Genomic DNA, 115,343 nt, shown 5'->3' on the forward strand with positions numbered 1-115,343 from the left:
GATAAGATCAGACCTGCAAGCATTACAGTACGTCTGTATGCAAATGATAAAGAAGTTGCCAATGTTGTTTTGGATAAAAACAATAATTGGACATACACATGGAAGGCTCTTGATAAATACGAGAATGGCAAGGAGATCAGGTATACGGTTACTGAGGACAAGGTCAAGGGCTATGAGACAACAATAGATGATAAAGACACAAAAAATATCATCATTAAAAACAGTCATAAACCGGAGAAACCAAAGAAGCCTGACACATCAGATCATTCAGACATTATGATGCAATTGATCATGATGATCGGATCACTGCTTGGAATGGTTCTTATTGCAAGAAAGAAAATGAATGCTTAGCATTATTAAAAGGATTACATATCAAGAAATGTAATCCTTTTCTATTTAATAAAATAATATAGTTAGACTTAATAAGATTAAAAATGTAGTAATAAAGTCATAAAATAAGAAAATGTATTGTTAAAATAAGTTATTTATGATACCTGACTTTTGAATCTAACATTCAAACATAGTGATAGTTAAAAAAGGAAATTGGAAATCAGGATCGTTTTCCAGTTTCTTTTTTAAATTTTATAATTGAATATTTGCTTGATCTGTCGTTCAGTCAGATAGTAATTGGTTAACGGTAAATGTGTTAAGACTTCCAAATCTTTGATAAACTCGCTTGATGATGTGATGTTAATAAAATGAATAAAACCATTAACAATCTTGACAGATGGACATTTTCTTTAAATTGCTCTTATTTTGCTGCAAAAGTATGGAATTCTGTAGCAAAGACTCAATTGTCATGCAGTTCATCATATGCATCTATGCCACTGCCTCAGGTCTTAGCTCAATCTATAAAGAAAAATCTTACATATTATACAACTAATAGAAAGATTGAATCTAATGGAAGAGATTATTTATATTATCATACTTCTTCTCATAAAACTCAGTGTAAATATCCTAAATTTAATATTCTGAATCCACTAACTAAAAGTAAGTTTATAGAGAAAGATAATATAAACATTACTGAAAGAAGATATACAACAAGTTTTCCTAGAGATTTTGAGGTAAACTAATATGCTAGGAGTATTCTTTATATTATTACCTATTATTATTTTATCTGTTGCCCTTATAAAGAGATTAGAATTAAAATACTGGTTAGGTCTTTATATTATTTATACAACAGCTTTTATTTATTTTACTATGATTAATCCTATTATAACTGATGGATTTTTTGGATTGATTATAATGTTTATATTCCTTGTTTGTATATCATTGAATCTATTTATTTATATTGGAAGAAGAAAGATTAATAAACAATAAAAGTAGCATCTAGATGCTACTTTTCATGTACTGTTTTTCCTGTTATATGTTCGATAGTGAACTCAAGCATTTGTACACGAGGACCGGCTTTTTTTATTTCTTCTTCTACTTCTTCTTGAGAAGGGTAGTACTTTAATCCCAATTCTTTTAATTGATCTATCCCATCAACAATATTAATATGACCGAAGGCAATAACACTTTTAACATAATATGACCAGTCACCATCTCTCTGTTCTCCTTGATTATAGAAGGTAAAACAGGCTTTATTATTTATTTTAATAGAGTCTATTTTATGACCTTCTTTAGCTCCATGAAAATAAATTTTATTTGTATTCTTATTATAATAGAAATCTAAAGGGATACCATAAGGATAACCATTTTCACCAATAATTGAAAGTACGCCTCTTTTTTCTGACTGAAGAAGTTCCAATACTTCCTGATCAGATAATTTCTGTTTACTTCTTCTTAGTTTTCTAAACATAATATACCTCACTGATTAAAACATATACATACAGGTGAAGGACAATCGATTTCTTTATCTGTAAGTAATAGTTTTTCATTTTCTTCATCAAGACTCATAACTTGTAATTTATTATCATTTTGAGCACCGATAATTAGATATTTATCATCTAATATATTAAAGTCTCTAGGTTCCTTACCGGTATGAACCATATAAAGTAAAGCCAGCTTACCTGATTTTTTATTGACACGATACATTGCAATACTGTCATGACCTCTATTAGAAACAAAGAGATGTTCACCGCTTTGTGTTAATCTGATAGCTGAAGCAGCAGAAAACCCTTTAAAATGATGAGGGATAGTACTTATATCCTGAATTAACTGGAATCTTTCATGAGAGTATTTAAAGACCATAATACTATTTGCGATTTCATTAACTAAATAAGCAAAACACCCATCCCAAGAAAAGATCATATGACGAGGTCCGCTACCTGGAGTAATATTTAAAGTATGTTCCGTATTTTCTTTAAGTATTCCCTGATCATAATTATAAAGAACAACTTTATCAGCACCTAAATCAACCGCATATAAATATTTATGATCAGGAGTAAAGCCGACATTATGAACATGAGGACCGGTCTGTCTTTTTAATAAGTCGGGACCTAATCCTTTATGTCTGACTGCTCCTATTTTATGATCTATAATCGCATTATTCACTTTATAAGAAGCTGTTGCACCAACATGATAGTTAGCAGCAAAGATATATTCTTTATCTTTACTGATACATAAATGAGTATAGCTTCTGCCGCTGGATGAATAATTATTATTAAGAATCAGTTGATCTTCATGAATTGTAAAAGAACCAAGCCCTCCTCCATCATTAGCACTGCTTGAATTTTTATAAGATACATATAAATGATTAGAGTCAGTAATAAGGTAGGAAGGATAATCCGGTGTTTTAATATGATTCTTAAAAGATAATGTCATTGTATCTTTATTAATATCATAGATATAAATACCCTTACTATCTCCTTTACCATAGCTTGCAGCATAAAATAACATATATATAACACCTCTCTTTATTATAATATTATCATAAATAGAAAGACAAAACTATGATGAGAATAAAAAGATTGTTTAATAAATAATAATAAAAATATTAATTTACTATTGAATACAATTCTACTATAATGAAGGCAATCAAGGGGGATAATATATGGAAGATAAACTTTTGCTGACTGTTATGCAGAAAAATGCACGTATAAAAATGACAGATTTAGCAGCAGTTCTTGATGAGCCTAAAGATAAAGTAATAGATAGACTTACTGAATTAGAGAAGGAAAAAGTTATTTGCGGATATCATACAGTCATTAACTGGGATAAAACAAATACTGATATTGTGACAGCTTTAATTGAGATTAAAGCGGTACCGGAAAGAGAATTTGGATATGAACGTATTGCTTCACGTATTTATAAATATGAAGAGGTAGAAACAATGTATTTATTATCCGGAAAGTATGATTTTGTATGTATTGTAAAAGGTCATACAATGCAGGAAGTAGCACATTTCGTAGCATCTAAACTTGCTCCTATTTCAGGAGTAACTGCAACTGCAACCACTTTTGTATTAAAGTCTTATAAGAATAATGGGGCGGTATTAGTAGAAGATGAAGATGGGGTATCTTCACGTCTGGTGGTGACTCCTTAATATGGACTTGAATAAAGCAATTAGTGATAGAGCACGTACTATTAAGCCTTCCGGTATTAGAAAGTTCTTTGATCTTGCCAGTCAAATGGAAGGGGTTGTTTCTTTAGGTGTAGGAGAACCGGATTTTACAACACCATGGAAAATAAGAGAAGCAGCTATTTATTCTATTGAAAAAGGAAAAACATTCTATACAGCTAATAGAGGATTAATAGAGCTAAGAGAAGAAATAAGTAAATATTATAATAATAAGTTTAATGCTTATTATAATCCGAATTCAGAAGTTATTGTAACAGTTGGAGGATCAGAAGGAATTGATATAGCTGTCAGAGCATTATTAAATCCGGGAGAAGAAATGATTATCTTAGATCCGGGATATGTTGCTTATGAACCGTCAGTTATTTTATCGGGAGGTCAATCAGTAAGAATTCATTTAGAAGAAAAAGATGAATTTAAATTGACTCCTGAAAAGCTAAAAGCAGCTATTACACCAAATACAAAACTCATGCTTATTAATTTTCCATCTAATCCAACAGGCGGATTTATGACAAGAGAAGATTATAAGAAGCTTGTGCCTATTATTAAAGAATCCGGAATAATTGTGATTAGTGATGAAATATATGCTGAATTAAGCTATGAACATGAATTCTGTTCATTAGCTTCATTTCCTGAAATTAAAGATCAGGTTATTGTGGTTAGCGGATTCTCTAAAGCATTCGCAATGACAGGGTGGAGACTGGGATATCTTTTATCTAATTCTATACTTTCATCGGCTATGGTTAAAATACATCAGTATATTATGATGTCAGCACCAACAGCAGCACAATATGGAGCATTAGAGGGATTAAAATATTGTGATGATGAGGTAGAAGAAATGAGAAATGCTTATATGGCAAGAAGAAACTATCTTGTTAAAGAGTTTAATGATATGGGACTTCACACCTTTAAGCCACAAGGAGCATTTTATGTATTTCCATCTATTGAGTCTACAGGATTAACATCAGAACGCTTCTGTGAAGCATTGCTTAAAGATCAGAAGGTAGCCTGTGTACCGGGTAATGCTTTTGGTGACAGTGGGGAAGGCTTTATCAGAGTTTCTTATGCTTATTCATTAGAGGAATTAAAGATAGCTGTAGAAAAGATTAAGATCTTCTTAGATAAATTAAAGAATAAAGATATTTAATATTAAAAGGGAATCAAATGATTCCCTTTTAATGTATAGTAAATTGACCCTCTAAGATATTATATGATGTAATTGGTTCCTCCTGATCATGTTCATCATCTTCATACATAAAATCATAATTTATTTTAACCTGATAATAGTATGTTCCTTTACTAAGATTAGTTACATGTGCAGATATTTTATCTTTAGTATAATAGGATGTTCTATCTTTTTCTTTCCATGTAAATGACTTATATTTCTTTATTTCCTCTATGATATTCGTTTCTAAAGAAAATGATAATATCTTAGCATCTTTCATATTCTTATTTTTAGAATAGTAGAATATATATTGATAGTATTCAAAGAAACTATGAGGAATATTGAAGACAGTGACATTTAAAGATTTATTAGAAGTTACTCTAATATCTGCCCATATTGCTTCTAAAGTTATATCTTCTGTTTCTTCCTCAAGTATTCTTAACGGTTCTTTGAGATGGTTTGCCTGTCTATTTGGCTGATACCATCCTACAAATAAACAGCCATCTTTTTTAGCTAGGGGCAAAGTGACTTTACTTCCCGATTTAAAGCTATTAATTTGTTTACCTATAATGCTTCCACCATTAAGATGATAAGTGATATGAAGATCTTTTCCTTTCTTTGTTTCACTTTTATTAATTCCGGGAAGAATTGTTTTTGTATATGTCATATTATTATTTTTCCATGTCACTTTACCATTGGTTGTCTCATATGTTTGTGATGTTCTATTAATAATCGCTTTTATTCGGCTATAATCATGATTTTTAGTATTATTATCATCTTCTACCTCTTCCGGAATATCATTAATGCTTGTGATAGGACTATCAATAATTAATTCTTCCAGCTTTTCATTTGTGGTTATAGGCATAACATATTTTGTAACAGACGGATCATAAAATTTTCCGGCAAACTCAAATTTTTTAATATTAGGAGGAAGACGTGATGGTATGACTTTTTCGACTTTAGGAATATAAAGATTTTCTATTTTCTTGCTTATGCATAATGAACCCATATGAAGCAGTTTAAGATTCTTTCCATAAATAATTCTTTTTAAATAGATATTACCAAATACACTATTTGCATATCTTCCCCAGCTTATTAAGCTGTCAGGCATAACCAATTTTTCAATAGTACTGAATCCAAAGCCAATAATTGAAGTAATACCTTCTTCAATCGTAAGAGATTTTAAATGCGCATATTTTCTTTTTTCTCCATCATTTTCTAATTCTACAGTTTCTATATCTTTTATTTTAGATGCATCAATAGCACCTACTTTTCCTTTACCTCTTAATCTGGCATGTTTATTCTTATCAACAAGAAGTGTTACAGTATCTGATATTTTATAAGTCTTATCGGCTTTAAAACTATCATTATGAGCAATAGTAAGACTTCCCTTTCCAAAAGCATAGTCAGTACTCTTTCTGGATGCATCATTATCTGCATATCTTATCTCATAATAGTATGTTCCGCTTTCTAAGTCCTCGATAGTTAATTTCATATAATCTTTAGTATAATCTTTGATTAAATGCTGTTTATATTCAGTAAAAGGAAGTGTTACAGAAGTCATAAAAAGATAAGCATATTGATAATCTTTCATATCCTTATTCTTAGAATAAAGAAACTTATATCCTAAATGATGTTCTGTATTATTTTTAATAGTAAGATTAATATCTTTATGAGAAGATATATTAATCTTTTCTGTTAGTTTCTTGCCATTGTTATTATCTTTTGAAGGTAAAGTATCTTCTCCTTTAAGATATCCTGCATGGATAGCTTTCCATTTATTATTATCAGATTTATGGCATCCGACTATAATAAGAGATAATGATATGATTATCAGTAGTTTTTTCATGATTAGCCTCCTTCATTCTTTACTTTAAAGCTCTCTTATCTAATCTGCATAAATATTGCTGATTTTTTAATCCTGAGCAAGGAACTAATAGAATTTTTATAAAATTACCGCTTTGTGGTATGCGGACTGCCTCCATTTCCATTTCTCCTGAGAAAATCGCATTGCGTAAAACATGAATATCTGCTTTGAAGCTTCCATTACTTGTATATCTTTTTACCCCTAATCTGTGTGCGGCAGTCATTACCATTTGAGTTGCTATTTAAGTCCGGCAAAAAACATGTTTTTTCTTTGTGATCAGATTAATTTAAAGCATTACTTTATTTGTATTATTTTTATTATTATAATTAACCATTTCAACCCTCTCCTTTCTATTATTATATATTTCTAATTGTATGATACTTAATTTCACTTTTATAATCAAGAAAGCATAAAAAAAGAAATTCAAATATTTGAATTTCTTTAAAATATATTAATAGTCATACAATGAATCATTCATAACTCTAATTGCATGATAGCCTTCATGAACAGCATCCAGAATCTTTCTCGGCTTAATCGCATCTCCTGTGATTGTTACGTCTGAGAAGTTTTCTTCTAAGAAACCTGTTAGTTCATTATTTGATTTAAAGCCTACAGCATTAATGACAGTATCACATGGAATTGTATATGTTTGATTATCTTTTATATAAGTAACACTCTTTGGTGTAATTTTTGTGACAGTTGCATTTGCGATACAATCAATATTTCTGGCTTTAATCATATCTCTTAGATGCTGGTCATTATTTAAGCAGTGATTAGCAGCCAGTAAGATATCAGGAAGCATTTCTATTAGTGTGACATGATTGCCTTTACCGGCAATATCACAGGCTGATTCACTGCCTGCTAGACCGGCTCCAATCACAACAGTTTCTTTACCGGCTTTTACTTTATGAGTAAGATAGTCACTTGCTAAAATTGTATGTTCAATACCTTTGATATGAGGAATAAATGGAGAAGCACCTGATGCTAAGATAACTTTATTATAGTTCCCTTTGATAGTCTTTGTTGTAGCTGTAGTATTCAATCTGATATCCACTCCCAATTTATAGCATTGTGTTTCCATATATTTAATAAGTTTAATAACATCTGCCTTAAAGTCCGGACCGCCGGCTGCCCATAATGTCCCACCTAAACGATTTTCTTTTTCCATTAACGTAACATCAAAACCTCTCCTTTTAGCAGTTATAGCCGCCTGCATACCGGCAGGACCGCCACCAATTACTAAGACTTTTTTATGAATCTTTTCTTTTGGCAGAGCATATTCTTTTTCGGCATAACATAATGGATTAACAGCACAATAATAATGCTTTCCTGAGAAGCCTGAAAGCAGGCATTCATTACAGCCAATACAAGGTCGAATATCTTCTGTGTGTCCGCTTTGCATCTTTTTAGGCCAATATGGATCTGCCAACATTTCATGGGCTAAGCCTAAATAATCTAGAGTATTATCAGCAATAACTTTTTTAGCAAGATCCGGATTAAAGAGTTTTCCATCTCCTAATACAGGAATAGAAACAGTCTCTTTGATAGTTTTTTGAACATCTAATTTAAATCCTTCTTTTGAATAAATAGTAGTAATAGCCTGATACCATTCTTCATAACATCCGGTATCAACATGTAAAGCAGTAACACCTGCTTTTTCCAATATTTTGGCCATTTCAATACCTTCATCAATCGTTCTAAAACCTTCAACTCTATGAACAGGAGTAAACTTAACCAGAATAGGAAAATCTTTTGGAGTATTCTTTTTAATGGCTTCAATACATTCTAATGTAAAACGCATTCTATTTTCTAAAGAACCGCCATATTCGTCAGTTCTATTATTCCATTGAAGACTATGAAACTGATCTAATAAGTATCCGCCATAAGCATGAAGTTCAACAGCATCAGCACCGGCATTAATTGCAAGTGATGCTGAATAACCGATTCTTCCTACAAGATATTGAATATCTTCTACAGAGAATGGCTTACAGATTAAATCTTTGAACCAGAATGATGGAACAGAACCGGCACTGTATGGAGGTGTAAAAGGATCAGTAAATTGTTGTCTTCCTAATCCCGGTGATAACTGTACACATACTTTAGCCCCATAATGATGGCATCTGTCTATCAGCATATTCAATCTTTCAACATGATGAAAATCAGATAATTCAGTACATGGACGAGGCTCATATTTTGAAGAAACAACATTTGCTCCGGTAATAATTAGACCGGCACCGCCTTTAGCTCTTTCTTCAAAATAATGAATACCATCAATACAGTAAGCACCGTCGGCTTCTCCGGTAGTACCCATTGGACTCATAAAAATACGATTTTTCAGTGTCATTGACCCTAATTGAGTTTTGTCAAATAATGTGTTGGTCATAATAATCTCTCCTTTACCATAGTTAATTTACACTTTACCTAAGTAAATATTAGTACTGTATGAAAACGTTGTCAATAATTTAATACGTTCCGTTAAAGTAATTGATTGCTTAAAAAAAGCATGATAAAATAGATATATAGTATATAGGGAAGGGTATTTATGAAAAAGTTATATTTTATTTTTGTATTACTGCTAAGCAGTACATTATTGTTAGGTTCGACATTTAATATAAAGGCGGCGAATAAGAATACAATTTCTACCGCTAAAACAGCTTCATCATTAAATGCGAATAAGGAAACACAAGTGAAATTATCATTTCCGGGTAAGGAAGATAAATTAGGGTCCGATATTGTTTTTGTATTGGATAAGTCAGGAATGTCTGCTCAAAATGATATTTATACACAGGCAAAAGTGTTTTTAAAAAACATTAAGAATCAGGCAAAAGATAAGAATCTTGATGTTAAGATTGGTGTTGTTTTATTTAATAGTATTGGAAATATTAAACAGAAATTAACGAATATAAGTACTGATAAGGGATATAAGGATATTCTTAAAGCTCTAAATTCATCAGTTTCTATGGGGACAAATATGCACGCCGGTTTATTAGCTGCCCAAAAGATGCTGGAAGATGATAAAACTGTAGCAGATTCAAGAAAGCATATGATTCTTATTTCTGATGGAGCAACTTATCTTTATTCAAAGAACAAAGATTATACAAAGGCTTATACACGTTCCTTTGGTAATCCGAAGAATCAAATTAATCCTAAGACAGGTAAGCATTATTCTAATGGATCGGATAAGAAAGGCGGTATCTGGGAATACCAAAGCAGAGATTATAATACTGAAAGTACTGCTCCAAAATTTTATAATGCGAATACAGCTGAGAAATTAAAAGCTTATCTTAATGAGAAAAGAATACATGATAAGGATTTTCAGAAGTATGAGTATGAATATAATTTTGCTTCCGCATACTTGAATATAGGACGCAAAGTGATGCCGATAAGCAGTGATGCGGTCGCAAATATTGAAGCCGGTTTTATTTATGCGTGGGATACTTATAAGCAGATTGACAGTAAATATAATACTTATGTTTATTATAAGAATGCTGCTGATTTTGATGGCTCAGAATTTCTTAAGTTATTAAAGGGTGGAGAACTTGATACATCATTTACAGAGCTTGAGAATAAAGTAACTACAATGATTTCTAAGGGTTCCAGAGTTGAAGACTTTATCGGCAGGCATTTTGATTTTATCAATGATCTTAATAAGATTCAGATAAAATCAGGATCATCAGTCTTGGATAAAGAAAGAATAAGCAATTATAGATATGGGTTTGGTAAAAGAAGTGACAACACATATAGATATGAACTTATTTATACACCGGGTGATAATGAAAAAATTGAATTAAAAGTTAATGAAAGTGTAAAAGCAGATAATCTTCTTGAATTAACTTATTTTGAGAAATTAACAGTTATTCCTGAAAAACCGGGAGAATATACATTTAAAACAAATGAGAAAGCAATTCTTTATCCAATAGATAGTAACAAAAAACCAGGGAAAGCTCTTGTTTTTCCGATACCTCAGGTAACATATACGGTTAAGAAAATAGAGATTAAGGAAACTGAAAAGAAAATAAAAGAAAAGCATAAAATAAAACCTGAAAAGAAAGAGGTAAAACCTCAGACCGGTGATCATACAGCAATATTTGCAATGATCATTCTAGTAATAGGATCAGTAATAGGAATGATTGTTTTAATAAGAAAAAAATCAAAATAACAGGAATGAAAACAGATGATTTAATCATCTGTTTTTTATGTATGTTTATGGGATCGATTTTATTAAAAAAAGAATTGACAACATAAATGTGTAAGGGCTATCATATAAACACAAGATGTCTTTGAGAGACTAAGAAAGGAGACCTGTCATGGGTAACAAAGTATTGAAGTATTTCATTGCTTTTATACTATCATTATCTTCCCTCCATATGATTAGTGTAAAAGCAGAAGGAACCACTTATAAGATCTATCCGACGCCTCAGGATATATCTTATCAGGACAAGTCCTTAAATTTGACACCATCAGTCAATGTTGTTTATGCAAAAGGAATTGATCAATATACTAAAGCAAAAGCACAGGAAGTGCTTAAGAGTTTAGGTAAGAATGTAGAGATCTCCGATTCCCTAAGCAAAGATAAGACAAACTTGCTGGTAGGTGTTTTTAATGAAGAAGATCAGATTAAAGCTTACTTTAAAGAACAGAATCTGATTAATGATGTATCATTTTTCTCTAAAAATGATGCTCATATTGTAAGTATTAAAGACAATATAATCAGTATAATCGGGAAGGATACTGATGCTTCATTTAGAGGATTGACAAGCTTAAAGCATATCTTTTCACAGGTAAGGAATAATCAGATTAGAAATCTGGTAATTAAAGATTATGCGGATATTAAAGGAAGAGGATTTATTGAAGGCTATTATGGAAATCCCTGGTCTAATAGTGATCGCTCAGAATTAATGAGATTTGGTGGAGATTATAAGCTGAATCAGTATATTTATGCACCAAAAAATGATCCGAAACACAATGAAAAATGGCGAGAATTATATACTGAATCAGAGCTTTCTGAAATTAGAAAGCTGGCTGAAGCCGGTAATAAGAGTAAGTGTTATTATGTTTATGCATTACATCCATTTATGAATAAGGCAATTACTTTTCATGGACAGTATCAGCATGATTTAGGTATTATTAAAGCCAAATTTGAACAGCTGATGAAAAATGGTGTCAAGCAGTTTGCTATTTTAGCTGATGATGCGAGTGTTCCGGAAAATAATCCTAATCATTATGTGACATTAATGAAAGATTTAACTCAATGGCTTAAAGAGAAAGCAAAGGTTTATGAAGGATTAAAAACGGATACTATTTTCTGTCCTAATGATTATATGCATGATGGCTCTTCTTATGAAATTAGAACATTAAAAAATCTGCCTGAATCTGTCAGCATTATTCAGACGGGAGGTCAGGTATGGGGTCATGTTGGACGTGACTTTAATGATAAATTCTTTAAAAACTCAGGAAGACCTGCCTATATGTGGATAAATTGGCCTTGCAGTGATCAAACTAGAGATTCATTGATTATGGGCGGTGCTGAAAAAGTATTATATCCTGATGTAGATCCTAAGACTGTATCCGGTATTGTGATTAATCCGATGCAGCAGTCGGAGCCAAGTAAGCAGGGAATCTTTACAAATGCAGATTATGCATGGAATATCTGGAAGAATAGTGCAAAATATACAAAGGTATGGAATGATTCTTTTACTTATATTGATCATGGTAATATGTATGAAACAGAAGCTTCTAAGGCTTATAGAGCATTAAGCAAACATATGCTTAGCTCTCGTTATCTATATAATGATGAATCGTTTGATATAAAAGATAAATTGAAGTCTTTTATAAGTGATTTATCAAAAGGGAAGTCAGTTAAAAAACAGGCGGAAGAGCTTGTTAGAGAGTTTACTATATTAAAAAATGCTTCTAAAATATTGAGAAGCAGAGGAAATCAGCGTACTGTCAAGCAGATTGTATACTGGCTTGATTGCTGGGATAATACATCTGAATCTATTATTTCTTATTTAAATACCGCTATTGCTTTAGAAGATAAGCTTTCAAATAAAGAAATATGGAAGAGATTTACAAAAGGCAGACAGGAGTATGAAAATTCCAAAAAACATAAATTTCTTTATATTAATTATTATGAATATGCTCAGGTAGGAAGACTTCATATTACACCGTTTATGAAACGACTGGATGCTCTTCTTTCTGCTGAGGTTTCTCATATTGTTAATCCGGGAATCCAGACACAAAGATTTATTACTAACAGAAGTGATGATCCTAAGGGTGAAATTAAGAATATCTTTGATAATAAACCGGATACGGAGGTAACATATGTCAGTCCTAATAAGATTGAAAAGGGAACATATGCGGGAGTCTTATATAGTAAGCCGATAGATATTAACAGTGCTTTATTCAGATTAGGAAGAAATCAGAATCCTAATGATACTTTTTCTAAAGTAAAGGTACAGTACAGTATTAATGGACATGACTGGAAGGATCTTGATAAGGAATATGATAATCCTAAAGATCTTATGCTGGAGAATCTGAATTTAAAGAGTGTTAGAGGACTAAGAGTTATTGCAACTCAAGAAAAGAGTAATACATGGCTTGGTATCAGAGATATTGTGATCAATCCAAAGGACAAAGAACCACAGGAAAAAACAACTGTTACTTTAGATAAGGTAGGAGTACGTATATATGATATAAATTCTATTATTGACGGTGATGATAATTCCTATGCTCATCTGGCTGAATATCCTTACAAGACGGGACCTATTCAGGACTATATTCCTAAAGATGCAAGTGTAACACTTCATTTCTCAAAGCCGAAATTACTGACTCAGATTCATTTTAAACAGGATAGCGGAACTGATAAAGTTACAAAGTATGTCTTTGAATATACAGAAAATGGAAAAGACTGGAAGGAATTAGCTTCTTATAATGGGGATTCAGTAGTTAATCTGGATGTGACTGATAAAAAGATTACGGTTCAGGCATTAAGAGTCAGAAATATGGAATTGAATCTTCAGGAACATGATAAAAGCAAAGGGTACTGGTGGAAGCTTTATGAGTTTAATGCCGGAACAAATAGTAAGCCTAAGCTAAATCCTGATGTTGAATATACTTCCAGATGGAGTATATATCAGGGAAGTAAAAGCTATCTGTTAGATAATAATCCTTCAACTGCTTTTGATTTTAATACAAATCCTAGTGCTAAAAAAGGTGATTATATCGGTCTTAATTTTAAGAAAATCATTAAAGTAGGAAAAGTTCATATTGTAGTCGGCGGTAATCGTAATAAGGGTGATAAGTTTGTTAAGTATACATTGGAATATTCTAAAGATGGACATACATGGCATACATATAAATCATATACCGGTCAAACAAATGAGAAAGATACTATTGATGAGAATTTAGAAGGTATTGAAGCTCAGTATTTAAGAATAGTTAATCAGCAGGATAAGAATTCATGGATTATATTCTCTGATTTTATTGTGGATGAATTTGATGAAGATGCAGAATATACATCACAGAATATTATTTCTAATACTAAGACGAATGCTAAAGCATATGTTAGACTGGATAAGGCTAATGTGAAAGCAAAAGACCGGATGGTATTAGGAAAAGATCAGTATGTAGGTGTTGACTTAAATAGAATTAAAGATTTAAAAGAAGTGTCTATTAAGACTGATTCTAATGATTTAACAGTTGAGTTATCAAAGAATAATTATGACTGGGAGAAATTAGATCCTAAAAAGATTGCTGAAGCAAGATATGTTAGAATTATTAATAAGACAAATAAAAATATCAGTTTTAAATTAAACTCATGGGTTGTTAAATCACGTGAAGTAGAATCACCGAAACTTCACAGTACAACGATGGGTATTAATAGCAGCTGGGGTGTAAGTGAAGATTCACGTTATAATAATGCCGCCTTTGATGGTAATGTAGATACGTATACTGAGTTTGCTGATTTACCACAAAAAGGTCAGGAGATTATTTATGATTTAGGGCAGACAAGAACTATTAAAACATTACGATTATATTGTCAGGATAATGCTGTTAATTATATTAGAGATGCCGAGATATTAGTTTCTGATGATCTTAAGAATTGGAAGAAAGTAGTTTCTATCGGTGATGCTAAAGAAAACCTGAATGATGCTAATATAACTTGTATCAATTCAGGACTCTATAAAACTTCTCAGAGATATCCTAATAAGGTTTATGCTGAGGGAAAAATTGATCCGACAAAAGCACGTTATGTTAAGATTCTAATGACTGCTTCTAATAATAACAGAGCTGTTACCTTTAATGAAATCGTGATTAATGATGGTGAATATGTACCTGTATCAAACGATCCTACATTTAAGGCAAGCACAATTGAAGAGCAGGGTCATGCCCCTCAGAATATGGTAGATGGTGATTTATCAACTTATTATAAGGCTGGCAGTAATAAAGCCGGTGAAATTACTTATATATTATCTCAGGATTTAGAAGTAAAGAGATTTAATATTGTACAGCACGGAACAATTACTCATGCTCAAGTAAAAGCTTTAGTCGAGCTTAATGGAAAACGAATATGGGTAGATCTGGGAAAACTGGATCATTCATTAAATGAAATCTACGTGCCATATGCAAGAGTATTTAAATTAAAGATTGTATGGAAAGATAAAGCTGTTCCGATGATCAGTGAAATCATTTCCTTAACGGATAAAGAATACGGCTATAGTAAAGAAGATCTTAAGAAATATGTTGATTCATTAAAACCGGATGAAAAGCTTTATACAAAAGCTTCTTATAAAGCATTTGCTGAAGCTAAAGAGAAAGCGTTAAAAGCAATTACTGAAGATAAAGATATATCTGTAGTATATGGTCAGTTAAAACATGCTTATTTAGACCTTGTGAAGAAGGCGAATACTTCTGAATTAGAAAAGGAAATTGATTCAATCAAACAATTAAATCCGGAAGATTATACAAAAGATTCTTGGAATCATTTAAATAATTTATTAAATAAAGCTAATAAATTATTACAGAAAGAGCTCACAGCCGATCAGGAAAAAGATATTAAGGCTATGATCAGACAGTTAAAAGAAGCACAGAGAGCTTTAGTTAAAAAGGGTAAAATCTATAAGATGCTTAATAGTCCTGATGAGGTTGAACGAGGGAAAACGGCAGTCTTCAGATCAGAAGCCTTGCTAAAAGACTTTGATAAGCTTATTATAGATAATCAGATTATTGATAAAAAGAATTATACAGTTACAAGCGGAAGTACTGTAGTAACATTAAAGGCTTCTTATACAAAGACTTTAAAAACAGGAATGCATCAGCTGATAATTGTTTCAAAAGATGGGTATGCTACAGTTAAATTTAAAGCTGTAGATAAGGTTATTACTACAGAAACAAAGCCTGAAAAAGATATAGGGAAAACTAAAAAGAAACAGAACAAGAAAACAGATACAGGTGATCGTACGAATATTCTGATTTATATGGTACTGATCATCATATCGGTATGTGCAGCTTACTTAATTAGAAGAAAGTTATCTTAATACGAGAAGATGAAGAAAAGTTTTTCTTCATCTTTTTTAATAGGAGATTATTTTTGTGTTTATCTTATTATTTATGTATAATAAACAAAGGTGAATATAATGACAAAAGAAATAATTAGAAATAAAGCAATCAGCCTGTTTTTAGAGAAGGGCTATAATAATGTTACTGTCAATGATATATGTAATGCCTGTTCAATCACAAAGCCGACATTCTATAATTATATATCTTCTAAAGAGAATCTTATTATGACTATTTATGATGATATTATTGAAGATCTCTTATCAAATATATATGGTTTGTTTGATTTGGAATCATCTTATGAACAATTGATAGCTGTTTTCTCTATGCTGATTTCTCAAACAAAACAATATGGTTCAGATTTGTTCGGTCAGCTTTTGATTGTGAATCTGAAAGATAATAAAAAAAGTTTTGATTTAAGAGATAATCTAACTCAATTATGTCTATCACTTATTAAAAATGCCCAGATCAGAAATGAAATACATAATAAAGAGAATCCTAAAAGGCTTTATTATAGTATTGCTTATATGTTTACCGGTTATGAAACAATGTGGTGTATTCATGACGGAAATACTGAATTTGAAGAAGAGTTTTTTGAATCTATGGAGACTGTTTTATTAACTGATAAGAAATATTGTGGGATATATAAAAAATATGTATAATAAAAAGCTGTTATGGAGATAACAGCCTTTTTTCTTTGCGTTGAAAATATAAGAGAAATCTATAACTATTTTTTCTCTTCTACAATTTTAGCGACTTTGACTGATAAGTTAAATAAACGTTTTTGAGCATCCAGATACTGATCATACATAGAAGAGACTTTTTTTGATATTTCTTGATGTTCTTTTGGAAATACTTTAGCTTCAGCTTCTTCGGCTTTATCCTCAAGCTCTTCTCTAAGCTTGCTTAAGTTAACCATATGAGCTTCTGCCTGTGTTTTAGCATTTTCAATAATTTTGTTAATTTTTACGGTATCAATCTTGACATCGTTCATCTCTTCTTCTGCCGGAAGCTCATTCATCTGTTTAAAGAAACGATTGTATGAATCCTGTGCCTGTTTAATAATTTCATCATAATTTTTCATATTTTATTCCTTCTTTCTTTATATATCTGTATCATAATTCCATTGATGAAAAAAAGCAATAAGAATTGTTTGAGTTTTAATTACATTAACATAATTTTATTAAAAAAGAGAATCTCTTTTAATCTTTTGATTGATGAGATTCTCTTTCAAGCATTTCTTCATAAGAGAAGAGACAGCCGCAATAGTTTTGTCTATACATATGATAAGCTTCTGCTGTTTGAGTAGATTTTAAATAACCGTTCCTTTTTTTAAAGTCAGAATGAAGAAAACGTGGTTTATCCATCATTAGGCTATCACCTATTTCATTGATCCAGCGAGAGATTTTATGAGGAGAAACTGAGAGTACAGTTGTCCAGTAATCAAAGTCATGACTCTTAGCATAATCAAAAGCTTTTCTCATTCTTAGATTGTAACAAAGCCTACATCTTAATCCTCTTTCACCGGTGTCTTTTAAAGGATAGAGATGGGATGTGAAGCTTAAGTTATCATAATTATCCGGAATAACTGTAATATGTCTATTTTCGTTTTTATTAAATTCAGGAATGAATGCTAAAAGCTCATTTAAGCGTCTTTGATATTCTTCTGTTGGATAAATATTGGAGTTGGAGTAATAGATAGTTATATCAAAATATTCAGATAATTCTTTAATTACGTTTGATGAACATGGACCACAGCATACATGCAGCAAGAGAGTAGGTCTGCCGGTAATACTCTTCAATTCCTCCTGCATGATCAGATCATAATTCTTATTCTCCATTGTCTATAAACATTGCATCACCAAAAGAGAAGAAACGATATTTCTCTTTGACGGCTTGCTGATAAGCTTTCAATATATAGTCTCTTGAGGACAAAGCACTCACTAACATGATTAATGTAGATTTTGGCAGATGGAAGTTAGTAATGAGACAATCAATAGCTTTAAATGTATATCCCGGATAGATAAAGATATCCGTATTTTCATGAACAGCTTTAAAGCATCCATATTTGCTGTAATTTGCTTCTAATGTACGACAGCTGGTTGTTCCAATCGCAATAATACGGTGATTATTATCTTTAGCTTTATTAAGCCTGTCAGCAGTCTTTTCATCTATCTCATAGTATTCACTATGCATATGATGTTCTAGGATATTATCAGTCTTAACCGGTCTGAATGTTCCTAATCCTACATGTAAGGTAACATCAAGTACTTCTATTCCTTTATCTCTACATTTTGAAAAGAGTTCCTTGGTAAAATGTAAACCGGCTGTAGGAGCGGCGGCACTGCCCTCTATTTTTGCGTAAACGGTATTATAACGATCAGGATCATTTAATTTTTCCTTAATATAAGGAGGTAAAGGCATAATACCTAATTGATCTAATACTTCATAGAAAATTCCCTCATAAATCATTTCCAAGACTCTGATTCCTTCATCCTTGACTTCAATACATTGAGCTTTTAAGCGACCATCGCCAAAACTGATTATAGTATCATGCTTAATGGTTTTGGCATTACCGCATAAACATTCCCACACATCATCATGAAGATTTTTAAGTAATAAAACTTCCACATGAGCATGGGTCATTTCTTTTGTACCGAATAATCTTGCCGGAATGACTTTGGTATTATTTCTGACAAGAATATCACCGGGTTTTAAGTAATCAATAATATCATAGAAATGCTTATGTTCAATTGTCTGTGTTTTTTTATTTAATACCATTAAACGGCTGGTATCTCTTTTAAGTAATGGTGTTTGAGCAATTAATTCTTCAGGAAGATAATAATCAAATAAATTTATATCCATATTAAAAGGCCCTTTCATAAACATTATGTCCATATTCATCTAAGAATTTCTTTTTAAATTCTAATAACCGATCTTCTTTAACAGCATCTCTGATCTCTTTTGATAAATCTAATAAGAATTGGACATTATGAATAGACATTAAAGATTTACCAAAGATTTCATCTTCTTTATGCAGATGTCTGATATAAGCTTTTGTATAGTTTTTACATGCATAACATGAACATTTTTCATCAATAGGAGTAAAGTCATATTTATATTTTTCATTATTAATATTTAATCTTCCCTGATGAGTCATTAAAGCACCATGTCTGGCTACCCTTGTTGGCAGAACGCAGTCAAACATATCAATACCTCTGATAGCTCCTTCGATTAAGTCGATCGGATTTCCCACACCCATTAAATACCTGGGTTTATGATCAGGAAGCCATTTCACACTATCATCTATCATTTGGTACATGACATCCTTCGGTTCTCCTACACTGGTACCGCCAATTGAATATCCCGGAAAATCCATATCAGAGAGAGCTGTTGCTGATAGTTTTCTTAGATCAGCATACTCACCGCCTTGAACAATTCCAAATAAAGCCTGATTCTCTTTCCGATGGGCATCCTGCCCTCTTTTAGCCCATCTTAATGTTCTTTCTACGGATCTCTTCATATAATCATAGCTGCATGGATAAGGAGCGCATTCATCAAAGCTCATAATAATATCTGCTCCCAGATTTTCTTGGATCTCAATAGATTTTTCCGGTGATAGAAAGAGCTTTGAACCGTCAATATAACTTCTGAAGTAAACACCTTCTTCTTCAATCTTTCTCATTTTACCAAGAGAAAAGACTTGAAATCCGCCACTGTCTGTAAGCAAAGGACCGTGATAATTCATGAACTGATGTAATCCTCCGGCCATTTTTACTACATCATCCCCCGGTCTTAGCCATAAATGATAAGTATTTGCAAGGACAACCTGACTTTTCATCTGATGAAGCATCTCCGGCCATATACCTTTAACAGTAGCTTGTGTTCCTACAGGCATAAACATAGGAGTTTCTACATCACCATGTGGTGTATGTAAAATACCATAGCGTGCTCCGGTTTCTTTTTCTCTATGTTTTAATTCAAACCAAAAATCTTTCATTTTATTTACCTCATAACCTTAAGTATTATACACGACTTTAAGTAAAAAAACACCCTTAAAACAAAGAAAAACGCTTTTTCAAGCGTTTAATCAAAAGTCACATATTCATATGCTAAAGGTGTCGTTCCTTCAATCTTATCAGCATGTAAAGTAATTACATTCATACCAATATCTTTATCGTAGTCCATTGTAGTATCACCTTCAACAATTAGCCATTCATTAGGAATAAACTGATTACTGGCAGGATTTTGACATAATAAGCCAATCAGTGAAGTATCCTGCTCACAGCATACCATTGCATATCTCCCTAAGATAAAGCCATCCTTTCTAAGAGAATCTTTGCCAATAAACTTTCCTTTGATTCTAATATGCTTATGATTATAATTCTCCGGATGTTCCATCATATCATAACAGAATATACCGAAATCATGATCGGCAACATCTATTGAAGCGGCATTAATATCATAAGGAAGACCGCTATCTACACTATTATCAACGCTGCCATCGGCATTTTCATAGATAATCTGTGCTCTTGGGTTCATAGCTTTGATATTATTTCTCATAAATGTTTTCTTAATATTCTCTATTCTATTAAAAACAATCAGATCACTTTGTGAACAATGTTGGAATAAATAAGATCTCATATTTGCATTGTTTACATAATAAGCAAACTTAGAAGCATCAATTGTAGTTAAAATCTGGACAATATCCCATCCTTGAGGAAAGACTGTACTCATGAATGTGGCAACATCCCACATTCCATTGAATTCAACTAAAACTTGAGTAGGATGGTAGTCTTCTTTAAGTTCCTTCCAGAATGCCTCTTGTGTCAGTTCTTGAATTGTTTCAACAAGAAGAAGATCTGTATGATGCTTTTTTAATTCATTTTTATCAAACTCTTTTTCGCCTTCTTCAGTAATGATCATGACTGTCTGTTCACCATCACAAAAGTTAGTATTTACAATAGTATCATTTGCGAAAGTAGTCTTTCCGCTTTCTAAGAATCCGGTAAATAGATAGATACGTGTTTCAATATTATCCATAATTATCCTTTCATCAAATCATAAAGCTTATTAGCATCAAGATTTTCACCAATCACACATAATCGTCCTGATACATCCGGAGTTGTTTCTCTAATTTCATAATCGCCGGCAACAAAATCAAATTCAAGCCACTTATCATCTATCCCTCTTACAATACCCTTAGATCTTAAAATATTACCTAAAGATTCATCGCGAGAGAGCGTTTCTAATTTAGCTGATAATTCAGTTTTACTAAATGGATGAATTGTTTCAATACCAATACTCTGGAATATTTCATCAGCATCATGAGCATCTTCTTCATTATAGTAAAGCTTTGTATCACCGTCATCAGTATGTGGATGTGTTTCATCATGATGATGGTGATGACATTCATGTTCTTCGTCATGATGGTGGTGATGACATTCATGTTCTTCATCATGATGATGGTGATGACATTCATGTTCTTCGTCATGATGGTGGTGACAGCATTCATGTTCATGGTGATGATGGTGAACGGAATATCGGTGTTCTTTTTCAGCAGCAATTAATGCTTTTTCTAAAGTTTCTTTGTTGTCGGCCGCTTTTAAAATTTGCTCGGCTGTTAAGCTGTCCCAAGGTGTTGTAATGATAGGGGCATGCTTATTTAGTTCTTTGATAATTTTTAGATCTTCAGCCAGTTTATCTTCGGTTACATCTTGAGTTCTTGATAATACGACGATAGAAGCGGAAGCAATCTGATTATTGAAGAATTCACCGAAGTTTTTGTGATACATTTTACATTTTTTAGCATCAACGACTGTTAAGAATGAATTTAATTCCAGTCTCTTATCATTTACTTTTTCTATTGCATCAATAATATCAGATAATTTACCAACACCACTCGGTTCAATAATAATATGATCCGGTTTATATTTATCTAATACTTCTTTTAAAGATTTTTCAAAATCTCCTACTAAACTACAACAAATACAGCCTTGTGATAATTCATTGACTTGTATATCGGCATCTCTCATAAAACTGCCATCAATACCAATTTCTCCAAATTCATTTTCAATTAAGACGACTTTCTCATCTTTTAAAGATTCATTAATAAACTTTTTAATTAAAGTTGTTTTACCGGCTCCTAAAAAGCCGGAAATAATATCTACTTTACTCATAACTGACTCCTTTTTTCTAGTCCTTATCATACCACAACTTAATGACTTTTCAAGCTAGGTACACTTAATTAAAAGAGAGTGCTTGATATAATCAATAAAAGTGATTATGATAAAGAGGAAATAAAAAAGAGAGGGACAGTTATGAATAAAAGTGATTTTAAAGCATCACTGGTTTTTATTGATGAAGACGAAAAAGGCTTTTATATAATTAAGAATAAAAGGGAAAAAGAAGCAGATATTAATAGTTATGCATTATTAGAAAACAGTGATTTTCATAATGGGATAATTAAAGTTAAAATGTATAGTACATTTACTGACAATGCTCCTGATTATGCAAGGGGTTTTATTGGCATAGTTTTTAGAGTCGATGCTGATACATTTGAGTCTTTTTATGTAAGACCTGCTAATGGATTTTATCAAACTGATGATCCTGTTAGACAAATGCATGCTGTTCAATATTTTTCTTATCCAAAATATACATTTCAGTATTTTAGAGATCATCATATTACTGAGTACGAGAATAAGGCCGATATTCAAATGAAGAAATGGATAGAATTAAAGGCGGTTATTAAAGATGAAAAAGCGATTTTCTATATTGATGATATGGAACATCCTGTATTAACAGTTGATAAGTTATTAGCCGGTAATAAAAGAGGGAAAATAGGATTGTTTGTTGATATAGGGACCAAGGGATATTATAAAGATTTAGAAATTATACTTGATGATTAGGGAGAAACTGTATATGGCACATATATTACCTTTTAAGGCATTAAGACCGGCAGTGAGTAAAGCGAAAGAAGTAGCTGCTTTACCTTATGATGTTTATTCCAGACAAGAGGCTAAAGAATATATAAAAGATAAACCGTTATCTTTTTTAAATATTGATAGACCTGAAACACAGTTCGAAAATAATTATGATATGTATAGTAAGGATGTTTACTTGAAAGCAGATCAGATGATTAAAGAAGAATGGAAGAAAGGTATTTTTGTACAAGAAGAATACCCTGCTTATTATTTATATGAGCTGACAATGAATGATCATGTTCAGACGGGAATTGTAGCTTTATCATCTATTGACGATTATTTAAATGATGTATGTAAAAAGCATGAATTGACAGTAGAAGTTAAAGAAAGAGATCGTATAAATCATGTCGATATCACAAGTGCACAGACAGGACCTATTTTCTTAACTTATAAAGCTAAGAATGAAATTAGAAGAAAAGTCAATAAAATTAAGCAAAGTAAGTCTCTTTATGATTTTATAAGTGAAGATCATATTAGGCATAGAGTATGGATTGTATCGGATAAAGAAGATATCAGTTATCTTCAAAAAGCATTTGATCAGGTAGAGTCAACATATATAGCTGATGGACATCATCGTGCAGCCAGTGCAGTAAAAGTAGGTTTAAAGAGGAGAAAAGAACATCCTGATTATAGCGGTAATGAAGAATTTAATTATTTTCTATCGGTTTTATTTCCTGATGATGAATTAAAAATTCTTGATTATAACAGAGTTGTTTCTGATTTGAATGGTTATACATATGATGAATTTCTTAACCGTTTAAATCAGAAGTTTGATATCTCTTTACTAACAGAGAAAAGACATCCTGAACATAAAAATGAAATCACTATGTATCTGAACCATCAATGGTATTCATTAAAAGCTCATGATGACATTGTAGAAAAGAGAAAAAGTTCTTCAGTCTTATCATTAGATGTATCCTTGCTGCAAGATGAGATACTTTCTCCATTATTAAATATAGGGGATCCGCGTATTGATCAGAGAATTCATTTTATCGGGGGTATTAGAGGATTGGATGAATTAATAAAAGAAACTGATCAGACAAGTGGAGTGGCTTTTGCGATGTACCCGACAAGCATTCAGGAGTTACTGGATGTTGCTGATCATCATTTATTAATGCCCCCTAAATCAACGTGGTTTGAACCTAAATTAAGATCAGGATTATTTATACACTTATTTGAAAGATAACTGTTATTTCAATAATAGTTATCTTTTTATGAATAATACAAATATATTTAAATAATTAAAGATTTATACAAATATTTAAAACATATATATATAAAATAAGTAAAAATATAAACTATATTTGTATTATTTTATAATTTTACTGGACAAATTTGTTAAAAACGTATATTATAATTAAAAAATATATTAGAGGAGGAATCGATGATGACGAATAAGAGAGTTTATAACTTTAGTGCAGGGCCTTCACAGCTTCCTTTGGAAGTATTAGAAACAGCCCAAAAACAAATGCTTAATTATGAAAATTCAGGCATGAGTGTTATGGAGATGAGTCATAGATCCTCTGCCTATCAGAATATATTTGATCAGACAAAGGCAGATTTAAAGGAATTAATGAATATTCCTGATAATTATAGTATTTTATTTTTACAGGGCGGCGCAACCCAGCAGTTTAGTAATATTGCTTTGAATTTTAATGATAAAGGAAAAGCGGATTATATTGTAACAGGAAACTTTTCTAAAAAGGCAGCACAGGAAGCTGCTAAGTTTACTGATGTTCATATTGCCTATGATGGGAAAGAGAACAACTATACGCATATTCCCGGTCAGGATGAACTGGATATAAGAGATGATATTGATTATGTACATTTATGTACAAATAATACTATTTATGGAACAGAATGGGATTATATACCGGATACTAAAGGAATCCCTTTAATTGCTGATATGTCTTCAAATATTTTATCTAGACCGATAGATGTATCACAGTTTGGTGTTATTTATGCCGGAGCTCAGAAGAATATGGGAATAGCCGGTTTGGCAGTAGTGATTGTGAGAAATGATTTATTAGAGACTCATAAAGATCAGATTCCGGTTTTATCTGAATTGGATACGATGGCTAAAAAGGATTCTATGTACAATACACCTCCTACTTATGCCATATATATGTTAGGACTTGTTTTAAAATGGATTAAAAAACAAGGCGGTTTAGTGGCAATGCAGGAGTATAATGTAAAAAAAGCAAAACTTTTACAGGATTATCTTGACATTACTGATTTCTATGATTATCCGGCGGAGATTGGTTCTAGAAGTCATATGAATGTTTCATTTACAACAGGACATAGTGATTTAGATGCTTTATTTGTAAAAAAGAGTATTGAAGCCGGTATGACTAATTTAAAAGGTCATCGCTTAGTAGGTGGGATGAGAGCTTCTATTTATAATGCGATGCCTTATGATGGAGTCGCTTATTTAGTTGAATTTTTAAAAAAGTTTGAGAAAGAGAATAAGGAGTAATAGAATGAGTTATCAGATTAAGACTTTAAATAAAATATCAAATAAAGGATTAAGGCTTTTAGATGAACGCTATGAGGTAGGAAATGATTTTGAAAATGAGGATGCTGTATTAGTCAGAAGTGCTAAAATGCATGATTATCCTATGAATAATAATTTAAAAGCTATTGTAAGAGCAGGAGCGGGTACTAATAATATTCCAATAGAAGAATGTTCAAAGAAAGGAATAGTTGTATTTAATACTCCCGGAGCCAATGCGAATGCTGTTAAAGAACTGGTGTTATGTTCATTATTTCTATCATCCAGAAAAGTATTAGAAGGTATAGAATGGACAAAGACAGTAACGGGGAATAATTTTTCTAAAGAGATCGAAGCAGGCAAGAAAGCTTTTGTAGGTCCTGAAATAGATGGCAAGAAGCTGGGTGTTATTGGATTGGGAGCTATTGGTGTAGCGGTTGCGAATGCAGCTGTTAAACTGGGTATGGAAGTTCATGGCTATGATCCTTATATTTCTGTAACTGCAGCATGGGGGATGAGTAAATGGGTTCAAAAGGCATCTTCAGTAGAAGAGATATTCAAAGAATGTGATTATATTACAATCCATGTTCCTGCTAATGGGGAGACTGAAGGCATGATTAATGAGAAATCTATTAATATGATGAAATCAGGGGTTCATATTATTAATTTTGCTCGTGGCTCATTAGTTAATACAAAAGATATGATAGATGCTTTAAAGAAAGACAAAGTTGCCAGATATATTACTGACTTTGGTGATGAGACGTTAGCACATACTGAAAATGCGGTTGTCATGCCTCACTTAGGAGCATCTACACCGGAATCAGAACAGAATTGTGCAAAGATGGCAGTAGAAGAGCTAAGAGAATATTTAGAAAATGGAAATATTAAAAACTCTGTTAATTTTCCGAATGTCTTAGAACCAAGAAATACAACATACAGATGCTGTATTATTCATAAGAATATTCCTAATATGTTAGCAGTTTTTGCGAATGCATTCGCAAAGAAAGGCATGAATATTGAGAATATGGTCAATAAGGCAAAAGGAGATTATGCTTATACAATTATTGATACCAATGATTTAAGTGAAGATATTACTAAAGCTATTGAACAAAAAGATGGTGTCATAAAGGCAAGAATTATCGCAAAAGCAGTATTTTAAAACCTTCTTATGAAGGTTTTTTTAAATTTAAAATATTTTTTATGAAAGCCTTTACAAAGATAAAGATATCTGTTAATATAATAGTAAGAAAAGAGGGGGTTATGTATGTTAATGTTTAATAAAGGAAGATATAAGAACGGAGACCGGTTAGTTGAGTTTTCATAGACGAATTCTCTTTTATGTTAATATAGATTGTATGATTGTATATATAATACAGTATTAATATACTTCAATTTTTATAATTATATGTGATTGAGCACCTTTCATCATGAAAGGTGCTATTTTTTATGTTTTATTATAAAATAATAATTCATAAAAATATATGATTAGTTGTAAAATTAAGTGCAACAGGAGCTACACGAAGAGTTATTTTAGGAGATATTACTTTTCCAAGATGATAACTTTTTAAAGTTATCATCTTTTATATTGACTTTATGATGAAAAATAGGGTACATTTTTTAGAAAGATAGGAGGGTAATATGTATCAGCTTTTAATAAAAGAAACATTCTTCTTTATTATTTATGGTTTTCTTGGATGGCTGATTGAAGCTCTTTATTATTCAACTAAAGAAAGGAAGTTTATTAATACAGGATTTTTAACATTTCCTATTGATTTTGAAATAGGTCTTACTCTATCATCATTAATTATTGATTTATCACAAATGGGAAGACATTATTTCTTAATATTCTTTCTTATCTTTGCGAGATTAATTATTATCAAAGCTATCTTTGCATTTATAAGTTTTAGAGTAACTAAGAATATTGTATGGCTGAGAAGAAATTCTTTAAATAATAAAGAAACATTTTTTGAAATACTTCTTTTATCTGTAGGATGCTGGATTGCTTATTTAGTTTTACAGCCATTCTTACTGATTGTAAGTCAGTTAATACATGTTCCGGTTCATCGGATAATAAGTATTATTTTCTGGATTATAATTATCATTGATCTTATTATTGTAGTAATAAGTATTAATAAAGGACAAAAAGAGTTTAGTAATTTTGAAAAGCGAAGCATGAATCAAAGAGTTTTTCATAAAATATCACTGTTTGTATGGGATCGTCTAGAGAAAGCTTATCCAGGCATTAAGGATGAAAAGAATAGAAATATGATTGTCTTTGGAAAAGGTTTAAGTCCGGATAAGCTTATCTGGATATTTCTTATATCATCTTTATTAGGAGATCTTATAGAAACATTATGGTGCGGCTTAGTAGATGGAGTCTGGATGACTAGATCAAGTGTTGTGTTTGGACCATTTAGTCTTGTATGGGGAATAGGAGCTGTTGTCTTAACACTTACTCTTATTCCATTGAAAGATAAAAATGATAGATGGATTATGCTTTTAGGAGGATTATTAGGAGGAGCTTTTGAGTATACATGTAGTATTTTTACTGAAATTGTGTTTGGCAGGGTTTTCTGGGATTACTCCGGTATGCCTTTGAATATTCATGGACGTACTAATATTCTTTTTATGTTTTTCTGGGCTGCATTAAGCTTGATATGGGTAAAACTTGTTTATCCTCCATTAGAACGTTTAATTGAGAAATTTCCTCTTATTAAAGCTGAAATCATAACTTGGATAATAGTTATTTTTATGACATTTAATAGTTTATTCACCTTAGCAGTAATCTCAAGGTATAATCAAAGACAGAAAGCTATAGCACCAAAGAATTCTATGGAACAGTTTATTGATAATGCTTATGGTAACCGATATGTTGAGCATCGTTGGCAAAATATGAAAGATTCACATATTGTAAAGAATAAATGATCTACTTTAAATATAAAATTGTTACTATAAGCATTACATTATATTAATAATAAACAAGATGAAGATGATAATATATTTTGGATTAGTATATAATCTCTTGAAATATTAGTTAGATTATACTAATATAGTTAGTATAATCTAACTAAGGAGAAGATATATGCCTCATAATGCATCTTTATTTGAATATAAGCTTGCGGTATATTCTGCACCTACATTAATGAAATATAAATGTGGAAGCTTATTTAATATTAGTAAATCAGACATTCATAACTATCAGGAATGCTTTGATTATTATAATCATCATTTATCATATTATGATTTACAGATAAATATTTTAAGAGAACGTAAAGAAAGTGTGTTGATTTATATTTATTCGCCTAAGCAATTAAAAAGAGTATTAGAAAATAAAGCTATTGTACGCTTTTTAAAATCTCAAGGTTATCATACTCAATCTATCTCCCATCTTTTAGTATCTTTAAAGAAACGTTTTAATACAAATGTTTTTCCTCATGAGATAGGAATATTTTTAAATTATCCTTTAGAAGATGTATTGGGATTTATAGAAAATAAGCCGGTAAAACATATAGGATATTGGAAAGTATATGGAAATGAACACTATGCTTTAAACTGTTTTAAAGAATATGATAGATGTCATAGTATTATGAAAGAATATATGAATCAGGGCTATCATTTAGAAGAGATATTAGCAATGAATTGACTCTTATAAGGAGTCTTTTTTTGTAATATCATGTAATGGCATGAATTGTGACATACAATTAGATAGAAATGTAAACGTTTACGCATTATGATGTAATCAAAGAAAGTATTTACGCGTAAAATTTTCATTTATATGAAGGGAGATTAGTGTATGGTTAATGAAAAAAAGTCTTTTATGGACAAGTTAATGATGAAAATTGATGCTATTGCGGGACCTATGACTAAGTTTGGCCAATTACCATTTGTTAAGGCAATTGTAAATGGTATGGTAGCAGCTGTCGGTGTTACAATGGTTGGTTCATTATTCCTGGTAGTATTTCTGTTATGTTCTGATGGCGGACTAACAAAAACAGCTTTAATTCCTTTTATGAAGCCGTTAGCAGGACAACTGGCTTTGGTTAATAGCTTATCAATGGGCATTATGGCTATTTATATGGTTATTGCAATGGGAGCTGAATATGCGGATACAAAAGGAATTAATAAGACAACAGGTGCTGTAGGTGCATTCTTTGCCTTTATCTTATTGAATTATAATACAGTAGGACAGTTATATAATGCTGCTATAAAAGATCCGACACAATATGTTTCAGCATTACCGATTAATTATTGGGGAGGAGCCGGTGTTATCACAGCAATTATTGCGGCAGCGATCTCTGTTAATATCTTAGATGTTTGTTATAGATATAATATTAGGATTAAATTGCCTGATTCTGTACCTCCGGCAATTTCTGATAGTTTTTCAGCAATTATTCCTTATTTCTTTACAACATTAGTATGCTGGGGTTTAAGAACATTATTAAATGTTAATATACCGGAATTGATAGGACAGGTTTTATTACCGATATTTGCGGCTGCTGATAATATTTTTGTATTTACATTAGCACATTTTCTAATATCAGCGTTCTGGATAGTAGGATTACATGGAGATAATATTGTAGGTGCTGTTACCAATGCTTTTACAAATACATGGTTGGTAGAAAATAATGCGGCATTTATGGCACATCAATCAATACCACATATTTGGGTACCTAATTTAAATAGATTATTTATGTGGGTATCAACTTGCTGGCCTATTTTATTCTATATGTTTAAATCAAGTAAGAAATTACCTCATTTAAAACCGCTGGCAACAATTAGTCTGCCGCCGGCAATATTCTGTATTATTGAGCCTATAATGTTTGGGTTGCCAATAGTTTTAAATCCATTCTTAGCTATTCCATTTATCATTACACATACAATAACGGGAGCTTTAACATATGGATTAACCGCTATCGGATTTATTGGCAGAATGTATGTAAACTTGCCATGGGCAACGCCATCTCCAATATTAGGATTCTTAGGTACAGGCGGTTCTATTGGCGGTGTGATTGTAGTTGTAATTAATTTTATTATTGGATTGCTCATCTTTTATCCATTCTGGAAGGCATATGAAAAATCAGAACTACAAAGAATAGAAGAAGAGAATGTAGTATAAAAATAGGAGGATAATATGATGATTAAATGTCCTTATTGTCATAAAGATTTAACAAATGATTCCATGTATTGTACTTATTGTGGGAAATCTATCAAGAAAATATCAGAAAAGACTATTTCAGACAAAGTATATAAAGAAAATCCTAGGAAGAATCATTTTGCATCAATTGGACTCATATTATTCTTCTTTGCTTTAATCGTATTAGACTTTATTTTAGCAAGTATTGTAGCCTCGTCAGGAAATAATGCAGTATTTGTGTTTCAGATAAGCTTGGTATTTTATTTATTATCTATGTTTTGTGGACTTCTTTCAATTATTATAGATTACAAAGATAAAAAGAAAGGATACAGACAAACAGGCAGTTATGGCATTGCGATTGTTTGTATTCTTCTTCCTTTCTATATTAGTCTTCTAAATCTTACTAAAGTTATATTAAAATAGGAGGATAACCTATGTATTGTCGTAAATGCGGTTCTCATCTTAGAGAGAATGCAAAGTTTTGTGATCATTGTGGAGAAAGTATAGTAGTCATTAAACCAAAAGGTAATATGCGGAAATATGGAAAACAAGAGAAGATTAAAGAAGAGAAACTAAAATCTCTTAAGAATCCCTATGTTATTCCGGCGATTATAACTGCCGTGATAGCTTTTGGATTAGGAATATTTCCATGGCCCAAATCATGGCAAATAGGGACAAGTTTTTGGATGAAACTAACAATTCTTGTGATAGCTTTATTATCAGATTATCATTGTACGAAATCTAAACAAGTTAACAGGCTTTATCAGATACAATATAGTTATGAGATTATGCCTCGTGCTCTAAAAACAGCTGCTATTCTTGCGATTATAACAACATTTGCTGCTACATTTTCTATAATATTTATATAATAATGGATATATTATTTTTTGAACCGATCCCTCGTTTTGCTTTATGGGGACATACATTAGTAAAAGATTATTTTCATTTTTCATGGTTTAAAGAAGGTGTAGGACAAGCATGGGCATTTAGTACACAGGAAGAGTCAAATATATGTTTTAGTGATCCCTTTAAAGGAAAAACACTTCAATACCTTTGGACATATCATCAGGAATTATTTGGACATCCTAACGAAGAATTCCCGGTCATTATTTCTTTATTAGCTCCGGAAGATGATTTAAGCATACAGGTTCATCCTAATGATGAGTATGCATTATCCCATGGTTATAAGATGGGTAAAAATGAAGCATGGTATTTTATTGAAGCGGAAGCTGATGCATCTATTGTTTATGGTCATAATGCAAAGAATAAAGAAGAACTTAAGCGATATATAGAAGAAGAGAGATGGGAAGAACTGATAAAAACAAGATATGTAAATAAAGAGGATTTTATTTATTTGCCTGCCGGTATACTCCATGCGATGAAAAAAGGGAGTATCGTTTATGAGATTCAGCAAGCAACAGATATTACTTATCGATTTTATGATTATCATAGAAAAGATAAAGATGGAAAAGAAAGAAAACTTCATTTAAAAGAAGCAATAGAATGTTTATCCTATGATCCTCATATTACAGATAATATTCTTGAGAAAAAAGTATTTGGCAGAAAAAATATGAAAGAAACAGAATATATTTCTAATCGCTCATTTACAGTAAAGAAACTGGAGATATTCGGTAAATCAGTATATCAGTCCGGTAATTATCAGTTAGCTACAGTAATAAAAGGAGAAGGTATAGTTAATAATCACCATGTATCTATAGGAACAAGTTTTCTTATTCCATTAACCGTCACAATACATTGTGATGGAGCTATGACTATTATGATGACTACAAAATAAAGTAAAAAAATCACTCTAAGCGGATAACATTGTCTGCAAGGAGTGATTTTTAATAGGAGAAGAGTATCAGCTCTTTTATTTATTTTCTGTTGATTTTCTTTTAACAATATGAACCGGTAATGTCTGAATATGTTTAATCGTATTGTTTGCAGGATTATTCATAAGATCTAATAATGTTTTAGAAGCGTTGACAGCTATTTTTTGAGTATCCTGATTGATTGTTGTCAGGGGAGGCTGTGAGACTTTAGAAATCGTAATATTATCAAATCCGACAACTTTAACATCTTCAGGAATTCTTAAATATTTTGACTGTAAGGCTACAATTGCTCCATAAGCTCTCCAGTCATTTGTTCCAAATATTCCATCAAAATGGATATGATTTTCTATCAGTTTTAAAGTAGCTCTTTTAGCTCCTTCAAAATTATCTTCTTTATTACTGATAAGAATTTTTAGTTGATCATCATAAGGAAGATGATGATCTTTTAAAGCTTGTAAATATCCCTGAAAACGCTGTTCATTGACAGAAATAGAACGATTACGGACAATAATACATATTCGTTTACAGCCTTTTTTTATAAGCTCTTTTGTAGCTATATATCCTCCTCTATAATGATCAGTACTTACAATATAAACATTATTATTTTTAGCAGGAACTCTATCTGTACAGACAATGGGAATATCTCTCGTAAGAACGTCTATCGGCAGTTTATTTTCTCCTGTAATACAGATAATACCATCAACCATTTTTGCATCCAAGGATTTAAAATAGCTTATTTCTTTTTCTTTATTTCTAGAAGTGTTGCATATAAATACAGAATAATTATGCTGAAAAAAATAAGTTTCAATTTGAGAAATTAAAGAAGCAAACCATTCATTTTCAATGCTGGGAACAATCAGTCCTATTGTCTTAGATTTTGCTATTCTCAGGCTTTTAGCAGTCATATTTGTTTCATATCCATATTTCTTGATAATCTCTTCAACCTTTTTTCCGGTTTTTTCTGAAAAACGCCCATTTTTATTAATGACTCTAGAGACGGTTGCCTGTGATACATTCGCAAGATGAGCTATATCAATAATTGAAAGTTTCTTTTTTTCCATAATAAGACTCCTATATAGATAATCATATAATGTTTAGAACAAAAAATAAAACAAAATAGAATATTTGAGAAATATTTCTATGGCACAATGTGTGACATAAGGTAATGTGGAAATATTTTCTATAATAGCTATGATAATAAATATAGGAAAGAAGGAAACAACCATGAATAGACTATTATGTCCATCTATGATGTGTGCAAATTTTGCTCATCTTGAAGAAGAAATCAGACAATTAGAGGAAGCAGGAATAGATATGTTTCATTTAGATATTATGGATGGAGTATTTGTTCCTAACTTTGGAATGGGTTTACAGGATGTTGAGTATATCTCAAAAAGATCATCGAAACCTTGTGATGTTCATTTGATGATTATTCATCCTGAAAGATATATAAATAAATTTTCTGATATGGGGATAAAGGTTATTTACATTCATCCTGAATCCGGAACAAATAATGTCAGAACTTTGCAGATGATTAGAGATAAGGGGATAAAAGCCGGGCTGGCGATTAATCCTGAAACTTCTTTTGAGGCTGTTAAAGAACTGCTTTATTTATGTGATTATGTTTTGATTATGACTGTTAATCCGGGATTTGCCGGACAAAAGTATCTTGATTTTGTAACAGTTAAAATCAGAACCTTCCTTAATCATAAAGATTATTATCATGGATATAAAGTAGTTATTGACGGAGCCTGTTCACCTGATAAGATTAAAGAACTTTCCAAGATAGGAGCGGAAGGTTTTATTCTTGGGACAAGTGCTCTTTTTGGTAAAGAAAAATCATACAAAGAAATGATGGAAAAGTTAAGGAGGATATGATTATGGGATTTAAGAAAGATTTTTTATGGGGAGGCTCTATTTCCGCCGCACAGATTGAAGGAGCATGGAATGAAGATGGAAAATCCCCTGTGTTAGTAGATTACTGTACAGCCGGTTCTACAAGTGCAAGACGAGAATTGTGGTATCTAAATAAAGATGGTCAAAGAGAACATAGATTCTGGGAACCTGTTGATGTTTTGCCGGAAGGCTCTGAATATAAATTTTTTGATGATCTTCATTATACTAATCATGTTGCCGGTGATTTTTATCACCATTATAAGGAAGATTTGGCTTTGTTTGCAGAAATGGGTTATACAACATTCAATACTTCTATTTCATGGGCAAGAATCTATCCTGATGGGATTAGAGGAGGCATTAATAAAAAGGGTGTAGATTTTTACAGAGATCTTTTTAAGACAGCAGTAGAACTGGGAATGGATCCGGTTATTACACTCTATAAGTATGATGAGCCTGTTTCATTGAATATTCAACATGGAGGATGGTCTAATCCGAAAATGATTGATGAATTTGTTGCATTCGCGAAGGTATGCTTTACGGAATTTAAAGAATATGTCAATAAGTGGATGACTTTTAATGAGATTAATATTATTATGCCTAGAGGTGATGAACCGAAGGAAAAAGCCCGGAGAAATTTATTATGGATGCATCATCAGTTTTTAGCGGCTGCAAAAGCAGTTATTGAAGCACATAAGATAGATTCCCGTTTAAAAGTGGGATGCATGATATGTGGTAATCTCAATTATCCGCTAACACCTGATCCATTAGACAATATAGAAGTATATAAGAGATTTCAGGACTTCTTTGGGTACAGTGCAGATGTTTCTATAAGAGGTGCTTATCCGTCATATGCACAAAGAATATGGAGAGAATTTGAATTTCATTTAAATATTTCTGATGAGGATAAAGAGATACTTATGAAAGGAAAGTCGGACTTTTTAGGATTCTCATATTATGCATCAGGTATTGTTACTACTCATTCAACAGATCAGACAGATATCACGGGAGGGAATGTCCTAGGAACTATAAAGAATCCTTATCTTCAGGCTAATGAATGGGGATGGCAGATTGATCCTATAGGATTTAAATTATTTTTACATATCATTAATGATAGATATCAGGTTCCACTGTTTGATGTAGAAAATGGAATAGGACTTATCGAAAATGAAGGAGAAGATGGTATTTGTCATGACACAGCACGTATTGATTACCATAGAGAACATATAAAATGCATGAAAGAAGCTGTTGAGGAAGGAGTAAACTTATTCGGCTATACAACATGGGGATGTATAGATCTGGTTTCAGCCGGTACAGGACAGATGGATAAGAGATACGGATTCATCTACGTTGATATGAATGACGCAGGAAACGGTGATCTTCACAGAAGTAAAAAGGAATCATTCTATTGGTATAAGAAAGTGATAGAGTCTAATGGGGAAGATTTAGATTAGAGGAATATTATTATGAAAATTGGAATTGGTAATGATCATGTGGCTGTAGAGTATAAGAAACAGATTAAGGAGTATATAGAAGATAAATACGGTTATGAAGTTATCAATTATGGAACAGATTCTACAGAAAGATTTGATTATCCTATTTCAGGAGAGAAGGTAGCAAATGCTGTTATTAAAGGTGATATAGATAAAGGTATTCTTATCTGTGGAACCGGTGTGGGGATTGGATTAGCTGCTAATAAAGTTAATGGTATACGCTGTGTAACCTGTTCTGAACCATACTCTGCACAGTTTTCTAGAAAGCATAACAATACCAATGTTTTATCTTTCGGAGCAAGAGTAGTAGGAATAGAGCTTGCTAAAATGATTGTAGATGTCTGGCTGGAAGGAGAATTTGAAGGGGGCAGACATCAAAGAAGAATTGATATGTTAGAGCAGATAGAACAAAAGCAAAGAGACCATATCATTTAATGATATGGTCTCTTTATGTGATAAGAAGTCTGATAAACTTCTGATAGGAAGGCTTCTGATAAAGACTATCCAATGCTGTATCATCAACTGATACAGCATTTAAGAGATCTGCGAGGATATCAAATAATAATCTGCTCTTTTCATTACAAGAAAAAAGAATAATAATCCGGGCATAATGATTATCAACGGGAATGGGTTCTTTATAGATTAAAACAGAGACGAGATTATTATTGCTGATAGGCTTAGATAATCTGAAAAGACTGATTTCATCATTATAATTATATTTTGCAGATTGATTGATTGCATGCTCAATTTCCATGAGTTTTATATCAGTATAAACCTGTGAAAATATTTTATAGAAATAAAAGGCCGATGTTTTATTGGCGGAAATATTATCAAGGTAAAACTTATCGTGAAAAAGCATATCTATACGAACCTTATTAAATAGGTAGTTAAGATAGCTGCTGATAGTATTATAATCATCTTCATTCAAGACATGAGAAATCTTAATACATGGAATGGAAAGATCCTGATGAATAGGCAGGTCGGAAATAATAAAGTCATATTTCTTAAGATTAACATGATTTAACTGATAATAGGAGCATATATCAGTAATATGAATCTGACTGGCAAACTTGTTTTCAATCTGAGATTTATACATGCTTCCTACTGAATATCCTAATGAACAGACAAGCAGAACCTCATGTTTATTACCAATTTTATGATGCATATAGGTATGGAAAAACATGGTCAGAAAGGCAAGCTCGCTACTGGATACATATTTATCGGTAAACCCAAAAATATGCTGTGAAACAATTTGTGCACATTCATAGGCTAAAGGATAAGCAATGGGTACTTCATTAAAAAGAGGCGTACGCAGTTTTTCATTATAAAAGAGTCTGATAACGGCTGACTTAATATTCAGATAAAGCTCTTTCTTGAAGCTTTTATCTGGGAAAGACAACATAGTCTGCCGATAAATAGAAGTAATAGAATCATCAGTAATCTTCTTGATTATAGGAATATGGTCATCATCAGCTATCCCGATTCTTTTACATTTTAATTGAATTGCGATTTGATTAATCTCTTGAATTGGAAATTCAAAATGAATTTTTGAAGCAATAAGGCTTGCGATTTCATGAGCACAGGATAGTTCTGTATTTAAACATACAAAAGACATATCCTGATCCTGAGTAATAAGATTATGATTGGCAACACGAGTAATCATTACGCTTAAGCCGATTAGAAAATCACATAAAGCGATATCAGTCATCTCTATTCTATATTTGCTTAATAAATGGATAATTCCGTTTTCTAATGATTTTTCAGGAATAAGAGTGGATTCAAGAAAATCATAATACATATCAGAAGATCTTAAATTATCAAACAGGAAATCACATATAGGCTTTCTTTTATTGACTTCACTGCCGATGATTCTGATTCCATAGTTCGGCCTTTTCTCAATATTTAACTGATATTTTAAAAGAAAGCTTTTTGCACTTCTAATATCTCTTGAAACCGAAGACCTGCTTATTAATAATTCATCCGCAATTTCATCAATCTTAATATAATGATCAGCTTCAATGATCCTTTTAAGAATATAGTTCTGTCTTTCTTTTGGTGTAACAGGTATGAATCCTTCACGATTTAATTCATGCTTAGAAATGATTTGATGAAGATTATTAAGTGAATCCATCGATTTTTCATCAATGAGGTATCCTTTAGATGTTTTAGAAATTAAATCATATCCATAATGTTTTAATATGCCTTTAACGCTTTTCATTTTCTCTCTTACAAGTCTTCTTTTCATACCGATCGATGTCCCAATTTCATAAGAAGATATATAATCCGGAGCAGAAATCAGCAGTTTCATAATCTGAATCTCATCTTTAGATAATTGCATACATATCACCTCTTAATTGAAGAGTAAACGTTTTCTCATATAAAGTCAATTGAGTATCGGAATATGAAAAAACAAGGCTTATTTATGCCTTGTTTATAATGGATCCTGATAGAATCTTCCTTTTATAGCAGATGATTCTAAAATATTAATAAAAGCATGATCATCATTCTCTCTAACAATATATGAAACCATTCCTACTTCATCAGCGGAAACAACAGTATAAAGCATAGTACGTATTTTTTCTTCATGAACACCCGTAGCTTGCCATTTTGTAATACCATGATGGGTTGCCTCCATCAGCTTATGTTCAATTAATTCAGGATGATTGGTAATAATCAGCATAGTGACTTTCTTATTGGCTCTATTAAAGGTACTGATAACCTGAGTACAAACAAACTGAAATACAATCGAATAAAGAGAGGCTTCTACGCCAAAGAGTATACCGCCGGCTAAGAGAATAACGATATTATAACCAAGAATAAGATTCCAAGCTGAAATATTATATCTGCGGTTTAAGTAGACAGCAATAAAATCTGTTCCTCCGGAACTGGCTTTACCAAATAAAGCAATACTGATTCCCAGACCATTAAGTAATCCTCCAAATAAGCAGATAAGAAGAGGATCACTTGTGATTCTATGACTTGGAAGAAAGTCAACTAAGAATGATGTTAAGACTATCACAATAACAGAGTAGAATGTAAATCTTTTAGAAATCATTTTAAATCCAATGATTGCAGGTAAAGTATTCAAAATAATATTAATAAAAGAATAAGGAATGCTGATATTAAAGAATCTGGCCAGTGTTCTTTGTGTTAATAGTGATAATCCTGTGATTCCTCCGGGGATTAAATTTCCGCTATTTACAAATGTATTGATATTTATTGCCATAATAAAAGAGGCAATAAGTACACAAAGCCATGATATTAAAGTTTTGTTATGGATAATTTGTTTAATTGTGATTTTCATAAAATTCACCACCGTATTTATACTACTATTGTATTTTAAAAAATACAATCATTTCCTATAAAACTTTATAATTTAATAAAGTTAAGTTAATTTTAACATTTTTCATTGATTCATTAAATAATATAAATAGAGTTTATGATATAATAAAGCATATGGAGGAAACTTTATGAATGAGCATATAATTGTAGTTGATGATGATGAAAATATAAGAGAGATAATAAGAATAGCTTTAGAAAGCAGTGACTACAAGATAGATTGTTATGATAATGCGATTGACGCAATTGCATCAATTAGAGAACAGACTCCTGATCTGGTAATTTTTGATATTATGTTGCCGGGATTAGATGGGATTAGTGCTATCAGTAAAATAAGAGAAACGAATACTTCACTTCCTATTTTAGTTCTTTCAGCAAAAGATGGAGAACTGGATAAAGTAAAGGGATTAGATAGCGGTGGGGATGATTATTTGACGAAACCATTTGGTGTATTAGAATTAACTGCTAGAGTACGTTCATTATTAAGAAGGACTTATAAAGCAGAAAAAATGATTTCGATTAAAAATCTTAAAATAGATATCAATAAACATATTGTTTTTTTAAATGAAAAAAAAATGGAATTAACACATAAGGAATATCAACTCCTTCTTTATCTGGTGGAGAATAGAAAAAGAGTGGTTGAAAGAGAAGAATTATTAAGTAATATATGGGGATATGAATTTATTGGAGAATCAAGAGTCTTAGATGTTCATATTCGTTCTTTAAGAGCAAAAATGAATGATGATGGAAAGCATTATATAAAGACAATCAGAAGTGTTGGTTATCGTTTTATAGGAGAATAATATGAAAAAGATTATCCTTCGTCATTTTATTACTTTGCTGATTATTTCTCTCACATTAACTACGATTCTGGATTTAATTCTTATTTCCAGACAGTATCTTTCAGAAACTGAACAGCAAATGCTGTATACATTAAAATTAGCTGATTATTCGATTGATTATACAAAAGATCTTAATAAGCAGATTAGCCGGATTAATCCACTGACTTATTCAAAAAATACAAGATTATCTATTATTTCAAAAGAGGGGAAGGTATTAGCTGATACTTATAAAAAATATATTTCAGAAAATCATAGTTCCAGAGAAGAAATAAAAAAATGTTTGAAGAGTAAAAAACATTTTGGAAGTTCTATCAGAAAGTCGGATACAACCAATGAACAAATGCTTTATACAGCTTATTATAATAATGGATATATTTTAAGAATAGCCGTTGTTTATCAGGGGATTGCAGAATACTGGCCTGCGATTATGCCTGCTTTTTTAATTAGTACAATTGTTTCTTTTGTTCTTTCATATATTCTTGCCAGATTACTGTCGCAAAGAGTATCACAGCCATTATATGAAATTTCCGAAAGTCTGGAGAATATGAGTGATGATTATCGTTTTTCGTTAAAACAGTATGATTATGAAGAATATAATACTATTGTTGAAACAATAAAGAATCTCTCACATAGATTAAGAAAAGCAAATAGAGCTGTACAATTAGGACAAGCTAAAGTAGATGCGATTATAAAGCAAATGAATGAAGGATTCATTCTATTAGATGAAAAGAACATGATTCTATCTATTAACAGATCCGCTATTTCAATACTAGGTCCTCTTAAAGAAAAAGAATCCATCCAGGAACATATCCGGGATGATGTATTAATAAAAGCAATTGACAGTAAAGAAGAATATGAACGTATAGAATTAAGGATAAAAGGTTTGATATATAGAGTCTATATATCGAAGCTTCCCTTTGGTAAAGCGTTATTCTTTGTAGACATTACAGCTGCCAGAACAGCAGCAAAGATACGAGAAGAGTTCTTTTCAAGTGCATCTCATGAATTAAAAACACCTCTTACATCTATTAGAGGGTATAGTGAACTCTTATCAGCCGGAGTCATAAAAGATCATAATAAGGAAAAAGAAATACTATCAAAGATACAAGTTCAGGTTACTAATATGGCGAATCTGATTAATGATATATTAATGCTTTCACGTTTAGATAATCATGATATAGCAGTGGAAAAGATACCTTTACATATGAAAGCTATTATCAGTGGTATTTTAAAGGATTATGAAGGATTAACTTTAGAAGATCGGATAGAATTAATAGATCATTCAGAGGATATTATTTATTATGGAAATACTCAGCAGATTACAACACTTATTTCTAATCTGGTCAGCAATGCTATTAAGTATAATATCAAGCAGGGAACAGTTATAGTATCTTGTTATAGGGAGAAGAATATGATGATATTATCTGTGAAAGATACCGGAATTGGAATACCGGAGGATTCTAAAGATAGAGTTTTTGAAAGATTTTATCGTGTTGATAAGGGTCGTTCAAGAACAAAAGGTGGAACCGGATTAGGATTAGCTATTGTTAAGCATATTGTTGCCTATTATCAGGGAACAATTGAAATATTCACTAAAGAGCATCAAGGAACAGAAATTATTATTAAAATGCCTATTATGCATTAATATTGAATCAAGTGAAAACTTTAGAGTTATTTGTAATGTTTTTAATAAATATATATTAATATTTTCTAAATTGGGACAAAATAACTGATTTTATAGAATTTTACTAAATAACTATCAATTATTTAAATTTATGTTATAATTGCTCTATTAAAAGGGGGGGAATGATTATGAATTTTGTTTTTATTTCACCGGGTTTTCCTAAAACCTATTATCAGTTTTGCGAGCAGCTGCAAAATAAAGGTGTAAATGTTTTAGCTATTGGGGATACACCTTATGATTATCTTAGTAATGAAGTAAAAGCATCTGTTCATGAGTATTATTATGTTCGCTCAATGGAAGATTATGATCAGATGGTAAGAGCTGTCGGTTATTTTACTTTTAAGTATGGTAAGATCGATTGGCTGGAATCTAATAATGAATATTGGATAGAGCAGGATGCTAGACTGCGTACTGATTTTAATATTACAACCGGATTTAAAAATGATATAATAGAGAATGTCAAACGAAAGTCTTTAATGAAAGCTTATTATAAAGAGGCCGGGATTCCTACTGCTCGTTATCATTTAATGGATACATTAGAAAATACTTTAAAATTTGCTGAAGAAGTCGGTTATCCTTTAATTATTAAACCTGATAACGGAATGGGTGCTCAGGATACGCATAAGATTAATAATCAGAAGGAATTAGAAGCATTCTATGCTTTAGAACATCAGACTCAATATATTATAGAAGAATTTATTGAAGGGGTTATTGAATCTTATGATGGAATTGCTTCAAGAGATCATCAGGTAATGTTTGAAACATCTCATGTTTTTCCTAATCCTATTATGGATGTAGCTAATAATGGGAAGAGTATGTATTATTATTCTCAAAGGGAAATACCGGAAGATTTAAAGGCTTATGGAAGAGCGGCGGTTAAGGCATTTCCTGTTAATGGAAGATGTTTTCATATGGAATTCTTTAGATTGACAAAAGATAAGCCGGGTCTTGCTAAAAAAGGAGAATTGGCAGGTATTGAAGTTAATATGAGAATGCCCGGTGCTTATACTCCGGATATGATGAATTATGCATGCAATACAAATGTCTATGAAATTTATGCAGATATGGTTGTTAAGGGCTCTTCTGATATAAAGATAGATAGAAAGTATCATTGTATCTATTGTGGGCGAAGAGATGGAGTCTTGTATAAATATAGTCATCAGGATATTATGAATAAATATAGTAAACAGATGGTTATGAATGAAAGAATGCCGGATATCTTAAGTGATGATATGGGTAACTATAGTTATACGGCTGTTTTTGAAACAAAGAAAGAATTAGAACAGTTTGTGAGTGATATATTTCAAGGAGGATAGTCAATATGCAGGTAGAATATTTTAAAGAGTATAGTAAATGTTTAGAAAGAGATATGGAATTTAAGGTTTACGGAACAGGCGGGCAGCCTATTCTGGTTTTTCCGTCGCAGGATGGAAGATTCTATGATTTTGAAAATAATGGAATGATTAAGACTGTAGCTCATCTGATAGATGCCGGAAGGGTACAGCTGTTTTGTTGTGATTCCATAGATAAAGAAGGATGGAGTGAAGGGCATGGCTATGATTATGGTCATCGTACTTATATGATTGAACAGTATTACTATTATATTGTAGATGAATTTGTTCCAAGAATATTTGAAATTAATGCAAGGTTTGAAGGTAAAGCAGATGGTATCTGGACAACGGGATGTTCTATGGGAGCATCTCATGCTGCTAACTTCCTGTTTAGAAGACCGGATATTTTTAAAGGATGTATCGCATTGTCAGGATATTATGACAGTGATTTATTCTTTCATGATTTTCATAATGATATTACTTATCGAAATAGTCCTATTGAATATATTGATGGTATGAGTGAAGATCATCCTTATGTAGATATGTACAGAAGATGTCGTATTGTTTTATGCTGTGGTCAGGGAGCATGGGAAAATGATATGATTCGTTCAACATCACGCATGAAGCAGTTATTAGAAGCAAAGAATATTCCGGCATGGATAGATTTTTGGGGTTATGATGTTGCTCATGATTGGCCTTGGTGGAGAGTACAGTTTCCATATTTCTTAGAAAGAGTAGTATAGGTGAATGACTATGAATGTAATATTTATTTCTCCACAGTTTCCATCTTATTATTATAATTTCTGTGAAAGACTTAAAGAACGAGGAGCTCATGTATTAGGCATCGGAGATACACCTTATGGAATGATCTCTCAGCAAACAAAAGATTCATTGACAGAATACTATTATCTTCCTTCATTAGAAGATTATGATTCTGTATATAAGGCAGTTGCTTTCTTTACAGCTAAATATGGAAGAATAAGCTGGATAGAATCAGAAAATGAGTATTGGCTTGAACTGGAAGCTGCTTTAAGAGAAGATTATAATATTAAAACAGGACCTCATACTCGGGATATGAAGATCTTAAGACATAAATCAAAGATGAAAGATATCTATAAAAGTGCCGGTATACCGGTCGCAAAATACTGTTACTTTAATAGCTTAGAAGCTGCTTTAGATCTTATTAAAGAAGTAGGATATCCGGTAATAGTCAAACCGGATAATGGTATGGGAGCCAGTGAAACATACAAGATTAAAGACTTAAAAGAATTGGAAGAACTTTATAATCATAAAAATTCGGATATTCAGTATATTGTAGAAGATTATATACCCGGAAGAGTAGAAACATTTGAAGGTATAACTGATTATTCAGGAAATATTATGATTTCTACTTCACATGTTATGTGTGATGCGGTTATGGATATGGTCAATGAACGTCTGGAATCTACTTTTTATTCACAGCCGGTTAATGAATCAACAGATATTTATAAAATAGGCTTAAAAACAGTTAAGGCTTTTAAAACAAAAGCACGTTTCTTTCATTTTGAATTTATCAGATTAAAAGAAGATAAAGATTATTTAGGTAAAAAAGGAGATCTGGTAGGTCTGGAAGTTAATATGAGAGCCCCGGGGGCTTATATTCCGGAAATGATGAACTTCTGTTATGATGTAGATGTTTATACTATATGGGCTGATATGATCTTATTTAATACTTGCTACTATGATATCGAAAGAAAATATTATGTTGCTTATGCAGGAAGAAGAAAAGAAAAAACATATGCCTTAACCGATCAGGAAGTAAGACTGCGTTTTCATAAACAGCTGGTATTAGAAACAGATGTTCCCGCTTCATTAGCCCAGGCTATGAGTGATCATGTCTTTATTTATCGTACAGAAACAAAAACAGAGATGGAAGAAATAATGGAAGCAATTATTTCTAAAGAACCTATTATACAAGCTCCTGTAAAAAAAGTTAAAAAGCCAAAAGTACAGCCTATAAAGCAGTCTAAGCCTAAAAAACAGTCACCTGTTAAAAGAAAAAAAGATAATTTTAAAGAATTCAGTAATTGAATTCTTTTTTTATTATTAAAAACATTGTAAAACTATTTATTAAATAAGATATGAAGAGAAATTCAATTGGGAAAAAGGCTCCCTTGAAGATTTAAAGGAAAACATAAGCCTGAATAGGGATAATAAGATGAAAAATTGATATAGCGATATAGTATTTTAGAAATTAGTCCTAAAGAATAGCAGCTGTTATTAATAGATTTTTCTATACAATATAAGTAAGCTTCTCGGGCAATAGAAGCGATATCTTATTCTTTTAAAGATATCCAGATTAGAAGAAATTATCTGTTTTTAATATCTCTAGCAAGGATATTCATAAATTGACTATAATTTTCTGCATATAGAAGATTCTGCTGCAGCTTAACATTATTAACAATTTCAATAAAGATATCATAAAGATGTTCTATATCCATTTGATGATTCGCATCAAAAGCTAACAAGAAGATGATCTTGCCTTATATTTCAGAAAATTATCATACAGAAATCTATAACTATGCAAAGTTTTTAAATGGCGGAATAATATTTTTAGAAGAAGAAATAACAGGTATACATCCTAGAATCTATTTATATAAATGAAAATAAAATCATTCTTAAGCCATTATCTCATTGCCGATTTATTACTATTTATGTAGAAATATAGTGTAGATGTACCCTTCTTAGAAGGGTACATAATTTTATGACTTTTAAAACTTTTCTCTTTTTTGAACTTATCTATAAAATTATGGTATACTTTTATAGTAGAACAAAGGATGGTTAAAATGGAATTACTAGGAGTAACTGAAAAAATTTTACAGCAGTATCATGATAATCAGGAAATGTATCGAAATCTTACCCATGATATTAATGATATCTTAACAAGAATTGTCAGTAAGAATAATTTTAGAATATCAAATATGGCTATTCGTATAAAATCTGAAGAAGCGTTAAAAAGAAAAATCGAAATCAAAAATAAGTATCAGGATATTAAAGATGTCACTGATGTTGTTGCATGCCGAGTAATCTTATTATTTGAAAATGATATAGACAGATTTTATAAATGTGTTAAAGAGAATTTTGATGTCTCTGAATATAATGATAAAAGAAAAAAGAGTTATGATGATAGAATAGATTTTGGTTATAATTCATTGCATTTATTAATTAAGTTTACAGATGAAAGGTGTAAGATGATTGAATATTCTGATTATAAGAATTTAGTATTTGAATTACAGATACGTACTGTTTTACAGCATTCATGGGCTGAAATAGAGCATGGGTTAGGCTATAAGTCTCAGTATGAAATACCTAGGGATATTAGAAGGAGACTGACCAGATTATCAGCAACATTAGAACTTGTGGATGAGGAATTTGTGAATATTTCTAAAGCTGTAGATGAATACAATAAAGGATTGGTGCATACTGAGAAAGTCTTGAAAACAGATATTAATATTAATTCACTAATTAAATATCTCTATAGTTCTAATGATTTATTAGATATTATTCATTCTGCTAAGAATGAATATGGCTTAACAATTGAAGATGATACAAGTGTTATGACACAGACAAAACTGATCCATAGAATGCATTATATGGGATATACTTATATTCATGAGTTAGATGAATTTGTAAATAATAATATTAAATCTATAAGGTGGCTGGCACATCAGCAATTATCTCAATATGAAAGAGGAGACCATTTTAATTCTTATTTTATTATGGTATGGATTTCAATAGTTATGCTGATGGATCAAGGTATTAATGATCCGGAAAATATCTTTAATGATGAGGTATTAGAAAGCATTAAAAAATTTGGAGAATCTATTGTGAATGGTGATGTAAAGATTATTATTAATAAGTCAAAGGAGGATAATCAGTTATATGAATGATTTAATATCCAGAAAGATGCAGAGTGTTAAAGCATCAGCAATCAGAGAAATATTAAAAGCAACTTCTAATCCTGATATTATATCTTTTGCCGGCGGTAATCCTGCTCCGGAAACCTTTCCTGTAGAAGCAATTAGAGAGATATCAGACAGGATTTTATCTGAGAATCCTTATAGTGTTTTACAGTATGGTATTACTGAGGGGGATTCTGATTTCTTAAAACAGGCTAATATTTTCTTTAATCGAAATGAACAGGTTACAAAAGATAATGATATGATTATTTCTGCAACAGGATCTCAGCAGATTATGGATTTATTATCTAAGACTTTATGTAATGAAGGAGATATCATTGTAAGTGAAGAACCTGCTTTTTTAGGGGCGTTGAATTGTTTTAAAGAAAACGGTGCTTTATTAAGGGGAGTAGGCTTTAAAAATGAACAGTTGGACTTAGAAGCATTAGAAGAGGCTTTTGCATCTTCTCCAAAACCTAAGTTTTTCTATACTATACCGAATTTTCAGAATCCTATGGGAACAACAATGTCTTTAGAAGTAAGACGGCAGGTTTTAGCACTCGCAAAGAAATATCAGATTATTATTTTAGAGGATAATCCATATGGTGCTATCAGATTTACTGATCAAGCCATCCCTTCTATTAAATCATTAGATCAGGATGATCTGGTAATTTATGCGGCAAGTCTCTCTAAGATTATGGCACCGGGCATGAGACTTGCTGTATGTATCGGAAGAAAAGATATTGTAGGTAAAATGGTGGTTGCTAAACAGGGAGCAGATGTTCATACTAATCTATGGGCACAGAAAGTATCTGCAAAACTGTTAGAAACTTATGATATGGATAAGCATCTTAAGTATTTAAGAGAAGTTTATCAAAAAAAGTGTGAATTAATGCTTAAAACAATGGATCAGGCATTCAAGCAGAGAGTTACATATACAAGACCTAAAGGAGGCATGTTTATCTGGGTAACAATGCCTGATCATATTGATGTAAATGAATTTGTACAGAAAGCATTAAAACATCGTGTTGCGATTGTACCGGGAGCATCTTTCTATATTGATGACAGTCTGCCATGTCATAGTTTTAGAATGAATTTTTCTACGCCTTCTGATGAAAACATTATTAAAGGTGTTAGAATATTAGGAGAATTGATGGGAAAATAAGAATGAAAAGCTGTATAATTTCTTCAAAAGGAGAGGATTAAGATGAAAAGAAAAGGACCAATAATCGACTTAAGACCTATTGAAGAAACAATGACTGAAGAAGAACTAAAAGAATTTAGAGAAGAATGTGAAATGTACAAAAAATATGCTGAAATAAAAATAAAAGAGCATGAAAAGAAAAACAATCAAGAAAGCGACTGAAAAGGTCGCTTTTATTTTGCACAAAAATGAAAGGAGTTTCTATGTCGGAAGGACTTAAAAGACACCATCACCGGTACTTTGAATATGATATTAAAAGTCATTATGACAAAAATAAAAAAGTGATGGTACGCAATATTACTTATATGTGTATGATATGCAGACGGTTAAAGCATGAGACCTTTGAAGAGTATCAAAGTATAAGAAAATCAGATGGAAAGAGAGACTATCAGGGTAAGGTGAAGAGAAAAAGAATTACTTTATATTGTTTTGTTTTCAACAGAGAATTTAAATAGGATATTTTTGTTTCTCATTTAGAAATTAGCTGTAATTATTTATGTAATCGATTACAATATAAGTAAATGGAGGAGAAGGAAAATGAAAAAAGTATTTACGGTAGTATTATCAGCAATGATGACTGTTATGATGTTTTTTGTACCTGTTCAGGCTGAAGAAAAAGAATATAAAGTACGGCTTTATGGTACTATTACTGATGCGGGACAGGTTGTCAGCAAAGCAGAAATTGATTATGGAGACAATGTTAGACCAAAGGCGGATTTAGAGACATTTACTGTTAAAACACAGTCAATTATTCAATTTGGCAAGAAAAAGAATCAGCCATACTATGTAGATGCTCATGGAGTCTCAAGCCCTATTGAACGTAAGATTGTGAAAACAGAAACCAGAGCAGGAAAAGTTATTTTATACTTTGATTTAAGTAATGGCGGCACTTTAACATGGCTATCTGAAGGTAGGAATTATCCCGGTCAATTACAGTATACCTTTACTCAGAAAAAAGATATTTCTTTAACTGCACCGGATGGAAGAGAGCTGGATCCGATTAAAGCAGGTACTAAGTACTCATTAAATGAAAAAGGTGTTATTGATGAGGAAACAAAGAAGTTTGTTAGTGTGACAGGTAAAGATATTAATTATCAGTATCACAAAGGAACTAATGATACATTAATTGTATGGTTCCATGGAAATGGGGAAGGTGACTTTGAAAAAGAAGTTTCCGGAAATAAAAAAGAATATCAGCTTACTAATAATAATGTTGCTCAGATGCTTGCAAATAGAGGTACAGTAGCATGGAGTTCAAAAGAAGCTCAGAGGATTTATGGGAATGCTCATGTTATCGCATTTCAGGCACCTAGTACATGGTATTATGCTCAAAAAGAACATTTATTAGAAAAAGCTTATAAAGAAATACAGGAAGTTATTAAGAAAAATAAGATTAACCCGGCTAAGCTCATTGTATCCGGATGTTCAGCAGGCGGTTATATGACAACAAGAATGCTGATTAAATACCCATCTCTTTTTAAAGCGGCTATGATTAATTGTCCGGCATTAGATGTTGCTTCTCAAAGAGGTGGAGAAACACCTACTGATAAAGAACTGGAATCACTTAGAAAATCACCAACAGCTATCTGGCTTGTACAGGGTGAAACAGATTCTTCAGTAGCAACAAAAGACTGTTCACAGAGAATGTTTGAAATACTGACAAAAGGAAGAAAGCTTAAAACTACAAAAGCTGATCAGAAATATAATTCTGATTTTGTGACTAAAGAGACGGAAGATCAGAAGTATCTTTGGACACTTTATGAAACAGTAGCGGTTAATGGAGCCAATAAAATTAAAGTTGAAGAAGACTATGATTTAGACAATAAGAAAGAAACAGTTTATTATTCTGATCATTGGACTTGGATTTTTACATTAAATAATAATCCTTATAATTCTAAGACTGTTCATATTATGAACTGGGCTGCAAGCCATCTTAATAAAGAAGAGACAAACCCTCAGACAGCTGTAAAACCTAAATTATTAAATATTAGTAATAATCCATATATTAAAAAGTCAGGGAAACCTGTTATTATTAAAATAAATTCAGAATTAAAGAGCTTTACTAAACTGCTGGTAGATGGTAAAGAGACTTCTAAGAATAACTATACTTTAGCTTCAGGATCTACAATTATTACATTAAAAGCGGAGTATCTTGATCAGTTAAAGAGCGGTAAGCATAAAGTAGAAGTTATTACTAAAGATGGTAAAGTAACAGTAACAATAACAATCAAAGATGTTGTTAAAACAGATCGTCGAAGAGGAGCTGATACAGCTGACCGTACATCTATAACAGGAATAGTTGTTTTAATGATTATTTCTATAATAGGACTGGTTATCTTAAGAAAGAAGATAGATTAAAGAACGGTTATTTAACCGTTCTTTTTACATATCCTTAATAATTTCTCTTACCAGCTTTTGTAAAGATACTGATGCTTTGCCGGCGGCATTCTGAACATCTTGATGACTAAGCGGAGAATCAGATAATCCGGCCGCTTTATTAGTAACTAGGGATATGCCTAATATCTCCATATCTGAATGTCTGGCTATAATGGCTTCAGGAACTGTTGACATACCGGCTAAATCACATCCTAAAACTTTATAGGCTCTAATATCAGCGGGTGTTTCAAACATTGGACCCGGGTAATAGCCATAGATACCGGATGAAACGGGAACATCAATGTTTTTGCTTGCCTGATAAGCAATATTTAATAATCTTTTAGAATAAACTTCTGACATATCCTTAAAGCGTGGACCAAATTCATTAAGATTAGGACCTCTTAATGGCGAAGGACAAAACAATGAACAGTGATCTTCAAGAAAGACAATGCTACCCGCATCTAAATCATCTCTTATTCCGCCACAGGCATTAGTAAGAATAATCTGACTGATACCAAGACTTTTAAATACACGAACAGGAAATGTTATTTCTTCCATTGAATATCCTTCATAGTAATGAACACGTCCTTTCATTGCCAGAATGGTTTTTCCTTCTAAAGATCCGATATAGAGAATACCTTGATGCCCTTCTATGGTAGAGATAGGGAAATGAGGAATTTTTTCGTAGGGTATGATAAGAGGATTTTCTATAGAGTCAGCCAGTTCTCCTAATCCTGATCCTAGAATAATAGCTAAATCAATAGGTTTATCATATAATGATAAGATAAAGTCTGAAGCTTCGTAAATAGAATTAATAAGCATAGTAATACTCCTTTTTTATTATTATAATGCAAAGATGTGCTATAATAAAAGAGTAAATATAAGGATGTGATAAAATGTTTTCTTTAGAAAAATATAAAATGAAAGAAACAAGAGTTTTCAGAGATGTTATTCATGGATATATAACTGTAGAATATCTTCCTATATGGTATCTGATTAATACTAAAGAATTCCAAAGACTGAGACGGATTAAACAGTTAGGAGGTACATCCATTGTTTTTCCTACTGCTGAACATTCACGTTTTGTTCATAGTTTAGGAGTCTATGAAATGATTAGAAATATGATTGAATTAGATGAGGTTAAGGGACATTTAACAGATTATGAGAAATTGACAGTCTTATGTGCCGGTTTGCTTCATGATATAGGTCATGGACCTTTTTCACATTCTTTTGAAGATGCTATGCAGACAAATCATGAAGAAATGACTGTAAGAATCATTAAAGAAGACAGTGAAATACATACTATTCTCGTTTCTGTTGATAAACATCTTCCGGAGGATGTAGCTTCTATTATAGAACATAGACATAAGAAGCCGTTACTTGTACAAATGGTTTCCAGTCAGCTTGATGCTGATCGGATGGATTATCTGTTGAGAGATAGCTATTTTTCAGGAGTTACTTATGGGGAGTTTGATAAAGATAGAATTTTGCGTACTTTAAGAATTGTGGATGATCGCATAGTTTTTAAATATTCAGGGGTACAGGCAATAGAAAACTATATCCTGGCAAGATACCATATGTACTGGCAGGTCTATTATCATCCAACTGCTAAAAGTTATGAACTTGTTCTGAAGAGCATTTCAAATCGCTTGGCAGATTTACTTGCTAATGAATATATCTTTAAAACAGATATTCAGCATCTTATTCCATTCTTAAAAAAAGAAAAAATCAGTATTAGTGATTATATGTATTTAGATGAAGCGGCTGTTCTCTTTTATTTTAAGGAATTCTGTAATGAAGAGGATTCTATTTTAAGTGATCTTTGTCAGAGATTTATAAACAGACATCTTTTTAAATACTGTACGATTGAAACAGAACATGATGTCAGTGATATAGAGAAAATATCTTTAGAACATGGCTATGACCCTCGTTATTATGTATTAAGTGATGACTCTATTCAGATTCCTTATAAGCATTATGCTGTCAGCAATATTTCAGAAATAGAAATATTATTAGATGATGGCTCTATTTCTCCACTTCCTGATCAGTCAGAAATAGTTAATGCAATTATCCATGCTAAACCGAAAAGAGATCATATTGTTTTCTATGTTAAAGAGATTGCTGGTTTTATTGGAGGACATTATGAATAAGCAGATTCATTATAAAGCTATCTTTCAAAATAATCAGAATCAGAATAAAGTAGAATACTGCCGGATAGGAAATTATGAATATCAGGAGTCCTTACATCATCTCTCTTTTGATATTGAAGAAACTCCGGTTCATATTTCTTATAATGAGCATCAGGTAAAACTTGTTCATGGGACTTCAGAACTGAACTTTAAGAAAGATATAGAAATAGCTAATAGCTATCAGACACCTTATGGCAATATTGAAATGATCAGTAAGATAAGAAATATGAAAGCGGATGATCATAAGCTTCATTTAATTTATGATCTTTATCAGGATAATCATTTAATCACAACAGTATATCTTTTAGTAAAGTTTGAGGATATACATTCATGAAATTAATAAAAGTATTCTTATCTAAGTTATATATTTATCTTTTACTGATTGTGATTCAGATGTTTTATGTTTTTATATTATTTACTTATTTAACTGATATTAATCAATATGTTAATGCAGGGTTTACGCTTTTTTCTTTAGGGATCGTTTTATGGCTGGTTAATAAAGAGGAGAATCTGAACTATAAAATAGGATGGATTATTATTGTTTTAGTATTTCCATCTATTGGCGGATTGATGTATCTGATGATGGGAAATAAGAATGCTGCTCGTTTTTTATCTCGTAAGATCAGAAGAGGAAATAAGAAAGTCAGTCAGTATCTATTAGGTGATGATTCTGTTAAAAAGAATATTATTAATAAAAATTTGATATCATTAGAGTATTTAGAGAACCTTCATTTTCCGATATATAAGAATACTGATGTTAAATATTATGCCTTAGGTGATGATAGTTATTATGATTTACTAAAAGATTTGAGAAATGCCAAGCGTTTTATTTTTATGGAGTATTTTATTGTATCAAAAGGTATTATGTTTGATTCTATTTTTGCGATACTTAGAGAGAAAGTAAAAGAGGGTGTAGAAGTCAGATTCATATATGATGATTTCGGATCTATTTCTACGATTCCTTTTCGTTTTAAACAGAAATTAGAAAAATGGGGGATTAAATATGTTGTTTTTAATCGCTTTGTTCCATTATTTTCTGTATCTCAGAACCATCGTGATCATCGTAAAATATGTGTTATAGATGGCTATATAGGCTATTCTGGAGGATTTAATCTGGCTGATGAATATATTAATGCTAAAGAACGTTTTGGACATTGGAAAGATGCCGGTGTAAGAATAGAGGGAGATGCTGTGTGGAGTCTGACCGCAATGTTTTTATCAGCTTACTATACCTATCATCCTAAGCTTATTGAAAATCCTTTAATATTTAAGTCTGACTGTATAACTAAAGAATATACCGGCTATGTTCTTCCTTATGGTGATGATCCGTTGGATAATGAAGGAGTAGGAGAGAATGTTTATTTAAATCTGATTACTCATGCAGCTAAGGAAATAAAGATTATGACTCCTTATTTTATTATTGATGATACTCTCATGAAAGCATTAAAGCTGGCATCAAGGAATGGTATTAAAGTTAAAATATTTACTCCGCATATTCCGGATAAGAAGATAGTTTTTAGAGTTACCAGATCTTATTATTATAGTCTGATTATGGATGGTATAGAAGTCTATGAATATACACCGGGATTTTTGCATTCTAAAGTTATTTTAGTAGACAATAAAGCAGCTACTGTAGGAACAATTAATTTTGATTATCGTAGTCTTTATCTGCATTTTGAAAATAATATATTACTTTATCAAAGTAAAGCAATCAAAGACATAAAAGAAGATTTTATATATACAGAGTCTATCAGTCAGAGAGTAAGCATGAAAAAAGCCAGATATTTTAAAGGCTTTATTGAAGCGGTTTTAAGATTATTTGCTCCATTGCTTTAATATTTTTCATATATTATGTCAATTTCATTACTTTTTTATTTTAAATGATTGACTTGAAATCAAATTATGATAAGGTATTGTAGATAAATATGCAGGAGGCACTTATGGCAGTAAATAAGCTGGAAAATATGCTTAAAGAATCTCTAAAAAAAGCTATACTTAAAGCATCATTGGCAGAAGATTTTGAAGCAGATAAAATCACAATAGAAATACCTAAGGATACAGCTCATGGTGATTATTCGACTAATATAGCAATGCAACTGACAAGACTATTACATAAAAATCCTAGAGAAATTGCGAATGCTTTAATAGAAAATTTTGATTTAGAGGAAGCACATGTTGAACGTATTGAAATCGCAGGACCGGGATTTATTAATTTCTTTATGAAGCAGGATGTTCTTACTTCTATTATTGATGAAGTTATTAATGAAGGAAAGAATTATGGTTTTACTGATACAGGTCAGGGAATTAAATATAATATAGAGTTTGTATCAGCTAATCCAACCGGTGATCTTCATTTAGGACATGCGAAAGGAGCTGCTGTTGGAGATGCGGTTGTACGTATCTTAAGAAAAGCAGGATATGATGTAACGGCTGAATATTATATTAATGATGCCGGTAAACAGATTACTAACCTGGCTTTATCGTTATATAGCCGTTATCTTGATTTATTCGGTATTCAGAGAGATATGCCGGATGATGGTTATTTTGGAGCTGATGTTAAAGATATTGCAGTAAAAGTTAAGGAAGACTATGGTGATCGTTTTGTCGCTATTAAGGAAGATGAAGCTATTGCTTTCTTTAGAAAATTAGGGACTGAACATGAATTACAGAAGATTAAGGATATCTTAAAAGAATTTAGAGTTCATTTTGATTACTGGTTTAGTGAGACTTCACTTTATAGTGAAAATATGATTGAACCTGTCATTGATCTATTAAAGGAAAAAGGTTATCTTTATGAAAAAGAAGGAGCCTTATGGTTTAGAACAACAGATTTTAAAGATGATAAAGATCGTGTACTGATTAAGAAGGATGGTACATATACTTATTTTACACCTGATATTGCTTATCATAAGAATAAGTTTGATCGGGGCTATGATTATTTGGTGGATTTATTTGGTGCTGATCATCATGGCTATATTAATCGTATGAAAGCTGCCATGCAGGCATTAGGATATAATGAAAATCAGTTGAATATTGATATTATGCAGTTAGTACAGATGGTTGAAAACGGGGAAGTCGTTAAGATGAGTAAACGTACCGGAAATGCGGTTACAATCAAGGATTTGATAGAGGAAATTGGTGTTGATGCAACTCGTTACTTCTTTGTATCTAAAGCAGCAAATACACCTTTTGAATTTGATTTAGGATTAGCAAAATCACAGTCTAATGAGAATCCGGTTTATTATGCACAATATGCTCATGCGAGAATGTGTTCAGTAGAAAAAAATGCAAAAGAGAAGGGCTTTGAAATCAGCACTCATTATGAACTGTTAGGAAATATGAAAGAAATAGAGTTATTAAAGCATATTAATGAGTTTAGAAATGAGGTTGATGATGCTGCCAGATTAAGAGCACCACATAAAATCGCAAATTATATTCAAAGACTTGCACAATTGTTTCATGCTTTTTATAATGACTGTTATGTTTTAGATGAAGCTAATAAAGAATTGTCAGAACAGAGATTAGCATTGGTTGAAGCATCTCGAATAACCTTAGCTAATGCTTTAGAATTACTGGGTGTCAGTGCACCTGAAAAAATGTAGGAGGGAACATGGAATATTTACAGGAATCAATGGTTAATGTTGCTTATGATATTATTGGATCAATTGATCATTCTATTGAATTCAAAGAATTATGGGAACAAGTAGCTGAAAGAAAGAACTTTACGGAGGAAGAAAAAGAAGACAATCAGTCATTATTTTATACAAATCTGATTCTTGATGGCAGAATGATTACAGTAGGAGAAAATCGCTGGGATTTAAGAAGCCGTCATAAGTTTGAGGATGTGCATATTGATATGAATGATATCTATACAGAAGAAGAGGAAGAATCTGATGAAGAAGAGGATGATGCAACTATTGAAGATTCTTATAATGATGATTAGACATGGAAACATGTCTTTTTTATTAGAAGATATTAACAAAAGTGAAGATTGAATTTACTACTTTTTGGGAAAAAGACTTGATGCACTGTAAAAAATTTTGTGAATAAAGATATTTTACTACAAGGTATGTTGTGGGGATCAAAATTCAATAGGAAATCATAAAAACGGTGATCTTTCGCTTCTTAACAGGAAGCATAAAGACACCGCTTTTTTCATGACCATGTTACGATGTAGAGGCAAATATACCTTTTCTTTCAAAATCATCCTTTAACTGCGTAACAAATAAAAAATGAAAGAATGTAAACACGGCTGCCTCATCACCAATCCTTTTCAACAGGAAAGATAGTTCTGCTCCGGACTGTCTATTTTGCTTTGATACTCAGTTGTTAGAAATTGCTCGGTGTATATCTCACTGTGACGATATGCACTTCTTTCTTTTCCTTCAGTACACGATATATAATGGTATAATTTTTATAAAACAGCTGTCTGTATCCTTGATTTGCATAGGCACCTACACGCCGAATTGCTCCACGCTCCGGAGAACTTTCCAGGCTGAAAATTGTATTCTCCAGCTCGTCAATCATTTTAGAAGCTGTGATAGGTTCTAAAAAACTACCTGCGATGTAGGCATAGATTCCATCTAAATCCCGATAGGCACGGGGATAGAGCTTTACAATATATTTATCCAAAATGCTTTCTTCTCAAAGACGAAAGAGCATCTCTTGCATCAAGCAGTTCTCTGCCTGAGGCAAACTCTTTTTCAGCTTCGTTTATCGCAGTATCTATCTGTACCGTTTCAAGTATTTTCTCATATGTCTCAATACTCATCACAACTAAATCTCCGTAACCGTTTTTTGTGATAAAAAGAGGTTCATGCTTAGCGTGACAAAGCTCTGAAATTTCGGTAGTATTTCTTAAGTCTGTAATCGGTCTGATTTGTGGCATAATATCCGCCTCCTTTGTACATAATTATAACATAATTATATACAAATTACAAGTTGGGTATATAGTTGTTTGTAAAGCAACGTTATACATCTTCCGTCACAGGGAATTTAATCTGCACATTGTTATTCAGGGTGAATTTCCTTTCCGCTTTATAGAGGGTTTGGGACACTTTCCAACAAGCCATTTTTAGCTTATGCCGTAGGGATTCATAGGAAACGGAAAAGGGATCCCTTTCCTTAGGTTTGCTATTCTACTTATCTTTTAATCCCTATAACAATGAAAATTCACCTTTTGCCAAAAATCTGCAAAATAAAAATGCTTCTCAATGGATGCAATATTCATTTTATCCGCATTCGACAGCGTACAGGTGGAAGTTTTCAGATTGGTGGAGAGGTGTTTTACTACTTCTTTACTACCTTTCAAAGCAAAAACACAAGCAGATTTAAGAAAACATGTGAGTATCTCTCGATACACAAAATGCCTAAAATGTCTGAAACAATACGCTATATCAACATATAAAGACTAAAGTTAGTTAAAAATTATATTAGAGTTTGTAAAAATATTTAAAAAAAAATAAAGACTAGGTGAAAATATTGATTTATTAAACGGCTTGACTTATAATGAGGATAGAAATTAATGAAGGAGGAATGTCATAAAATGGCAGTAAAAGTTGCAATTAATGGATTTGGCCGTATTGGTCGTTTAGCATTCAGACAAATGTTTGGTGCAGATGGTTACGAAGTAGTAGCTATCAATGATTTAACATCTCCTAAGATGTTAGCTCATTTATTAAAGTATGATTCTTCACAGGGTAAATATGCATTAGCTGATAAAGTACAGGCTAAGGAAAGCTCAATTGTGGTTGATGGTAAAGAAATCACTATTTATGCTAAACCAAATGCAGAAGAATTACCTTGGGGTGAATTAGGTGTAGATGTAGTATTAGAATGTACTGGTTTCTATACTTCAAAAGAAAAAGCTATGGCTCATGTAAAAGCAGGTGCTAAAAAAGTTGTTATTTCAGCTCCGGCAGGAAATGATTTAAAGACTATTGTATTTAACACTAATAATGAAACACTATCAAAAGATGATCAGGTTATTTCAGCTGCTTCATGTACTACTAACTGCTTAGCTCCTATGGCTAAAGCATTAAATGATTTAGCTCCTATTCAGAGCGGTATCATGTTAACAGTTCATGCTTACACTGGTGATCAGATGATTCTTGATGGACCACAGAGAAAAGGTGACTTAAGAAGAGCTAGAGCAGGTGCAGTTAATATTGTTCCTAACTCAACCGGTGCAGCAAAAGCTATTGGTTTAGTTATTCCTGAATTAAATGGTAAATTAATTGGTTCTGCACAGAGAGTACCGGTTCCTACAGGTTCTACAACTATCTTAACTTCTGTAGTTAAGGGTGCAGTTACTGTTGAGCAGATCAATGCTGCTATGAAAGCTGCTGCTAATGAATCATTTGGTTATAATGAAGATGAAATCGTATCTTCTGACATCGTTGGTATGACTTATGGTTCATTATTTGATGCAACTCAGACTATGGTTAACCCATTACCAAATGGTGATACTGAAGTTCAGACAGTATCTTGGTATGACAACGAAAATTCATTCACTTCTAACATGGTTAGAACAATCAAATATTTCGCTGAATTATAAGATAACAGATAAAGAGGTTCCTAGGAACCTCTTTTTTGTTTAAGGTCTTTTCCTTTAACTTAAGTCCTGAATATGATAAAATACACCATATCGAGGAAAGAATTATGAAACCATTAAGAAAGAGAAATATAAGCTTACAGGCATTTATAGTCTGCTGTATCATTTGTTTGATTATCGGCTCAGCAGGAGGACATTTTATTACTTCAGGATTATCCCGCCCTACTCCTGCTCATATAAATGATGAGACACTTAATCAGATTGTTAAAACTATCCATAATAACTGGTACGATACTTCTAATAAAAAAATATCTTTATCTGAAAGAATTATTAAGGGTCTTGTGAATGAATTGGGGGATGAACATACCTCTTATTTAGGTCCTCAGGAAAAAAAGGATTTTTATGATTCTATTGATGGTGATTTTGTAGGAATAGGTGTAGAGTTTATGAAAAGGGATGAAGGAGCTTTTGTGACTAGAGTATTTCATCAGTCACCGGCTTCAAAGGCAGGAATTAAGCCGGGAGATCTTATTATTCAGGCAGATGGAGTTTCTTTAAAAGAACAGACAGCTGATAAAATTAAAAACCTTATTAGAGGAAAAGAAAATACCACAGTAGTACTAACAGTTAAAAGAGAATCTCAGACTTTGAATCTGAAAGTTACAAGAAAAGCTTTAGATACAGATGTTTTTTATGAAGTGAAAAAGATTAATAATATTGCTTATGGATATCTTAATATCACGACAATTGGTTCTAATACAGACAAAGAGGTAAAAAAAGCATTACAGATATTTAAAGCAAGTCAATGCCATCAGCTGATTATTGATTTAAGAAATAATGGCGGAGGATATGTTGATGCTGCTAAAAACATTCTTGATTTATTTAATAAGAAAGGACAAGTATTATTCTCTTTAAAAAATAAGGATAATAAGGAAACAAAGTATATAGATATTACTGAAGAAGAATATTCTTTTAATAAAGGATATATTCTTGTAAATGGAAATACTGCTTCAGCTGCTGAATTGATCGCTTCACAACTTCAGGAAATTAAAGGATATCAGCTGATAGGTGAAAAAACTTATGGTAAAGGAACAGCACAGACACAAGTAACTTTACCTGATGGCGGAGTCTTAAAGTATACGTATGCAAAATGGTATACAGCTAAAGGAAAGAGTATTGATAAAGAAGGAATTAAGCCGGATATTGAAATGAAGTCAAATTCTATCAGTAAGCTTGAGATATCATCATTTAAAGGAACATTTACTTATGATCAGGTTAATGATCATATTAAGTCTATGGAAATTATGTTAGAAGGATTAGGCTATCAGCCTAAGAGAACAGATGGATACTTTTCTAAAGAAGCCTCTGAAGCATTAAAGAAGTTTCAGACAGATTATCATCTTCAATCTACGGGAACTTATACAAATGAGGTACAAAACTATTTATTAAGTGCTTATGCTTTATATTTAAGTGATCAGTCAAAAGATCCTGCTTATTTAAAGGCATCAAAGCTAGTGGAGGAAAATAATGGATAAGTTTGAATTAGTATCTGAATTTCAGCCTATGGGAGATCAGCCGGAAGCTATTGAAGAACTGGTATCAGGAATCATCGGTGGAAAGAGACATCAGGTCTTGCTTGGCGGTACGGGTACCGGTAAAACATTTACTTTTGCGAATGTGATTGCCAGAGTTAATAAGCCGACTCTTGTATTAAGTCATAATAAAACATTAGCTGGACAGCTTTATTCAGAACTGAAAGAATTCTTTCCTTATAATCGAGTAGAATACTTTATTTCAAACTTTGATTTTTATCAGCCGGAAGCCTATATTCCAAAGAGTGATACATATATTGATAAGAATTCACAAACTAATTATGAAATAGAAATGCTACGTGCCAGTGCTATGAATTCTTTATTAGAAAGAAAAGATGTAATAGTAGTTGCATCGGTTGCTTCTATTTATGGACTAGGAAATCCTGAGAGTTATAAAGAAATGATTTTTTCTTTACGTATTGGACAGACTATTGATCGTAATGAATTATTAGGTTATTTAGTAGATCGTCAATATACTAGAAATGATATTGAGCAAAGTAAAGGAACTTTTAGAGTACGTGGTGATACTGTAGAAATAGTACCGGGACATTCACAAAGCTATATATTAAGAATAGAAATGTTTGGTGATGAAGTTGATCGTATTACTGAAATTGACCCACTGACAGGTAAAACATTAGCTTCTTATAATACCTATACAATTTATCCGGCTGATGAATATGTTACTAATAAAGCAAATATGCTGAAAGCTTGTCAGACTATCAGTGAAGAATTAGATGATCGCTTAAATTACTATCAAGAATCAGGTAAGCCGTTAGAGTATGAACGCTTAGATCAGCGGACTAGACACGATATTGAAATGCTAAGAGAAGTAGGTATATGTCCCGGCATAGAGAACTATGCCAGACATATTGATGGCAGAAATCCGGGTGAAAGACCTTATTGTTTATTAGATTATTTTCCTGATGATTTTTTACTGGTTGTGGATGAATCACATGTTATGCTTCCTCAGATTAGAGGAATGTATAATGGGGATCGCAGCCGTAAGAGTACTTTAGTAGAATATGGTTTTAGGTTACCAAGTGCTTTAGATAATAGACCATTACAGTTTGATGAATTTGAAAAACTTGTACCTCAGTCTATTTATGTATCAGCGACACCGGGAGATTATGAACTTGAAAAAGTAAATAATCATGTTACTGAGCAGATTATTAGACCGACAGGATTATTAGATCCGGCTATTGAGGTAAGACCTATTAAAGATCAGATAGATGATATTATTAATGAAATACAGGATCGTATTGAAAAAGATGAAAGAGTCTTAATTACTACATTAACTAAGAGAATGGCTGAAGATTTAACTGATTATTTAAAAGAATTTGGACTGAAAACAGCTTATCTTCATTCAGAAACAAAAACTTTAGAAAGAACAGAAATCTTAAGAGATTTAAGATTAGGAAAATATGATGTATTAGTAGGTATTAATCTATTAAGAGAAGGATTAGATTTACCGGAAGTTTCCTTGGTATGTATTTTAGATGCAGACAAAGAAGGCTTCTTAAGAAGTTATCGCTCAATGATTCAGACAATTGGACGTGCTGCCAGAAATGCGAATGGCAAGGTTATTATGTATGCTGATGTAATGACTGATTCAATGACATCGGCTATTGAAGAAACAAACAGAAGAAGACAGATTCAGCAGGCATATAATGAGGAACATCATATAACACCAAAGACCATTAGAAAAGAAATCCGAGAAGCTATTCATGGACAGAACTTTGTAGATGAAGCAGCTAAGCTTGTTCAAAAAGGTAAAAAGGCTTCTAAAAAAGCACGTGAACAACTGCTTATTGAATTAGAAAAACAAATGAAAGATGCAGCAAAATCTTTAGATTTTGAAAGAGCTATGGAATTAAGAGATATGATAGAGGACATCAAAAATGAATACTAAAATCACAGTACCTAAGCTGGCAGATACAATATTTAGAGATATTCATGATCATGGCGGTGAAGTTTATCTGGTAGGAGGGTTTGTCAGAGATCATATCATGAAAAGAGAAAGTAAGGATATTGATGTAGAAATCTATCATTTATCTTATCGTGATCTTACAGATATTCTCTCATCTTATGGAGCAGTCCTAACTTTCGGTGAAAGCTTTGCGGTAACGCATTTGAGTACTTTGCCAAATGTAGAATTTGCTTTACCAAGAAAAGAGAAAAAAACAGGGAATAGACATCAGGATTTTGATATTATTGTAGAACCTGATTTATCTTTAGAGCAGGCTTCTTCCAGAAGAGATTTTACTTGTAATGCTTTGATGTATGATTATTTTAATGAAACTATTAAAGATTTTCATGGTGGTATAGAGGATATTAAAAATGGAATATTAGAGATTGTAGATTCACATACATTTATTGAAGATCCTTTAAGAGTCTTAAGAGCTGCTTCGTTTATTTCTCGTTTAGAATTTAAAGCTAGTCATAAAACATTAGCTTTATGTCGAGAGATGGTTAAAGATTATATGCTGGAAGAATTAAGTTTAGAGAGAATTAATGAAGAATATGATAAGATTCTTATGTCTTCAAGACCATCTTTAGGCTTTGCGTTTTTAAAAGATATTAATGCTTTACCTGATTATTTAAAAAATCTTATAGGATGTTATCAGAGACCTGATTATCATCCTGAAGGTGATGTATGGAATCATACGATGCTGGTAATAGATATAGCTGCTTTAGTTAAGAGTAAAGCAGCTGATCCGTTAGGATTTATGTGGGGATCATTGCTTCATGATATTGGTAAGCCGGCAGTGACTGATCAGGAAGGACATGCCTATCGTCATGCTGAAGTGGGAGCAGATATTTTTAATCATGATGTAAAATTGATTCTTTCCAAAAGAAGACGATTATATGTAAGAACTCTCATTTACTATCATATGCGCCTCATGCAATTGTTTAATGGTCATTCCAGACCTATAAAATATAAGAAATTATTAAAGCATATTGAGAATAAATGCCCTCTTAATGATCTTATTCTTATTACTAAATGTGATAAACTGGGAAGAGGATATTTATCTTATAAGGGAATCTTAGATTTTGAATTATATATGAGTCTTATGAAGGTTCATTATGGCGATAAGGCAGAGAAACCTATTATTGGCGGAGCTGATCTGATTAATAGTGGCTTTACTGATCATCATTTATATAAGAAGCTTATTCATGATGCCTATAATTATCAGCTAAGCGGTATGAGAAAAGAGACTATTTTAAGGAGGCTGGAAAAAGATGTCAAAAAATCTTATTGAAATAAAGGGAGCCAGAGTTAATAATCTTAAGAATATTAATCTTACAATCCCTAAAGATAAGCTGGTGATCATGACAGGATTATCAGGAAGCGGTAAGACATCTCTTGCCTTTGATACAATTTATGCTGAAGGACAAAGACGTTATGTAGAATCATTAAGTGCTTATGCCAGACAGTTTCTAGGAGGTATGGAAAAGCCGGATGTAGATAGTATTGATGGACTTTCTCCGGCCATTGCGATAGATCAGAAGACAACTTCTAATAATCCTCGTTCTACCGTAGGAACAGTGACTGAAATATTTGATTATTTAAGATTGTTGTATGCTCGTATAGGACATGCTTATTGTCCTAATCATCATATTTTAATTGAAGCTCAAACTATTAAGCAGATGATTCATATTGTTGATGAATATGATGAAGGAGATAGACTGCAGATTCTTGCCAGAAAAGCAATGAATCAAAAAGGAACACATAAAGATTTATTTGAACAATTATTAAAAGATGGATTTATCAGAGTAAAAGTAGATGGTGAAATGCATCTTTTAGAAGATGATATAATCCTTGAAAAAAATAAAAAACATACTATTGATGTTGTTGTGGATAGAATTATAAAAAAAGAAGGCTATCATACCAGATTATCGGATTCTTTAGAAACAGCCTTAAAATTAGCCGGAGGAGAATGTATAGTAGAGAATCTGACTAAAAAAACAGAGAGGCTTTTCTCTGAAAATCAGGCTTGCCCAATCTGTGGCTTCAGTGTTCCAAAATTAGAACCTCGTCTGTTTTCTTTTAATAATCCTTTAGGAGCATGTCCTGACTGTAAAGGATTAGGTATTAAAGAAGAAGTAGATGATGATCTGTTAATTCCTGATTGGAATCTGTCTATTAATCAGGGCGGGATTCGATATTTTAAAACATCTATAGGGACTGATCGTATTGAGTGGCAGACATATTGTAAATTATTAGATTACTATCATATTGATTATGATAAGCCATTAAAAGACTTTACAAAGAAAGAAAAGGATATTATTTTTTATGGTTCAAAAGAACCTATCAGTTATGAGATTATTTCCTCTAGCGGTAATATATCTAAAACAACCCGTTTTATAGAAGGAGTTAAAACATTAATAGAAAGAAGATATCAGGAAACGACATCTTCATGGGCAAAAGAATATTATGCCAGCTTTATGAGTGAGCATACTTGTCCATCCTGCCGGGGAAAAAGACTTAATGAAATGGTTCTGGCAGTACAGATAGGAGGCAAGAATATTGCTGAATTTACAGATATGTCGATTGATCAGGCATTAAGTTTTATTAAAGATTTAAAGCTTTCTATTATGGAAGAAAAGATTGCCAGATTAATAATTAAGGAAATCAGAGATCGTTTAACTTTTCTTCATAATGTAGGATTAGGTTATTTGACTTTATCGAGAAGAGCAGGAGGACTTTCCGGAGGAGAGGCTCAGCGAATCAGACTGGCTACTCAGATTGGATCTCGGTTAACAGGTGTCTTATATGTTCTTGATGAGCCTTCTATTGGACTTCATCAGAGAGATAATGAAAAATTAATAAAAACTTTATGTGAAATGAGAGATTTGGGGAATACAGTTATTGTGGTTGAACATGACGAAGATACGATGAGATCTTCTGATTATATTGTTGATATTGGACCGGGAGCAGGTGTTCATGGCGGAGAAGTTGTAGCAGTGGGAACACCACAGGAAATTATGGCTAATCAGAATTCCATTACAGGAGCTTATTTATCCGGCAGAAAGAAAATATCTGTTCCATTAAAAAGACGTAAAGGAAATGGCTTATATTTAGAAGTGAAGGGAGCCAAAGAACATAATTTAAAAAATATTAATGTTAAGTTTCCTTTAGGAGAGTTTATTGTAGTGACAGGAGTATCAGGGAGCGGTAAGTCTACTTTAGTTAATGATATTCTTTGTCGTGCATTAAAAGCGGAAATCTATAAGTCTAAAGAAAAGCCGGGTGTTTTTAAATCAATTAAAGGTATTGAGAATATTGATAAAGTGATAGAAGTATCACAAGAACCGATTGGACGAACACCACGTTCTAATCCGGTAACTTATACCGGTGTCTTTGATGATATCAGAGATCTTTTTTCTAAAACTCCGGAAGCTAAAATCAGAGGTTATGATAAAGGAAGATTTTCCTTTAATGTTAAGGGGGGAAGATGTGAAGCATGTCAGGGAGATGGAGTCAAACGAATCTCTATGCATTTTCTTCCGGATGTTTATGTACCTTGTGAAGAATGTGATGGAAAAAGATATAATGAGGAAACTTTACAAGTTACCTATAAAGGAAAGAATATCTATGATGTATTAGAAATGACTATTGAAGAATCATTAGAATTCTTTGAAAATCTGCCTCGTATCTATAATAAAGTTAAAGCACTTTATGATGTAGGATTAGGTTATATTAAGCTGGGTCAGTCATCAACAACTCTATCCGGAGGAGAAGCGCAGCGTGTTAAATTGGCTTCAGAACTTCAGAAAAGAGCTACCGGAAAGACTCTTTATATTCTTGATGAACCAACAACCGGCTTACATAGTGATGATGTTTCACGACTGATTAATGTCTTACAGACTATTGTTGATGGAGGGGATACAGTTCTTATTATTGAACATAATCTAGATGTTATTAAAGTTGCTGATCATATTATTGATTTAGGGTTGGAAGGCGGAGACGCCGGTGGTACAATAGTCGTATCAGGAACTCCGGAAAAAGTTGCACAATGCAAAGAAAGCCGAACCGGAGCATTCTTAAAAGATTTACTATAGGAGAGAAGCTATGGGGAAAAGTATACAATTAAAAAAAATCTTATCAGAAGGTAGCTATACACGTATTACCGGTGATGAAGAATCAATGGAAAGAGAAGTCTTTGTAGCTGAAATAAATAGACCCGGTTTTGAATTGGCAGGCTTTTTTAAGCATTCAGACTTTAGAAGGATAATTCTTCTTGGTGAAAAAGAGAATGCTTTTATACAGGAAATGTCAGCTGAAGCCCAGCTTGCCTGTTTCTCTAAACTTGTTAATGATGAAACACCTTGTATTATTATTGCGAAAGGTTATAAAACACCGGATATATTAAAGAATATAGCTATCAAACGTAATTTTCCTGTTTTTGAAACAGATCAGCCGACAGGCAGAATATCTATTGGCTTAACAGGAAAACTGGATGAATATTTAGCAGAAGATACATTAATGCATGGAGTCTTTTTAAATATTTATGGGAAAGGTGTTATTATCAGAGGGGATTCCGGTATAGGTAAATCTGAAATTGCTTTAGAATTAATAAAAAAAGGACATCTTTTAATTGCTGATGATGCGGTAGAGATTTATCATATTGGTACAGGATTACAGGGAAGAGCACCGACTGTATTAAAGAATCTTTTAGAAATCAGAGGTATTGGTATTATTGATGTAGGGAAGATGTTTGGTGCAGGCTGTGTTTTAGATAAGGATCAGGTAGAATTGATTATTCAATTAGAAAGATGGCTTCCAAGTCGTGAATATGCAAGAATAGGTCTTGAAGCAGATGATAATACAGAAGAAATTTTAGGTGTTTCTATTCCTAAAATGGTTGTTCCGGTAACCGGAGGAAGAAGCATGGCAGCTATTATTGAAGCGGCTGTTATGAATATGCAGTTAAAATCAACAGGATTTGATTCATCTAAAGAATTTGTAAATAGAGTGCTTGAAAATATTCAAAGCAAAAAGGAGAACTAATGTATTTATTTCCGGATTTTTCAACATTTCTTAAAATAGGCAATATGAGTATTCGTTATTATGCATTACTTATTCTTTTAGGAGCAATATTTGCTTATTTATTAGGACAATATCGTTTTAAACAGTTAGGGTATAGTAAAGATATCTTATCTGATTATTTTGTATCAGTTTTAGTTATAGGGATAATAGGAGCTAGAATATGGTATGTCATCTTTATGTTTAAAGAATCTTATCTTCAAAATCCTCTAGAAATTTTTGCGATCTGGCATGGCGGTCTAGCCATTCAGGGGGGACTATTTACCGGACTCATCTATTCTTACTATTATTTTAAGAAGAAAAATATTCCTTTTTTAGTAGCAGGGGATGCTATTTTACCGGGAGTATTAATAGCACAAGCTTGTGGAAGATGGGGAAATTTCTTTAATCAGGAAGCTTTTGGCGGTGTATGTTCATTAGAATTCTTAAAATCTTTACACCTTCCTAACTTTATTATCTCTCATATGTATATTGATGGAGCTTACCATCATCCGACATTTCTCTATGAATCTATGGGTAATATAATTGTATTTCTTATTATTGTTCTTATTATCAGACATTTTGCATCAAAGAAAGGAATGCAGTTTTTTGCTTATTTTATAGGTTATGGCATAGTCAGATTCTTTGTGGAAGGAATGCGTACTGACTCACTGATGATCGGATCATTGAGAACAGCGCAGCTTATATCTATAATATTTATTATAGCGGGTATTATAGGTGAAATATATTGTTTAAAGAAAGGACAGAATATCTAACATTCTGTCTTTTCATAGGGACTCAAATTATATATACTTTTCTTGGTGATAAAATGAATCATTTATTAGAAAAATTACGAAATGGAGATTCTTTTAATACAAAAGATTCTCTTTTACTTACAATTTATTTAAGTATACCGGCTATTCTTTCTCAGATTACCGTAGTAGTTATGGAATATGCTGATGCTTCAATGGCAGGAAGACTGGGTGCTAAAGCATCAGCATCTATCGGTCTTGTTTCAACAACAACATGGCTAATAGGAGGACTTCTTTTGGCTGTATCATTAGGATTTAGTGTTCAGATCGCTCATCATATTGGAGCAAAAGAAAACAAAGAAGCCAGAAATCTTGTTAAGGCGGGACTCTTATCAGCAATGATCTTTTCTTGCTTAATATGCCTTATTTCAGTGTTAATTGCACCTTATCTGCCAATATGGCTAGGAGGAAATAAAGATATTATTCATCAGGCATCTCTTTATTTTCTGGTCTTTTCACTTGCAATTCCTTTTCAGGAGCTTTCAGTTACATGCAGTGGTATGCTTCAATCCAGTGGAAATATGAAGATACCGGGAGTCTTAAATGTTTTTATGTGTCTCTTAAATATTCTTTTTAATGCTGTCTTTATTTTTCCTCAAGGTACTTTTGCTTTTTTACCGGGCTTTAATCTTGGTGTTTTAGGAGCCGGCTTAGGAACAGCTCTTTCACAGATTATTATTTCTTTATGTCTTCTTTACTATCTTTTATTTAAAAGTGAGATACTTCATCATCGCAAAGATGAAAAGACAGTTTTCCATTATTACTATTTTGAAAATGCGGTTAAGATAGCTTTACCGGTTATCTTAGAACAGATTGCTTTAAATGGAGCACAGATTATATCCACAAGAATCATATCACCATTAGGTAATATTGCGATTGCTGCCAATTCTTTTTCAGTAACTGCAGAAGGATTATGTTATATGCCCGGCTTTGGTATTGCATCAGCAGCCTCTACAATAATTGGACAAAGTATTGGAGCAAAAAGATCCGAGCTTGCCAAAAGACTAGGATGGGTTGTTATAGTTTTTGGTATGATCATAATGACATTAATGGGTATTCTTATGTATATTTTTGCTCCATTAATGATCGGTTTAATGTCTCCTGATCCTGCTATTAGAGAATTAGGAGTATCGGTATTAAGAATAGAAGCTTTTGCTGAGCCTCTTTTTGCTGCTGCAATTGTAGGGACAGGAATCTTTAGAGGTATTGGTGATACCCTTATGCCTACAATAATAAACTTTATGAGTATGTGGCTGATCAGATTGCCTTTAGCTTATTTTTTAGCACCGATACTTGGATTAAGAGGAGTTTGGATTGGAATGGCTTTAGAATTAACAGGGAGAGGTTTTCTTTATCTTTTACGATTAAAAACAAAAAAATGGTCAGAATATAGACATTAAAACTTTAGATAAATATTATTGAAGTAAAAAATGAACTAAAAACTATAAGGAATTAAAGGCAATTGATGATTTATCTTTTGTAGTTCATCAGGGAGAAATACTAGGCTTGCTAGGACCTAATGGAAGCGGTAAATCAACCACAATCAATTGTCTTTTATCTTTATTAAATTATAGTCAAGGAATGATTAAGATATTTAATCAGGAAATGACTCCTGATAGTTATGATTTAAAATCAAAAATAGGAGTCATTTTTCAGGATATTTCTGTTTTTGAAGAATTAACAGCCGAAGAGAATATTGATTTCTTTTGTGGTTTATATATTAAAGATAAAGCCAAGAGAAAACAACTTGTTCAGCAGGCAATAGAATTAACAGGACTGGAAGATTTTAAAAAATTCTATCCTAAGAAATTATCCGGAGGTTTATTAAGAAGATTAAATATAGCCTGTGGTATTGCTCATAAGCCTCAGCTGATATTCTTAGATGAACCGACTGTTGCGGTTGATCCGCAAAGCAGAAATAATATCTTAGAAGGAATAAAAAAATTAAGAGATCAGGGAGCAACGATTGTTTATACAACACATTATATGGAAGAAGTGGAAATGCTTTGTGATCGTATTATTATTTTAGATAAAGGAACGATTATTGCTTCCGGTACAAATGATGAATTAAAGTCATTAGCTCGTATAGAAGAAAAAATATCTGTTGAAATAAGAGATTTAAATCAGGAATTGTTTGCTAAAATAAAGAATCTTGATAATGTAGATAATGCAGACTATAAAGAACATACTTTATTTATTACATATAAAAAGGGACAAACGAATCTTGCTGATCTGATTAAGTTTTTAAATAAAGAGAGTATTCATTATGATAAAATTTATTCAGAAAGACCAACACTCAATGATGTATTTCTTGAATTAACAGGAAAGGAATTACGTGATTAATGTTTATCCATCATTTTAAATACTCTTTAAAAATCCTTTTTAGAAATAAAATACTGATTTTCTGGATTTTCTCTTTTCCTATTATTCTTGCAACATTTTTCAGTATGGCTTTTTCTAATATAGAAAAAGGAGAAAAACTTAATCTTATTCATATTGCGATTATTAATAATAAAGATTTCAATCAGAATACTTTATTTAAAGATTCATTTAAAGAAATGAGTAATAAAAATAGTAAGAATAGATTATTTATTATTGATTATACAACCAAAGATCAAGCTGAACAGTTGTTAAAAGATGATAGGATTATAGGTTATCTTAATCTTATTAATGATGATCCTCGGCTGACTTTTAAAAGCAGCGGTATTAATGAAACAATATTCAAATATGTAACAGAAGAAGTATCTCAGACTTATAATATAGTTAAGAATCTCTCTAAGAAAGAGATTGAAAAAGAAATATCTTCAGGTCATTATCAGATTGATTATCAAAAGATTAGTCATAAGGTTCAAAGTCTTATTCATACTGATGTGAAGATTAAAGATAAATCAAAAAAGAATTTAAGCTATATAGTTATTGAATTCTATTCTTTAATTGCTATGTCATGTCTAATGGGAGGTTCATTAGTCATTGCTTCGTTAGATAATAATCTTCCTCAGATGTCATCTCAAGGAAAAAGAATTGCGATTGCGCCTGTTAAGAAAGCCGGGCTATTATTAAGTAGCCTGTTTGCCGGTTATATTACTCAATTAACAGGATTATTACTCTTATTTGTCTATACAATCTTTGTTTTAAAGGTTAATTATGGAAGTAATCTTGGACTTATTGTCTTATTAAGTATTGCCGGCAGTCTGGCAGGTCTTTCTTTAGGAATGGCTATTGCGGTTGTTTCTAAAGGAAACAGCAGTTTTAAATCATCTCTGCAAATATCAGTTACAATGTTAGGATGCTTTTTTGCAGGTATGATGGGAGTGACTACAAAGTACTTTATTGATAAGAATATTCCTATTATTAATATGTTAAATCCGGCAGGTATGATTACAGATGGCTTTTATTCATTATACTATTATGATACATTACATCGCTTCTTCTTTAATCTGATGAGTTTATTGGCTTTTTCACTTATTCTTATTATTATCTCTATTATCGTTTTAAGGAGACAGAAATATGACAGTATTTAAAGCATTTCTCAAGATTATTAATAAAAATAAAATGATTATCTTGCTTTATACAGTTTTATTAATTGTTTTTGGTGTACTTAATGCTCGTTCAAGTAATCCTAATACTGTCTTTCAGTCAAGCAAGCCTGATGTTATGATTGTGAATAGAGATCAGAATAAGGGAATGACTAAGAACTTAATAAATTATTTATCTAAGCATTGTCATATAGTTCATCTTAAAGATGATGAAAAAGCCATTAATGATGGATTATTTTATCGTGAAATTAATTATGTTGCTTATATTCCAAAAGGATATCATCAGGAGTTTATGAAAGGACATCATTTAGAACTGTCAGTAAAAAGTACAAATGATTACCAGGCTTCATTAGCAAAGCTAATACTGACAAGATATTTAAAAACTGCTGATATTTATGCTAAAAGTATAACTGATGAAAAAGAATTAATTAAAAATATTAATGAAACATTATCAAAAACCTCAAAAGTTAATATAATTTCTAAAATAGATACCGATAAGCTCTCACAGGTAAGTTTTTATTATAACTTTGCCAGCTATAGTATATTAGCTTGTCTGATTTATGTTATTTCTCTGATAATTTATGGCTTTAAGAAACCGGAAGTACGAAAAAGGATATTAATCAGCAGTATCAATTATAAGACATTTAATAGACAGCTTCTTTTATCTAACTGTTTGTTTGCTTTTATGATCTGGCTTATCTATGTGGGTATGAGTATGATGATATTAGGTAAAGTTATGTTAAGTTTATCCGGCCTATTATATATACTCAATTCATTTATCTTTACTTTTACTGCGACTGCAATTGCCTTTTTTATAGGACAGATCGTCTTTAATAAGAATGTCATTAATGGTGTTGTTAATGTTGTGGCATTGGGATCAAGTTTCTTATGCGGAGCATTTGTACCGGTCAGATTATTACCGGAGAATGTCTTAAAAATAGCACATATTCTGCCATCTTATTACTTTATTAACAGTAATGAATTATTAAGTAAAATAGAAACCGTTAATCTGCAAACAATCTACCCTCTTTTAATCAATATACTGATTCTCTTATTATTTGCTTTGTTTTTTATAATCCTTACAAATATTATCACTAGAAAGAAAAGAAAGATTAATTAAACAGAGTTTAAATTAAAAATATATACTAAAACCGAGCCGTTGGGGATAGATATAAGGCAAGGAGAGAGGAGAAAAAACAGAAGAAGCTAAAAGCTTTGAAAATGACAAGAATACAGGTTAATAAGTTAGAAAAAAAAGAGATTGAAATTCGGTGACTTCAATTAGGGATTTTTAATCTCTGAAATAAGCGGCATAACTTATGATATGTACCCTCTTTACTGGACAATCAGTAAGGAGGGTACATATCATATATTCCATTTAGTGCAGGCAGTTTTTTTATAAAAACTTCAGATGTAGGAAGTGTGATATCTTCAATGGATAAAATTAAATTACCTCGCTCTGTTTCTATACCAATTGCTGTAATGTTTAGATTTTTCCCGTCGTTTAGAGAGGAAAGTAGGAATATAAAACTTGCTATGAGGATACGAGGAATTACATTTAAAAATCCGATTTCATACATTGAATATGTAATAGTACCTTTACTTGTTATATCATCCAATATTTCTGATGATATCGCAAAGGCTGCAGAAACAAAATGCATTGAAAATCCTATTAAAAAAACAAGATATATATCTATTAAAATAAAAATAGTCGATTTTATCTATGTGTTTTTAATGCTAATTATGATTATAGGAGGAATTTTATGGTAGAAATTGAAAATTTATCTCTATCTTATGGGAATTACCCCAAAGTGTTAAAAGACATTTCTTTAAATATAAATAAGGGAGAATGTGTATTATTTACAGGAAAAAGTGGAAGCGGAAAATCTTCAATTATTAATTCTATCAATGGATTAGCTGTACGATATGACGGGGCTTCTATGGAGGGAACTATAAGGATAGATAATAGAGATGTCAGGAATCTCCGACTGTATGAAATATCCGGTTTGGTATCAAGTGTATTTCAGAATCCAAAGACACACTTTTTTAATATAAATACTACCCTTGAATTACTTTTTTATTTAGAAAACATAGGTCTTTCAAAAAAACAAATGGATGAAAGACTAAATGATATGTTGGATATATTTCCGATAAAACACCTTTTAAATAGAGATATTTTCAAGCTTTCAGGTGGAGAAAAGCAGATTTTATGTATTGCTGCAAGTTATATATCCGGAACGGAAATAATTGTTTTGGATGAACCTTCATCAAATCTTGATGAAGAAAATATTATAATTATAAAAGGAATGCTTACAAAGCTAAAAAATAAAGGAAAAACTCTTATTATTTCAGAGCATAGAATATACTATCTTATGGATATTATAGATAGAGTTTTTTTGATTCAAGATGGTAAAATACAAAGGGAATATACAAAAATAGATTTTATGAAAATACCATCTAAAAAACTTAATGAGTTAGGGTTAAGAGATAAGTCTAAAACAAAGCTTGTAGTGCCTGAAATTCAAAAAAAGGGAAATTTTGAAGTAAGAAATATTGAATTTAAATTTAATGGTGTAGATAACAAATTACTTTTCAAAAACATCTTTTTTGAAATGGGTAAAACCTATGGCATAGTGGGAACAAACGGACTTGGTAAATCTACTTTGCTAAGATGCCTTATAGGTTGCGAAAGAAAATCAAAGGATGAAATCTATTTAGATGGTAAAAGGCTTTCAAAAACAGATAGGCTTAAAATATCATCTCTTGTGATGCAAGATGTTAATCACCAACTTTTTACCGATTCTGTTATAAATGAAGTAAGTCTTGGAACAAAAAATATTAAAAACAGACATATTGAAGATATCCTAAGAAAACTTGATTTGTATGAATTGAAAGATCGTCATCCAATGAGTTTGTCGGGTGGGCAAAAGCAAAGGGTAGCAATAGCATCTGTACTTTGTAAAAATTCCCAACTTTTATTTTTTGATGAGCCTACAAGTGGGATGGATTATTACAATATGATGAATATTTCTCATATAATCAATGAATGTAAGAGTGATAATAAAATAATATTCATTGTTTCTCATGATCAAGAATTTTTAAATTCAATAACTGATTATGTTATACATTTATAAATATCAATAAAGTAGATTAATATTTTTTAAAATTAAAATAAAGGAGATTTAATAATGTTAAGGAGATAAAGTTATGTGATGGTTGAAATTTATTGGAATATCGGTAAGAAAATTATTGATGGACAAAGGTTATTACAAGAACTATCTAAGCAGATGACAAAGGATTTTGGAAAGGGATTTATAGTTGTAAATCTTAAGAATATGAGGCAGTTTTATCTTGCTTTTTCAAATGGCTAGGCACTGCATAGCAAATTGAGTTGGACAGTTTAATGCGTGTTGAAAACGAAAAGACAAGGAACTTTTATTTAGAAGAAGCTATAAAATTCAATTGGAGTACAAGGCAACTTAATAGGCAAATAAACAGTTTTTTTTATGAAAGTGATTTGGAACAAGCCTTAATAACTCATTTACAGAAGTTTCTTTTAGAATTAGGGAGAGGTTTTTCATTTGTAGCAAGGCAGAAAAGATTTACCTTTGACGGAAGACATTTTGATAGATTTGAAAATTGGAGATTTAACACATCAAGATTTAAGACAAATGTAGATGTATATTCATTATTATGAAAGAGAAAAGATGAATGAGGGAGATAATTCTCCGATAGGTATTGTACTTTATGCTGATAAGAGTGATTCTATTGTTAAATATACTCTTCCAAAAGATAGATATTTGCATCAAAAGATAAACTATATTTACCAAGTGAAGAAGAAATTTTAAATGAATTAAACAAGGAATATCTATCCATAGAAGGCTATGCAGATAAAGAAAAAGATAAAAAATTAAAATAGTCAATTGGTCAGAGAACATCTGACCAATTAAAAAACAAAATTTAATATTCAAGGTAATAATCTGTGAAATTGAAAGAACGAAGTAAAACGACCGAAAAAAAGCCGGTCGTTTTTTAGTGTAATAAGCAGGAGGAAATTTATGTGTACGAAAATAAAAATGATTAGAATACAGGAACAAAGACGATAAAGAAAATTGGGAAAGTAACCTATGCGGTTGTTGTACACTTCAATGAAAATGCTACTGAAACCATGCAAGATAAATTAAAACTTATAATGTTTAGAGAAATGGATAGGAATAAAAGAAACTTTCAAGTCATATACTTAGTAATCAAATTCCATTTATGGTAGATTATTCCATGTGAGGTAATATATGAATACAAATATAATAATAGGGGTATTAATTCCTTTTGTCGGAACAACATTAGGATCAGCAATGGTCTTTCTAATGAGAAACCGTATGAATAAACTTTTAGAAAAAATATTATTAGGATTTGCAGGCGGAGTCATGATGGCGGCTTCTGTCTGGTCATTACTTATTCCTTCTATTGATATGAGTCATTCCTGGGGAAAACTTAGCTTTATGCCGGCAGTGATAGGAATGTTGGTAGGTATCTTTATGCTTCTGGGAATTGATGAGTTAGTCCCTCATCTTCATTTAAATGAAGATGAACCGGAAGGACATCTTCGTCCTAAATTGAAAAAAACCACTATGATGATGCTGGCAGTTACTATTCATAATTTTCCTGAAGGTATGGCAGTAGGTGTTGTTTTTGCAGGAATGCTGTCAGGAGGAACGAAGATTACTTTAGCTGCTGCGATGGCATTATCTTTAGGAATAGCTATTCAGAACTTTCCTGAGGGTGCTATTATTTCCATGCCTTTAAAAGCAGAAGGAATGGGTAAAATAAAAGCATTTATTCTTGGGACATTATCCGGATTAGTAGAGCCGATAGGTGCTATTTTAATGATTCTTTTATCAAGACAGATGATACCTATCCTTCCTTATCTTTTATCATTTGCAGCCGGAGCTATGATTTATGTTATTGTAGAAGAACTTATTCCTGAAGCTAGTAAGGGTAAGCATTCTAATATTGCAACAATTGGATTTGCGATTGGATTCTGTGTTATGATGATCTTGGATGTTGCATTAGGATAATAAACTTGAAAAGCAATAAAACATTCTGTATTATTAGCTAGGGAGGAAAATTTATGAAAAATTTATGGAATGAATTTAAAGAATTTGCATTTACCGGAAATGTTATAGATATGGCTGTAGGTGTTATTTTAGGTGGTGCACTTAAAGAAGTGGTTACAGCAGTTGTAAATATGGTCATGGGTATTATTTCAGCAATTATTAAAATTCCGGCAAGTTTAGATAAAGCAGTTGCTAAAGTAGGAACTGTTGAAATAGCTTATGGAGCTGTAGTATCATCTTTAATTAATTTCTTATTATTAGCTTTATGTATATTTACAATGATTAAAGCTATTAATACAGCTAAAAATAAGATGAAAAAAGCAGAGGAACCAGTTGCTGCTCCCGAAGCAAAAAGTGCAGAAGTTCTATTATTGGAAGAAATCAGAGATTTATTAAGCAAGAAATAATTAAAAGGGGCTGACCCGGTTAAATAAAACTGAGTAGCTTAAAAATAAAAATGCGACGGAGACATCCGACGCATTTTTTTGTATAATGTTTATATGACTAATACAACAGTATACAAAAAAGATTATAGCGTATTTCAGACCTATGCGCTACTCGATTTTACTATTTCTTTCGAGAAAGATGTGCCTCAGGATGATCTTGCACGTACCGTTATTGAGATTACGGAAAGGATAAACATTGGTAAATATGTTAATCTCAATAACCGCAAATCACATGGGCATGATCCAATGAAATTATTAAGATGTATTTTGTTGGGATTCGCTGAAGACGGTTATATTTCTACACGTGAATTGGAAAATAAAACTATTTCAGATATTAGATATAAATTCTTTACCGGAAACGTATCAATCGGTCACTCAAGTTTCCAGCGTTTTATGCACAATGACCTTCTTATGCCAATTGAAGATATTTTCTATGAACTTAATAAATTCATAGAAAATGATGACAGAATTGACATGGTTGCAGATATTCTGACTATTGATGGATCTAAGTTTGAAGCAAACGCGAACAAGAATACTTTCGTATGGAAAAAAGCTACAAAACGCTACTATGAAAGAACATGGAAGAAATTCATGAATCTTATCAAGAAGTTAAACAAATTCTTTAAAGCCAACGGCATTGATATATTCTATTCCCAAATAAGAGAGCCTAATCCTGCCTATATGCTTAAAATCGCTGATTGTATTGAAAAATATATGGAGGCTCAGGGAATTCAGATGGTTATTGGACGTGGCTATAGAAAGCAGGAAATCCAGAGATTATATGATGAGTTAAAGGATCTATGTATCAAGATATATAAGTATATGATACATTTTGACATATTAGGTGATCGTAACAGCTTTTCAAAAACTGATCCGGACGCTACGTTCATGCATATGAAGTGGGACTATTACAATCATACCAATATATTCAAGCCCGGATACAATGTACAGCTTGGCATCAGCAGTGGATTTATCAGAAACATTCTCATTACATCTAACGGTAATGACCTTCCTACTTTCATTCCTTTTTTAAAGAAGTATAAGAAGCATTATGGAAAGTATCCTTCTATCGTGGTTTGTGATGCCGGATATGGGGACTATGACAACTATAGCTTTTGTGAAGAAAACGATATTGAATATGGATACATCAAGTACTCAGGAATTTATAAAAAGCAGGAAAAAGTAACCGAGAAAAATCGATACTTCAAGAGACATCTAAAAAGAAATGACGATGGATTTTTTGTATGTCCTGAAGGTCATGTGTTTAATCCTGTAAGTCGTAGAGTTGAGAAGCGTGGGCTTTATGACAAGGAAAATATCAAATGTGAATGTGATGGATGCAGTACCTGTCCTTTCAAGAGTAAGTGTAGCAAAGCTTTGGGAAATAGAACAATGACTGTATGCAAGAAGCTCGAGGATTTTCACGATCACGTTGATGAAGCTATTCATACATCTGTCGGTAAGCAGTTAATGCAATCAAGACAGATATATAGTGAGGGTACGTTTGGAATTATTAAACAGGATTATGGATATGAAAGATTACGTCGAAGAGGCAATTCCAATGTAAAATTTGAATTTTACATGCTCGCAATCGGCTTCAATATCAGGAAGTACCATAATATGATACAAAGCAAAGCCAGGTTAGAGTGCAAACAGGCCTGCTAGAAAAAAGATAATCACACCTGAAAAATGACTTTTCACAACAGTATAGGGATATTGCGCCCAAAAAAGGGTGTTTTTTTATGTGGTTTCTCATCAATAAATAGAATTGATAAAATGAGTATCAGATAATAAAGAAAAAGAACTGACACCAGCTCAGTGATTAACAAAAATCACTTTACTGGGTCAGCCCCTTTTAATTATCTTCTTCATCTTTTATATCTCTATTAAGATAAGATGTACGATGTGAATGATCTTCTTTTAATTGATCAGATTCAATTTTAACAACTTTTTCTTCTTTTGATGACGTATCAATAAGATTGACACCTAAAGACCATTCTTCCAATTCAACTGTCAGTTCATCAGTATCTTTTGCCTGTACTTTAATTGCCATATTCTCACCTCTACTTTAATATTATATTAATGAAACTTTGTTGCGATGTCAAATTCAAAGTGATATAATTATTTCCATGCTGGAGTAGCTCCAATGGCAGAGCAACTGACTCGTAACCAGTAGGCTGTGGGTTCAAATCCCATCTCCAGCACCATATAAAAAATACCTTGATTTAATCAAGGCTTTTTATTTAAGATATCCATTAGTTCATCTTTCTTGTTCTTTATTAAGTGAGTATATGTATCAATAGTGACAGATATCAATGAATAAAGGTACCTATTTCAGGTTCATAGCTATGATATCTTTGTGATTCATTGAATTGTGTATATTGATTTAAACAAGGATCATTAATAGAAGTGAGTTTAAAAAACATGATGCTCTCCTTTTCATAATTTGTATATATCTTTCTATTTTAAGAGAAATAAGATATGATAAAGTATAGGTGATAAAATTGGAAAAGAAATATATATTTATTGATGTTGATGGAACATTATTTGAACATGGCTATGATGTTCCGAAAAGTGCTATAAAAGCAATTAAAGAAGCAAGAAAAAATGGACATAAAGTTTTTTTATGTACAGGAAGAAATAAAGCATCTATTCAGAAATTTTTGCCAATTGGATTTGATGGTTTTATCTGTAGTGCCGGTTCCTATATAGAAACTGATAATCATATTTTAATAGATGAGTCAATGAATGAAAAGACTATTCTTGAATTAACTGAAATAGCAAAAAGATACCATATCTATTATTCTTTAGAAACTACTCATATAACTTATCAACAGCCTGAAATTACTCAGTTATTTGCTTTGGGAACAACATATGATCAGTTAAATTCAGAAATGGCAAGAATTATAGAGAATAGAAAAGATGAGATGAAAGCCAAGGATCTTGAAGACTATCAAGGAGAACCTATTCATAAATTTGTATTTATAGGGAAAAGCAAAGAAGGTGTTAAGTTATTAAAGGACTATTGTAAAGAGAGATTACGCTTTATATTATTTGATGAAATAATCAGTAATGATATGATAAACGGTGAAATTAATGATTTTACTGTTTCTAAAGGATTAGGAATACAGAAAATACTGGATTATTATCATGTTCCTCTGGAAGCTACTATAGGGTTTGGTGATTCTATGAATGACTTGGAAATGATTAAAACAGTTCATATCGGTATAGTTATGGAGAATGGCAGTGAAAAACTTAAGAGATATGCTGATACTATTACTGAGAGTCCATTAAATAATGGTATCCATAATGAGTTTGTCAGACAGGGATTAATAAAGGCTTAGCATTTGCTAAGCCTTTATTTCATTATTATAGATACCGAAACTGGAAATAATTATTAAGAATAAGAATCCCGTCTGAACAAAAAATATTGTTAAGTCTAAAAAGCCGTGAATAAAAATCATTGTGAGACACCCAAATATCAATGCCACAAGATTATCATCAAGATGTTTTTTATAGAGTCTTATAATATTTTTTAGAACATCATATATATATGGAACAAGTAATCCTAAACCAATAATACCATAAGATAAAATAGGATCTATATAAATATTATGAGCATGCTGAGTAGGATGACCATGATATTGTTTATAGATATGAAAATAGGTTAGAGGGCCTTCACCAAATAATGGATGATCTTTAATACAGCTGATGGCGGCTTTCCAAATTTTCATACGTACCCCAAGATAAGCAATAATATTGTTGACACGAGGAATTTTTTGCGGATTAAAAGTCAGATAGACAATACCTGCACCTCCTATGCCGGCAATAGAGATAAAGAGTTTGCGATGATGACTTAATAAAAGCATGATAGCTCCGCTAATTAAAATAGCAGGCCATGCGGTACGACATCCTGATATATACAGACAGAATAAGTTTAAAGAGGTAATTATACCAATCGTAAATAATTTTTTAAGTTCATCAGTACCTATTTTATTTTGAAAGATATTGAGTGTTTTATAGAATGCAATACCGACAAAGAATTCGATCATCATAGCATAGTAATTCGCATTAAAGAAAACAGAATTAATTCTATTTTCCGGAGTATTAAAGACGATTATTTCTATACGATTTAAATCAAACTTAGATAATATACTTACATACTCTATTAATCCATAAATAGCTGCAAAAGCGCTCATATATAAGATAAGATTTGTGAGAGTTTCAAAGAACGGTTTTGTCAGATGTTTTCGGTAGTAAAGCATTAAAGTTATAAAAATAATAAATCCGGCACTAATTAATGCTCCCAGATAATTTTTATAAAATAAAGAAACAATGGCTGATAAAATTGAAAAAGCAATCAGATACCAGGCATTTGTGGTTTCAATATAGAGTTCTTTCACTTCATGCTTCCATAAAATCCTAATAAATAAGAGAGTAAGAACACTTGCACACATATAAAAAGGCAGAAACATTGATAGGACACCAAGAAGCATAATTCTTTGGGGATGGGTAAGAGTATTTCTAAAATATTCGTAGCCTAAAATAAGGAACACCTCCTTGAACATTTTTATTTTATACTTTTCTTTTCCTAAATACAATCATTCATACAACATTATCAATCTTACTCAGTAATAAATATAGAAGGATATACTATATTATATGATATAATTAACTTGTTATAGTTCTATTTATAGATTACAGGAGAAAAAACTATGAAATATAAACATATTAATAATCTTAGTAAGAGTGAAATAAAACTTTATGAATATTTAATTCGTACTGATATTAAGTTTATGTCTATGCGTGATATTGCCTTAGAATCAAAAGTAAGTACAGCAACTTTATCAAGATTGATTCATAGATTAGGATATAAGAGCTTTAAAGATTTTAAATATGAATATAGAAAAGTAACTAAAAAAATTGAATCTTCTTATGATTTTGATGAAGTGATAAAATGCTTGGAATCACTTGATTCCGATTATTATAAAAGTAAATTAGAAGAAGCGGCTTCATTACTTTATGAGGCAGATATGGTAGTTTGTTATGGTATTGGGAATACTCGGTTTGTCGCTGACTATTGTGCAAGAAGTCTTTGTTCTATAGGGAAACTGGCAATAAGCTGTCAAGAGCCCTTTAATTTTAAAATTATAAAAAAAGATAGTAGCGGTAAAAGAGTAAATCTTGTTATTTTTAATGCTGAAGATGAAGTCAAAATTGCTGATATGATAATGGAGCTTAAAGCAATAAAAGATAATAGTCTTATAATAACGATCACATCGTCTTTTACAAGTACAGTAAATAAACTGGCTGATTTAGCGTTAAGCTATTCATTATTAAATAATTCTCAAATTCTTAATGTAACAATAGTTGAAAGATTAGTATCATGTCTAAAAAATATGTCTTAAATTGTTACAATTATGTAACAAAAAAATAAATGATATTATCTATTAAGAAAAACTCAAAATTCTTCCTTTTTTTGTAGATAAACCTATAATCTATAATTAAGAAAACGTTTTCTATATTAAAAGTGAAGGAGGAAAGTGTATGAATAAAATTCAGGATTTTATGGAAAAGTATTTTGTACCATTAGCTGCTAAGATTAACGGACAGCGTCATGTAGCCGCTGTAAGAGATGCTTTTACATTATCTTTTCCATTAACTATGGCTGGATCTATGGTGTTACTCATTAATTATGTTTTTTTATCAAAAGATGGTTTTATTGCTTCATTATTACAGCTTAATAAGCTCATTCCTAATCTTGATTCCTATCAAGCCGTTTTAAGTTCTGTTATTAATGGAACAACAAATATTATTGCTTTATTAATTGCTTTCTTAACTGCTTATCAATTAGCTCAAGAGATGAATGGTGACAAGGTATTATGTGGAATTACTTCATTATCAGCTTATTTTATTCTTTATCCGGGAGCTAAAGAATTTGTTGATAAGTCAGGATCAGGATTATCAAGAACTTACTTTGGAGCACAAGGATTATTTGTTGCTTTAATTTTTGGTTTATTAACAGCTGAAATTCTTACACGCTTAGGCAGAAATAGCAAATTAAGAATTAAGATGCCGGAAATGGTGCCTCCTGCTGTATCTCAGTCGTTTAATCTTTTAATTCCTATTATGATTGTATTAGCAATGATAGGTGTATTGAATTTCGTTTTTTCTAAGCTAACGGCTGATGGAATTCAAGTATTAATTTATAATGCTATTCAGGCGCCAATGACATCACTTGGCTCATCTATGGGAACAATTTTGGTGTTTGTAATTGTTCAGCAATTTTTATGGATATTAGGTATTCACGGACCTAATACATTATCAGCACTACGTTCAGTTATATGGACTGAACAAGCTAATTTAAATTTAGCTTATGTAGCCAGTCATGGAAGTTCTTGGGGAGCTCCATATCCTATCACTTGGCAGTCAATCAATGATGCCTTTGGTAATGGAGGAGGATCAGGAGCTACTTTAGGACTTATTATTGCGACCTTCATTGCCGGTCGTAAAAATAAAGCCCAATATAATATTGCAAAAATGTCTTTGCTGCCGGGATTATTTAATATTAATGAACCTATTATCTTCGGATTTCCATTGGTTATGAATCCAATCTATCTTATTCCTTTTATCCTTGCTCCTGTTATATGTAATATAGTTGGATATCTATTTGTAGTATCAAAAATCATACCACCAATTGCATATTCAGTAGCTTGGACAACTCCTGAAGTCTTAACACCATTTTTAGGATCAGGAGCAAATAATCTTATGTCTTTAGTAGTCGGTATTATCTGTTTAGCCATTTCTGTTCTTATCTATTTACCTTTTGTTATGGCGGCAAGCAGAGCGGCTGTTAAAGAAGAGATGGAAAGCCCTAATTAAGATGAATAAAGATTTTTTGTGGGGTGGAGCAGTAGCTGCTCATCAGGTCGAAGGAGCCTGGAATATTGATGGAAAAGGACCTAATATTTCGGATATGATGTTAGTGGGCGGAGCAAACAAATCTCGTATCATTACTGATAATATTATTTCAGGAGCATATTATCCTAATCATGAAGCTATTGATTTTTATCATCATTATAAAGAAGACATAGCTTTATTTAAAGAAATGGGATTTCAATGCTTTAGAACTTCTATCTCTTGGGCAAGAATTTTTCCTAAAGGAGATGAGAAAGAACCTAATGAAGAAGGATTAAAATTCTATGATAACTTATTTGAAGAAATGTTAAAAAATGGTATTAAGCCTATTATTACGCTTTCTCATTTTGAAATGCCTTTCTATTTAGTTAAAAAATATGGAGGATGGAGAAATCGAAAATTAATTGATTTCTTTATAAATTTCGCAACTGTATGTTTTAAGAGGTACCATCATCAAGTAAAATATTGGCTAACGTTTAATGAAATCAATAATCAGTCAAACTATAATTCAGAAGGATCTGTTTTTACAAATTCAGGAATTATATTTAATAATGATGAGGATAAGGAAAAAGTAGTTTATCAGGCTTCTCATTATGAATTGGTTGCAAGTGCAAAAGCAGTTAAGATAGCACATGAAATTGATTCTTCTCTGATGATAGGTTGTATGATTGCAATGACGCCTATATATCCTTATTCCTGTAATCCGGATGATATGTTAAAAGCCATTGGATCAAACCATAAGCGTTTCTGGTATACTGATGTTCATGTTCGAGGATATTATCCCGGATATATGAAAAAATTTTTTGAACGCAAAGATTTTTGTCTTGACATAATCAATGAAGATTTAGATATCTTAAAAAAAGGTACAGTTGATTATATTGCCTTTAGTTATTATATGTCCTTTAGTGTTAAAGGTGATGGAAATATCTATCTTGATTATGATGAATCAAAGGATTTATGCAACAATCCATATATACAAAAATCAGACTGGGGATGGCCTATTGATGCTAAAGGGCTTCGCTATACATTAAATTATCTTCAAGATCGTTATGAATTACCAATGTTTATTGTTGAAAATGGTTTTGGTGCATATGACACTTTTGAGAATGGTATTGTTCATGATCAATATCGTATTGCTTATCTTAAAGCACACATTCAGCAAATGAAAGATGCTGTTGAGATTGACGGTGTCAATCTATTGGGCTATACCGTATGGGGATGTATTGATTGCGTAAGCTTTTCTACAGGAGAAATGCAAAAGCGTTATGGTTTTATCTATGTTGATAAAAATAATGATGGGAAAGGAACGCTTAAGAGATATAAGAAAGATTCATTTTCTTGGTATCAGAAAGTTATTGAAACAAATGGTGAGATTTTATAATTTAGATAATTGTTATTTTATTTAGGATAGTGATAAATATGGGAATAATTAAAAAATTAAGAAGTTCTGAACCAAATAAAAAAACTTTTATAAGAAGAGCTATAGCTTATGGTATTGATTGGTACATTGGCAGTGTTCTATCTTCTGTTCCTCTAATTATTATTTATATGATAATACATCCTGATGCAAAAATTATTCCTAACAGATTATCAATCTTTCCGTATCCGTTAAATATTATAGTGGGTATTGTTTGTATTTTTACTGCTTTTATTTATTATGTTTTAATCCCTTATAAACTTAAAGGACAGACAATAGGCAAGAAAATCACTTCATTACGAATTGTAAATAGTGATTATAGTGATGTAACACTAGGTAAGCTTATATTTCGACAATTTATAATGATTATGGTCATAGAAGGAAGTATTTATGCAACGACTTCTTCAATGAATCAGATTATTTCAATTTTAACCACACCTTCTGTTGGAAATATTGTCAAAATGACAGGTTTAGTAATAACTGTTATCTCTATATTAATACTATTATTAACGCCATCACGACAATCATTACATGATATTATATGCCATACATTAGTTGTAAATATAACAACAGATACTTATCATAATGCGCTTATTCAATTAGATAAAAAGAATAAAAAGCAAGCTTCTATGAGATAAATGGCTATCTCATAGAAGCTTTTATATTGAACTTGTTTTTTAAAGATAAACACTAGTATAATTAAAATAGGGTGAGGGTAGAATGAGAGAAACAGAAAACATTAAGTTTTTAAATGAACTGGAGTTGAATATCTATAATTATATTATAGCTCATAAAGATCAAATTACGCATATGCGCTTAATTGACATTGCAAATAATTTACATGTTTCACCATCAATGATTACTCGTGTTGCTAAGAAACTGGGATATGAAGGCTTTACTGATTGGAAAATGATTATTAAAATACAAGATGGTAAATATAGTAAGCCAAATAAAGAAAGCTTAAATTATATTTTAGATTATTTTAATAGAGTTAATAATGGCGAATTTGATGAGGGCTTTAACACAGTTGCTGAAATGGTGAAAAAGTGTAGTGAAGTTATCTTTTTTGGCATGGGAATTTCAGGAGCTTTTGCCAAGGCCGGGAGCCTATTATTTAATAGAAAGGGAAAGAAATCTTATTATGTTGGTGATTTTTCATCAAGAATTAAAGATATTTATTCCGGGCATGAAGTAGCAATCATATTAACTGTCTCAGGCGAAACAAGAGAAATCAATCAAGTATTGACTTTTCTTAAAGAAGTTCATATAAAAAGTGTTGTTATTACTAATACAGGTATTTCCTTATCAGCAAAATTAGCTGATTATATTATTTGTTATTATATGCCAAGTGTAAAAGATAGATATTATTATTCATCAGCAACACAAGTTCCGGTTGTTTATATTTTAGAAGCCATTGCTAATAGAATATGATGATTTGAGTGATTGAAAAATAGAAATATTGTCTTTCTAATAAAATCAGGTATACTGAAAGTATGAAAAAATATCTCTATATATCCAATTATTTTGAACCGAATGAATCTTCATTAGCACAGTGTGAGTTTAAAACATTCTTTAACTGTGATTTTGAACATTACCATTTGAGTGATTTAGATTTTCATTTTCAGCGTTCTGCCTTTATCAAAGATCGTATTCTATTACTATGTCAGGGAAAGAATATTGAAGAATTAGTAAGTCAATTAGAGAAAAGACATATGTATTATGAAGACTTTAAGATTGTTTACTATAAGAATAGGATAACACATCTGGACTATCAAACATCCTTAATCCATGCTCAAAGATTGAGTGATCCGATTGATGGAAGTACCGATCTGAGTCATCCAAAGATTATTTTTGCTTATACTCTTATTGAAGATACTTATTATTTTGGTATTTTAGAATCTAATAAGAAATGGAATCAATATGAATATAAGCCTCATAGTTATTCTCATTCGTTACCGGTTCGTATTGCCAGAAGTGCTATTAATATCGGTGCCGGAATTGATGAAAAGATTCGTATTATTGATCCGTGCTGTGGAGTGGGAACTGTTGTTTTAGAAGGTCTTTCTATGGGATTTAAGATAATTGGCAGTGATATTAATAGAGATATTTCTTATAAGGCACGCTTAAACTTAGAATATTTTGGATATGACCCTAAACTTATCTCCAGAAAAGATATTTATGATATAAGAGAATATTATGATTTATCCATTATTGATGTTCCCTATGGAGTTTATCATTATATTCCAAAAGAGATACAATTAGCTTTAATTAAACAATCTATTTCTATATCTAGGAGATGTGTAGCTATCACTCATTTAGATTTTAGTGATGAATATAAAAAAACAGGACTTCAAATAGAGAAATCATGTTATTATAGAAAAGGGAACTTTTATAGATATTTAACAGTATTAAAGGGATAATTTATGAAACATATATTTTTATTAAAAACACCGGAATTTATACCTGTTATTCATGAGGTTATGAAAGGTTATGATTATGTGATCAGAGTTTCTCAATATAGTCATCATGTAGATAAGATTATTAGAGAATATAAAGAGCCAGCACGTTTTTATAGTATTGGGGGAGATGGTTTCTTTAATCAGGTTATTCAAAATCTGGTTAATACAGAACATGAAGTTGTGATTATTCCCAAGGGAACAGGTAATGATTTTAGTCGTAGTGTGAATCAGTCTTCTGATCCTAAACAGGTATTAATAGATTCATTGAATAAAGAATCAGTACTTATTGATACGGTATCAGTTAATGATGTCTATGCGGTTAATTCCATTTGCTTTTCATTAGATGCTTTGATTGCGAATTCTATCCATGAACATTCAGATAAAACGAAGAATTCTAGTAGATATTTCTTATCTGTTTTTACTAAGATAAGACATTATCCTTTTCATCATGTTAAGATTATTGAGAATGAAAAGGTTATCTATGATGATCAGACAACATTATGTACATTTATGAATGGTCAGTATTATGGAGGAGGTATTCAGATTGCTCCTAAGGCTTCATTACAGGATGGTTTATTGAATGTCTTTATTATTCCCAAGATATTAAAAAGGAATGTTCCTTTCTATGCCGCTAAGATATTAACACATCATATGAATAAGATAAAAGACTCCCTTAGTTTTAAAACGAAAGAAGTCTATGTTTATACTAAAATATGTAATATTGATGGCGAAGAAATTGAAGCATCTTCTTATCATCTGAAAGTAAATCCTCACAGTTTAAGGGTTATTCAAACAAAGAAATAAATTCTTTTGCGATGGGTGATAGATTATCATCTAATCTGGACACAACAGCAACACCGGTATAAAGGTCTTTATCTTTTAGCGTGACTGCTTTTAATGAACTGTTAATAAGAGGTTCAGCAGTATCAGGAATAATTGCGATTTCATTAAGCGTTAAAGCCCAGTAAATGGATGTTCGGCAATCATCGCTTTGAATATGAATATAGGGATTAAAAGATAATCTGTTAAGACAATAATCAGTAATTAAAGACTGATAACGTCTATGTATAATTAAAGGCTTATCTTTATAATCAATTAAATGATTCATATGATCATTAATCATATCTTTAGGACCAATCGCAAGCATTGGTCCTTTCTCTAATGCGATTGAAGCTATATTTAATGAATTATAAGGTGTTCTGACAATACCTATATCTATTTCATGAGCCTGTAAGAGATCTATCATCTCACCGGTAGGACCTTCTTTAATTCTAAAGTTTAAATTGGGATGATTTTTAATAAAGTTAATGACTTTATCTTCATGAATAATAGCACTATTAGAAGATGTAATTCCTATTCTTAATGTTTCACAGGATATATTTGTGATTTCATGACGTGTTAATTCTTCTAAACCTAAGATTTGAGAAGCACGTTTATATAATAATTTACCTGCAGCTGTTAAAGTGACATGTCTTTTTCCTCGTGTTAAGAGTGAGACACCTAATTCTTTTTCTAAAGATTTCAGCTGCATAGATAAAGGGGGCTGTGCCATATGTAATTTAATAGCTGCTTTAGAAATAGTTCCTTCGTCTACAATAGTCTTAAAATATATCATTTGTTTAATATCCATAGTCGTTTCCTCTTGATTTTTATATTATCATAAATCATAAATAATTGGCAATCTAAATATATATATATATATATAAAAACTATATTCAGAATACAAAACATATATTTGTAATATGTTTAGAATTTAATATAATAAGGGCGTGGAGGGAATGTTATGTATTGGAAGAAATATATTTGGAGTTATCGTAAACAGGCATTATTAGGATTCATTTTTAAATTAATAGAAGCATTCTTTGAACTGCTGATACCTTTAGTAGTTGCTCATATTATTGATGATGGAATAACCGGTCATAATACATCCTATATTATCAAAATGGGTCTTGTTATGTATGCATTATCATTAGCCGGATATTGCTGTGCTATTGTCTGTCAGTATTATGCCTCTCTTTCTTCACAGGGATTTGGTACTTTGATGAGAAAGGAAATGTTTGATAGAGTTAATAAATATGATTATGAAAACTTAGATGATATAGGAACACCTGCTTTGATTACTCGTATTTCTAATGATGTGAATCAGCTTCAGTTGGCAGTTGCCATGACAATCAGATTAGCCTCTCGTTCTCCTTTTATTATTATCGGTTCATTAATTATGAGTTTTACTATTTCAGTAAAAATAGGCATAATATTTATTTTTATTTCTTTTTTACTGGCATTTTCTATTTATTTTATTATGAGTCGTACTCAGCCTATCTATATAAAAATCCAAAAGTTGTTAGATAAAGTCTCTCTTATCACAAGAGAAAATCTCGCCGGTATCAGAGTGATTCGTGCATTTAATAAACAGTCCAGTGAAAAGAAACGTTTTGAAGATATGACTGAAAAACAGAAGTCTTTACAGCTTTATTCAGGTAATATAGCCTCTATGTTAAATCCTCTGACAACAGTTATTGTTAATACGGGAATTATTATTATTCTTTTGCTGGGCGGACGTTTTGTTAATGATGGTTCATTGACTCAGGGAGAAGTAATAGCTTTAATTAATTATATGAATAGTATTCTTTTATCCATGTATGCTTTTGCTAATGTAATTCTTATCTATATTAAAGCCAAAGCATCTTATGTAAGAGTTTCTGAAGTATTGGATACAAAGCCGGTTATTATTGAAGGTCACTCTTCAATACCGGAAACATATACTACTTTTCTTTCTTTTGAAGATGTTTCTTTTTCTTATCCTAAAGGAGAAGCTTTATCACATATTAGTTTTGAATTATCGAAGAATCAGACAATTGGTATTATTGGAGGTACCGGATCAGGGAAAAGTTCATTGATTTCACTCATTCCACGTTTTTATGATATCGATAAAGGAGAGATAAAAATAAAAGATCAGAATATTAAAAAATATTCTTATCAGTCATTAAGATCAATGCTTGCTCTTGTCCCTCAGAATGCTGTTCTATTTAGAGGAACTATTAGAGATAATCTATTATGGGGAAATCCGAATGCCTCAGATATAGATCTAATAGAAGCTTTACGTATTTCACAATCATATGATTTTGTTTTTTCTAATAAAGAAGGATTGGAAACAAAGATTGAAGCATCCGGGAAGAACATTTCAGGAGGACAAAGACAGAGATTAACAATCGCAAGAGCATTAGTTAAAAAGCCCGAATTGCTTATTTTAGATGATGCATCAAGTGCTTTGGATTATGCGACAGATGCTGCTTTAAGAAGAGATTTAAAGACTTTACAGACTACTGTCATCATTGTATCTCAAAGAGTATCAGCAATAAGAAATTGTGATCAGATTCTTGTTTTGGATCATGGTCATTTAGCCGGAAAGGGAACACATCATGAACTTATTCATTCTTGCCGACTCTATAAAGAAATAGTTCATTCACAGACAGAAGGTGATATCAATGAATAATAATCATACTTTTTCTCGTTTGATGAGTTTTGTTAAACCTTATAAAAAATATTTATTTCTTGCTTTATTATGTTCTCTCATTCATATTATTTTCACTCTTTTAATACCGATCTTAACTGGTCGAGCTATTGATACAATGATTGGACCTTCAAAAGTAGATTTCTTATTACTTTATCAAAGAATACTATTGATCATAATAACTGTTTTATTAGCTGCCTGTTTTCACTATCTTGTATTAAGGTTTTCAAATAAGCTGACTTTTGAAATTACTCAGCAGTTAAGAAAAGTCTTATTTAATAAGTATCATGAACTTCCTTTATCTTATATAGATTCTTCTTCTCATGGTGATCTTATGAATAGAATGATTGCTGATATTGATTTAATTGGTGATGGACTCTTACAGGGATTTACAAACTTATTTTCAGGAATTATGACTATTCTGGGAACAATAGGATTTATGCTTTCTATTAATATACAGATAGCACTTATTGTTATTATACTTACACCCTTCTCATTAATTGTTTCTTCTTTAATTGCTTCAAAGACTTATAAGTATTTTAAAGAACAGTTGTCTATTAGAGGAGAATTATCCGGTTTTGTAGAAGAAATGGTAGGAAATCAGAAGATTGTTAAGGCTTTTGCTCATGAACGGGAGAATATCAAAGCATTTGATCAAATCAATCAGAGACTCTTTCATTCAGGTGTAAAATCACAATTTTTAGGGGCTTTAGTTAATCCATCAACGAGAGTGGTGAATGCAATCGTATATGCTTCAGTATGTTTATTTGGTGCTCTCAGTGTTGTTAATGGGCACTTAACAGTAGGTATTCTTTCCAGTTTTTTAAGTTATGCTAATCAATATACAAAACCTTTTAATGATATTTCAAATGTCTTTACTGAACTTGAAACATCTCTTGCATGTGCTGATAGAGTCTTTATGATATTAGACCAGAAAGATATTAAAAGACCTGATCATCCTTCTACTATTGATCATCCTAAAGGAAATATTGAAATTAAGAATATTTATTTTTCATATAATCCGGAACACAAGCTTATAGAAGATTTTAATCTGTCAGTAAAAGCCGGTGAAACGGTTGCGATTGTCGGTCCAACGGGATGTGGTAAAACAACACTTATTAATTTATTAATGAAATTTTATGAACCTGTTTCCGGCTCTATTTTGATTGATGGTATCAATATGAATAAGATGACAAGAGAGTATATACGTTCTTTATATGGTATGGTTTTACAGGACACATGGTTGTTTAAAGGAACTATTAAAGAAAATATTGCTTTTGGTTCAGATCATTCTAGTGAAGAAGAAATTATTGAAGCGGCTAAGAATGCTCATGCTCATAAGTTTATTATGCAACTTAAGGATGGTTATGATGCTTTACTTAGTGAAGAAGGGGCTAATCTTTCTAATGGACAAAGACAGCTTTTATGTATTGCCCGTATTATGCTTGCTAATCCTCCTATGCTGATATTGGATGAAGCAACATCATCTATTGATACTCGTACAGAAAAACAGATTCAGTCTGCTTTTGATAAGATGATGAAAGATAAGACATCATTTATTGTAGCTCATAGACTTTCTACTATTCAAAAAGCGGATAAGATTATAGCTATGAAAGATGGACATATTATTGAGCAGGGAACACATCATGAACTGCTTAAACAGAAGGGTTTTTATTATCATCTTTATTATAGTCAGTTTGATTTGAATGAAACTGAAAAAAGTATATAATAGTCTCGGGAGATTATTATGAAAAAATTATTAAAGATGATTAGAAATATTCTTATTTGTATTCTTGTATTAGCTATATCCGGATTAGGATTATTAACTTATAAAGAATATCAGCCTGCTAATAAAGCAATAATTCCTTTGGTTCAGAATTCTTTAAAAAAAGAGGTTTCACTTAATCAGGAAATGAATATATTAACTTGGAATATTGGTTATGGTGCTTTAGGTGAACAGGCTGACTTCTTTATGGATGGGGGAAAATCCGTACAAAGCTCTACTAAAGAAAGTGTTCAGAAGAACTTGATAGGTATTCAGAATATTATTAAGAATGAAAAACCGGACTTTGCTTTATTTCAGGAAGTTGATTATGATTCAAAAAGAAGCTATTATATAAATGAACAGAAAGTATTATCTGCTGCACTTCCTTATTATTCAAGCAGTTCTGCCTTGAATTTTAAAGCTTTCTATGTTCCTTATCCTTTACCTCCTATCGGAAGAGTAAATTCAGGAATAGAAACATATTCAGCATATCGTATAAATTCATCATTAAGATATCAGCTTCCAATTCCTTTTAAATGGCCTAGCCGTACAGTTAATCTTAAAAGATGTTTAACATTAAACAGGATCAACATTAAGAATACCAAAAAACAGCTGGTTATTATCAATCTTCATTTAGAAGCTTTTGATAAAGGTGAAGGTAAGAAGAAACAAACAGAAGCTGTTAAGAAACTTATTGAAGATGAATATAAAAAAGGTAATTATGTCATTGCCGGAGGAGATTTTAATCAGACATTTACGCATATTTCATTACAAAACTATCCTCGGTATAAAAATAAGTGGCAACCGGGAACGATAGATACATCTGTTTTTAAAGGTTTTAATTGTGTCATGGATAATACTTATCCGACGGCCAGATCATTGGATAAAGCTTATAGAAATAAGTTTAATCATCAATATTATATGATTGACGGTTATATGGTTTCTAAAAATATTACTATTAAGAAAATTGAAACAAAAAATTATCATTTTAAATATTCTGATCATAATCCGGTAAAACTAACATTTCTTTTAAATCCGATTTAAAAGAATATAAGTATAAAAAATGTATAATATACAATTTTAGAGATAGAAAAAGACTTTCCATTAAGAAAAGTCTTTTTTCATAGCTTAAAGAATCTTTGCAGTAATCGGGCATAATGTTTTGGATGCTGTAGACTAAATTCTCCATGTTTCATGCCTAATGTTGTATAAAGCTGAGAATGAGGAATAGTTTTACTGATTAGACGAGCACTTTTTCTGACTGAATGTACTTCTTTTTCACCAAATAAGATAAGTGTATGAGCTAGAGTATTTTTTAAAGTTGGCGGAATTGTATAACTCATAGAATCTTTGACTAGATTTGTGAGTGAAGCAGAAGACATTTTTTGAATATCACGATAATAATAAGACCACATTGTATCGGGAACACTTATTGCTTCCGCTTGTTTCTTACTAAACCATTTTTGTTTAATTAAAGGATAAATAGTCTTAATAGCAGGTGTTAGGATAGTTTTTGTAGATATGGATGGAATCACTTCACAGCTTTCAATAATTGCATATTGAGCAATTTTTGAATCTTTAGATAAGACAGTTAATGCTATTTGAGCACCAACTGATAAGCCTCCAATCGCAAATATTTTACCATGACATTCACTATGGATATAACTCATAATCTTTTGTGCACATTCTTCATGACTGACATATGTATCCATTTCTCCACCATGTCCTGAAAGACATGGAAGAACAACATGATAATTCTTTTCTAACTCTTTTGCGACCGGGAAGAATGACCAGTGAGCAAGCCCTCCGCCATGAATTAATATAATTGTTGGATATGCTTTTTTTCCAAATTCTATAAATCTCATCTTTTCACCTTCTATACTTCATTCTACAAAAAATAGAGTAATCTTTCAATGATAGTTATATTTTAATAACTGGAAAAGATATTAATTATAGAAATTCAACATTTTACAATAGTGAATCCTATTAAAATAATCCAATAAAATAAATGATGGTGGAAATGGAACAATAGAAATTATAGATAGTGATGATAATATTTATGATGAAATCATAAGAGATAAAGAGATTTGGTCACTTAGTATAATGGATACTGATAATCTTATAAATAATTTTGAAGTTAAGGATGATTAAATAAATGTAAAACTTTATATTACAGCTTTCAAAAGGTGAAATAGAAAAGCAATTAAGAAATTTTCTTTGATTTAATATGTTTATACTTCAACAAGTTTTCCGGTTTCCAAGTAATAAACATATCCTTGTACTTTATAACCAGGATAATAAGCTTTTAATACTTTTTTATAGTATTCAAGCTGTATACGATGTTTATTTACTAAAGCAGAATTACCGGTATGGGGAGTTATACGATCTGTTTTATAATCTAATACAGATACTGTCTGATCTTTAATAAAGACTAAGTCAAAAATACCTTTAATAATTTCATCGTGATCTTTATATAAGAAAGGCTTTTCTTTATAAATAGTATCACTTTCTTTAATAAGTTGATAAGTATCGCTATGAATAAAGGATAGAATATGAGATTTATAATCATTAATTTTTCGGTAATCTTCTTCATTAAAGAAATCCTGATATGAGAGTTTATCTATAATATCTTCATCACTCTTAAAATCTAAGAAAGATAAAACATTATGAACTAAAGTACCTAATGATAATGCATCGGTTCTATTTTTATTGGTAGTATCAAAATATTCAAAATGCTTTTCATCTTCTAAAGCCTGTTTTTTAGTAACCGCAATAGAGCGATGATAATCTTTATAAGGATAAACATAAGAATAATAAGCCTGATAGGTCTGATCAAGAGAATGATCAGACTGAGATGCTAAGCTATGTTGTGAGATTATATCATTTATTTCATAATAATGAAGATGAAAATAAGCAAGTGCTGTTTCATCAGTATTTAAATTCTTGTTTCTTAATACAGAAGCTAGTATCCATTGCAGATAATTATTAGTAGAACGAATAGATTTGTTAAGGATAACTGATGAAGGTTTTGCCGTCTCATCAGTGTCATTTATTTTAACTTTTTTTTCTAAAGAGGCAAGCTGTTCCTGATTATCAATCACACCGGATAAAATTAATTTATTTTCGGCACGAGTTAAAGCAACATAGAGAATACGCATTTCTTCATCTAAAGCATTCTTATGAATATAATGGGCAATCATATGACGATAAGGATTCTCTATTTCAGTTAATATCGGTCCAAATTCACTTTTTTTATAAATACGTGCTTTTGATCCGATACCTACTTCCTTATCTAATAAAATTAATGGTGTTTCATCAGACTTATTAAAGCGTTTTTGAAGATTAGCTACAAAGACAACTTTAAACTGTAATCCTTTAGATTTATGAATAGTCATAAAGCTGACAGAGTTACTGTCATCACTCGCAATAACACCGGGAGCAGCCTGAGTGTTATTTTCCAGCTTAGCTAAAGTATCTTTTAAATAAGGTGATTTATCGTTTCTTAGCAGTTCAGTTAAGGCATCAATATTAGCACTTCTTTGTTCACCATTAATTAAGGCACTCACAAATTCCTGATAAGCAGATAATCTTAATGATTCAATGAGAGTTTCATAAGCATTATGAGAACAGCTATATGTTCTTAAATGTTCAAAAACCTCTAAAAAATGCCGAACTTTTGGTAATGAAGATGACTGTAAGTCAAGATATAATGGTTTCATTGGTTCTGTATACTGTCTGATTCCAAATAATTCATTTTCATTAAATGATGAAAATGAAAAATGATTATGAAGAACAGACAATAAAGAAATATCATCATAAGGATTATGAATAGCTTTTAATAATGCAATTAAAGCTTTAATTTCAGGAGCATCATGAAGACCTTTAGATAAAGTAATGTTTGCAGGTATTTTATATGATTCAAAGACTTTCTTAAAAGTAATAAAATCTGTTGTCGAACGCATTAGTACAGCTATATCTTTATATTCATATGAATTTTTTAATGAAAGAATCTTTTTTGCAATCATATGGGCTTCTATTTCGGCTTTTGTATAAGTATGATCATTATTAGTAACAGCTAAAATAATATCAGTATCATATTCATGATTATCTTTAAGATCCGCTAAAGTTGTATGTTTTGCCTGATAATCATATCTTAATTGTGCATTAGGATCTTCCAGATACTTTAATCCCCCTATCTTTTCATCCATAATACAGTCAAAGATATAGTTGATACAGTCTAATACTGCTTTTTGAGATCGATAATTATATTTTAAGTCAATACGGATATTATGATCATCTTGATTAGATTGCTCTAAAGGTATAAAATGATCAAATTTATATTTAAAAATAGATGGATCAGCCTGTCTAAAACGGTAAATAGATTGTTTCATATCACCAACCATAAACATAGGAATATCCGTATTACCTTGAGCTATCTTAAGTACAAGATTTTCTTGGATCTGGTTAGTATCCTGATATTCATCAATCATAATCTCTTTAAAGAGATTATGAAGCTTGTCTTTCACTTCAGGTTTATCTAATAATTGAGAGGCATAGTCTTCTAAATCATGAAAATCAAGCATATTCTGTTCTTGCTTCTTTTTTCTGAAGACCTCTTGAAATTTTTGTAGTAGCCCATCTTTTCCTAAAAGATAATAGATATCTTTAAATGTATATTGAAGAAGATCCTTAAAATCATCTAATGATACAATAGAAATCTTATCTGATAGTTTTTTTAATGGCTGTAAGACAGCTGATTTAAGTTTTGTGAATGACTCTTTATCTTTTGGAGAGATAGAATAATCTTTCCATGAGATGCGAGGTAGCTTTAAAGGCATATGTAGGATATTCTCGAGATCTTTATAACTATTCACAGATATATGAGTTATATTATCAAAATACTGATCATAAGCTTCTTTAGTACTTAAGCCGTTCTTATCAGTATCAAAGAATGGCTCAATAGAATTTTCCAATACAAACTGATAAAGATTATTATAATTTGATAAAGTTTCATCTAAAGCATCAGAGAATATCTCTTTTATTAATTGAAAAAGGGATGAATCCTCTATCTGATTAAAGGAATAGTATTTCTTATAGATATGAGATAAAAATGTTTCAAAGTCTACAAATGAAGCAGTTACACTATGATAATGTATAATCAGAGATATAAAATTGTCAAAGTGATTATTAATATTATATCTAGAAATATAATCTTGAAATTGGGAGTCTAAAATCCATTTATTTAAGCATTCTTCCATAGCTTCTTTTTGTAATGTTTCAGGTGAAGAAAGTATTTCAAAGCCGGGCATAATATTAATAAGATAGCCATATTTTTTTAATAATTCTGCACAAAATGAATCAAATGTAGTTATATAAGCGGAAGGCAGATCTAAGATCTGCGCTTTAATATGGATCTTAATAGATTCATCAAGTGACTGATCCTTTAGATCCTGATGAAGCTGTTCATTGAGTCTTTGTTTCATTTCCATACCGGCAGCTTCAGTAAATGTAAGTACTAAAAACTCTTTGATTTGATAAAGATCTTTTTTAATAAGATCATCAATTCTTGAAACAAGAATACGTGTTTTACCGCTTCCTGCCGGAGCAGAAACAAGAATAGTTTTGTTTCTCAGTTCAATAGCTTTTCTTTGTTCCTGATTAAAATCTGACATTATTCTGCTCCTTTCAATAAATCTTTTTTATAATCTGATAGAATATCTTTATTTTTATTTTCAAAGACATCATAAAGACACACAGAGGCATAATCACAGTATCTGCAAGCATAGATTTTAGAATATGATGATTCATTGCTTTTAGCCGGATAGATAGAAACATCGCCGGATTTTAACTTGGAATAGAGTTCATTAATATAAGATGTAATCTCATGAATGATCATTTTAAGTTCATATTCTGAAATAATCTTAGAATTTTTTGATGGTGTACCATCTCTTTTAAAAACGGCGGGAATACTATCAGGATCACTGGCATTCATCACCGGATAATCATCTTGATCAATCACATAACCTGTCATCTGATGTGCTTTATAGATGGTATTTGAATCAGGATTATCAGTTAATGATAATTGTTTATTGAGAATCTGTTTTTTCATAGAATAGTAGAGAACACTTCCGGGCTTTAATTGATGCTTTTGAGTATAAAGGTCTAAATAAACAAGCATTTGAATATTAAATCCCTGCATAGCATAAGATAGATTAATATCTTTATTACCTGATTTATAATCAATAATTCTAATGTATTTCTTATACTGATCCAAACGGTCAATATAACCCTGAACAGGTATTTCCCCTAATTTTCCTTTGACTTCCTCTTCATATTGAATAGGTATAAACTTACTGTTATTAAGTTGCTTTAAAACAATCTTTACATTTAATTTCATATCCTCTATTAAATGATCAATTAAATATTGATTTAAAGGATTCTGATATTTATCATTAAGATTCTCAGCAACATACTGATATCCATAATCAGTAAGATGATCATAATCATCTAATGCTTTTTCCATAATATAATGACATAAAGAACCAAGTTCATTAGGTAATAAGCTATCTTCTTTAGAAGGATAAATCTTTAATCCATAACGAATATAATATTGAAATGGACATTGATTATAAATATCCAGTCTTGAAATACTCATACCTTTTCCTAATAAATTTCTGTATTTTTCATCAATCAGACTAGTATTATTATGAGATGCTTTATAGTGATCTATTTCATTATTAATAGGATAATTATCTATTCTTCCTCCTAATAGATATAAAGGAACTGTATGCAACGGAAGCATAGATTTACTCTCTTTAATAATAAAGAACTCATAGAGTCTTTTCATTAATGTAGAAGGCATCAGTTCTTTACCATCCAGACTATTTTGACTATATGAAAAGAAGAATTGTTTATGCGGATTAGATAAAGCATGAATAATATGAAGATGATGTTCTCCCAGTCTTTTGGAAAGACTTAATGGATAATGATTAAGAGATATTAGATCTTCTTCTAATAAAAGACTATTTTCTTGCATCACTTGAGGAACACAACCTTCATTTAATCCCATGAAATAAATATATTTTTTATGAATAGAACAGGCATTCTTAAAAGAAGTTACATGAATAAAATCTCCTGAATCAGTGACTTCTAATTGATTACTTAATGTTTCTTGAATATATAATAATAATTCTTTACTTGAGATAAGATCTTCAAATCTTATAGAATTAAGATAATTGATATAATCTGATGATAAAGATAATTTTAATAATGAATGAATATGATTGTTAAAACTGCATTTAATATCATGAGTATGAAGATAATCTTCTATTCTCTGATAGTTTTCATCATAATAAAATGATTTTTCTGTAGCTATATCATGAGGAAAATCCCATTCATTAAAGATTCTTTTTAAATAATCAAGATACATGGGATCTTCAGCTATAATCATAAAATCATGATAATGAAGCTTTTCTTTATAAAGCTTTTCTTTTATATCACTTGTGACTTTCATACATTCTAATATGGGATGACCGCCAATAAATAAACAAGCCGGTTCTATTTTCTCTACTTCTTCAATATCAAATAAATGTAGTGAAAGAGGAGAAGCGGAAGTATAACTTACATCTCCTAAATAAAAATCTTTCTGATAGCTTTCTAAATGATCATTATTATCATAACTTAATAAGAGAACAGAATTAAGTTTTTTAAACATATCTCTTTGGATAATGTGAGGATAACTATCTGCTAGGATATATAAAGAGTTCATAGGTTTTAATAAATCTTCAATCATTTCTTCATAAGTGATAAATGTATGATTATCTAATGCTTTCATAAGCAAATTATTTATTTCTGAGAGTTCCTGACATTTTCTTATTGTGAGTGAATCTCCTTGTATTTTATCAAATGATATCTTTTCCTGATGAATTATTTCTATTGTATGCATGATTTCTTTAAGCAAAGGATAGGGATTTGTATTAAGTTTAAAGAAACTGAAGGAATGATTGGAAAGAATAGAACGTAAAAGATATAAGAAATCTGTTTTTGGTAATAGATGACGATTAAAAATATGATTCTTAATAAGAAGATCTTTCTGAAATTCTCTAAGTGTCTTAATTTCAATATTCATTAAGATATCTGTATGTTCAAAGAAAATATCTTCTACAAACTCTTTATTTTCAGTAATGATAGTAACAGGTTCCTCTTTATTGACGATCTCACCGGCAAGAGTATACAGTTTACTATGAATATCAATTCCTGCAAGTATTTTCATAAGTGCCTCCATTTTCTTTATTATAAGCTAAAAAGAAAATAAAAAAAAGAGTCACTAAGACTGCTTGTATTGTAAAAAAATAATAAAGATCTTTAGCAGTAAAGGTAGGGTTAGGATCTCTTTATCAGATTGAATACAATAGTAATAAAAGTAAATTTTTCTGTGTTATAAACAGATTTATTACAAATTATAACTTTATCCTTATCATTTAAAAAGAAAGATTGATTATAATCTTTCTTTGATTTTTGAATAAAATTTTATCTGTTTAATTTAAAGCTTGGCATAAGTTTTAGTTTATGAAGATTAATGGTATGAAGATGATCTATACGTTTTTTTGTTTGTTCATCTTCGCATTCACCTGTTAGGATATAATGATCAAGAGTTTGATAAGTAAATCCCAGTTTATCTTCATCACTCTGATTGCTTAATCCGTCACTTGGCACTTTATGTACCAGATAATCAGGTAATCTCAATATTTCTCCTAACTGTAAGACTTCATGAACTAATAAGTTCGAAAGAGGAGAGAAGTCTCCGGCAGCATCGCCGTATTTCGTAGAATAGCCTACATAATCTTCTGATCTATTACATGTATTCACAATACGACCTCCATGAGGAAGCATTTGAGCTACTGCATAGAGTGTTGTCATACGAAGTCTGGGTGGAAGGTTAATTCTTGTATCATCAGATAAGGTATCTAAATGGGTTATTTCCTTAAGTTTATCATTGCTTTCAAGCATATGCTGCATACCTAAGAAAGCTTCATTAATATTACATTCTATATAAGGAATATCAAGAGTTCTGACTAAGCTTCTAGAATCTTCTATATCTTTTTGGATACCATTAGGCATGAGGACTCCAAGAACTCTTTCTTTACCTAGAGCTTCTTTCATAAGAGCGGCAGCTACACTGGAGTCCTTGCCTCCTGAAATACCAATGACAGCTGTACATTCCGGACCATTCTCTTTAAAGTAATTTCGGATCCAAAGAATTATTTCTTTTTTTGTCTGTTCTGGATTTTTTAGCATTTTTAATCTCCTATAAGATATGAACATCTTTTTCTTCACAAATCTTCATTGTTTCATCATCCCATAATGAAGCCTGTACTTCACCAATATGACATTTTCTTAAAAAGAACATACAAATTCTGCTTTGTCCAATACCTCCACCAACAGATAATGGCAGTACTTTATTGATAATATTCTGATGATAAGGCAATTTGAGTCTTTCCATAGCATCAGCTTTTTCTAACTGTTCTTTTAAGCTTACCTCATCAACTCTAATACCCATAGACGATAATTCTAAAGCATCATCTAAGACTGTATTATAGACAAGAATATCACCATTTAATGACCAGTCATCATAATCCGGTGCTCGTCCATCATGTTTTTCACCGGAAGAGAGAACATCACCGATCTTTTCTATACATACGGCTTTATAAGCTTTTACGATGGCTTTTTCTCTTTCTTTTGGAGTTAATTCAGGATAAAGATTTTCTAACTGCTGAGTAGTAATAAATTTAATCTTTTCAGGAAGAATAGGATCTCCTAATCCCGGATAATGTCTAATCATTGTAAATTCTACATCTAATAAAGCTTTATATATTTTCTTAACAGTATCTTCAAAAAATTTTATATTACGATCTTCTTTATCAATAACCATTTCCCAGTCCCATTGATCAACATATAAAGAATGAACATTATCTAATTCTTCATCTTTTCTAATCGCATTCATATCTGTATACAAACCGGTATGCGGTTCAAAACGGTATCTATATAAAGCATCTCTCTTCCATTTTGCGAGTGAGTGAATAATTTCAATTTCATCATCATTATTCAGCTCATAGCTTTTAAAAGAAACAGGTGTTTCTACACCATTTAAATTATCATTTAATCCTGTGTTTTTTAATAAGAATAAAGGTGCTGACACACGTGTTAATCTTAACTGTTCAGCCAGTCTTCTCTCAAAAGTATCTTTTATCATTTTAACCGCAACTTCAGTTTCTATAAGATCTAATGGAGACTGATAGTTCTCAGGTATTTGAAGCTTACTCATAATAACTCCCCCTAATAATATACTTATCATCATATAAGCAATTCTATCTAATTTCAATCATTTTCTATTGTTTTCAATGAAAACTAATAATATTTCTTAGCAAATTCCTGCATAATCAGTCCTTCAATAATCATTAACTATAAGGATGAGCTATCTGATCAGGATATCTTAAGGTTGTATAAATATGTTTGCCCGGCATTAATAAATCAAGTTGCATATTAAAAGCGGCTTCCTGAGCTTTTAATAATCCAAAAACCGCAATTTTAAATGTTATAGGATAAGGTGTAGCAGATCCTACTGGAGTGATCAGATTTTCATCATGAATAAATTGACCGCTAAGCAGTCTCTCTTCATAACCATGATAATCGGTTACTTTTTTTCCTTTAATAATATCTGTTTCTTCTAATAAGAGTGTACCTGAACACATATCTGCAACAATCATTGTTTCACTTTCTTTATAAGTATCCTCTTTTTATTTATATTATTAAAGGTCTTATGATAAATAGCTAGTCTTTTCCAAAATATGGAAATATGTATGATTGCTTTTAAACAGAAAATAATACTGACATAAAGAGGGGAATTTGTTATAATTTGGGAAAGGAGATAGACATATGAAAATAACAGTAAATATCTATTATACAGGTACTAATGGAAATGCTCGTAAGTTTGTAAGTGAGATGGAATCAAGTGGAATTGCTGATAAGATCAGGCAAGAAGAAGGGAATCTGCGTTATGATTATTTTTATTCTGCTAAAGATAAAGAAACAGTTTTATTGATTGATAGTTGGAAAGATCAGAAATCTATTGATGTGCATCACCAATCTCCAATGATGAAGGATATTATTTTATTAAGGGATAAATATAATCTCCATATGACAGTAGAACGTTATCATGAAGATGTAGATGGAATACCTGATAGAGACCGAGAATTTATTAGATAAAGGAATGGATTATGGATAAGTTATATAAGAGTACAAGAGGAAAACAAAAGCCTATTGATTTTTATACGTCTATTTTACAAGGATTAGGTGATGACGGAGGATTATTGGTTCCTGATTTCGACTTTGAAAAGAAGAACTTAAAAGATTTAAAAAATCTTAATTATGTTGATTTAGCAACTGAGATTATCAGCAGTTTTACAGATGAGTCCGGTAAAGAAGATATCAGATCATTGATTCATAAAGCTTATAATACAGGCTTGTTTGATGAAGAAATTGTACCTGTCAAAAAGGCCGGTGATCTTTATGTCTGTGAATTATTTCATGGTCAAACCGCCGCTTTTAAAGATATGGCATTATCTTTACTGCCTCATTTTATGACCTATTCTTTACAACAGAAAGGTGAGAAAAGAGATGTAATGATTTTGGCTGTTACTTCCGGAGATACCGGTAAAGCTGCTTTAGAAGGATTTAAGAATGTTAAGGGAACGGAGATTAAAGTTTTTTATCCTCTTGATGGTGTTTCTAAGATTCAGAAGCAGCAGATGGTTACTACAACAGGAGATAATGTTGAAGTTATCGGGATTAGAGGTAATTTTGATGATGCTCAAAGAGCAGTTAAAGAAGCTTTTTCTTCACCGACATTAAAAGATCTTTGTGAGAAGCATCATGTTTTTTTATCTAGTGCCAATTCTATTAATATCGGGCGTTTACTGCCTCAGATTGTCTATTATTTTTATGCCTATTTTTCTTTAGTTAATGATCAGGTGATCAAGTTAGGTGAAAAAATAAACTTTACTGTTCCATCAGGTAATTTTGGTAACTGTCTGGCAGGATGGATCGCAAAAGAGATGGGTCTTCCTGTTCATCGGTTTATTATTGCCTCTAATAAAAACAATATATTAACTGATTTCTTTAAGACAGGTCTTTATGATATTAGAAGAGAGTTTTTTAAGACAAATGCTCCGGCTATGGATATTCTTGTTTCCAGTAATTTAGAGAGACTGATTTATTTTATGAGTCATCGAGATGCTTTAAAGATTCATGAATATATGAAAGAGCTTAATGAAACAGGTATTTATAGAATAGACGAAGAATTACTAAAGGATATTCAAAAAGAATTTCAAGCTAATTATTTAGATGAGAATGAAATTCTTGATATAATCAGGTTATGTTTTAATAAGTATCATTATTTATTAGATACTCATACAGCTGTTGGTTATGGAGTTTATTTAAAATATCGTAAAGAAACAAATGATACTGTTAAAACAATCTTATTATCAACAGCTTCTCCTTATAAATTTCCGGAATCTGTTTATGAAGCATTAACCGGTGAAAAGAAAGATGTTTATGAAGCTATTGATCAATTATATGAAGAGACCGGCATTATGATTCCTGAACCATTAAAAAATATGAAAGATAAAGAAATTCTGCATCAAGGAATAATCAATAAAGAGGATATACTAAGTTTTATTGGGGAAAGAATAGAGGAACATTAGGATGTATGTAAGAATAAGAGTTCCTGCTACAAGTGCTAATTTAGGTCCGGGATTTGATGCGGCAGGATTGGCAGTGACTTTATATAATACTTTTGTCTTTGAATTATTAGAAGAAGAAAAGCTGGAAATAAAAGGCTGTCCTGCTCAGTTTGCGAATGAGAATAATATGACATATCAGGCTTTCTTACAGGCAGCCGGTCATATCGGTTTATCATTTAAAGGTCTACAAATAACAACATCAGGAGATGTTCCTTATACAAGGGGTTTAGGATCATCTTCTACTTGTATTGTTGCCGGTATTGTAGGGGCTTATGCTTTTTTAGACAGACAGGAAGAGAGACAAGATATATTGAATCTGGCAACTGCTATAGAAGGGCATCCGGATAATGTAGCACCGGCTATTTTTGGCGGAATGACTGTTTCAGTCATGAAAGAAAATCAAGTTACAACACTGAATATTCCTGTTAAGCATGATTATCGTTATATTGCCTTAATTCCTCCTTTTACTCTCTCTACTGAGAAAGCACGTGCAGTATTACCGGATAAAGTTTCCAGAAGTGATGCAATCACAAATGTCTCTCATTTAGCCTTAATGGTGGCATCTATTATTAATGGTTATGATGAAGGACTTAAATTAGGATTTAAAGATAAGCTTCATCAGCCTTATCGTGGCAAATTAATTGAGAATTATTTTCCGATTATGGAGGTATTAGAAAAAGATCCTCATATTATAGGTGCTTATCTGTCAGGTGCAGGACCAACTATTATGGCTATTATTAAAGCAGATGATGATAAAGGCGTAGTCAGATTAAAAGAAGAATTAGGTGATTTGATTAAAGGATGGAAAGTAGAAAAATTAGAACTAGATACAAGAGGTTATACTTGTGATTTTCTATAATAGGTTTAAAATGTAGGAGCAGTATCCTGCATTTTTTTATGAGGGGGATTCATTATGTATGTATCAAAACAAATGATTGTGATGAGAAGAGATTTAAAGATGAGAAAAGGAAAGATTGCAGCTCAGGCTTCTCATGCTTGCATAGAAGCTGTTTTAAAGGCTTTAAAGAAAGAAGATTTATTAAATGATATTGAAGTAGAGAATAGTCATATTATTATAGATAGTCATAAAAAAACATCTTTAACAGAATGGTTTGATAAAGGTGTGGCTAAGATCTGTGTTTATGTAGATAGTGAAGAAGAGTTGTTAGATATTCATCAGAAAGCTTTATCACAAGGTATTATCAGTGCTTTAATACAGGATGCCGGATTTACTGAATTTCACGGTGAGCCTACTTATACCTGTTTAGCTCTTGAACCATTAGAAAAAGGGCTTGCTGATAGCCTGACAGGCCATCTGCCGCTTTATTAGGAGGGACTATGAAGAAGAATTATCATACTCATACAATCAGATGTCATCATGCGATAGGAACAGAAGAGGAGTATATTCATCAAGCGATAGATGCCGGATTTGAATTACTGGGATTCTCTGATCATACACCTTGGCATTATGAATCAGGATTTCATCCGATTATGCGTATGGAAGAATCACAGCTGGAAGATTATGTACATACCATCAGATCATTAGAACAGAAATATAAAGATCGAATTACTATTAAATGTGGTTTGGAAGCTGAATATTTCAGTGATAAAATGCCTTGGCTTATTAATAAAACAAAAGAATATCAGATAGATTATTTAATACTGGGACATCATTATGATCAAAGTGATGAAACAGGGATGTATTATGGTTTTCCATTAAAGTCTTACAGTGAAGTAAAGAAATATACTGCACAGGTATTGGAAGCTATGGATACAGGATTATTTAGTTATTTAGCACATCCTGATGTTGTTATGTATCATCAGAAAGATAAAAAGAGTCTCTTAGAATTAGAAAAAATATGTATTAAGGCCAAAGAAATAGATATGCCCTTAGAATTTAATATGCTGGGTTATCTTACTAATAGGCATTATCCCAGTATTCCTTTTATAGACTTATGTAAAAAGCATCATAATAAGATTATTCTGGGAGTAGATGCTCATGATCCTTCAATGCTTAATAATCAGAATACTTTTTTATTAGTAGAAAAGAAACTGAAAGAAGAAGGATTAGAAGTTACTGACGAGATTAAGTATTTAAGATAAAATTAATCTTATTGTGAATGTATTGACTTATTAATTATAATGTGAGATTATTTCTTTAATAGAAAGGGTTTTCAAAGATATTTTAAAAGGTGGAGATTATGAATACTAGTAGAGTTCTTTTATTTGAGGTACTGCTCTGTTTTTCTGTAGTGTGTCTATATAGAGCCTAAAATTTGTTTTTTAGGAATATAGACATATTCAGCTAATAGAAAAGGAGGTTAATTATATGAATAAGAAGAATTATTTATATCATTTCTTTTTTGAAAAAATAGAGAAACCACGACATGTTAAAGTTATACTAGCTATATTAACAGTATTTATAATCTTTTGCCTGGTATTTTCAATTGTAGCTTATATAAATCCGGACTATCATATATCACCAGTATTATTTATTGTGATTCTTTGTTTTCCATTTTTTGCTCTTTTGACTTTAGTTTTTCTTTTATCTAAGTCAATCGAATATGATTACAAGAAGTATATGAAAGATAAATAGATTTTTTAATCAGAGGATTGCCTTTAAGCAATCCTTTATTTTTTATAAAATTAAGTATTTAAGATAGTCAAGAAAGAATCTTTTGATTATAATGATAATACAGGAGGACTTTTTATGGATCATATTACAGAAATTGATAAAGAACCTTATTTTGATCATTGTCTTGAACTGGTAAAAGAAATAATGAAAGAACAGAATTACTCTCTTTTAGAAGAAGAATATAAAGATTTAACTATAGAAATTATGGATACATCTGTCTTTTCGGGAGGAGATTATGATGATGAAAATATTATATTTTATGCGAATGAATATATTAAAAATAATTTTCTATCAAGATTTAAAATGATCAGAGATAAGGATGTGAATCCTAGTGACTATTAATAAAGAAACTATTGAGAGATATCAACAGGAGCATCCTCATAAGAAGAAAGGGAAATATAAATTTAAATGTGCTTATCGCAGTAATGAATCGGAGTTTAAGTGTATTTATTATATTATTGATGATACTTTAAGGACAGCAGAAATCTTTGTAGATATTAATATTACTGATGAGATAGATGTTAAGTTTTCGGAAAAGATTAGTCAGGATGAAAAGGATTGTATTATTGATAATATATTAGATCTTATTTTATTAAGAGAACAGTATCCATCACTATTACATTATTCATTGTATTCTCAATATATTGAATCATCCGATAGAGAAACTTTTTCTTTATTACCGATGGATTATATGGATATCTTAGGATATATTAAATATCATCAGGGGATTAGTCAGAAGACCATTGATTTGTTTTATGATATTTTCATGCCTGCTATTAATAGATTAAAAGATGATAAGAAATATAAGAATTATTTAGCTTCAATAGTTTTGTTGTTTAATACTATTAATTATACATATGAGTGGAATTCATCGCATACTAATTATTTAGATTCTGAATATCAATATCATCTTTATTACTTAAGAGTTATTTTAAAAGACTTTTATTCATTGATAGATGATTTTTATGAAGCGGCATCTGATGAAACATTTATGATTATAGAGAATCTTTGTCTAAATCCACGTTTTGCTTTATTTATTATGGTTGATTATATCAAAAATCTTTTAAAGCCCTCAGAAAACCAAGATGCTCTTTATCAGATGCTTAAAAATAAATATCATTTTAGTGATGATAAAGAAGATAAAAATTATAATCTGATTTATGCTTATTTATCTGCGATCTATAGACAGAATCATGAAAAGTATAGAATAACAGTTAAAGAAATACTAAGAGAAGTTATCAAGGTTGGTATTACTTATGTAAATTATGACTTAGATCTTGCTTTAGGAAATGCTTTCTTAAAAAGTGAAGGTCATGAATTACTGATAGATATTTTTGAAGAAGATTATAATACTTTCTTATTTAATGTATTTACTATTGAATCTTTGCCGGAAGAGTTAAAAAATGAAGTCAGAGAGAAGCTGTGTCAGGCAGTTGTCTTTTTTGCCGGCAGAATGGATAATGAGAAGTTTAGGATGAGTTCATTAGAACAGATTACTAATATTAATAGGCTATTATTAGATAATTATCGGGGGTGGTATCAATGAAAGTAAATAAAAAGCTTATAGTATTAACCGCAATAGGAACATCTGCTTATATTTATAAGAGAGTCAGTGATTATACACATGATATGCTTTATCGTTATTCTATTGTTAGAAATGAATTACAGGATAATTATACAAAGATTGTACGTTTAAGAAATCATGATGGATTAATTATTTGCGGTTATTTATATGAAAGAGGTCCCGGTCATAAAACAATTATTATGATGCATAGATTCTTGGAAGACAGTACCTCATTAATAAATGAGATTAATTACTTTAAAGAACATACCGATGCTAATATATTGGCAGTAGATGCAAAAGCACATGGCTTAAGTGATGGCTATCATCGAGGTTTCGGCTATGAAGATATCACCGATTTAATGTTGTGGAATAGATATATTTTAAAAAGATATGGGCAGGATCATAAGATTTTAATGTATGGACAAGGCTTGGGTGCTTCTTGCATTTTAATGTGTGCTAATAAAGGTAAACTAAAAAATGTAGAAGCTATTATTTCTGATGGAGCATGTGCTGATACCGGGGATTATTTAGTGAAGCATTGTTTTAAGAAGACAGCTATCCCGGGTTTTATTTCTTATCCTATTATTAAAAGAATGATTAGAAACGAAATTGATTGTAATCTTTCTGTTATGACACCTATGAATCATATAGAAGATAATAAGATTCCTACATTATTTATACATTCTCGTATGAATAAGGATGTTCCATTAGAAGATGTTTTTACTCTTTATAATCATGCACAGTGTGAAAAAGAATTATTTCCGGTTAAAGAAGCTTATTTCTATACAATGAAAGATAATGAATATGCTCAAACACTTATATCATTTATCAATACTTATTTTAAATAAAGGAGGAACTCTATGTATTTTAAAGAATTAAAAGGTTTTCCTAAAGATTTTTTATGGGGAAGTGCCAGTGCCGCCTATCAGGTAGAAGGAGCATGGAATGAAGATGGAAAAGCACCATCTGTATGGGATTATTTTGTAAGAATTCCGGGTAAGACATTTAAAGCAACTACCGGTGATAAAGCGGTTGATCATTATCACCATTATCAAGAAGATGTTCGCTTAATGGCTGAAATGGGATTAAAGACTTATCGTTTTTCTATTGCTTGGACAAGAATATATCCGCAAGGTAATGGAGAAGTTAATGAAGCGGGATTAGTCTTTTATGATCATCTTATTGATGAATGTCTATCTTATGGTATTGTACCAATGGTGACAGTCTATCATTGGGATCTTCCACAGGCATTAGAAGATCAGTATCATGGCTGGGAAAATAGAAGAATTGTAGATGATTTTGTAAACTATGCAGTAACTCTTTTTAAAAGATATGGAGACAGAGTCAAACACTGGATTATCTTAAATGAACAGAATGTCTTTACTGCTCATGGCTGGATGCTTGCCAGTCATCCGCCGGGAAAATCAAATGATATGAAAATGTTCTATCAGGTGAATCATCATGCTTTTTTAGCACATGCTAAAGCTGTATTAGCTTTAAAAGAACTTTATCCGGATGCCAAGGTAGGGTCATCATTTGCTTATACACCGGGCTATGCTTATTCAGATAAGCCTGAAGATGCTATGGCAGCTTTAGATTATAATGATTTACAATGTTTTTATTGGATGGATGTTTATGCCTATGGGCGTTATCCTAAAGCATCAATGGCTTATTTAGAATCATTAAAACTGACACCTGATATAAAAGCAGGAGATCTGGATATCTTTAAACAGGCGGCTTCTAAAGTAGATTTCATGGGTATTAATTATTATCAGACGGCTGATGTAGAATATAATCCTATTGATGGTATTCATAATATGAATGGAGAAAACAATACCGGTGAAAAGGGAACAAAGCCGATAACCGGTGTTGCCGGTCTTTACAAGAATCCACAGAATAAGAATCTTCCTGCTACTGACTGGGACTGGACGATTGATCCTATGGGATTAAGATATGCCTGTCGTATTATTACATCTCGCTATGACTTGCCAATTATTATTTCAGAGAATGGGTTAGGGGCTTTTGATAAGCTTGAAAATGGACAAATTCATGATCCGTATAGAATATCTTATTTAAAGAGTCATATTGAAGAATTAAAGAAAGCTGTTGATGATGGGTGTGAAGTTTTAGCTTATTGTACATGGTCATATACTGACTTATTAAGCTGGCTGAATGGCTATCAGAAAAGATATGGCTTTGTTTATATTGATCGAGAAGAAGATGAAAATTCGGGTACATTAAAGCGTATACCTAAAGATTCTTATTACTGGTATAAGCAGGTCATTGAAACAAATGGAGAAGAACTTTAATACTTTTAAAAGAAGTTATTAGAATAAAAAATGTATCTTAGAGTTATTTTATTAACGCCGATATTTCCGGGATTTGGATAATGACTATAACTCTGTTAAAATAGAAAATAAAGATTAAAAAAGAATTCTATTCTTATGATAGAGTTCTTTTTAATCAATATGTTATAATCCTTTTATGAATCAATTATCAAAAAGCGGGAGGTATAAAGATGAAAGAATTACAGAAACTATTAAAATTAAATCAGATTAAATATTATATTGTTCCTACTGATGATGACCATCAAAGTGAATATGTAGGAGATTATTATCAATTTAGAAGTTACTTATCAGGGTTTGATGGCAGTGCAGGAACATTGCTTGTTGGCTGGGATAAAGCTTATTTATGGACTGATGGACGTTATTTCTTACAGGCAGAAAGACAGCTTAATCCGGATATTCAGTTAATGAAGATGGGTGATGAGAAGACACCATCATTATTAGAATTTTTAGCTGATAATATCTCAGAGAATGATATATTAGGATTTGATGCTAAAGTGATGAGAACATCGCTTATTTTAGAATTACAGAAGAAACTGGATTTTTCTTTAAGATTTAAAGATATTGATTTTTCATATATTTGGAAAGATAGACCTGAAAAAAGTCATGAAGAAGCTATGATTTATGATATTCAATATCATGGCAGAAGCACTTTAGAGAAGTTGGAAGATATTCGAGAATATATGAGTTCTAATGATTGTGATTTTCATATTGTCAGCAGTTTAGATGATATCGCGTGGATATTTAATATCAGAGGAAGTGACATTACATATTGTCCGACAGTATTATCTTTTGCGATTATCGGACAAGAGAAGGCTTCTTTGTATTTACAGAAAGGTACATATGATGAGCAGTTTATAGAGGTATTTAAAAAGATTAAAGTATCTATTAAAGATTACGATTCTATTTATGATGATGTCTCTAAATTAGGAGGTACGGTATTATGTGACTTTAATCGTATGAATTATGCATTATATGACTCTATTGAGGCTAAAATAGTAAATAGTGATAATCCCAGTCAGTACTTTAAAGCTATTAAAAATGATATTGAAATTAAGAATACTAAGAAGGCTCATATTAAAGATGGTGTTGCAGTCACAAAATTTATGTACTGGCTTAAAAATGAAGCGGAGAATGAAACTGAATTAAGTATTCAGGAGAAACTTCTTTCTTTTAGAAAGAAACAGAAATTATTTATGCAGCCTTCTTTTGCGACAATATGCGGTTATAAGGATCATGGGGCTATTGTTCATTATCATAGTACTGAAGAAACAAATGTGATTGTAAAGAAGGAAGGACTTTTATTAATTGACAGTGGCGGTCAGTATCTAGATGGAACAACCGATATTACAAGAATGTTTGTAATGGGAGATTTGACAGATAGAGAACGAAGAGATTTTACTTTAGTATTAAAGGGTTTTCTTAATTTAATGCATGCTGAATTCTTATATGGTACAAATGGAACACAATTAGATATATTGGCACGTATGCCGTTAGCTCGTTATGGATTGGATTTTAGGCATGGGACAGGTCATGGAATAGGACATTTCTTAAATGTCCATGAAGGACCGCAAAGTATCAGACCTAGAAATCTTAGTGGAACACCTATAGCTTTTGAGGCAGGCATGATTACCAGTGATGAACCGGGCGTTTATATTGCAGGAAGTCATGGTATTAGGCATGAAAATGAATTATTATGTGTCAACTTAGAAAAGAACGAATATGGGCAATTTATGGGCTTTGAAACAATTACCTATGTTCCTATTGATTTAGATGGAGTAGATATTTCATTACTTAATGAAGAGGAAAAAAACTGGCTTAATGAATATCATCAAATGGTTTATGATAAGATTCATACTCATCTAACAAAAAAAGAGGAGCAGTGGCTAAAACACTATACAAGAAAAATTTAAGAGAAGCTCATTATAAGCTTCTCTTTTATATAGATAAAAACAGTCTCTATTTAGAGACTGTTTCCTGATAAAACTGAATACCGCCAATATTCTTTAT

At 31.3% G+C, this 115,343-nt stretch carries 104 protein-coding genes and 1 tRNA gene (1 of these 105 running past the window's edge); 78 read left to right on the plus strand and 27 right to left on the minus strand.

From position 1 onward, the window contains the following. The 3 genes from HMPREF9943_RS00915 to HMPREF9943_RS00925 all read left to right on the plus strand — a co-directional run. Positions 1 to 351 (plus strand): Cna B-type domain-containing protein (locus tag HMPREF9943_RS00915; RefSeq protein ID WP_004801192.1); only part of this gene is annotated, 351 nt, incomplete at its 5' end. A 347-nt stretch (positions 352 to 698) separates the two neighbouring features. After that, positions 699 to 1,073 carry a hypothetical protein gene (locus HMPREF9943_RS00920; protein WP_004801193.1) on the plus strand — a complete coding sequence of 125 codons (375 nt, stop codon included), beginning with the start codon at positions 699 to 701 and terminating at the stop codon, positions 1,071 to 1,073. 1 nt (position 1,074) lies between these two features. Continuing rightward, the gene (locus HMPREF9943_RS00925; protein ID WP_004801194.1) at positions 1,075 to 1,320 is read left to right on the plus strand and encodes a hypothetical protein; all 246 of its coding nucleotides are present in this window, start codon (positions 1,075 to 1,077) and stop codon (positions 1,318 to 1,320) included. Between the two features lie 16 nt (positions 1,321 to 1,336). On the opposite strand, the gene HMPREF9943_RS00930 is transcribed toward HMPREF9943_RS00925, so the two are convergent. Then, the gene (locus HMPREF9943_RS00930) at positions 1,337 to 1,801 is read right to left on the minus strand and encodes a pyridoxamine 5'-phosphate oxidase family protein (protein WP_004801195.1); all 465 of its coding nucleotides are present in this window, start codon (positions 1,799 to 1,801) and stop codon (positions 1,337 to 1,339) included. A gap of 8 nt (positions 1,802 to 1,809) precedes the next feature. Further along, on the minus strand, positions 1,810 to 2,841 hold the full coding sequence (locus tag HMPREF9943_RS00935; RefSeq protein ID WP_004801196.1) for a lactonase family protein: 1,032 nt from the start codon (positions 2,839 to 2,841) through the stop codon (positions 1,810 to 1,812). A gap of 154 nt (positions 2,842 to 2,995) precedes the next feature. On the opposite strand from HMPREF9943_RS00935, the gene HMPREF9943_RS00940 reads away from it, so the two are divergent. Continuing rightward, positions 2,996 to 3,487: an Lrp/AsnC family transcriptional regulator gene (locus HMPREF9943_RS00940; RefSeq protein ID WP_004801197.1), complete on the plus strand. Its 492-nt coding sequence runs from the start codon at positions 2,996 to 2,998 to the stop codon at positions 3,485 to 3,487. 1 nt (position 3,488) lies between these two features. Then, on the plus strand, positions 3,489 to 4,667 hold the full coding sequence (locus HMPREF9943_RS00945) for an aminotransferase class I/II-fold pyridoxal phosphate-dependent enzyme (RefSeq protein WP_004801198.1): 1,179 nt from the start codon (positions 3,489 to 3,491) through the stop codon (positions 4,665 to 4,667). Positions 4,668 to 4,695: 28 nt separating this feature from the next. Here HMPREF9943_RS00945 and HMPREF9943_RS00950 read toward each other — a convergent pair whose 3' ends face one another. Together HMPREF9943_RS00950 and HMPREF9943_RS00955 are read right to left on the minus strand one after the other, a co-directional pair. After that, positions 4,696 to 6,534 carry a leucine-rich repeat domain-containing protein gene (locus HMPREF9943_RS00950; protein ID WP_004801199.1) on the minus strand — a complete coding sequence of 613 codons (1,839 nt, stop codon included), beginning with the start codon at positions 6,532 to 6,534 and terminating at the stop codon, positions 4,696 to 4,698. A 469-nt stretch (positions 6,535 to 7,003) separates the two neighbouring features. Further along, positions 7,004 to 8,935, minus strand: coding sequence for an NAD(P)/FAD-dependent oxidoreductase (locus tag HMPREF9943_RS00955; protein WP_004801200.1), 1,932 nt, complete (start codon positions 8,933 to 8,935; stop codon positions 7,004 to 7,006). 159 nt (positions 8,936 to 9,094) lie between these two features. Between HMPREF9943_RS00955 and HMPREF9943_RS00960 the strand changes: the two genes are divergently transcribed. The 3 genes from HMPREF9943_RS00960 (at position 9,095) to HMPREF9943_RS00970 (ending at position 16,772) form a co-directional block, all read left to right on the plus strand. After that, positions 9,095 to 10,711, plus strand: coding sequence for a vWA domain-containing protein (locus HMPREF9943_RS00960; RefSeq protein ID WP_004801201.1), 1,617 nt, complete (start codon positions 9,095 to 9,097; stop codon positions 10,709 to 10,711). 148 nt (positions 10,712 to 10,859) lie between these two features. Next, positions 10,860 to 16,091 (plus strand): beta-N-acetylglucosaminidase domain-containing protein, encoded by a 5,232-nt coding sequence (locus tag HMPREF9943_RS00965; protein WP_004801202.1) that lies wholly within the window; start codon positions 10,860 to 10,862, stop codon positions 16,089 to 16,091. A 99-nt stretch (positions 16,092 to 16,190) separates the two neighbouring features. Next, a complete protein-coding gene (locus tag HMPREF9943_RS00970; RefSeq protein WP_004801203.1) occupies positions 16,191 to 16,772 on the plus strand; it encodes a TetR/AcrR family transcriptional regulator in 582 nt (193 codons plus the stop codon). A gap of 65 nt (positions 16,773 to 16,837) precedes the next feature. Here the strand turns inward: HMPREF9943_RS00970 and HMPREF9943_RS00975 are convergent, their stop codons facing one another. The 6 genes from HMPREF9943_RS00975 to HMPREF9943_RS01000 all read right to left on the minus strand — a co-directional run bounded on the left by HMPREF9943_RS00975 (position 16,838) and on the right by HMPREF9943_RS01000 (position 22,289). After that, a complete protein-coding gene (locus HMPREF9943_RS00975) occupies positions 16,838 to 17,194 on the minus strand; it encodes a hypothetical protein (RefSeq protein WP_004801204.1) in 357 nt (118 codons plus the stop codon). Positions 17,195 to 17,312: 118 nt separating this feature from the next. After that, a complete protein-coding gene (locus tag HMPREF9943_RS00980; protein ID WP_004801205.1) occupies positions 17,313 to 17,951 on the minus strand; it encodes an epoxyqueuosine reductase QueH in 639 nt (212 codons plus the stop codon). Further along, positions 17,941 to 18,975, minus strand: coding sequence for a tRNA preQ1(34) S-adenosylmethionine ribosyltransferase-isomerase QueA (gene queA / locus HMPREF9943_RS00985; protein ID WP_040402494.1), 1,035 nt, complete (start codon positions 18,973 to 18,975; stop codon positions 17,941 to 17,943). Before queA ends, HMPREF9943_RS00980 begins: the two co-directional genes overlap by 11 nt. A gap of 1 nt (position 18,976) precedes the next feature. Then, a complete protein-coding gene (gene tgt / locus HMPREF9943_RS00990) occupies positions 18,977 to 20,110 on the minus strand; it encodes a tRNA guanosine(34) transglycosylase Tgt (protein WP_004801207.1) in 1,134 nt (377 codons plus the stop codon). An 86-nt stretch (positions 20,111 to 20,196) separates the two neighbouring features. Further along, positions 20,197 to 21,153 (minus strand): TIGR03943 family putative permease subunit, encoded by a 957-nt coding sequence (locus HMPREF9943_RS00995; RefSeq protein ID WP_004801208.1) that lies wholly within the window; start codon positions 21,151 to 21,153, stop codon positions 20,197 to 20,199. Between the two features lie 2 nt (positions 21,154 to 21,155). After that, positions 21,156 to 22,289: a CobW family GTP-binding protein gene (locus HMPREF9943_RS01000; protein WP_004801209.1), complete on the minus strand. Its 1,134-nt coding sequence runs from the start codon at positions 22,287 to 22,289 to the stop codon at positions 21,156 to 21,158. Positions 22,290 to 22,430: 141 nt separating this feature from the next. Here HMPREF9943_RS01000 and HMPREF9943_RS01005 point away from each other — a divergent pair, with 141 nt between their 5' ends. The 10 genes from HMPREF9943_RS01005 (at position 22,431) to HMPREF9943_RS01050 (ending at position 32,513) form a co-directional block, all read left to right on the plus strand. Next, on the plus strand, positions 22,431 to 23,018 hold the full coding sequence (locus HMPREF9943_RS01005) for a hypothetical protein (RefSeq protein WP_004801210.1): 588 nt from the start codon (positions 22,431 to 22,433) through the stop codon (positions 23,016 to 23,018). Positions 23,019 to 23,031: 13 nt separating this feature from the next. After that, on the plus strand, positions 23,032 to 24,279 hold the full coding sequence (locus tag HMPREF9943_RS01010; protein WP_004801211.1) for a DUF1015 domain-containing protein: 1,248 nt from the start codon (positions 23,032 to 23,034) through the stop codon (positions 24,277 to 24,279). 201 nt (positions 24,280 to 24,480) lie between these two features. Then, the gene (gene serC, locus HMPREF9943_RS01015) at positions 24,481 to 25,569 is read left to right on the plus strand and encodes a 3-phosphoserine/phosphohydroxythreonine transaminase (protein ID WP_004801212.1); all 1,089 of its coding nucleotides are present in this window, start codon (positions 24,481 to 24,483) and stop codon (positions 25,567 to 25,569) included. A 4-nt stretch (positions 25,570 to 25,573) separates the two neighbouring features. Then, on the plus strand, positions 25,574 to 26,743 hold the full coding sequence (locus HMPREF9943_RS01020) for a 3-phosphoglycerate dehydrogenase family protein (protein ID WP_004801213.1): 1,170 nt from the start codon (positions 25,574 to 25,576) through the stop codon (positions 26,741 to 26,743). Between the two features lie 479 nt (positions 26,744 to 27,222). Next, positions 27,223 to 28,509 (plus strand): putative ABC transporter permease, encoded by a 1,287-nt coding sequence (locus HMPREF9943_RS01025; RefSeq protein WP_004801214.1) that lies wholly within the window; start codon positions 27,223 to 27,225, stop codon positions 28,507 to 28,509. A 157-nt stretch (positions 28,510 to 28,666) separates the two neighbouring features. Then, the gene (locus HMPREF9943_RS01030) at positions 28,667 to 29,227 is read left to right on the plus strand and encodes a DUF3793 family protein (RefSeq protein ID WP_004801215.1); all 561 of its coding nucleotides are present in this window, start codon (positions 28,667 to 28,669) and stop codon (positions 29,225 to 29,227) included. A gap of 150 nt (positions 29,228 to 29,377) precedes the next feature. Then, positions 29,378 to 30,700, plus strand: a complete 1,323-nt coding sequence (locus HMPREF9943_RS01035) for a PTS sugar transporter subunit IIC (protein WP_004801216.1) — start codon at positions 29,378 to 29,380, stop codon at positions 30,698 to 30,700. A gap of 15 nt (positions 30,701 to 30,715) precedes the next feature. Further along, a complete protein-coding gene (locus tag HMPREF9943_RS01040) occupies positions 30,716 to 31,141 on the plus strand; it encodes a hypothetical protein (protein ID WP_004801217.1) in 426 nt (141 codons plus the stop codon). Between the two features lie 11 nt (positions 31,142 to 31,152). Further along, positions 31,153 to 31,587, plus strand: coding sequence for a zinc-ribbon domain-containing protein (locus HMPREF9943_RS01045; RefSeq protein ID WP_004801218.1), 435 nt, complete (start codon positions 31,153 to 31,155; stop codon positions 31,585 to 31,587). Positions 31,588 to 31,589: 2 nt separating this feature from the next. Beyond that, on the plus strand, positions 31,590 to 32,513 hold the full coding sequence (locus HMPREF9943_RS01050; RefSeq protein ID WP_004801219.1) for a type I phosphomannose isomerase catalytic subunit: 924 nt from the start codon (positions 31,590 to 31,592) through the stop codon (positions 32,511 to 32,513). Positions 32,514 to 32,588: 75 nt separating this feature from the next. On the opposite strand, the gene HMPREF9943_RS01055 is transcribed toward HMPREF9943_RS01050, so the two are convergent. Next, on the minus strand, positions 32,589 to 33,611 hold the full coding sequence (locus tag HMPREF9943_RS01055) for a LacI family DNA-binding transcriptional regulator (RefSeq protein WP_004801220.1): 1,023 nt from the start codon (positions 33,609 to 33,611) through the stop codon (positions 32,589 to 32,591). Positions 33,612 to 33,774: 163 nt separating this feature from the next. Here HMPREF9943_RS01055 and rpe point away from each other — a divergent pair, with 163 nt between their 5' ends. Genes rpe through rpiB form a run of 3 tightly spaced genes read left to right on the plus strand, consistent with a single transcriptional unit; the run spans position 33,775 to position 36,371 of the window. Then, complete coding sequence (gene rpe / locus HMPREF9943_RS01060) at positions 33,775 to 34,428, plus strand: ribulose-phosphate 3-epimerase (protein ID WP_004801221.1); 654 nt, start codon at positions 33,775 to 33,777, stop codon at positions 34,426 to 34,428. Between the two features lie 2 nt (positions 34,429 to 34,430). Then, the gene (locus HMPREF9943_RS01065; RefSeq protein WP_004801222.1) at positions 34,431 to 35,897 is read left to right on the plus strand and encodes a glycoside hydrolase family 1 protein; all 1,467 of its coding nucleotides are present in this window, start codon (positions 34,431 to 34,433) and stop codon (positions 35,895 to 35,897) included. Positions 35,898 to 35,909: 12 nt separating this feature from the next. Continuing rightward, the gene (gene rpiB / locus HMPREF9943_RS01070) at positions 35,910 to 36,371 is read left to right on the plus strand and encodes a ribose 5-phosphate isomerase B (RefSeq protein ID WP_004801223.1); all 462 of its coding nucleotides are present in this window, start codon (positions 35,910 to 35,912) and stop codon (positions 36,369 to 36,371) included. Positions 36,372 to 36,384: 13 nt separating this feature from the next. Here rpiB and HMPREF9943_RS01075 read toward each other — a convergent pair whose 3' ends face one another. Together HMPREF9943_RS01075 and HMPREF9943_RS01080 are read right to left on the minus strand one after the other, a co-directional pair. After that, on the minus strand, positions 36,385 to 38,274 hold the full coding sequence (locus tag HMPREF9943_RS01075; protein WP_004801224.1) for a BglG family transcription antiterminator: 1,890 nt from the start codon (positions 38,272 to 38,274) through the stop codon (positions 36,385 to 36,387). Positions 38,275 to 38,367: 93 nt separating this feature from the next. After that, the gene (locus tag HMPREF9943_RS01080; RefSeq protein WP_004801225.1) at positions 38,368 to 39,240 is read right to left on the minus strand and encodes a YitT family protein; all 873 of its coding nucleotides are present in this window, start codon (positions 39,238 to 39,240) and stop codon (positions 38,368 to 38,370) included. 166 nt (positions 39,241 to 39,406) lie between these two features. On the opposite strand from HMPREF9943_RS01080, the gene HMPREF9943_RS01085 reads away from it, so the two are divergent. The 5 genes from HMPREF9943_RS01085 to HMPREF9943_RS01105 all read left to right on the plus strand — a co-directional run bounded on the left by HMPREF9943_RS01085 (position 39,407) and on the right by HMPREF9943_RS01105 (position 45,202). Next, complete coding sequence (locus tag HMPREF9943_RS01085) at positions 39,407 to 40,078, plus strand: response regulator transcription factor (protein WP_004801227.1); 672 nt, start codon at positions 39,407 to 39,409, stop codon at positions 40,076 to 40,078. A 1-nt stretch (position 40,079) separates the two neighbouring features. Further along, a complete protein-coding gene (locus HMPREF9943_RS01090) occupies positions 40,080 to 41,762 on the plus strand; it encodes a sensor histidine kinase (protein ID WP_004801229.1) in 1,683 nt (560 codons plus the stop codon). 167 nt (positions 41,763 to 41,929) lie between these two features. Beyond that, complete coding sequence (locus HMPREF9943_RS01095) at positions 41,930 to 43,117, plus strand: ATP-grasp domain-containing protein (RefSeq protein WP_004801230.1); 1,188 nt, start codon at positions 41,930 to 41,932, stop codon at positions 43,115 to 43,117. A gap of 5 nt (positions 43,118 to 43,122) precedes the next feature. Beyond that, complete coding sequence (locus tag HMPREF9943_RS01100) at positions 43,123 to 43,875, plus strand: esterase family protein (protein WP_004801233.1); 753 nt, start codon at positions 43,123 to 43,125, stop codon at positions 43,873 to 43,875. 10 nt (positions 43,876 to 43,885) lie between these two features. Then, positions 43,886 to 45,202 (plus strand): ATP-grasp domain-containing protein, encoded by a 1,317-nt coding sequence (locus HMPREF9943_RS01105; RefSeq protein ID WP_004801235.1) that lies wholly within the window; start codon positions 43,886 to 43,888, stop codon positions 45,200 to 45,202. 278 nt (positions 45,203 to 45,480) lie between these two features. On the opposite strand, the gene HMPREF9943_RS10335 is transcribed toward HMPREF9943_RS01105, so the two are convergent. Further along, positions 45,481 to 45,612 carry a hypothetical protein gene (locus HMPREF9943_RS10335; protein ID WP_274517952.1) on the minus strand — a complete coding sequence of 44 codons (132 nt, stop codon included), beginning with the start codon at positions 45,610 to 45,612 and terminating at the stop codon, positions 45,481 to 45,483. 345 nt (positions 45,613 to 45,957) lie between these two features. Between HMPREF9943_RS10335 and HMPREF9943_RS01110 the strand changes: the two genes are divergently transcribed. The 4 genes from HMPREF9943_RS01110 to HMPREF9943_RS01125 all read left to right on the plus strand — a co-directional run bounded on the left by HMPREF9943_RS01110 (position 45,958) and on the right by HMPREF9943_RS01125 (position 50,632). Next, positions 45,958 to 47,061 (plus strand): GTP pyrophosphokinase, encoded by a 1,104-nt coding sequence (locus HMPREF9943_RS01110; RefSeq protein WP_004801237.1) that lies wholly within the window; start codon positions 45,958 to 45,960, stop codon positions 47,059 to 47,061. Continuing rightward, complete coding sequence (locus HMPREF9943_RS01115; RefSeq protein WP_004801238.1) at positions 47,054 to 48,235, plus strand: aminotransferase-like domain-containing protein; 1,182 nt, start codon at positions 47,054 to 47,056, stop codon at positions 48,233 to 48,235. Before HMPREF9943_RS01110 ends, HMPREF9943_RS01115 begins: the two co-directional genes overlap by 8 nt. A gap of 42 nt (positions 48,236 to 48,277) precedes the next feature. Continuing rightward, positions 48,278 to 48,436, plus strand: coding sequence for a hypothetical protein (locus tag HMPREF9943_RS10030; RefSeq protein ID WP_004801240.1), 159 nt, complete (start codon positions 48,278 to 48,280; stop codon positions 48,434 to 48,436). A 375-nt stretch (positions 48,437 to 48,811) separates the two neighbouring features. Continuing rightward, positions 48,812 to 50,632, plus strand: coding sequence for a prolyl oligopeptidase family serine peptidase (locus tag HMPREF9943_RS01125; RefSeq protein ID WP_004801245.1), 1,821 nt, complete (start codon positions 48,812 to 48,814; stop codon positions 50,630 to 50,632). Between the two features lie 24 nt (positions 50,633 to 50,656). Here the strand turns inward: HMPREF9943_RS01125 and HMPREF9943_RS01130 are convergent, their stop codons facing one another. After that, the gene (locus tag HMPREF9943_RS01130) at positions 50,657 to 51,472 is read right to left on the minus strand and encodes a purine-nucleoside phosphorylase (protein ID WP_004801247.1); all 816 of its coding nucleotides are present in this window, start codon (positions 51,470 to 51,472) and stop codon (positions 50,657 to 50,659) included. A gap of 74 nt (positions 51,473 to 51,546) precedes the next feature. On the opposite strand from HMPREF9943_RS01130, the gene HMPREF9943_RS01135 reads away from it, so the two are divergent. The 5 genes from HMPREF9943_RS01135 to rpoE all read left to right on the plus strand — a co-directional run bounded on the left by HMPREF9943_RS01135 (position 51,547) and on the right by rpoE (position 56,782). Then, entirely contained in the window at positions 51,547 to 52,800 is a 1,254-nt protein-coding gene (locus HMPREF9943_RS01135; protein ID WP_004801250.1) for an HD domain-containing protein, read from the plus strand. Continuing rightward, entirely contained in the window at positions 52,793 to 53,173 is a 381-nt protein-coding gene (locus HMPREF9943_RS01140; RefSeq protein ID WP_004801252.1) for a DUF1934 family protein, read from the plus strand. The genes HMPREF9943_RS01135 and HMPREF9943_RS01140 overlap by 8 nt, the downstream gene beginning before the upstream one ends. Then, positions 53,170 to 54,675: a cardiolipin synthase gene (cls, locus tag HMPREF9943_RS01145; protein WP_004801254.1), complete on the plus strand. Its 1,506-nt coding sequence runs from the start codon at positions 53,170 to 53,172 to the stop codon at positions 54,673 to 54,675. Before HMPREF9943_RS01140 ends, cls begins: the two co-directional genes overlap by 4 nt. Positions 54,676 to 54,779: 104 nt before the next feature. Beyond that, the gene (gene argS / locus HMPREF9943_RS01150) at positions 54,780 to 56,441 is read left to right on the plus strand and encodes an arginine--tRNA ligase (protein WP_004801257.1); all 1,662 of its coding nucleotides are present in this window, start codon (positions 54,780 to 54,782) and stop codon (positions 56,439 to 56,441) included. Positions 56,442 to 56,449: 8 nt separating this feature from the next. After that, positions 56,450 to 56,782, plus strand: a complete 333-nt coding sequence (rpoE, locus tag HMPREF9943_RS01155; protein WP_004801258.1) for a DNA-directed RNA polymerase subunit delta — start codon at positions 56,450 to 56,452, stop codon at positions 56,780 to 56,782. Between the two features lie 386 nt (positions 56,783 to 57,168). Here the strand turns inward: rpoE and HMPREF9943_RS01160 are convergent, their stop codons facing one another. Both HMPREF9943_RS01160 and HMPREF9943_RS01165 read right to left on the minus strand, forming a co-directional pair. After that, a complete protein-coding gene (locus HMPREF9943_RS01160) occupies positions 57,169 to 57,471 on the minus strand; it encodes a type II toxin-antitoxin system RelE/ParE family toxin (RefSeq protein WP_004801261.1) in 303 nt (100 codons plus the stop codon). Next, positions 57,464 to 57,727, minus strand: coding sequence for a type II toxin-antitoxin system Phd/YefM family antitoxin (locus tag HMPREF9943_RS01165; RefSeq protein ID WP_004801262.1), 264 nt, complete (start codon positions 57,725 to 57,727; stop codon positions 57,464 to 57,466). Before HMPREF9943_RS01165 ends, HMPREF9943_RS01160 begins: the two co-directional genes overlap by 8 nt. A 657-nt stretch (positions 57,728 to 58,384) precedes the next feature. Between HMPREF9943_RS01165 and gap the strand changes: the two genes are divergently transcribed. From gap to HMPREF9943_RS01250, 20 genes are all read left to right on the plus strand, one after another. Then, positions 58,385 to 59,395 carry a type I glyceraldehyde-3-phosphate dehydrogenase gene (gap, locus tag HMPREF9943_RS01170; RefSeq protein WP_004801264.1) on the plus strand — a complete coding sequence of 337 codons (1,011 nt, stop codon included), beginning with the start codon at positions 58,385 to 58,387 and terminating at the stop codon, positions 59,393 to 59,395. Positions 59,396 to 59,499: 104 nt separating this feature from the next. Next, positions 59,500 to 60,927, plus strand: a complete 1,428-nt coding sequence (locus tag HMPREF9943_RS01175; RefSeq protein ID WP_004801265.1) for a S41 family peptidase — start codon at positions 59,500 to 59,502, stop codon at positions 60,925 to 60,927. After that, positions 60,920 to 62,893: an excinuclease ABC subunit UvrB gene (gene uvrB, locus HMPREF9943_RS01180; RefSeq protein WP_004801267.1), complete on the plus strand. Its 1,974-nt coding sequence runs from the start codon at positions 60,920 to 60,922 to the stop codon at positions 62,891 to 62,893. Before HMPREF9943_RS01175 ends, uvrB begins: the two co-directional genes overlap by 8 nt. Further along, on the plus strand, positions 62,883 to 64,244 hold the full coding sequence (locus tag HMPREF9943_RS01185) for a CCA tRNA nucleotidyltransferase (protein ID WP_004801270.1): 1,362 nt from the start codon (positions 62,883 to 62,885) through the stop codon (positions 64,242 to 64,244). Before uvrB ends, HMPREF9943_RS01185 begins: the two co-directional genes overlap by 11 nt. Then, positions 64,225 to 67,047, plus strand: coding sequence for an excinuclease ABC subunit UvrA (gene uvrA, locus HMPREF9943_RS01190; protein WP_004801271.1), 2,823 nt, complete (start codon positions 64,225 to 64,227; stop codon positions 67,045 to 67,047). Before HMPREF9943_RS01185 ends, uvrA begins: the two co-directional genes overlap by 20 nt. Positions 67,048 to 67,057: 10 nt before the next feature. Next, on the plus strand, positions 67,058 to 67,996 hold the full coding sequence (gene hprK / locus HMPREF9943_RS01195; protein ID WP_004801273.1) for an HPr(Ser) kinase/phosphatase: 939 nt from the start codon (positions 67,058 to 67,060) through the stop codon (positions 67,994 to 67,996). After that, entirely contained in the window at positions 67,996 to 68,787 is a 792-nt protein-coding gene (gene lgt / locus HMPREF9943_RS01200) for a prolipoprotein diacylglyceryl transferase (protein ID WP_004801274.1), read from the plus strand. Before hprK ends, lgt begins: the two co-directional genes overlap by 1 nt. 53 nt (positions 68,788 to 68,840) lie before the next feature. After that, the gene (locus tag HMPREF9943_RS01205) at positions 68,841 to 70,223 is read left to right on the plus strand and encodes an MATE family efflux transporter (protein WP_040402505.1); all 1,383 of its coding nucleotides are present in this window, start codon (positions 68,841 to 68,843) and stop codon (positions 70,221 to 70,223) included. A 106-nt stretch (positions 70,224 to 70,329) separates the two neighbouring features. Continuing rightward, entirely contained in the window at positions 70,330 to 71,166 is an 837-nt protein-coding gene (locus tag HMPREF9943_RS01210; RefSeq protein WP_004801278.1) for an ABC transporter ATP-binding protein, read from the plus strand. After that, on the plus strand, positions 71,166 to 72,344 hold the full coding sequence (locus HMPREF9943_RS01215) for an ABC transporter permease (RefSeq protein ID WP_004801279.1): 1,179 nt from the start codon (positions 71,166 to 71,168) through the stop codon (positions 72,342 to 72,344). The genes HMPREF9943_RS01210 and HMPREF9943_RS01215 overlap by 1 nt, the downstream gene beginning before the upstream one ends. Then, positions 72,331 to 73,479: an ABC transporter permease gene (locus tag HMPREF9943_RS01220; RefSeq protein WP_004801281.1), complete on the plus strand. Its 1,149-nt coding sequence runs from the start codon at positions 72,331 to 72,333 to the stop codon at positions 73,477 to 73,479. The genes HMPREF9943_RS01215 and HMPREF9943_RS01220 overlap by 14 nt, the downstream gene beginning before the upstream one ends. A gap of 251 nt (positions 73,480 to 73,730) precedes the next feature. Beyond that, entirely contained in the window at positions 73,731 to 74,129 is a 399-nt protein-coding gene (locus HMPREF9943_RS01225) for an energy-coupling factor transporter transmembrane component T family protein (protein WP_276324480.1), read from the plus strand. Continuing rightward, on the plus strand, positions 74,123 to 75,493 hold the full coding sequence (locus tag HMPREF9943_RS01230) for an ABC transporter ATP-binding protein (protein WP_004801284.1): 1,371 nt from the start codon (positions 74,123 to 74,125) through the stop codon (positions 75,491 to 75,493). Before HMPREF9943_RS01225 ends, HMPREF9943_RS01230 begins: the two co-directional genes overlap by 7 nt. A 78-nt stretch (positions 75,494 to 75,571) precedes the next feature. Next, positions 75,572 to 75,730: a DUF1016 N-terminal domain-containing protein gene (locus HMPREF9943_RS10135; protein ID WP_004801287.1), complete on the plus strand. Its 159-nt coding sequence runs from the start codon at positions 75,572 to 75,574 to the stop codon at positions 75,728 to 75,730. 32 nt (positions 75,731 to 75,762) lie between these two features. Further along, positions 75,763 to 76,056, plus strand: a complete 294-nt coding sequence (locus HMPREF9943_RS10340) for a PDDEXK nuclease domain-containing protein (protein WP_004801290.1) — start codon at positions 75,763 to 75,765, stop codon at positions 76,054 to 76,056. A gap of 10 nt (positions 76,057 to 76,066) precedes the next feature. Continuing rightward, entirely contained in the window at positions 76,067 to 76,207 is a 141-nt protein-coding gene (locus HMPREF9943_RS10145; RefSeq protein WP_004801292.1) for a hypothetical protein, read from the plus strand. Positions 76,208 to 76,470: 263 nt separating this feature from the next. After that, on the plus strand, positions 76,471 to 76,626 hold the full coding sequence (locus HMPREF9943_RS09775; protein ID WP_241431576.1) for a transposon-encoded TnpW family protein: 156 nt from the start codon (positions 76,471 to 76,473) through the stop codon (positions 76,624 to 76,626). 22 nt (positions 76,627 to 76,648) lie between these two features. Continuing rightward, positions 76,649 to 77,434 carry a ZIP family metal transporter gene (locus HMPREF9943_RS01240; RefSeq protein ID WP_004801294.1) on the plus strand — a complete coding sequence of 262 codons (786 nt, stop codon included), beginning with the start codon at positions 76,649 to 76,651 and terminating at the stop codon, positions 77,432 to 77,434. Positions 77,435 to 77,487: 53 nt separating this feature from the next. Continuing rightward, positions 77,488 to 77,880 carry a large conductance mechanosensitive channel protein MscL gene (gene mscL / locus HMPREF9943_RS01245; RefSeq protein WP_004801296.1) on the plus strand — a complete coding sequence of 131 codons (393 nt, stop codon included), beginning with the start codon at positions 77,488 to 77,490 and terminating at the stop codon, positions 77,878 to 77,880. Positions 77,881 to 77,973: 93 nt separating this feature from the next. Then, positions 77,974 to 79,584, plus strand: a complete 1,611-nt coding sequence (locus tag HMPREF9943_RS01250; RefSeq protein ID WP_004801298.1) for a transposase — start codon at positions 77,974 to 77,976, stop codon at positions 79,582 to 79,584. 190 nt (positions 79,585 to 79,774) lie between these two features. Here the strand turns inward: HMPREF9943_RS01250 and HMPREF9943_RS01255 are convergent, their stop codons facing one another. Next, on the minus strand, positions 79,775 to 79,972 hold the full coding sequence (locus HMPREF9943_RS01255; protein WP_004801300.1) for a hypothetical protein: 198 nt from the start codon (positions 79,970 to 79,972) through the stop codon (positions 79,775 to 79,777). 78 nt (positions 79,973 to 80,050) lie between these two features. Here HMPREF9943_RS01255 and HMPREF9943_RS01260 point away from each other — a divergent pair. Both HMPREF9943_RS01260 and HMPREF9943_RS01265 read left to right on the plus strand, forming a co-directional pair. Further along, a tRNA-Thr gene (locus tag HMPREF9943_RS01260) sits at positions 80,051 to 80,126 on the plus strand. A 297-nt stretch (positions 80,127 to 80,423) separates the two neighbouring features. Beyond that, positions 80,424 to 81,263: a Cof-type HAD-IIB family hydrolase gene (locus HMPREF9943_RS01265; protein WP_004801303.1), complete on the plus strand. Its 840-nt coding sequence runs from the start codon at positions 80,424 to 80,426 to the stop codon at positions 81,261 to 81,263. A 6-nt stretch (positions 81,264 to 81,269) separates the two neighbouring features. Here HMPREF9943_RS01265 and HMPREF9943_RS01270 read toward each other — a convergent pair whose 3' ends face one another. Beyond that, positions 81,270 to 82,322 carry an O-antigen ligase family protein gene (locus HMPREF9943_RS01270; RefSeq protein WP_241431572.1) on the minus strand — a complete coding sequence of 351 codons (1,053 nt, stop codon included), beginning with the start codon at positions 82,320 to 82,322 and terminating at the stop codon, positions 81,270 to 81,272. Between the two features lie 312 nt (positions 82,323 to 82,634). Between HMPREF9943_RS01270 and HMPREF9943_RS01275 the strand changes: the two genes are divergently transcribed. The 7 genes from HMPREF9943_RS01275 to HMPREF9943_RS01305 all read left to right on the plus strand — a co-directional run bounded on the left by HMPREF9943_RS01275 (position 82,635) and on the right by HMPREF9943_RS01305 (position 89,517). Then, positions 82,635 to 83,327, plus strand: coding sequence for a MurR/RpiR family transcriptional regulator (locus HMPREF9943_RS01275; protein ID WP_004801307.1), 693 nt, complete (start codon positions 82,635 to 82,637; stop codon positions 83,325 to 83,327). A 139-nt stretch (positions 83,328 to 83,466) separates the two neighbouring features. Beyond that, positions 83,467 to 84,801, plus strand: a complete 1,335-nt coding sequence (locus tag HMPREF9943_RS01280; RefSeq protein WP_004801309.1) for a PTS sugar transporter subunit IIC — start codon at positions 83,467 to 83,469, stop codon at positions 84,799 to 84,801. A gap of 1 nt (position 84,802) precedes the next feature. Then, on the plus strand, positions 84,803 to 86,218 hold the full coding sequence (locus HMPREF9943_RS01285) for a 6-phospho-beta-glucosidase (RefSeq protein ID WP_004801311.1): 1,416 nt from the start codon (positions 84,803 to 84,805) through the stop codon (positions 86,216 to 86,218). Positions 86,219 to 86,256: 38 nt separating this feature from the next. Next, positions 86,257 to 86,892: an RDD family protein gene (locus tag HMPREF9943_RS01290; RefSeq protein WP_004801313.1), complete on the plus strand. Its 636-nt coding sequence runs from the start codon at positions 86,257 to 86,259 to the stop codon at positions 86,890 to 86,892. Between the two features lie 82 nt (positions 86,893 to 86,974). Next, positions 86,975 to 87,685 carry a MurR/RpiR family transcriptional regulator gene (locus HMPREF9943_RS01295; RefSeq protein WP_004801315.1) on the plus strand — a complete coding sequence of 237 codons (711 nt, stop codon included), beginning with the start codon at positions 86,975 to 86,977 and terminating at the stop codon, positions 87,683 to 87,685. A gap of 62 nt (positions 87,686 to 87,747) precedes the next feature. Continuing rightward, entirely contained in the window at positions 87,748 to 88,674 is a 927-nt protein-coding gene (locus HMPREF9943_RS01300; RefSeq protein WP_004801317.1) for a TRM11 family SAM-dependent methyltransferase, read from the plus strand. Positions 88,675 to 88,677: 3 nt separating this feature from the next. Further along, positions 88,678 to 89,517 carry a diacylglycerol/lipid kinase family protein gene (locus tag HMPREF9943_RS01305; RefSeq protein WP_004801319.1) on the plus strand — a complete coding sequence of 280 codons (840 nt, stop codon included), beginning with the start codon at positions 88,678 to 88,680 and terminating at the stop codon, positions 89,515 to 89,517. Here the strand turns inward: HMPREF9943_RS01305 and HMPREF9943_RS01310 are convergent. Beyond that, positions 89,498 to 90,343, minus strand: coding sequence for a LysR family transcriptional regulator (locus tag HMPREF9943_RS01310; protein WP_004801322.1), 846 nt, complete (start codon positions 90,341 to 90,343; stop codon positions 89,498 to 89,500). The genes HMPREF9943_RS01305 and HMPREF9943_RS01310 overlap by 20 nt on opposite strands. A 153-nt stretch (positions 90,344 to 90,496) precedes the next feature. Here HMPREF9943_RS01310 and HMPREF9943_RS01315 point away from each other — a divergent pair, with 153 nt between their 5' ends. From HMPREF9943_RS01315 to HMPREF9943_RS01325, 3 genes are read left to right on the plus strand one after another with little or no spacing between them, the layout of a single operon-like run. Further along, positions 90,497 to 92,206 (plus strand): ABC transporter ATP-binding protein, encoded by a 1,710-nt coding sequence (locus HMPREF9943_RS01315; RefSeq protein ID WP_004801324.1) that lies wholly within the window; start codon positions 90,497 to 90,499, stop codon positions 92,204 to 92,206. Then, positions 92,199 to 93,953 carry an ABC transporter ATP-binding protein gene (locus HMPREF9943_RS01320; RefSeq protein WP_004801326.1) on the plus strand — a complete coding sequence of 585 codons (1,755 nt, stop codon included), beginning with the start codon at positions 92,199 to 92,201 and terminating at the stop codon, positions 93,951 to 93,953. Before HMPREF9943_RS01315 ends, HMPREF9943_RS01320 begins: the two co-directional genes overlap by 8 nt. An 18-nt stretch (positions 93,954 to 93,971) precedes the next feature. Continuing rightward, the gene (locus tag HMPREF9943_RS01325; protein WP_004801328.1) at positions 93,972 to 95,033 is read left to right on the plus strand and encodes an endonuclease/exonuclease/phosphatase family protein; all 1,062 of its coding nucleotides are present in this window, start codon (positions 93,972 to 93,974) and stop codon (positions 95,031 to 95,033) included. Positions 95,034 to 95,110: 77 nt separating this feature from the next. On the opposite strand, the gene HMPREF9943_RS01330 is transcribed toward HMPREF9943_RS01325, so the two are convergent. The 6 genes from HMPREF9943_RS01330 to HMPREF9943_RS09620 form a co-directional block, all read right to left on the minus strand. Then, a complete protein-coding gene (locus HMPREF9943_RS01330; protein WP_004801330.1) occupies positions 95,111 to 95,854 on the minus strand; it encodes an alpha/beta fold hydrolase in 744 nt (247 codons plus the stop codon). A 366-nt stretch (positions 95,855 to 96,220) separates the two neighbouring features. After that, entirely contained in the window at positions 96,221 to 99,661 is a 3,441-nt protein-coding gene (locus HMPREF9943_RS01335) for a UvrD-helicase domain-containing protein (RefSeq protein ID WP_004801332.1), read from the minus strand. Then, positions 99,661 to 102,261: a PD-(D/E)XK nuclease family protein gene (locus HMPREF9943_RS01340; protein ID WP_004801333.1), complete on the minus strand. Its 2,601-nt coding sequence runs from the start codon at positions 102,259 to 102,261 to the stop codon at positions 99,661 to 99,663. The genes HMPREF9943_RS01335 and HMPREF9943_RS01340 overlap by 1 nt, the downstream gene beginning before the upstream one ends. A 257-nt stretch (positions 102,262 to 102,518) precedes the next feature. After that, positions 102,519 to 103,286, minus strand: a complete 768-nt coding sequence (gene nadE, locus HMPREF9943_RS01345; RefSeq protein ID WP_004801335.1) for an NAD(+) synthase — start codon at positions 103,284 to 103,286, stop codon at positions 102,519 to 102,521. A gap of 10 nt (positions 103,287 to 103,296) precedes the next feature. Continuing rightward, positions 103,297 to 104,313 (minus strand): aspartate--ammonia ligase, encoded by a 1,017-nt coding sequence (gene asnA / locus HMPREF9943_RS01350; protein WP_004801337.1) that lies wholly within the window; start codon positions 104,311 to 104,313, stop codon positions 103,297 to 103,299. 133 nt (positions 104,314 to 104,446) lie between these two features. After that, complete coding sequence (locus tag HMPREF9943_RS09620) at positions 104,447 to 104,755, minus strand: type 1 glutamine amidotransferase family protein (RefSeq protein WP_004801340.1); 309 nt, start codon at positions 104,753 to 104,755, stop codon at positions 104,447 to 104,449. 169 nt (positions 104,756 to 104,924) lie between these two features. On the opposite strand from HMPREF9943_RS09620, the gene HMPREF9943_RS01360 reads away from it, so the two are divergent. From HMPREF9943_RS01360 to HMPREF9943_RS01410, 11 genes are all read left to right on the plus strand, one after another. After that, positions 104,925 to 105,254, plus strand: coding sequence for a putative quinol monooxygenase (locus HMPREF9943_RS01360; protein WP_004801342.1), 330 nt, complete (start codon positions 104,925 to 104,927; stop codon positions 105,252 to 105,254). Between the two features lie 11 nt (positions 105,255 to 105,265). Continuing rightward, positions 105,266 to 106,750: a threonine synthase gene (thrC, locus tag HMPREF9943_RS01365; protein ID WP_004801344.1), complete on the plus strand. Its 1,485-nt coding sequence runs from the start codon at positions 105,266 to 105,268 to the stop codon at positions 106,748 to 106,750. 1 nt (position 106,751) lies between these two features. Next, the gene (gene thrB, locus HMPREF9943_RS01370) at positions 106,752 to 107,648 is read left to right on the plus strand and encodes a homoserine kinase (protein ID WP_004801346.1); all 897 of its coding nucleotides are present in this window, start codon (positions 106,752 to 106,754) and stop codon (positions 107,646 to 107,648) included. Between the two features lie 54 nt (positions 107,649 to 107,702). Next, entirely contained in the window at positions 107,703 to 108,119 is a 417-nt protein-coding gene (gene pth2 / locus HMPREF9943_RS01375) for an aminoacyl-tRNA hydrolase (RefSeq protein ID WP_004801347.1), read from the plus strand. A gap of 8 nt (positions 108,120 to 108,127) precedes the next feature. Beyond that, positions 108,128 to 108,892, plus strand: coding sequence for a histidinol-phosphatase (locus tag HMPREF9943_RS01380; RefSeq protein ID WP_004801349.1), 765 nt, complete (start codon positions 108,128 to 108,130; stop codon positions 108,890 to 108,892). 226 nt (positions 108,893 to 109,118) lie between these two features. After that, positions 109,119 to 109,385 (plus strand): hypothetical protein, encoded by a 267-nt coding sequence (locus HMPREF9943_RS01385; RefSeq protein WP_004801351.1) that lies wholly within the window; start codon positions 109,119 to 109,121, stop codon positions 109,383 to 109,385. A gap of 114 nt (positions 109,386 to 109,499) precedes the next feature. After that, positions 109,500 to 109,766 carry a hypothetical protein gene (locus tag HMPREF9943_RS01390; RefSeq protein ID WP_004801352.1) on the plus strand — a complete coding sequence of 89 codons (267 nt, stop codon included), beginning with the start codon at positions 109,500 to 109,502 and terminating at the stop codon, positions 109,764 to 109,766. Beyond that, a complete protein-coding gene (locus HMPREF9943_RS01395) occupies positions 109,756 to 110,970 on the plus strand; it encodes a hypothetical protein (RefSeq protein WP_004801355.1) in 1,215 nt (404 codons plus the stop codon). Before HMPREF9943_RS01390 ends, HMPREF9943_RS01395 begins: the two co-directional genes overlap by 11 nt. Further along, complete coding sequence (locus tag HMPREF9943_RS01400) at positions 110,967 to 111,836, plus strand: alpha/beta hydrolase (RefSeq protein WP_004801357.1); 870 nt, start codon at positions 110,967 to 110,969, stop codon at positions 111,834 to 111,836. The genes HMPREF9943_RS01395 and HMPREF9943_RS01400 overlap by 4 nt, the downstream gene beginning before the upstream one ends. A 12-nt stretch (positions 111,837 to 111,848) precedes the next feature. Then, positions 111,849 to 113,297, plus strand: a complete 1,449-nt coding sequence (locus HMPREF9943_RS01405; protein WP_004801359.1) for a glycoside hydrolase family 1 protein — start codon at positions 111,849 to 111,851, stop codon at positions 113,295 to 113,297. A 209-nt stretch (positions 113,298 to 113,506) separates the two neighbouring features. Further along, positions 113,507 to 115,246 (plus strand): aminopeptidase P family protein, encoded by a 1,740-nt coding sequence (locus HMPREF9943_RS01410; protein ID WP_004801361.1) that lies wholly within the window; start codon positions 113,507 to 113,509, stop codon positions 115,244 to 115,246. Positions 115,247 to 115,292: 46 nt separating this feature from the next. Here the strand turns inward: HMPREF9943_RS01410 and HMPREF9943_RS01415 are convergent, their stop codons facing one another. Next, positions 115,293 to 115,343: the 3' portion of a rhodanese-like domain-containing protein gene (locus HMPREF9943_RS01415; RefSeq protein WP_004801363.1), read on the minus strand. Its footprint extends 270 nt past the window's final position; the window shows 51 of its 321 coding nt (coding positions 271-321); its start codon lies off the right edge, out of view; it ends in the stop codon at positions 115,293 to 115,295.

This window comes from Eggerthia catenaformis OT 569 = DSM 20559 (assembly GCF_000340375.1).
GTDB classification, from domain to species: domain Bacteria; phylum Bacillota_I; class Bacilli_A; order Erysipelotrichales; family Coprobacillaceae; genus Eggerthia; species Eggerthia catenaformis.

Coding starts and splice junctions, on each gene's coding strand:
- hprK (WP_004801273.1), top strand. CDS start 67,058: ATGGGGAAAAGTATACAATTAAAAAAAATCTTATCAGAAGGTAGCTAT.
- mscL (WP_004801296.1), top strand. CDS start 77,488: ATGAAAAATTTATGGAATGAATTTAAAGAATTTGCATTTACCGGAAAT.
- HMPREF9943_RS01285 (WP_004801311.1), top strand. CDS start 84,803: ATGAATAAAGATTTTTTGTGGGGTGGAGCAGTAGCTGCTCATCAGGTC.
- HMPREF9943_RS10135 (WP_004801287.1), top strand. CDS start 75,572: ATGGTTGAAATTTATTGGAATATCGGTAAGAAAATTATTGATGGACAA.
- HMPREF9943_RS01340 (WP_004801333.1), bottom strand. CDS start 102,261: ATGAAAATACTTGCAGGAATTGATATTCATAGTAAACTGTATACTCTT.
- HMPREF9943_RS01140 (WP_004801252.1), top strand. CDS start 52,793: ATGAATAAGCAGATTCATTATAAAGCTATCTTTCAAAATAATCAGAAT.
- HMPREF9943_RS01230 (WP_004801284.1), top strand. CDS start 74,123: ATGGTAGAAATTGAAAATTTATCTCTATCTTATGGGAATTACCCCAAA.
- HMPREF9943_RS00940 (WP_004801197.1), top strand. CDS start 2,996: ATGGAAGATAAACTTTTGCTGACTGTTATGCAGAAAAATGCACGTATA.
- HMPREF9943_RS01135 (WP_004801250.1), top strand. CDS start 51,547: ATGTTTTCTTTAGAAAAATATAAAATGAAAGAAACAAGAGTTTTCAGA.
- HMPREF9943_RS01025 (WP_004801214.1), top strand. CDS start 27,223: ATGTATCAGCTTTTAATAAAAGAAACATTCTTCTTTATTATTTATGGT.
- HMPREF9943_RS01240 (WP_004801294.1), top strand. CDS start 76,649: ATGAATACAAATATAATAATAGGGGTATTAATTCCTTTTGTCGGAACA.
- HMPREF9943_RS01220 (WP_004801281.1), top strand. CDS start 72,331: ATGACAGTATTTAAAGCATTTCTCAAGATTATTAATAAAAATAAAATG.
- HMPREF9943_RS00980 (WP_004801205.1), bottom strand. CDS start 17,951: ATGGAGAATAAGAATTATGATCTGATCATGCAGGAGGAATTGAAGAGT.
- HMPREF9943_RS10145 (WP_004801292.1), top strand. CDS start 76,067: ATGAATGAGGGAGATAATTCTCCGATAGGTATTGTACTTTATGCTGAT.
- thrC (WP_004801344.1), top strand. CDS start 105,266: ATGGATAAGTTATATAAGAGTACAAGAGGAAAACAAAAGCCTATTGAT.
- cls (WP_004801254.1), top strand. CDS start 53,170: ATGAAATTAATAAAAGTATTCTTATCTAAGTTATATATTTATCTTTTA.
- HMPREF9943_RS01130 (WP_004801247.1), bottom strand. CDS start 51,472: ATGCTTATTAATTCTATTTACGAAGCTTCAGACTTTATCTTATCATTA.
- HMPREF9943_RS01335 (WP_004801332.1), bottom strand. CDS start 99,661: ATGTCAGATTTTAATCAGGAACAAAGAAAAGCTATTGAACTGAGAAAC.
- HMPREF9943_RS00995 (WP_004801208.1), bottom strand. CDS start 21,153: ATGGATAATATTGAAACACGTATCTATCTATTTACCGGATTCTTAGAA.
- HMPREF9943_RS01085 (WP_004801227.1), top strand. CDS start 39,407: ATGAATGAGCATATAATTGTAGTTGATGATGATGAAAATATAAGAGAG.
- rpoE (WP_004801258.1), top strand. CDS start 56,450: ATGGAATATTTACAGGAATCAATGGTTAATGTTGCTTATGATATTATT.
- HMPREF9943_RS01040 (WP_004801217.1), top strand. CDS start 30,716: ATGATGATTAAATGTCCTTATTGTCATAAAGATTTAACAAATGATTCC.
- HMPREF9943_RS01205 (WP_040402505.1), top strand. CDS start 68,841: ATGAATCATTTATTAGAAAAATTACGAAATGGAGATTCTTTTAATACA.
- rpe (WP_004801221.1), top strand. CDS start 33,775: ATGAATAGACTATTATGTCCATCTATGATGTGTGCAAATTTTGCTCAT.
- HMPREF9943_RS01105 (WP_004801235.1), top strand. CDS start 43,886: ATGAATGTAATATTTATTTCTCCACAGTTTCCATCTTATTATTATAAT.
- HMPREF9943_RS09620 (WP_004801340.1), bottom strand. CDS start 104,755: ATGATTGTTGCAGATATGTGTTCAGGTACACTCTTATTAGAAGAAACA.
- tgt (WP_004801207.1), bottom strand. CDS start 20,110: ATGAAAGATTTTTGGTTTGAATTAAAACATAGAGAAAAAGAAACCGGA.
- HMPREF9943_RS01005 (WP_004801210.1), top strand. CDS start 22,431: ATGAATAAAAGTGATTTTAAAGCATCACTGGTTTTTATTGATGAAGAC.
- HMPREF9943_RS01385 (WP_004801351.1), top strand. CDS start 109,119: ATGAATAAGAAGAATTATTTATATCATTTCTTTTTTGAAAAAATAGAG.
- HMPREF9943_RS01050 (WP_004801219.1), top strand. CDS start 31,590: ATGGATATATTATTTTTTGAACCGATCCCTCGTTTTGCTTTATGGGGA.
- HMPREF9943_RS00960 (WP_004801201.1), top strand. CDS start 9,095: ATGAAAAAGTTATATTTTATTTTTGTATTACTGCTAAGCAGTACATTA.
- HMPREF9943_RS10335 (WP_274517952.1), bottom strand. CDS start 45,612: ATGGATATAGAACATCTTTATGATATCTTTATTGAAATTGTTAATAAT.
- HMPREF9943_RS01110 (WP_004801237.1), top strand. CDS start 45,958: ATGGAATTACTAGGAGTAACTGAAAAAATTTTACAGCAGTATCATGAT.
- pth2 (WP_004801347.1), top strand. CDS start 107,703: ATGTATGTATCAAAACAAATGATTGTGATGAGAAGAGATTTAAAGATG.
- HMPREF9943_RS00970 (WP_004801203.1), top strand. CDS start 16,191: ATGACAAAAGAAATAATTAGAAATAAAGCAATCAGCCTGTTTTTAGAG.
- HMPREF9943_RS01255 (WP_004801300.1), bottom strand. CDS start 79,972: ATGGCAATTAAAGTACAGGCAAAAGATACTGATGAACTGACAGTTGAA.
- HMPREF9943_RS00930 (WP_004801195.1), bottom strand. CDS start 1,801: ATGTTTAGAAAACTAAGAAGAAGTAAACAGAAATTATCTGATCAGGAA.
- HMPREF9943_RS01280 (WP_004801309.1), top strand. CDS start 83,467: ATGAATAAAATTCAGGATTTTATGGAAAAGTATTTTGTACCATTAGCT.
- HMPREF9943_RS10340 (WP_004801290.1), top strand. CDS start 75,763: ATGCGTGTTGAAAACGAAAAGACAAGGAACTTTTATTTAGAAGAAGCT.
- uvrB (WP_004801267.1), top strand. CDS start 60,920: ATGGATAAGTTTGAATTAGTATCTGAATTTCAGCCTATGGGAGATCAG.
- queA (WP_040402494.1), bottom strand. CDS start 18,975: ATGGATATAAATTTATTTGATTATTATCTTCCTGAAGAATTAATTGCT.
- HMPREF9943_RS01300 (WP_004801317.1), top strand. CDS start 87,748: ATGAAAAAATATCTCTATATATCCAATTATTTTGAACCGAATGAATCT.
- HMPREF9943_RS01035 (WP_004801216.1), top strand. CDS start 29,378: ATGGTTAATGAAAAAAAGTCTTTTATGGACAAGTTAATGATGAAAATT.
- serC (WP_004801212.1), top strand. CDS start 24,481: ATGACGAATAAGAGAGTTTATAACTTTAGTGCAGGGCCTTCACAGCTT.
- HMPREF9943_RS01080 (WP_004801225.1), bottom strand. CDS start 39,240: ATGAAAATCACAATTAAACAAATTATCCATAACAAAACTTTAATATCA.
- HMPREF9943_RS01315 (WP_004801324.1), top strand. CDS start 90,497: ATGTATTGGAAGAAATATATTTGGAGTTATCGTAAACAGGCATTATTA.
- HMPREF9943_RS01175 (WP_004801265.1), top strand. CDS start 59,500: ATGAAACCATTAAGAAAGAGAAATATAAGCTTACAGGCATTTATAGTC.
- HMPREF9943_RS01310 (WP_004801322.1), bottom strand. CDS start 90,343: ATGGATATTAAACAAATGATATATTTTAAGACTATTGTAGACGAAGGA.
- HMPREF9943_RS01165 (WP_004801262.1), bottom strand. CDS start 57,727: ATGCCACAAATCAGACCGATTACAGACTTAAGAAATACTACCGAAATT.
- HMPREF9943_RS00965 (WP_004801202.1), top strand. CDS start 10,860: ATGGGTAACAAAGTATTGAAGTATTTCATTGCTTTTATACTATCATTA.
- HMPREF9943_RS00920 (WP_004801193.1), top strand. CDS start 699: ATGAATAAAACCATTAACAATCTTGACAGATGGACATTTTCTTTAAAT.
- HMPREF9943_RS00950 (WP_004801199.1), bottom strand. CDS start 6,534: ATGAAAAAACTACTGATAATCATATCATTATCTCTTATTATAGTCGGA.
- HMPREF9943_RS01215 (WP_004801279.1), top strand. CDS start 71,166: ATGTTTATCCATCATTTTAAATACTCTTTAAAAATCCTTTTTAGAAAT.
- uvrA (WP_004801271.1), top strand. CDS start 64,225: ATGTCAAAAAATCTTATTGAAATAAAGGGAGCCAGAGTTAATAATCTT.
- HMPREF9943_RS00955 (WP_004801200.1), bottom strand. CDS start 8,935: ATGACCAACACATTATTTGACAAAACTCAATTAGGGTCAATGACACTG.
- lgt (WP_004801274.1), top strand. CDS start 67,996: ATGTATTTATTTCCGGATTTTTCAACATTTCTTAAAATAGGCAATATG.
- HMPREF9943_RS01405 (WP_004801359.1), top strand. CDS start 111,849: ATGTATTTTAAAGAATTAAAAGGTTTTCCTAAAGATTTTTTATGGGGA.
- HMPREF9943_RS01125 (WP_004801245.1), top strand. CDS start 48,812: ATGAAAAAAGTATTTACGGTAGTATTATCAGCAATGATGACTGTTATG.
- HMPREF9943_RS01250 (WP_004801298.1), top strand. CDS start 77,974: ATGACTAATACAACAGTATACAAAAAAGATTATAGCGTATTTCAGACC.
- HMPREF9943_RS01095 (WP_004801230.1), top strand. CDS start 41,930: ATGAATTTTGTTTTTATTTCACCGGGTTTTCCTAAAACCTATTATCAG.
- HMPREF9943_RS01360 (WP_004801342.1), top strand. CDS start 104,925: ATGAAAATAACAGTAAATATCTATTATACAGGTACTAATGGAAATGCT.
- HMPREF9943_RS01330 (WP_004801330.1), bottom strand. CDS start 95,854: ATGAGATTTATAGAATTTGGAAAAAAAGCATATCCAACAATTATATTA.
- thrB (WP_004801346.1), top strand. CDS start 106,752: ATGTATGTAAGAATAAGAGTTCCTGCTACAAGTGCTAATTTAGGTCCG.
- HMPREF9943_RS01000 (WP_004801209.1), bottom strand. CDS start 22,289: ATGAGTAAAGTAGATATTATTTCCGGCTTTTTAGGAGCCGGTAAAACA.
- HMPREF9943_RS01010 (WP_004801211.1), top strand. CDS start 23,032: ATGGCACATATATTACCTTTTAAGGCATTAAGACCGGCAGTGAGTAAA.
- HMPREF9943_RS01030 (WP_004801215.1), top strand. CDS start 28,667: ATGCCTCATAATGCATCTTTATTTGAATATAAGCTTGCGGTATATTCT.
- nadE (WP_004801335.1), bottom strand. CDS start 103,286: ATGCTAAAAAATCCAGAACAGACAAAAAAAGAAATAATTCTTTGGATC.
- HMPREF9943_RS01295 (WP_004801315.1), top strand. CDS start 86,975: ATGAGAGAAACAGAAAACATTAAGTTTTTAAATGAACTGGAGTTGAAT.
- HMPREF9943_RS01305 (WP_004801319.1), top strand. CDS start 88,678: ATGAAACATATATTTTTATTAAAAACACCGGAATTTATACCTGTTATT.
- HMPREF9943_RS00945 (WP_004801198.1), top strand. CDS start 3,489: ATGGACTTGAATAAAGCAATTAGTGATAGAGCACGTACTATTAAGCCT.
- HMPREF9943_RS01380 (WP_004801349.1), top strand. CDS start 108,128: ATGAAGAAGAATTATCATACTCATACAATCAGATGTCATCATGCGATA.
- HMPREF9943_RS01390 (WP_004801352.1), top strand. CDS start 109,500: ATGGATCATATTACAGAAATTGATAAAGAACCTTATTTTGATCATTGT.
- HMPREF9943_RS01090 (WP_004801229.1), top strand. CDS start 40,080: ATGAAAAAGATTATCCTTCGTCATTTTATTACTTTGCTGATTATTTCT.
- HMPREF9943_RS01325 (WP_004801328.1), top strand. CDS start 93,972: ATGAAAAAATTATTAAAGATGATTAGAAATATTCTTATTTGTATTCTT.
- HMPREF9943_RS01410 (WP_004801361.1), top strand. CDS start 113,507: ATGAAAGAATTACAGAAACTATTAAAATTAAATCAGATTAAATATTAT.
- HMPREF9943_RS01065 (WP_004801222.1), top strand. CDS start 34,431: ATGGGATTTAAGAAAGATTTTTTATGGGGAGGCTCTATTTCCGCCGCA.
- gap (WP_004801264.1), top strand. CDS start 58,385: ATGGCAGTAAAAGTTGCAATTAATGGATTTGGCCGTATTGGTCGTTTA.
- HMPREF9943_RS01115 (WP_004801238.1), top strand. CDS start 47,054: ATGAATGATTTAATATCCAGAAAGATGCAGAGTGTTAAAGCATCAGCA.
- rpiB (WP_004801223.1), top strand. CDS start 35,910: ATGAAAATTGGAATTGGTAATGATCATGTGGCTGTAGAGTATAAGAAA.
- HMPREF9943_RS01320 (WP_004801326.1), top strand. CDS start 92,199: ATGAATAATAATCATACTTTTTCTCGTTTGATGAGTTTTGTTAAACCT.
- HMPREF9943_RS01045 (WP_004801218.1), top strand. CDS start 31,153: ATGTATTGTCGTAAATGCGGTTCTCATCTTAGAGAGAATGCAAAGTTT.
- HMPREF9943_RS01400 (WP_004801357.1), top strand. CDS start 110,967: ATGAAAGTAAATAAAAAGCTTATAGTATTAACCGCAATAGGAACATCT.
- HMPREF9943_RS00935 (WP_004801196.1), bottom strand. CDS start 2,841: ATGTTATTTTATGCTGCAAGCTATGGTAAAGGAGATAGTAAGGGTATT.
- argS (WP_004801257.1), top strand. CDS start 54,780: ATGGCAGTAAATAAGCTGGAAAATATGCTTAAAGAATCTCTAAAAAAA.
- HMPREF9943_RS01290 (WP_004801313.1), top strand. CDS start 86,257: ATGGGAATAATTAAAAAATTAAGAAGTTCTGAACCAAATAAAAAAACT.
- HMPREF9943_RS01020 (WP_004801213.1), top strand. CDS start 25,574: ATGAGTTATCAGATTAAGACTTTAAATAAAATATCAAATAAAGGATTA.
- HMPREF9943_RS01100 (WP_004801233.1), top strand. CDS start 43,123: ATGCAGGTAGAATATTTTAAAGAGTATAGTAAATGTTTAGAAAGAGAT.
- HMPREF9943_RS01275 (WP_004801307.1), top strand. CDS start 82,635: ATGAAATATAAACATATTAATAATCTTAGTAAGAGTGAAATAAAACTT.
- HMPREF9943_RS10030 (WP_004801240.1), top strand. CDS start 48,278: ATGAAAAGAAAAGGACCAATAATCGACTTAAGACCTATTGAAGAAACA.
- HMPREF9943_RS00925 (WP_004801194.1), top strand. CDS start 1,075: ATGCTAGGAGTATTCTTTATATTATTACCTATTATTATTTTATCTGTT.
- HMPREF9943_RS01055 (WP_004801220.1), bottom strand. CDS start 33,611: ATGGAAAAAAAGAAACTTTCAATTATTGATATAGCTCATCTTGCGAAT.
- HMPREF9943_RS00975 (WP_004801204.1), bottom strand. CDS start 17,194: ATGAAAAATTATGATGAAATTATTAAACAGGCACAGGATTCATACAAT.
- HMPREF9943_RS01185 (WP_004801270.1), top strand. CDS start 62,883: ATGAATACTAAAATCACAGTACCTAAGCTGGCAGATACAATATTTAGA.
- asnA (WP_004801337.1), bottom strand. CDS start 104,313: ATGAGTAAGCTTCAAATACCTGAGAACTATCAGTCTCCATTAGATCTT.
- HMPREF9943_RS01075 (WP_004801224.1), bottom strand. CDS start 38,274: ATGCAATTATCTAAAGATGAGATTCAGATTATGAAACTGCTGATTTCT.